Source organism: Ruegeria sp. CI1 (assembly GCF_056536925.1).
This window is the reverse complement of record NZ_JBQFQP010000015.1, coordinates 1-104,629: the sequence shown is the minus strand read 5'-3', so window position 1 is coordinate 104,629 and position 104,629 is coordinate 1. Positions and strand designations below refer to the sequence as shown.

115 protein-coding genes, 4 tRNA genes, 1 other RNA gene and 1 pseudogene are annotated in these 104,629 nt (G+C 59.1%); 61 read left to right on the top strand and 60 right to left on the bottom strand.

Annotation, left to right across the window (positions count from 1 at the left end):
- Positions 1 to 31 precede the first annotated feature (31 nt).
- Positions 32 to 108 (top strand) — tRNA-Met (locus ACR0LZ_RS17435).
- Positions 109 to 498: 390 nt separating this feature from the next.
- Here the strand turns inward: ACR0LZ_RS17435 and ACR0LZ_RS17430 are convergent.
- The 16 genes from ACR0LZ_RS17430 to ACR0LZ_RS17355 form a co-directional block, all read right to left on the bottom strand.
- The gene (locus tag ACR0LZ_RS17430; protein WP_480751168.1) at positions 499 to 1,203 is read right to left on the bottom strand and encodes a hypothetical protein; all 705 of its coding nucleotides are present in this window, start codon (positions 1,201 to 1,203) and stop codon (positions 499 to 501) included.
- The gene (locus ACR0LZ_RS17425) at positions 1,191 to 1,949 is read right to left on the bottom strand and encodes a terminase large subunit domain-containing protein (RefSeq protein WP_480751166.1); all 759 of its coding nucleotides are present in this window, start codon (positions 1,947 to 1,949) and stop codon (positions 1,191 to 1,193) included. The genes ACR0LZ_RS17430 and ACR0LZ_RS17425 overlap by 13 nt, the downstream gene beginning before the upstream one ends.
- Entirely contained in the window at positions 1,942 to 2,496 is a 555-nt protein-coding gene (locus ACR0LZ_RS17420; RefSeq protein WP_480751164.1) for a hypothetical protein, read from the bottom strand. The genes ACR0LZ_RS17425 and ACR0LZ_RS17420 overlap by 8 nt, the downstream gene beginning before the upstream one ends.
- Positions 2,497 to 2,719: 223 nt before the next feature.
- A complete protein-coding gene (locus ACR0LZ_RS17415; protein WP_480751163.1) occupies positions 2,720 to 3,718 on the bottom strand; it encodes a TOTE conflict system archaeo-eukaryotic primase domain-containing protein in 999 nt (332 codons plus the stop codon).
- A gap of 143 nt (positions 3,719 to 3,861) precedes the next feature.
- Positions 3,862 to 4,128: a helix-turn-helix transcriptional regulator gene (locus tag ACR0LZ_RS17410; protein WP_480751161.1), complete on the bottom strand. Its 267-nt coding sequence runs from the start codon at positions 4,126 to 4,128 to the stop codon at positions 3,862 to 3,864.
- 189 nt (positions 4,129 to 4,317) lie between these two features.
- Complete coding sequence (locus ACR0LZ_RS17405) at positions 4,318 to 4,566, bottom strand: tyrosine-type recombinase/integrase (protein WP_480751160.1); 249 nt, start codon at positions 4,564 to 4,566, stop codon at positions 4,318 to 4,320.
- 173 nt (positions 4,567 to 4,739) lie between these two features.
- The gene (locus tag ACR0LZ_RS17400) at positions 4,740 to 5,576 is read right to left on the bottom strand and encodes an alkaline phosphatase family protein (RefSeq protein WP_480751158.1); all 837 of its coding nucleotides are present in this window, start codon (positions 5,574 to 5,576) and stop codon (positions 4,740 to 4,742) included.
- A 140-nt stretch (positions 5,577 to 5,716) separates the two neighbouring features.
- Positions 5,717 to 7,354: an ABC transporter ATP-binding protein gene (locus ACR0LZ_RS17395; protein WP_480751156.1), complete on the bottom strand. Its 1,638-nt coding sequence runs from the start codon at positions 7,352 to 7,354 to the stop codon at positions 5,717 to 5,719.
- Positions 7,351 to 8,166: an ABC transporter permease gene (locus ACR0LZ_RS17390; protein WP_480751180.1), complete on the bottom strand. Its 816-nt coding sequence runs from the start codon at positions 8,164 to 8,166 to the stop codon at positions 7,351 to 7,353. Before ACR0LZ_RS17390 ends, ACR0LZ_RS17395 begins: the two co-directional genes overlap by 4 nt.
- Positions 8,166 to 9,122 carry an ABC transporter permease gene (locus ACR0LZ_RS17385; RefSeq protein WP_480751154.1) on the bottom strand — a complete coding sequence of 319 codons (957 nt, stop codon included), beginning with the start codon at positions 9,120 to 9,122 and terminating at the stop codon, positions 8,166 to 8,168. The genes ACR0LZ_RS17390 and ACR0LZ_RS17385 overlap by 1 nt, the downstream gene beginning before the upstream one ends.
- Before the next feature lie 15 nt (positions 9,123 to 9,137).
- Positions 9,138 to 10,721 (bottom strand): ABC transporter substrate-binding protein, encoded by a 1,584-nt coding sequence (locus ACR0LZ_RS17380; protein ID WP_480751152.1) that lies wholly within the window; start codon positions 10,719 to 10,721, stop codon positions 9,138 to 9,140.
- Between the two features lie 184 nt (positions 10,722 to 10,905).
- Positions 10,906 to 11,244 carry a hypothetical protein gene (locus ACR0LZ_RS17375; protein WP_480751150.1) on the bottom strand — a complete coding sequence of 113 codons (339 nt, stop codon included), beginning with the start codon at positions 11,242 to 11,244 and terminating at the stop codon, positions 10,906 to 10,908.
- A gap of 51 nt (positions 11,245 to 11,295) precedes the next feature.
- Complete coding sequence (locus ACR0LZ_RS17370; RefSeq protein ID WP_480751148.1) at positions 11,296 to 12,402, bottom strand: glycerate kinase type-2 family protein; 1,107 nt, start codon at positions 12,400 to 12,402, stop codon at positions 11,296 to 11,298.
- Entirely contained in the window at positions 12,399 to 12,836 is a 438-nt protein-coding gene (gene dtd, locus ACR0LZ_RS17365) for a D-aminoacyl-tRNA deacylase (RefSeq protein ID WP_480751146.1), read from the bottom strand. Before dtd ends, ACR0LZ_RS17370 begins: the two co-directional genes overlap by 4 nt.
- Positions 12,824 to 13,726, bottom strand: coding sequence for a carbohydrate kinase family protein (locus tag ACR0LZ_RS17360; protein WP_480751145.1), 903 nt, complete (start codon positions 13,724 to 13,726; stop codon positions 12,824 to 12,826). Before ACR0LZ_RS17360 ends, dtd begins: the two co-directional genes overlap by 13 nt.
- Positions 13,723 to 14,391: a nitroreductase gene (locus ACR0LZ_RS17355; RefSeq protein WP_480751178.1), complete on the bottom strand. Its 669-nt coding sequence runs from the start codon at positions 14,389 to 14,391 to the stop codon at positions 13,723 to 13,725. The genes ACR0LZ_RS17360 and ACR0LZ_RS17355 overlap by 4 nt, the downstream gene beginning before the upstream one ends.
- A gap of 147 nt (positions 14,392 to 14,538) precedes the next feature.
- On the opposite strand from ACR0LZ_RS17355, the gene ACR0LZ_RS17350 reads away from it, so the two are divergent.
- Positions 14,539 to 14,958 (top strand): Hsp20/alpha crystallin family protein, encoded by a 420-nt coding sequence (locus ACR0LZ_RS17350; protein ID WP_480751144.1) that lies wholly within the window; start codon positions 14,539 to 14,541, stop codon positions 14,956 to 14,958.
- 81 nt (positions 14,959 to 15,039) lie between these two features.
- Here the strand turns inward: ACR0LZ_RS17350 and ACR0LZ_RS17345 are convergent, their stop codons facing one another.
- The 7 genes from ACR0LZ_RS17345 to ACR0LZ_RS17315 all read right to left on the bottom strand — a co-directional run bounded on the left by ACR0LZ_RS17345 (position 15,040) and on the right by ACR0LZ_RS17315 (position 21,645).
- Entirely contained in the window at positions 15,040 to 16,173 is a 1,134-nt protein-coding gene (locus ACR0LZ_RS17345) for a TFIIB-type zinc ribbon-containing protein (RefSeq protein WP_480751142.1), read from the bottom strand.
- Between the two features lie 3 nt (positions 16,174 to 16,176).
- Positions 16,177 to 16,341 (bottom strand): hypothetical protein, encoded by a 165-nt coding sequence (locus tag ACR0LZ_RS17340; protein ID WP_480751141.1) that lies wholly within the window; start codon positions 16,339 to 16,341, stop codon positions 16,177 to 16,179.
- Between the two features lie 65 nt (positions 16,342 to 16,406).
- A complete protein-coding gene (locus tag ACR0LZ_RS17335; RefSeq protein WP_480751139.1) occupies positions 16,407 to 17,531 on the bottom strand; it encodes an SPFH domain-containing protein in 1,125 nt (374 codons plus the stop codon).
- Positions 17,532 to 17,553: 22 nt separating this feature from the next.
- A complete protein-coding gene (locus ACR0LZ_RS17330; protein ID WP_480751137.1) occupies positions 17,554 to 18,516 on the bottom strand; it encodes a DUF2927 domain-containing protein in 963 nt (320 codons plus the stop codon).
- A gap of 5 nt (positions 18,517 to 18,521) precedes the next feature.
- A complete protein-coding gene (locus ACR0LZ_RS17325; protein ID WP_480751136.1) occupies positions 18,522 to 19,712 on the bottom strand; it encodes a toxic anion resistance protein in 1,191 nt (396 codons plus the stop codon).
- 28 nt (positions 19,713 to 19,740) lie between these two features.
- Positions 19,741 to 20,652 carry a 5-bromo-4-chloroindolyl phosphate hydrolysis family protein gene (locus ACR0LZ_RS17320; RefSeq protein ID WP_480751135.1) on the bottom strand — a complete coding sequence of 304 codons (912 nt, stop codon included), beginning with the start codon at positions 20,650 to 20,652 and terminating at the stop codon, positions 19,741 to 19,743.
- 177 nt (positions 20,653 to 20,829) lie between these two features.
- A complete protein-coding gene (locus tag ACR0LZ_RS17315) occupies positions 20,830 to 21,645 on the bottom strand; it encodes a pseudouridine synthase (protein ID WP_480751133.1) in 816 nt (271 codons plus the stop codon).
- 62 nt (positions 21,646 to 21,707) lie between these two features.
- On the opposite strand from ACR0LZ_RS17315, the gene ACR0LZ_RS17310 reads away from it, so the two are divergent.
- Positions 21,708 to 22,163: a nucleoside deaminase gene (locus ACR0LZ_RS17310; RefSeq protein ID WP_480751131.1), complete on the top strand. Its 456-nt coding sequence runs from the start codon at positions 21,708 to 21,710 to the stop codon at positions 22,161 to 22,163.
- A 41-nt stretch (positions 22,164 to 22,204) separates the two neighbouring features.
- Here ACR0LZ_RS17310 and ACR0LZ_RS17305 read toward each other — a convergent pair whose 3' ends face one another.
- Both ACR0LZ_RS17305 and ACR0LZ_RS17300 read right to left on the bottom strand, forming a co-directional pair.
- Entirely contained in the window at positions 22,205 to 23,176 is a 972-nt protein-coding gene (locus ACR0LZ_RS17305; protein ID WP_480751130.1) for a nuclear transport factor 2 family protein, read from the bottom strand.
- A gap of 12 nt (positions 23,177 to 23,188) precedes the next feature.
- Positions 23,189 to 23,881, bottom strand: coding sequence for a metal-dependent hydrolase (locus ACR0LZ_RS17300; RefSeq protein ID WP_480751128.1), 693 nt, complete (start codon positions 23,879 to 23,881; stop codon positions 23,189 to 23,191).
- A gap of 389 nt (positions 23,882 to 24,270) precedes the next feature.
- Here ACR0LZ_RS17300 and ACR0LZ_RS17295 point away from each other — a divergent pair, with 389 nt between their 5' ends.
- The 6 genes from ACR0LZ_RS17295 (at position 24,271) to rnpB (ending at position 28,945) form a co-directional block, all read left to right on the top strand.
- Positions 24,271 to 25,074, top strand: coding sequence for a nickel-binding protein (locus ACR0LZ_RS17295; RefSeq protein WP_480751127.1), 804 nt, complete (start codon positions 24,271 to 24,273; stop codon positions 25,072 to 25,074).
- 154 nt (positions 25,075 to 25,228) lie between these two features.
- Complete coding sequence (gene gatC, locus ACR0LZ_RS17290) at positions 25,229 to 25,516, top strand: Asp-tRNA(Asn)/Glu-tRNA(Gln) amidotransferase subunit GatC (protein WP_480751125.1); 288 nt, start codon at positions 25,229 to 25,231, stop codon at positions 25,514 to 25,516.
- 3 nt (positions 25,517 to 25,519) lie between these two features.
- Complete coding sequence (gene gatA / locus ACR0LZ_RS17285) at positions 25,520 to 27,007, top strand: Asp-tRNA(Asn)/Glu-tRNA(Gln) amidotransferase subunit GatA (protein ID WP_480751123.1); 1,488 nt, start codon at positions 25,520 to 25,522, stop codon at positions 27,005 to 27,007.
- Positions 27,008 to 27,049: 42 nt separating this feature from the next.
- Positions 27,050 to 27,853: a hypothetical protein gene (locus tag ACR0LZ_RS17280; RefSeq protein ID WP_480751122.1), complete on the top strand. Its 804-nt coding sequence runs from the start codon at positions 27,050 to 27,052 to the stop codon at positions 27,851 to 27,853.
- Positions 27,850 to 28,524: an N-acetylmuramoyl-L-alanine amidase gene (locus ACR0LZ_RS17275; RefSeq protein WP_480751177.1), complete on the top strand. Its 675-nt coding sequence runs from the start codon at positions 27,850 to 27,852 to the stop codon at positions 28,522 to 28,524. The genes ACR0LZ_RS17280 and ACR0LZ_RS17275 overlap by 4 nt, the downstream gene beginning before the upstream one ends.
- Before the next feature lie 29 nt (positions 28,525 to 28,553).
- Positions 28,554 to 28,945, top strand: an RNA gene (gene rnpB, locus ACR0LZ_RS17270) — RNase P RNA component class A.
- Between the two features lie 6 nt (positions 28,946 to 28,951).
- Here the strand turns inward: rnpB and ACR0LZ_RS17265 are convergent.
- From ACR0LZ_RS17265 to ACR0LZ_RS17255, 3 genes are all read right to left on the bottom strand, one after another.
- Positions 28,952 to 29,284: a GYD domain-containing protein gene (locus ACR0LZ_RS17265; protein ID WP_480751120.1), complete on the bottom strand. Its 333-nt coding sequence runs from the start codon at positions 29,282 to 29,284 to the stop codon at positions 28,952 to 28,954.
- Positions 29,285 to 29,352: 68 nt separating this feature from the next.
- Positions 29,353 to 30,195 (bottom strand): DUF2182 domain-containing protein, encoded by an 843-nt coding sequence (locus ACR0LZ_RS17260; protein ID WP_480751119.1) that lies wholly within the window; start codon positions 30,193 to 30,195, stop codon positions 29,353 to 29,355.
- 14 nt (positions 30,196 to 30,209) lie between these two features.
- A complete protein-coding gene (locus tag ACR0LZ_RS17255) occupies positions 30,210 to 30,845 on the bottom strand; it encodes a DUF1326 domain-containing protein (protein WP_480751118.1) in 636 nt (211 codons plus the stop codon).
- Positions 30,846 to 31,159: 314 nt separating this feature from the next.
- Between ACR0LZ_RS17255 and rpmG the strand changes: the two genes are divergently transcribed.
- On the top strand, positions 31,160 to 31,327 hold the full coding sequence (gene rpmG / locus ACR0LZ_RS17250) for a 50S ribosomal protein L33 (RefSeq protein WP_005630270.1): 168 nt from the start codon (positions 31,160 to 31,162) through the stop codon (positions 31,325 to 31,327).
- 205 nt (positions 31,328 to 31,532) lie between these two features.
- Entirely contained in the window at positions 31,533 to 32,045 is a 513-nt protein-coding gene (locus ACR0LZ_RS17245; RefSeq protein WP_480751116.1) for a hypothetical protein, read from the top strand.
- A 134-nt stretch (positions 32,046 to 32,179) separates the two neighbouring features.
- Here the strand turns inward: ACR0LZ_RS17245 and ACR0LZ_RS17240 are convergent, their stop codons facing one another.
- Both ACR0LZ_RS17240 and ACR0LZ_RS17235 read right to left on the bottom strand, forming a co-directional pair.
- Positions 32,180 to 32,956 (bottom strand): Bax inhibitor-1/YccA family protein, encoded by a 777-nt coding sequence (locus ACR0LZ_RS17240; RefSeq protein ID WP_480751114.1) that lies wholly within the window; start codon positions 32,954 to 32,956, stop codon positions 32,180 to 32,182.
- A 160-nt stretch (positions 32,957 to 33,116) separates the two neighbouring features.
- A complete protein-coding gene (locus ACR0LZ_RS17235) occupies positions 33,117 to 33,326 on the bottom strand; it encodes a DUF1127 domain-containing protein (protein ID WP_480751112.1) in 210 nt (69 codons plus the stop codon).
- A 124-nt stretch (positions 33,327 to 33,450) separates the two neighbouring features.
- Here ACR0LZ_RS17235 and ACR0LZ_RS17230 point away from each other — a divergent pair, with 124 nt between their 5' ends.
- Positions 33,451 to 34,332 carry a LysR family transcriptional regulator gene (locus ACR0LZ_RS17230; RefSeq protein WP_480751111.1) on the top strand — a complete coding sequence of 294 codons (882 nt, stop codon included), beginning with the start codon at positions 33,451 to 33,453 and terminating at the stop codon, positions 34,330 to 34,332.
- Here ACR0LZ_RS17230 and ACR0LZ_RS17225 read toward each other — a convergent pair whose 3' ends face one another.
- Complete coding sequence (locus ACR0LZ_RS17225) at positions 34,333 to 35,289, bottom strand: NADPH:quinone oxidoreductase family protein (protein ID WP_480751109.1); 957 nt, start codon at positions 35,287 to 35,289, stop codon at positions 34,333 to 34,335.
- Between the two features lie 346 nt (positions 35,290 to 35,635).
- On the opposite strand from ACR0LZ_RS17225, the gene ACR0LZ_RS17220 reads away from it, so the two are divergent.
- The 3 genes from ACR0LZ_RS17220 to ACR0LZ_RS17210 all read left to right on the top strand — a co-directional run bounded on the left by ACR0LZ_RS17220 (position 35,636) and on the right by ACR0LZ_RS17210 (position 38,295).
- Complete coding sequence (locus ACR0LZ_RS17220) at positions 35,636 to 36,007, top strand: helix-turn-helix domain-containing protein (RefSeq protein ID WP_480751108.1); 372 nt, start codon at positions 35,636 to 35,638, stop codon at positions 36,005 to 36,007.
- A gap of 45 nt (positions 36,008 to 36,052) precedes the next feature.
- Positions 36,053 to 36,844: a histidinol-phosphatase gene (gene hisN / locus ACR0LZ_RS17215; RefSeq protein WP_480751106.1), complete on the top strand. Its 792-nt coding sequence runs from the start codon at positions 36,053 to 36,055 to the stop codon at positions 36,842 to 36,844.
- Between the two features lie 116 nt (positions 36,845 to 36,960).
- Positions 36,961 to 38,295 (top strand): 8-oxoguanine deaminase, encoded by a 1,335-nt coding sequence (locus ACR0LZ_RS17210; RefSeq protein ID WP_480751105.1) that lies wholly within the window; start codon positions 36,961 to 36,963, stop codon positions 38,293 to 38,295.
- 55 nt (positions 38,296 to 38,350) lie between these two features.
- On the opposite strand, the gene guaD is transcribed toward ACR0LZ_RS17210, so the two are convergent.
- A complete protein-coding gene (gene guaD, locus ACR0LZ_RS17205) occupies positions 38,351 to 39,640 on the bottom strand; it encodes a guanine deaminase (protein WP_480751103.1) in 1,290 nt (429 codons plus the stop codon).
- Between the two features lie 140 nt (positions 39,641 to 39,780).
- Between guaD and mgtE the strand changes: the two genes are divergently transcribed.
- Both mgtE and ACR0LZ_RS17195 read left to right on the top strand, forming a co-directional pair.
- Positions 39,781 to 41,172: a magnesium transporter gene (gene mgtE / locus ACR0LZ_RS17200; protein WP_480751102.1), complete on the top strand. Its 1,392-nt coding sequence runs from the start codon at positions 39,781 to 39,783 to the stop codon at positions 41,170 to 41,172.
- A gap of 10 nt (positions 41,173 to 41,182) precedes the next feature.
- Complete coding sequence (locus ACR0LZ_RS17195) at positions 41,183 to 41,740, top strand: 5-formyltetrahydrofolate cyclo-ligase (protein WP_480751101.1); 558 nt, start codon at positions 41,183 to 41,185, stop codon at positions 41,738 to 41,740.
- 3 nt (positions 41,741 to 41,743) lie between these two features.
- Here ACR0LZ_RS17195 and ACR0LZ_RS17190 read toward each other — a convergent pair whose 3' ends face one another.
- Entirely contained in the window at positions 41,744 to 41,968 is a 225-nt protein-coding gene (locus ACR0LZ_RS17190) for a putative hemolysin (protein ID WP_480751100.1), read from the bottom strand.
- A gap of 155 nt (positions 41,969 to 42,123) precedes the next feature.
- Between ACR0LZ_RS17190 and ACR0LZ_RS17185 the strand changes: the two genes are divergently transcribed.
- From ACR0LZ_RS17185 to ACR0LZ_RS17175, 3 genes are all read left to right on the top strand, one after another.
- A complete protein-coding gene (locus ACR0LZ_RS17185; protein WP_480751099.1) occupies positions 42,124 to 42,936 on the top strand; it encodes a TIGR00282 family metallophosphoesterase in 813 nt (270 codons plus the stop codon).
- Between the two features lie 100 nt (positions 42,937 to 43,036).
- Positions 43,037 to 44,815: an SLC13 family permease gene (locus ACR0LZ_RS17180; protein WP_480751097.1), complete on the top strand. Its 1,779-nt coding sequence runs from the start codon at positions 43,037 to 43,039 to the stop codon at positions 44,813 to 44,815.
- 105 nt (positions 44,816 to 44,920) lie between these two features.
- Entirely contained in the window at positions 44,921 to 45,667 is a 747-nt protein-coding gene (locus tag ACR0LZ_RS17175; RefSeq protein ID WP_480751096.1) for a YbaY family lipoprotein, read from the top strand.
- Positions 45,668 to 45,812: 145 nt separating this feature from the next.
- Here the strand turns inward: ACR0LZ_RS17175 and ACR0LZ_RS17170 are convergent, their stop codons facing one another.
- The 3 genes from ACR0LZ_RS17170 to ACR0LZ_RS17160 form a co-directional block, all read right to left on the bottom strand.
- On the bottom strand, positions 45,813 to 47,474 hold the full coding sequence (locus ACR0LZ_RS17170; RefSeq protein ID WP_480751095.1) for an FAD-binding dehydrogenase: 1,662 nt from the start codon (positions 47,472 to 47,474) through the stop codon (positions 45,813 to 45,815).
- Positions 47,475 to 47,544: 70 nt separating this feature from the next.
- Complete coding sequence (locus tag ACR0LZ_RS17165; protein WP_480751094.1) at positions 47,545 to 48,279, bottom strand: glutamine amidotransferase; 735 nt, start codon at positions 48,277 to 48,279, stop codon at positions 47,545 to 47,547.
- 48 nt (positions 48,280 to 48,327) lie between these two features.
- Entirely contained in the window at positions 48,328 to 50,100 is a 1,773-nt protein-coding gene (locus tag ACR0LZ_RS17160) for an SLC13 family permease (RefSeq protein WP_480751093.1), read from the bottom strand.
- A gap of 107 nt (positions 50,101 to 50,207) precedes the next feature.
- On the opposite strand from ACR0LZ_RS17160, the gene ACR0LZ_RS17155 reads away from it, so the two are divergent.
- The gene (locus ACR0LZ_RS17155; protein WP_480751092.1) at positions 50,208 to 50,948 is read left to right on the top strand and encodes a YebC/PmpR family DNA-binding transcriptional regulator; all 741 of its coding nucleotides are present in this window, start codon (positions 50,208 to 50,210) and stop codon (positions 50,946 to 50,948) included.
- Positions 50,949 to 51,035: 87 nt separating this feature from the next.
- Here ACR0LZ_RS17155 and ACR0LZ_RS17150 read toward each other — a convergent pair whose 3' ends face one another.
- Positions 51,036 to 51,725: a nitroreductase family protein gene (locus ACR0LZ_RS17150; RefSeq protein ID WP_480751090.1), complete on the bottom strand. Its 690-nt coding sequence runs from the start codon at positions 51,723 to 51,725 to the stop codon at positions 51,036 to 51,038.
- Positions 51,726 to 51,766: 41 nt separating this feature from the next.
- Positions 51,767 to 52,651 (bottom strand): ArgP/LysG family DNA-binding transcriptional regulator, encoded by an 885-nt coding sequence (locus ACR0LZ_RS17145; RefSeq protein WP_480751089.1) that lies wholly within the window; start codon positions 52,649 to 52,651, stop codon positions 51,767 to 51,769.
- An 87-nt stretch (positions 52,652 to 52,738) separates the two neighbouring features.
- Here ACR0LZ_RS17145 and ACR0LZ_RS17140 point away from each other — a divergent pair, with 87 nt between their 5' ends.
- From ACR0LZ_RS17140 to ACR0LZ_RS17115, 6 genes are all read left to right on the top strand, one after another.
- Positions 52,739 to 53,338: a LysE/ArgO family amino acid transporter gene (locus ACR0LZ_RS17140; RefSeq protein ID WP_480751088.1), complete on the top strand. Its 600-nt coding sequence runs from the start codon at positions 52,739 to 52,741 to the stop codon at positions 53,336 to 53,338.
- A 39-nt stretch (positions 53,339 to 53,377) separates the two neighbouring features.
- Positions 53,378 to 54,286 (top strand): DMT family transporter, encoded by a 909-nt coding sequence (locus tag ACR0LZ_RS17135; RefSeq protein ID WP_480751086.1) that lies wholly within the window; start codon positions 53,378 to 53,380, stop codon positions 54,284 to 54,286.
- Positions 54,287 to 54,388: 102 nt separating this feature from the next.
- Positions 54,389 to 54,961: a choline-binding transcriptional repressor BetI gene (betI, locus tag ACR0LZ_RS17130; RefSeq protein ID WP_480751085.1), complete on the top strand. Its 573-nt coding sequence runs from the start codon at positions 54,389 to 54,391 to the stop codon at positions 54,959 to 54,961.
- On the top strand, positions 54,958 to 56,466 hold the full coding sequence (betC, locus tag ACR0LZ_RS17125; protein ID WP_480751083.1) for a choline-sulfatase: 1,509 nt from the start codon (positions 54,958 to 54,960) through the stop codon (positions 56,464 to 56,466). The genes betI and betC overlap by 4 nt, the downstream gene beginning before the upstream one ends.
- A gap of 81 nt (positions 56,467 to 56,547) precedes the next feature.
- Positions 56,548 to 58,206 (top strand): choline dehydrogenase, encoded by a 1,659-nt coding sequence (betA, locus tag ACR0LZ_RS17120; protein ID WP_480751082.1) that lies wholly within the window; start codon positions 56,548 to 56,550, stop codon positions 58,204 to 58,206.
- A gap of 100 nt (positions 58,207 to 58,306) precedes the next feature.
- Positions 58,307 to 58,546 carry an HP1242/YdcH family protein gene (locus ACR0LZ_RS17115; protein WP_480751080.1) on the top strand — a complete coding sequence of 80 codons (240 nt, stop codon included), beginning with the start codon at positions 58,307 to 58,309 and terminating at the stop codon, positions 58,544 to 58,546.
- A gap of 67 nt (positions 58,547 to 58,613) precedes the next feature.
- On the opposite strand, the gene ACR0LZ_RS17110 is transcribed toward ACR0LZ_RS17115, so the two are convergent.
- A complete protein-coding gene (locus ACR0LZ_RS17110; RefSeq protein ID WP_480751078.1) occupies positions 58,614 to 60,014 on the bottom strand; it encodes a helix-turn-helix domain-containing protein in 1,401 nt (466 codons plus the stop codon).
- A gap of 63 nt (positions 60,015 to 60,077) precedes the next feature.
- Positions 60,078 to 61,283, bottom strand: coding sequence for a multidrug effflux MFS transporter (locus ACR0LZ_RS17105; RefSeq protein ID WP_480751077.1), 1,206 nt, complete (start codon positions 61,281 to 61,283; stop codon positions 60,078 to 60,080).
- A gap of 182 nt (positions 61,284 to 61,465) precedes the next feature.
- On the opposite strand from ACR0LZ_RS17105, the gene ACR0LZ_RS17100 reads away from it, so the two are divergent.
- The 4 genes from ACR0LZ_RS17100 (at position 61,466) to ACR0LZ_RS17085 (ending at position 64,255) form a co-directional block, all read left to right on the top strand.
- Complete coding sequence (locus ACR0LZ_RS17100; protein ID WP_480751075.1) at positions 61,466 to 62,998, top strand: acyl-CoA carboxylase subunit beta; 1,533 nt, start codon at positions 61,466 to 61,468, stop codon at positions 62,996 to 62,998.
- Between the two features lie 251 nt (positions 62,999 to 63,249).
- On the top strand, positions 63,250 to 63,735 hold the full coding sequence (locus ACR0LZ_RS17095) for a DUF6497 family protein (protein ID WP_480751073.1): 486 nt from the start codon (positions 63,250 to 63,252) through the stop codon (positions 63,733 to 63,735).
- Positions 63,735 to 63,908, top strand: coding sequence for a hypothetical protein (locus ACR0LZ_RS17090; protein WP_480751071.1), 174 nt, complete (start codon positions 63,735 to 63,737; stop codon positions 63,906 to 63,908). Before ACR0LZ_RS17095 ends, ACR0LZ_RS17090 begins: the two co-directional genes overlap by 1 nt.
- Positions 63,902 to 64,255: a hypothetical protein gene (locus ACR0LZ_RS17085; protein WP_480751069.1), complete on the top strand. Its 354-nt coding sequence runs from the start codon at positions 63,902 to 63,904 to the stop codon at positions 64,253 to 64,255. The genes ACR0LZ_RS17090 and ACR0LZ_RS17085 overlap by 7 nt, the downstream gene beginning before the upstream one ends.
- A gap of 86 nt (positions 64,256 to 64,341) precedes the next feature.
- Here the strand turns inward: ACR0LZ_RS17085 and ACR0LZ_RS17080 are convergent, their stop codons facing one another.
- Entirely contained in the window at positions 64,342 to 65,481 is a 1,140-nt protein-coding gene (locus ACR0LZ_RS17080; protein WP_480751068.1) for a DcaP family trimeric outer membrane transporter, read from the bottom strand.
- Positions 65,482 to 66,137: 656 nt separating this feature from the next.
- On the opposite strand from ACR0LZ_RS17080, the gene ACR0LZ_RS17075 reads away from it, so the two are divergent.
- Positions 66,138 to 66,338: a hypothetical protein gene (locus ACR0LZ_RS17075; protein WP_480751066.1), complete on the top strand. Its 201-nt coding sequence runs from the start codon at positions 66,138 to 66,140 to the stop codon at positions 66,336 to 66,338.
- Between the two features lie 123 nt (positions 66,339 to 66,461).
- Positions 66,462 to 68,507 carry an ATP-binding protein gene (locus ACR0LZ_RS17070; RefSeq protein ID WP_480751064.1) on the top strand — a complete coding sequence of 682 codons (2,046 nt, stop codon included), beginning with the start codon at positions 66,462 to 66,464 and terminating at the stop codon, positions 68,505 to 68,507.
- A 98-nt stretch (positions 68,508 to 68,605) separates the two neighbouring features.
- On the opposite strand, the gene ACR0LZ_RS17065 is transcribed toward ACR0LZ_RS17070, so the two are convergent.
- Positions 68,606 to 69,052, bottom strand: coding sequence for a DUF4174 domain-containing protein (locus tag ACR0LZ_RS17065; protein ID WP_480751063.1), 447 nt, complete (start codon positions 69,050 to 69,052; stop codon positions 68,606 to 68,608).
- Between the two features lie 41 nt (positions 69,053 to 69,093).
- Here ACR0LZ_RS17065 and ACR0LZ_RS17060 point away from each other — a divergent pair, with 41 nt between their 5' ends.
- From ACR0LZ_RS17060 to ACR0LZ_RS17025, 8 genes are all read left to right on the top strand, one after another.
- Positions 69,094 to 70,101, top strand: coding sequence for a hypothetical protein (locus ACR0LZ_RS17060; RefSeq protein ID WP_480751062.1), 1,008 nt, complete (start codon positions 69,094 to 69,096; stop codon positions 70,099 to 70,101).
- Complete coding sequence (gene scpA / locus ACR0LZ_RS17055) at positions 70,098 to 72,224, top strand: methylmalonyl-CoA mutase (RefSeq protein ID WP_480751060.1); 2,127 nt, start codon at positions 70,098 to 70,100, stop codon at positions 72,222 to 72,224. The genes ACR0LZ_RS17060 and scpA overlap by 4 nt, the downstream gene beginning before the upstream one ends.
- 22 nt (positions 72,225 to 72,246) lie before the next feature.
- The gene (locus tag ACR0LZ_RS17050; RefSeq protein ID WP_480751059.1) at positions 72,247 to 72,702 is read left to right on the top strand and encodes an MAPEG family protein; all 456 of its coding nucleotides are present in this window, start codon (positions 72,247 to 72,249) and stop codon (positions 72,700 to 72,702) included.
- A 65-nt stretch (positions 72,703 to 72,767) separates the two neighbouring features.
- Positions 72,768 to 73,370 (top strand): VOC family protein, encoded by a 603-nt coding sequence (locus ACR0LZ_RS17045; protein ID WP_480751057.1) that lies wholly within the window; start codon positions 72,768 to 72,770, stop codon positions 73,368 to 73,370.
- The gene (locus tag ACR0LZ_RS17040) at positions 73,367 to 73,855 is read left to right on the top strand and encodes an N-acetyltransferase family protein (protein WP_480751056.1); all 489 of its coding nucleotides are present in this window, start codon (positions 73,367 to 73,369) and stop codon (positions 73,853 to 73,855) included. The genes ACR0LZ_RS17045 and ACR0LZ_RS17040 overlap by 4 nt, the downstream gene beginning before the upstream one ends.
- 45 nt (positions 73,856 to 73,900) lie before the next feature.
- Positions 73,901 to 74,581, top strand: a complete 681-nt coding sequence (locus ACR0LZ_RS17035) for a TerB family tellurite resistance protein (protein ID WP_480751055.1) — start codon at positions 73,901 to 73,903, stop codon at positions 74,579 to 74,581.
- A gap of 4 nt (positions 74,582 to 74,585) precedes the next feature.
- Positions 74,586 to 75,599, top strand: coding sequence for an endonuclease/exonuclease/phosphatase family protein (locus tag ACR0LZ_RS17030; RefSeq protein ID WP_480751054.1), 1,014 nt, complete (start codon positions 74,586 to 74,588; stop codon positions 75,597 to 75,599).
- On the top strand, positions 75,596 to 76,018 hold the full coding sequence (locus ACR0LZ_RS17025) for a hypothetical protein (RefSeq protein ID WP_480751052.1): 423 nt from the start codon (positions 75,596 to 75,598) through the stop codon (positions 76,016 to 76,018). Before ACR0LZ_RS17030 ends, ACR0LZ_RS17025 begins: the two co-directional genes overlap by 4 nt.
- Before the next feature lie 7 nt (positions 76,019 to 76,025).
- Here ACR0LZ_RS17025 and ACR0LZ_RS17020 read toward each other — a convergent pair whose 3' ends face one another.
- The 3 genes from ACR0LZ_RS17020 to ACR0LZ_RS17010 all read right to left on the bottom strand — a co-directional run bounded on the left by ACR0LZ_RS17020 (position 76,026) and on the right by ACR0LZ_RS17010 (position 79,383).
- On the bottom strand, positions 76,026 to 77,570 hold the full coding sequence (locus tag ACR0LZ_RS17020) for a Ppx/GppA family phosphatase (protein WP_480751175.1): 1,545 nt from the start codon (positions 77,568 to 77,570) through the stop codon (positions 76,026 to 76,028).
- Between the two features lie 61 nt (positions 77,571 to 77,631).
- Positions 77,632 to 78,309, bottom strand: a complete 678-nt coding sequence (locus ACR0LZ_RS17015) for an HdaA/DnaA family protein (protein ID WP_480751051.1) — start codon at positions 78,307 to 78,309, stop codon at positions 77,632 to 77,634.
- Positions 78,310 to 79,383, bottom strand: coding sequence for an AI-2E family transporter (locus tag ACR0LZ_RS17010; protein ID WP_480751050.1), 1,074 nt, complete (start codon positions 79,381 to 79,383; stop codon positions 78,310 to 78,312). It lies immediately after the preceding gene.
- A gap of 272 nt (positions 79,384 to 79,655) precedes the next feature.
- On the opposite strand from ACR0LZ_RS17010, the gene proS reads away from it, so the two are divergent.
- Positions 79,656 to 80,996 (top strand): proline--tRNA ligase, encoded by a 1,341-nt coding sequence (gene proS, locus ACR0LZ_RS17005; RefSeq protein ID WP_480751048.1) that lies wholly within the window; start codon positions 79,656 to 79,658, stop codon positions 80,994 to 80,996.
- Entirely contained in the window at positions 80,980 to 81,873 is an 894-nt protein-coding gene (locus ACR0LZ_RS17000) for a glycosyltransferase family 2 protein (RefSeq protein ID WP_480751047.1), read from the top strand. Before proS ends, ACR0LZ_RS17000 begins: the two co-directional genes overlap by 17 nt.
- Positions 81,874 to 82,031: 158 nt before the next feature.
- On the opposite strand, the gene ACR0LZ_RS16995 is transcribed toward ACR0LZ_RS17000, so the two are convergent.
- Positions 82,032 to 82,391 (bottom strand): hypothetical protein, encoded by a 360-nt coding sequence (locus tag ACR0LZ_RS16995; protein WP_480751046.1) that lies wholly within the window; start codon positions 82,389 to 82,391, stop codon positions 82,032 to 82,034.
- 226 nt (positions 82,392 to 82,617) lie between these two features.
- Between ACR0LZ_RS16995 and ACR0LZ_RS16990 the strand changes: the two genes are divergently transcribed.
- The 3 genes from ACR0LZ_RS16990 to ACR0LZ_RS16980 all read left to right on the top strand — a co-directional run bounded on the left by ACR0LZ_RS16990 (position 82,618) and on the right by ACR0LZ_RS16980 (position 85,627).
- Complete coding sequence (locus ACR0LZ_RS16990) at positions 82,618 to 83,577, top strand: DUF6492 family protein (protein ID WP_480751045.1); 960 nt, start codon at positions 82,618 to 82,620, stop codon at positions 83,575 to 83,577.
- Between the two features lie 84 nt (positions 83,578 to 83,661).
- Positions 83,662 to 84,948: an ABC transporter permease gene (locus ACR0LZ_RS16985; RefSeq protein ID WP_480751044.1), complete on the top strand. Its 1,287-nt coding sequence runs from the start codon at positions 83,662 to 83,664 to the stop codon at positions 84,946 to 84,948.
- Positions 84,941 to 85,627: an ABC transporter ATP-binding protein gene (locus tag ACR0LZ_RS16980; protein WP_480751042.1), complete on the top strand. Its 687-nt coding sequence runs from the start codon at positions 84,941 to 84,943 to the stop codon at positions 85,625 to 85,627. The genes ACR0LZ_RS16985 and ACR0LZ_RS16980 overlap by 8 nt, the downstream gene beginning before the upstream one ends.
- Here the strand turns inward: ACR0LZ_RS16980 and ACR0LZ_RS16975 are convergent.
- Positions 85,611 to 86,048: a DMT family transporter gene (locus tag ACR0LZ_RS16975; RefSeq protein WP_480751040.1), complete on the bottom strand. Its 438-nt coding sequence runs from the start codon at positions 86,046 to 86,048 to the stop codon at positions 85,611 to 85,613. The genes ACR0LZ_RS16980 and ACR0LZ_RS16975 overlap by 17 nt on opposite strands.
- Positions 86,049 to 86,150: 102 nt before the next feature.
- Between ACR0LZ_RS16975 and ACR0LZ_RS16970 the strand changes: the two genes are divergently transcribed.
- Positions 86,151 to 86,552, top strand: a complete 402-nt coding sequence (locus ACR0LZ_RS16970; protein ID WP_480751039.1) for a c-type cytochrome — start codon at positions 86,151 to 86,153, stop codon at positions 86,550 to 86,552.
- 70 nt (positions 86,553 to 86,622) lie between these two features.
- On the top strand, positions 86,623 to 86,958 hold the full coding sequence (locus ACR0LZ_RS16965; RefSeq protein WP_480751037.1) for a c-type cytochrome: 336 nt from the start codon (positions 86,623 to 86,625) through the stop codon (positions 86,956 to 86,958).
- A gap of 4 nt (positions 86,959 to 86,962) precedes the next feature.
- On the opposite strand, the gene ACR0LZ_RS16960 is transcribed toward ACR0LZ_RS16965, so the two are convergent.
- From ACR0LZ_RS16960 to ACR0LZ_RS16950, 3 genes are read right to left on the bottom strand one after another with little or no spacing between them, the layout of a single operon-like run.
- Entirely contained in the window at positions 86,963 to 87,643 is a 681-nt protein-coding gene (locus ACR0LZ_RS16960; RefSeq protein WP_480751174.1) for a hypothetical protein, read from the bottom strand.
- A 42-nt stretch (positions 87,644 to 87,685) separates the two neighbouring features.
- Entirely contained in the window at positions 87,686 to 88,348 is a 663-nt protein-coding gene (locus ACR0LZ_RS16955; RefSeq protein WP_480751035.1) for a DNA-3-methyladenine glycosylase I, read from the bottom strand.
- A 56-nt stretch (positions 88,349 to 88,404) separates the two neighbouring features.
- Positions 88,405 to 88,809: a PaaI family thioesterase gene (locus ACR0LZ_RS16950; protein ID WP_480751034.1), complete on the bottom strand. Its 405-nt coding sequence runs from the start codon at positions 88,807 to 88,809 to the stop codon at positions 88,405 to 88,407.
- A gap of 340 nt (positions 88,810 to 89,149) precedes the next feature.
- Here ACR0LZ_RS16950 and ACR0LZ_RS16945 point away from each other — a divergent pair, with 340 nt between their 5' ends.
- From ACR0LZ_RS16945 to ACR0LZ_RS16925, 5 genes are all read left to right on the top strand, one after another.
- Positions 89,150 to 90,100 (top strand): ABC transporter substrate-binding protein, encoded by a 951-nt coding sequence (locus tag ACR0LZ_RS16945; RefSeq protein WP_480751033.1) that lies wholly within the window; start codon positions 89,150 to 89,152, stop codon positions 90,098 to 90,100.
- Between the two features lie 9 nt (positions 90,101 to 90,109).
- Entirely contained in the window at positions 90,110 to 91,162 is a 1,053-nt protein-coding gene (locus ACR0LZ_RS16940) for a quaternary amine ABC transporter ATP-binding protein (protein ID WP_480751031.1), read from the top strand.
- Positions 91,159 to 93,225, top strand: a complete 2,067-nt coding sequence (locus tag ACR0LZ_RS16935) for an ABC transporter permease (protein WP_480751030.1) — start codon at positions 91,159 to 91,161, stop codon at positions 93,223 to 93,225. Before ACR0LZ_RS16940 ends, ACR0LZ_RS16935 begins: the two co-directional genes overlap by 4 nt.
- Before the next feature lie 108 nt (positions 93,226 to 93,333).
- Positions 93,334 to 93,996: an NnrU family protein gene (locus ACR0LZ_RS16930; protein ID WP_480751029.1), complete on the top strand. Its 663-nt coding sequence runs from the start codon at positions 93,334 to 93,336 to the stop codon at positions 93,994 to 93,996.
- A gap of 73 nt (positions 93,997 to 94,069) precedes the next feature.
- The gene (locus ACR0LZ_RS16925; RefSeq protein ID WP_480751172.1) at positions 94,070 to 94,588 is read left to right on the top strand and encodes a DUF2478 domain-containing protein; all 519 of its coding nucleotides are present in this window, start codon (positions 94,070 to 94,072) and stop codon (positions 94,586 to 94,588) included.
- Between the two features lie 290 nt (positions 94,589 to 94,878).
- Here ACR0LZ_RS16925 and ACR0LZ_RS16920 read toward each other — a convergent pair.
- Positions 94,879 to 94,962, bottom strand: a tRNA-Tyr gene (locus ACR0LZ_RS16920).
- A 116-nt stretch (positions 94,963 to 95,078) separates the two neighbouring features.
- On the opposite strand from ACR0LZ_RS16920, the gene rlmB reads away from it, so the two are divergent.
- The 4 genes from rlmB to ACR0LZ_RS16900 all read left to right on the top strand — a co-directional run bounded on the left by rlmB (position 95,079) and on the right by ACR0LZ_RS16900 (position 97,368).
- Positions 95,079 to 95,852 (top strand): 23S rRNA (guanosine(2251)-2'-O)-methyltransferase RlmB, encoded by a 774-nt coding sequence (gene rlmB, locus ACR0LZ_RS16915; protein WP_480751027.1) that lies wholly within the window; start codon positions 95,079 to 95,081, stop codon positions 95,850 to 95,852.
- A gap of 12 nt (positions 95,853 to 95,864) precedes the next feature.
- Positions 95,865 to 96,149 (top strand): hypothetical protein, encoded by a 285-nt coding sequence (locus ACR0LZ_RS16910; RefSeq protein WP_480751170.1) that lies wholly within the window; start codon positions 95,865 to 95,867, stop codon positions 96,147 to 96,149.
- A gap of 102 nt (positions 96,150 to 96,251) precedes the next feature.
- Positions 96,252 to 96,698 (top strand): YHS domain-containing (seleno)protein, encoded by a 447-nt coding sequence (locus ACR0LZ_RS16905; RefSeq protein ID WP_480751025.1) that lies wholly within the window; start codon positions 96,252 to 96,254, stop codon positions 96,696 to 96,698.
- A 199-nt stretch (positions 96,699 to 96,897) separates the two neighbouring features.
- Positions 96,898 to 97,368, top strand: a complete 471-nt coding sequence (locus ACR0LZ_RS16900) for a CoA-binding protein (RefSeq protein WP_480751024.1) — start codon at positions 96,898 to 96,900, stop codon at positions 97,366 to 97,368.
- A gap of 9 nt (positions 97,369 to 97,377) precedes the next feature.
- Here ACR0LZ_RS16900 and ACR0LZ_RS16895 read toward each other — a convergent pair whose 3' ends face one another.
- The 3 genes from ACR0LZ_RS16895 to hisF all read right to left on the bottom strand — a co-directional run bounded on the left by ACR0LZ_RS16895 (position 97,378) and on the right by hisF (position 99,095).
- Positions 97,378 to 97,953, bottom strand: a complete 576-nt coding sequence (locus ACR0LZ_RS16895) for a hypothetical protein (protein WP_480751022.1) — start codon at positions 97,951 to 97,953, stop codon at positions 97,378 to 97,380.
- 66 nt (positions 97,954 to 98,019) lie between these two features.
- Positions 98,020 to 98,337 carry a phosphoribosyl-ATP diphosphatase gene (locus ACR0LZ_RS16890; RefSeq protein WP_480751020.1) on the bottom strand — a complete coding sequence of 106 codons (318 nt, stop codon included), beginning with the start codon at positions 98,335 to 98,337 and terminating at the stop codon, positions 98,020 to 98,022.
- On the bottom strand, positions 98,334 to 99,095 hold the full coding sequence (hisF, locus tag ACR0LZ_RS16885) for an imidazole glycerol phosphate synthase subunit HisF (RefSeq protein ID WP_480751019.1): 762 nt from the start codon (positions 99,093 to 99,095) through the stop codon (positions 98,334 to 98,336). The genes ACR0LZ_RS16890 and hisF overlap by 4 nt, the downstream gene beginning before the upstream one ends.
- Positions 99,096 to 99,216: 121 nt before the next feature.
- Here hisF and ACR0LZ_RS16880 point away from each other — a divergent pair, with 121 nt between their 5' ends.
- Complete coding sequence (locus tag ACR0LZ_RS16880) at positions 99,217 to 99,660, top strand: DUF302 domain-containing protein (protein WP_480751017.1); 444 nt, start codon at positions 99,217 to 99,219, stop codon at positions 99,658 to 99,660.
- Between the two features lies 1 nt (position 99,661).
- Here ACR0LZ_RS16880 and hisA read toward each other — a convergent pair whose 3' ends face one another.
- A complete protein-coding gene (hisA, locus tag ACR0LZ_RS16875; protein WP_480751016.1) occupies positions 99,662 to 100,381 on the bottom strand; it encodes a 1-(5-phosphoribosyl)-5-[(5-phosphoribosylamino)methylideneamino]imidazole-4-carboxamide isomerase in 720 nt (239 codons plus the stop codon).
- Positions 100,382 to 100,513: 132 nt separating this feature from the next.
- Between hisA and ACR0LZ_RS16870 the strand changes: the two genes are divergently transcribed.
- Positions 100,514 to 100,915 (top strand): DUF2147 domain-containing protein, encoded by a 402-nt coding sequence (locus tag ACR0LZ_RS16870; RefSeq protein WP_480751015.1) that lies wholly within the window; start codon positions 100,514 to 100,516, stop codon positions 100,913 to 100,915.
- 24 nt (positions 100,916 to 100,939) lie between these two features.
- Here the strand turns inward: ACR0LZ_RS16870 and hisH are convergent, their stop codons facing one another.
- Together hisH and hisB are read right to left on the bottom strand one after the other, a co-directional pair.
- On the bottom strand, positions 100,940 to 101,578 hold the full coding sequence (gene hisH / locus ACR0LZ_RS16865) for an imidazole glycerol phosphate synthase subunit HisH (protein WP_480751014.1): 639 nt from the start codon (positions 101,576 to 101,578) through the stop codon (positions 100,940 to 100,942).
- Positions 101,579 to 102,166 (bottom strand): imidazoleglycerol-phosphate dehydratase HisB, encoded by a 588-nt coding sequence (gene hisB / locus ACR0LZ_RS16860; protein WP_480751012.1) that lies wholly within the window; start codon positions 102,164 to 102,166, stop codon positions 101,579 to 101,581.
- A gap of 160 nt (positions 102,167 to 102,326) precedes the next feature.
- Here hisB and ACR0LZ_RS16855 point away from each other — a divergent pair, with 160 nt between their 5' ends.
- Positions 102,327 to 102,566 (top strand): Lrp/AsnC ligand binding domain-containing protein, encoded by a 240-nt coding sequence (locus ACR0LZ_RS16855; RefSeq protein WP_480751011.1) that lies wholly within the window; start codon positions 102,327 to 102,329, stop codon positions 102,564 to 102,566.
- A 105-nt stretch (positions 102,567 to 102,671) separates the two neighbouring features.
- On the opposite strand, the gene ACR0LZ_RS16850 is transcribed toward ACR0LZ_RS16855, so the two are convergent.
- The 3 genes from ACR0LZ_RS16850 to ACR0LZ_RS16840 form a co-directional block, all read right to left on the bottom strand.
- The gene (locus ACR0LZ_RS16850; RefSeq protein ID WP_480751010.1) at positions 102,672 to 104,024 is read right to left on the bottom strand and encodes an aminotransferase; all 1,353 of its coding nucleotides are present in this window, start codon (positions 104,022 to 104,024) and stop codon (positions 102,672 to 102,674) included.
- A gap of 159 nt (positions 104,025 to 104,183) precedes the next feature.
- A tRNA-Gly gene (locus ACR0LZ_RS16845) sits at positions 104,184 to 104,258 on the bottom strand.
- A gap of 24 nt (positions 104,259 to 104,282) precedes the next feature.
- Positions 104,283 to 104,357 (bottom strand) — tRNA-Gly (locus tag ACR0LZ_RS16840).
- 161 nt (positions 104,358 to 104,518) lie between these two features.
- Between ACR0LZ_RS16840 and ACR0LZ_RS16835 the strand changes: the two are divergent.
- A pseudogene (locus ACR0LZ_RS16835) lies at positions 104,519 to 104,629 on the top strand (IS3 family transposase); the annotation flags it as partial.

Below are 104,629 nucleotides of genomic sequence, written 5' to 3'. Positions count from 1 at the left end.
GCCGAATAGGCGGTAGACCAAACTAAAGTGTCGCGGGATGGAGCAGCCAGGTAGCTCGTCAGGCTCATAACCTGAAGGTCGCAGGTTCAAATCCTGCTCCCGCAACCAAATTAAAAGCCCTAACCGCAAGCGGTTAGGGCTTTTTGCATTATAGCGCTAGAAACCGGTTTGCACCGGATTTGAACCGGGGAACCATATCCTAGCCTTCGAATTAGAGGCGATTGCATGTAGGCCTGCCTCATTTCCGTAGATTTTGTGTTTAAAGTTGAAACCGCCACTATCCCTGTGCGACAAACGGTCTACGCTCCGGTCTCTCGAATTGAGCCCTATGGCGAGGGCGGAAAGTACCGGGTCATCTTTTCCGAGAAGGCAAAGGAAATTGGGCCGATCCAGTATGGCGACGCTCCGATGGGCGCGATGCAGGGGCCTCGATACACCAGTTTTTCCAAGTTGCAGACAGCCACGAAGCTGACTGACCTTCTTGGGAAGTCCTAGCGGTTAATACCATCCGGTCAGCCTGCTCTGCCCGACGACGTAACCTGAGAGGTGCTCCGTACCAAAGAACGCAAGCGCCAGCGCAACGGCCATGTCGGCATGATGTCCTTTGCCGCCTCCGGCCAGCACGAGATTGCCTGCAGCTGTGGTTTCGAGTTCAAACGAGGCCACCTCGTGAATCAGTTGATCACGTAGTGGGAGGTCTTTTGCGATCTCTATAGCGCCCGTTTCAAAACCGGCGGCGAGCTTTTCCAAGAGTACGTTTTTTGCAACCGAGACTTTGTTCCCCCGCCGCTTCCATGTCTGCCCGGCAGTCATGGTTGCCGCGAAGTGTTCGATGCCTCCTTCGTCGAGAACATCGCAGAATGGTTGCCCCAGACCAGTCGCATCCACGATCAGATCAGTTCGACCTAAGAGACTAGGCTTTGCCAGCAGAGAGGCGACGTAACGCGCGAGATCGGTATAGGCAGTGTCTGATACCCGGTCGGCCCATACCACGGTTCTCCGCCGCGCTCCGAGGCGCTGACGCAGGGGGCTATCCCATTCAGGCAATCGCTCGTCATGAAGCAAAACCAGCGCAGACGGATCACTCCGACCAAGGTCCATGCCAAGCACATATCGGCTGTAGCCTGTTACGCGCTCGATGGCAGGGTCATTGTCGGTGGAGAGGGCAATCCGTCCACTGTCGAGGTGGATCAAGTCAGACATAGAGCTGCTCTCTCCGAGACGGCGGCATCCAAGACATCGTAGGAAATCAATGGCACACCCGCGCCTTGGAACTCGCAAAGATGCTCGATCCGGAAACGAAGTTCGGACATGAAGCGGCGGTCATAGGCGACCTTTGGCGCGAGCCGTGGGATATCGATTGAACGGGCGAATACTCGTCTTGTCCGCGCTGCCGTCCACGTCTCATAGAAGAACCCTTCGCGGCCTTTGGGCGTCGACATCATCAGAACGCGTCCATCGGCTTTCCGCATCGGAAGGAGAGCCGCTATGGCATCATCCGCCAGCCATGCGGCCTCATCGAGCACAATGGTATCAGCAGTAAAGCCGCGCGCTTGATCAGTGGCGGGAATTGACACAACGCGCCCACCAGCCGCGGACTCAATTTCGCTCATCGTAGAGCGCACGATCTTTGGGGGGGCGGGATCGGCAATTCGGAATTCGTTTATCCGTCGCATCAGTTCCATGCTCTGCCGCTGCGCGGGGGCGGCCAACAGCACTGTCTTGCCACGGGTGAAGTCGTCGTATGCGATGGCTCCAACCGTGGTGCTCTTGCCCGTCTGCCGGCTGGCCAGCACGGTGACGAATTGATCCTCTCGACTGTTGGTGGGATCGGTCCGGAGGATTTCGATTTGATAGTCGTCGGGTTCTCCGATGGCCGCGCGGAACCGCTCGACGGGGTCCAAGCCGATCACCATTCCTTCGAGAAATTGGCGCAGATGGCTATCCATGCGCGATCTGGAGCCTCCGCATTTCTTCAAGGAAGTCGGTCTTTGCTTTGGAGTGCCGCTCCAGAACCCGAAGGATCATCTCGCGAAGCGTCAGAAATTGCGGCGATTCATTGAGATTCACTGTGACCGTAAGCTCCTGGCTCAGCTGACCATGCAACTTTGCGAGGGTCACAAGGGTTGTCCGCATCTCCCGCAACGATGCGAGGGCGAGCAGATGGTCCTCGCTCTCCTTGGCGCGTTGAAGGATGCCATCGATTTCAGAAACGATCCGGCGTAGGCCCGTGTCGATGTCGACACGATCGGCATTTAGCGCAGAAGCCGACATGTTCTGACGCGCGACCCTCTCGGCAAGCAAGATGCTCCGCTTGGCTTCCTCAGAAATGTGAGCGTTGAAGTGGCGACGAAGTGCGTCTTGGCTCACATCGTACTTTGTCACCATCGCGGCGCGCGTCATTGAGCGGCGCACGATATGGCGGTCTATGTCGGCAACAAGAGGGTGACTGCATATCGTGCAGGGCCTGCCGGTCTTCTTTCGCGGGCGGGCCAATTCGGGAACTCTGCCGCGGTCGTTCCTTTGCGGTGACTCTCTCACGGCTTGCCACGCGCCTCGCGATAGGCGGCCATACCGTTTTCGTCGAGGTCATCAAGCGAAGTGAATAGGACGAGCTTCAGCCCGTCCCGTTCCGCGGCGGTGCGATGTCGAATTGGTGCGCCTTGGATTTGATCGCGTCGAAGGTAGCGGACTTTGTGGACTGGATCGTCGAAGCTCCTCAGTTCAGATTGCTTTCCCGGCCGTGCGGCGACAGCCGGGCCGTTGTTGTCCACGATACGAAGTGGAACGCCACGTGCCTCGGCGGCTGTTTTGGCCGCTCGATATTTTTGCACATCGCGGGCGGCCTCACGATCAAGGAAGACTTCGTTTTCTCCATTCCGTGGAGTGGGGGTGGGCAAGGCCTGCCCACCATCTTCTTGACCTGACGAGGAACTTTCAGGCGCCGTAGCTCTGCTTCAAGGTCCTGGTCCGGCCATCCGCGAGCTTGCATTGAGCAGGCGACACGCCAGAGCAGTTCCTGCCGTCCCGGCGGATCATCGGGAATGCGGTATCCGGCGTTGACCGTGTCGACGACAACCTGCCGTGCCTTGAGAGCCTTCGTCACGAAGTCGAGGGAAACCCGGCAGTCTGTGGCGAGAAGATCGAAGAGTTCGGTCGGCTTCTCATTGTCACCCACAGCAATCGTCCGACCATCAGGCGTGAAACCGCCAATGCATTCACGCTGTTTTCCGAACATCGGCAGGTTGATTGCGCTCGGCTTCTTCACATCGGTTGGACTGGTCTGCTTGGGAAAGATTTCCTTTGCGGCAACCTGCACCTCCTTGGGCAGCCGGTTACGCAGCATCGTGAGGTAATCGACCATCAGCTGCGCGGGAATAGGTTCTTCCGCGAAGACATAGATGTGAATGCCGCGCGATTTCGACCAGAAGAACGCGCAAGTCGCACGAATGCGGCGCGCGCAGGCATGGATGAGATCGATATCCATATCTGCGATATCGACATCGATGGCACCAAACATCACGGTTCCATCCTCGCGTAAAGGCGAGACGCCGAGGCTCACTTCGCCGTCGAAGTGGCGCTGCACCATTTCGGCCGTAATGGGGCCGGGAACAGTGCGGTATTCGCCGCGCACCTTGCCGGTTTCAGTTTTTTCGCCGGGCGAAAGTTGAAGATGGTCTTTCGACCATCCATCGAAAAGTACTAGAAAAGAGTTCATTGTGACTACTCCGTCGAAAGAGACGGAACGCACCCGAAGTCATGGTTGTGGCAATAAATTCAGCGACTTATGATGCCAGTAGACACCTTGCCATTGTCGCAGTACTACCACCCGCCCCGGAGCGCGCTCGCGTTCCGGGGTTTTCAGTTCGTTGCGATGGACCGCTGGCTCAGCCAGAGATCAAGATCGGTGCTGCGATAGCGGACGCACCGGGGGCCGACACGCACGAAGGGCGGTCCCTTGCGGACCGTCCGCCAATGTTCGAGCGTCGTCGGGCGAAGCCGAAGGACTTCAGCAGCTTCCTCGGTGGTAAGGTATTCACAGGACATAGCACACCCTTCTATGGGCTGTGCCTGTCCGCGCGGTGCTCCGGCTTCGGTGGTGCGCAGCGCCGGTCGCCGCTGCCTCATTGCAGCCGACCGGTCTACCTTACACCTACTCCCGTCTGCTGACGGGCAACCCGGTTGATACACCCTCTCGGGCGACCGCGAACTCTCAGTCGGACTCCCGTTCTCGCTAATGCGTCCGACGTCGGCGATGTTTCCGCAATGATTTATATGGGTAGAACCGGGCAAAATGCAAGTAAGTATCTGATATTATTAAGGTAACGCGTTTAAACGCTGAGGCTCGCTTGCGGATTCCTGTAGATTCAAGCGTTTATCCAACTCGTTGACGACCACCGACATCGCGGCTCGCATGAAGTCGAGGTTCGGGCGAACATAGCGCGCCCCAGTGATCGATTTGGCAGCGTGATTCAGGAGCCGCCCAACCACTTCCTCCGGGATGCCTGCTTCAACTGCTGTTGTCGCAAAAGTGTGCCGCAACGAATGCAGCGTCCACGACCCCAAGTCATCATCACAGCAGTCGCTAGAAAGCTCGTTACAATCGCGAACGCACTCCTAAAATCTCGGCAAAACTGGTCGGCTCAGACCGCCTGAGAAATACAGTTGCTAGGTCGGGTTCATCGGACGCTTACGGGAAAGGCGTTGCAATCGCCTTTCCAGCGCCAGTTGAAAGCGGGTCACGATAAGAACGGCTTTGCCTTCATGGTATCGACAATGGGCGCCCCCAGCCGGTCCAGAACAGTCGGTGCCAGTTGCAACTGGTCGATCACCGCAACCGGTTCCGGCCCGTCGGCATCCCCGAAGTAATAGAGCGCCGTTTCCTGTTGCAACTCGCTGCGCCCGCCATGATGGCCACGCTCGTCCTGGCCGTGATCTGCGGTGACGATCACGTCATACCCCAACTGGCGCCACCGCGGGATGAACGGGGCCAGCATCTCGTCCATGACAAAACAGGCATGATCCATTTCCTCGCATTCGTGGAAAAAGCGGTGCCCCATACTGTCGAGCGTGCAGGTGTGCAAAATACCGTAATCCAGACCGAAGCGCAGACACAGATTGGTCAGTGTCGCGAACAGGTCGACATCCGACGGCGTCATCTGGTTGGCATGGCCATACCCGGTCATCGAATGGAACCGGCCATGATTGATGGTCGTGCTCTCGGGTTCGTCATATTCGATGTCGCGGACATAATCGAACGGATGACGGTTGAAGAATTGCGACCAAAAGCTGTGCGTGACCGCGCCGGTGACACCGCCTGCCTGGCGCACCTGGCTAAAGATGTCCTTGTGGTTCAGACGAAACACGTTGCCGTTGCCGGTACAGCCGTGTTCCTGCGGGGTGACGCCGGTATGGATCGAGGCATAGCAGCTTGCCGAAGTCGAGGGCAGCACCGCGCGCAGCTTCCACACCCGCGCCTCGCCGCTGTCCACCCAGCCTTCGAGATTGCCGAACAGACGGCGGAAATTCCGGTACGGTACGCCGTCCAGAATGATCAACAGCAATTTGCGGTCCATCGCGTGCTCCGTTGCGAGGGTCAGTTTTGGCCGAGACTAGCGAAGAGCGGCGCACAGGCCTGCCAGTTCACGCCCCGAATGGTAAAATCCCGACCTCTGCCGTCAGGCAAAAGCCGGGATTAACGTTTTTCGAAACGGGATCAGTTCCCCGCGCTCTCCATCTTGCGATGCGCAACCACTTCTTCCAACCAACCCAGATGCATCTCGGGCACCGAGCTGAGCAGCAGATCGGTATAGTCGTCAAAGGGCGGGTTCAGCACCTGCGATTTCGAGCCATAGCGGACAACGCGCCCCTGATACATCACCGCGATACTGTCACTGATGGCGCGCACCGTCGCCAGATCGTGGGTGATGAACAGATAGGCCACATCCTCGATCTTCTGCAGATCCAGCAGCAGTTTCAGAATGCCGTCCGCCACCAGCGGATCAAGCGCCGAGGTGACCTCGTCACAGATGATCATCTTGGGCTTGGCCGCCAGCGAGCGGGCGATGCAGACCCGCTGTTTCTGGCCGCCCGACAGCTCCGCCGGATAGCGGTCGATGAATTTTTCGCCCAGTTCGATCTCGTCCAGCAATTCGATGACCCGCTTGCGCTTTTCCGATCCGCGCATACCGAAATAGAACTCCAGCGGCCGTCCGATGATCGTACCCACAGTCTGGCGGGGGTTCATCGCGACATCGGCCATCTGATAGATCATCTGCAACTCACGCAGATCCTCGCGGGATCGCCCGGCCAGATCACGCGACAGCTTGCGTCCGGCAAAAGTGATCGAGCCATCGCGCGGCGGCAACAGCCCGGTGATCACCCGCGCCAGCGTGGATTTGCCCGAGCCGGATTCGCCCACGATCGCCAGCGTCTGCCCGGGATGAAGCTCGACATTGACGTTGTGCAGCACGTCGAAATTCAGCCCCTTGTACCGCGCGGTGATCCCGTCGACGGTCAGCACCGCTTCGGGCGTGGGCTGTTTTTCCTCGTGCTCGATGGAGCGGACCGAGACCAGCGCCTGGGTATACTCCTCCTGCGGGTTGTTGATGATCTGGTCGGTCGAGCCATATTCGACCGTATTGCCCATCCTCAGCACCATGATCTCGTCGCTCACCTGCGCCACGACGGCAAGGTCGTGGGTGATGTAAAGCGCCGCCACGCCGGTATCTGCGATGGCTTCCTTGATCGCCATCAGAACGTCGATCTGGGTGGTCACATCCAGCGCCGTGGTGGGTTCGTCGAAGACCACCAGATCGGGTTCCGGACACAGCGCCAGCGCGGTCATGCAGCGCTGCAACTGGCCGCCCGAGACCTGGTGCGGGTAACGATCACCGATATTGTCGGGATCGGGCAGGCCCAGCTTGGCAAACAGTTCCCGCGCGCGTGCTTCAGCCTGCTTGCGCGAGAATTTCTTGTGCTCGACCGCCGCTTCGACAACCTGATCCATGATCTTCTTGGCCGGGTTGAACGATGCCGCCGCGGATTGCGAGACATATGTCACCTCGCCGCCGCGCAGGTTGCGGATGTCACCCAGGGACGACTTCATGATATCGCGCCCGTTCACCCAGACTTCGCCGCCGGTGATTTTGACCCCGCCCCGGCCATAGGCCATCGAGGCAAGGCCGATGGTGGACTTGCCGGCCCCGGATTCCCCGATCAGCCCCAGCACCTTGCCGCGTTCCAGGTCGAAATCGACCCCGTGCACGATTTCGATGTCATGGGGCTTTTCGCCCGGCGGATAGACAGTCGCGCCGATTTTCAGGCCACGGACCTTGAGAAGTGGTTCGCTCATCCCCGGCCTCCTTTCAGCGATGTGGTGCGGTTCAGCACCCAGTCGGCCACAAGGTTGACCGAAATGGCCAGCGTCGCGATGGCGACTGCGGGCCACAGGGCCGCTCCGATGCCATAGACGATGCCGTCCTTGTTTTCCTTCACGATGCCGCCCCAGTCGGCCAGCGGCGGCTGCACGCCCAGTCCCAGGAAGGACAGGGTCGAAATGAACAGCACCATGAAGATGAACCGCAGGCCGAATTCAGCCACCAGGGGCGACAGGGCATTCGGCAGGATTTCCCGGAAGATGATCCAGACCCGGCCCTCACCACGCAGCTTTGCGGCTTCGACATAGTCCATCACGTTGATGTCCACGGCAACGGATCGCGACAGGCGATAGGGGCGCGTCGCATCCAGAAGGCCCATTACCAAAATCAGGATCGGGACGGTCACGGGTACGATTGCCAGCACCACCAGCGCCAGAATCAGTGTCGGGATCGACATCACCAGATCGACTGCCCGGCTAAGAACCTGATCGGCCCATCCCCCCAGAACCGCTGCCAGCAACCCCAGAGAGGTTCCGGTCGCGAAACTCAGGATCGTCGCCGCCGCGGCGATGAAAATCGTCGTGCGCCCGCCATAGATCATGCGGGTCAGCAGGTCGCGGCCGATATTGTCGGTGCCCAGCAGGTGCTCGGCGCTGGCGGGTTCCCACACGTCGCCCACAACCTCGGCCATTCCATAAGGGGCGATCAGCGGCGCGGTGAACGCCACAAAGAAATAGAGGCCGGTGAAGAACAGGCCGATCAGCGCCGAAAGAGGAATATTCTTGATCATTTCGGGTGCCTCAATCTTGGGTTGGCAAGGATCGACACGATGTCTGCCACCATGTTCAGGCCGATATAGACGGCAGCGAACACCACGCCGCAGGCCAGAACAACCGGCACGTCGCGCTTGGTCACCGCATCCACAAGGTATTGCCCCATGCCGGGATAGACGAACACCACCTCGACGACGACAACACCGACCACCAGATAGGCCAGGTTCAGCATGACGACGTTCACGATGGGCGAAATGGCGTTCGGAAACGCATGCCGGGCGATGACCTGAAAAGTGGACAACCCTTTCAGCTCGGCCGTTTCGATATAGGCCGACTGCATCAGGTTCAGGATCGCCGCCCGCGTCATCCGCATCATCTGCGCCAATACCACCAGCGTCAGAACCAAGGCGGGCAGCGCAATGGCGTAAAGCCTTTCACCGAAAGACATGGAGTCGTTGACCATCGCCAGCGACGAGAACCATCCCAGTTTCACCGAGATGAAATAGACCAGCACATAGCCGATGAGGAATTCGGGGATCGAAACCGTCGTCAGGGTGACGGCAGAAATCAGTTTGTCAGGCCAGCGGTTGCGATACCGGACGGCCAGCAGGCCCAGAAAGATCGCCAGCGGAACCGATACGATCGCCGCTACGCAGGCCAGAAACAGTGTATTCCCAAGCCGCTTGCCGATGCTTTCGGCGATGTCCAGCTTGTTGGTCAGCGACTGGCCAAGGTCGCCTTGCACGATGCCGCCCAACCAATCGAAGTACCGGGTCAGGGCAGGACGGTCGAGGCCCATTTCCTCGCGCAGGTTGGCGAGGGATTCCGGGGTTGCGGACTGGCCCAGGACGGCTTGCGCGGCGTCTCCGGGCAGGGCTTCGGTCAGGCCAAAGATCAGGGCCGAAGCGCCAATGAGCAAAAGGAGTCCCAGCGCAAGGCGCTGGGAAACCAGTTTGATGATCGGGTGCATTCTGAGGAACCCGAGTCAGGCGAACCACATCTTGCGAGTCGCCTGACCGCCCATCAGTTCATCATATGGGTCAGCTTCCCAACCGGCCAGCTTGTCGCTGACACCGTCAATGAACTGGTTGAACATCGGACAGATCAGGCCACCCTCTTCGTTCAACAGACGACCCATTTGGGAATAGAGCTCCTTGCGTTTGGCGGTGTCGAGCTCGCCCTTCGCCTGGTTCAGCATGTCGTCGAATTCCGGCCGCTTCCAGCGCGTGTCGTTCCAATCGGCTGTCGAAAGGTACGCGGTGGAATACATCTGGTCCTGTACCGGGCGCCCGGTCCAGTAAGAAGCGCAGAAGGGCTGCACGTTCCAGACCTCGGACCAGTAGCCATCGCCCGGTTCGCGCTTAATTTCCAGTGGGATACCGGCCTGCGCAGCGGATTGCTGGAACAGTGCTGCGGCATCCACTGCGCCCGGGAAGGCGACTTCGGAGGTGCGCAGAATGATCGGTGATCCATCATGGCCGGATGCCTTGTAGTGTTCGGCTGCCTTGTCGAGGTCGAACGCACGCTGCGGGATCGTATCGTCAAATAGCGGATAAGCCGCGTTGATCGGGATATCATTGCCGACGCTGCCATAGCCCTGAAGGATCTTCTCGACCAGCTCTTCGCGGTTGATGGCGTATTTCAGAGCCAAACGAAGTTCGTTGTTGTCGAATGGTGCCGTGTCACCGTGCATGATAAAGACATAGTGCCCGCGCCCTGTCGTAGGTTGCACCGTCAGGCCCGGTGCGCGGCTCAGAAGTCCTGCAACCTTGGGTTCAACCCGGTTGATCAGGTGGACCTGTCCGGATTGCAGCGCTGCCGTGCGTGCGGTGGAGTCATTGATGGCGATAATCTCGACGCTGTCAAAATGGCCGTTATCAGCCCAGTAGTTCTCGAACTTTGTGAAGGCGTGACGCACACCCGGCTCGTCTACTTCAAGCTTGTACGGGCCGGTTCCGATGCCTGCGCCCGGATTGTCCATGCCGCCATCCGGTTGAATGATCAGGTGATAGTCGGCCATGAGATACGGCAAGTCGGCGTTCGGGTTGTTCAGGGTGACAGAGAACGTGTCTCCATCGGCCTTCATCGACTCGATTTCCTTCATGATGCCCAAGGCGCCCGACTTCGAATTTTCGTCCGAATGGCGCTGCATGGTCTTCAGCACGTCTTCGCTGGTCAGGGTCTTGCCGTTGTGAAATTCGACTCCCTGACGGATCTTGAAATTCCAGACCTTGGCATCTGCGCTGGCCTCAACACTTTCGGCCAGACGCGATTCAATCGAACCGTCCGGTGAAACCACCACAAGGGTGTCGCCGAACTGGCGGCCGTTAAGAGCGGGCACCTGGCTCGCATAGGATGCAGGGTCGAGGGAGTTCGTCGATTCGCCACCAATGGAGCCGATTTTCAGATCGCCGCCCTTGTTCGGTCCCGCTGCCTTGGCCGCATTCGCAAACATTGTGCTGGCCATGGCCGCCGAGACGCCAAGCGCCGCCGCTTTCCCCATGAATTCGCGGCGGGTCAGCTTGCCCGCGGTCACCTGACCGGTCATGTGAGTGAGTTGTTCGTTCATAAGTATCTCCCAATTGAGCATTCTGTGCCATTCGCTGGCGTTTTTTATTGACGGACGAGTCAATGTAGGCGGAATATCGATCCTCCGGCAAGCACTAATCTTTCGTCCTGCCTGCTGTTAGATGTCATTTATTGTGGCGTTATCTCCGTGTTGTCTTCCTCTTTCATGGAACCTCTGTGCGGCTTCATAGGCTTTCTTCGTGATGCCAAGATGAAAACTGCCTGAATTCCAGCGTTTTTTCCTTGGTCCGGCATAGAAGGGGTGAATGCGCAATCCCACGTTTCGGAAAATGTGCCATCAATTTCCGGTGAGGCGAAACAGGGAAGGGATGATTTGCCCGTAGGTTCCTCGTGATGCCGCTGACGCAGCCACTATATTCATGAATGCAGTTCCCGGCCAGTTCGGAGTGTCCATGATTCACCTGTCGGAATCGTCTTGCAGACAGCCGTCGCCACTCAGGTCGCGCGATGCCCGATGCAGGAGTTTTCTCGATTTCACGCTGAAACGCGTTGCCGGTGGTCATCCCCGAACTCTGAGAGGCTCGTCGCCTGCCTGAAAGGGGATTCGCGCCAATCTATGCCTTGATTGCGACCAGCAGGTCCATGACGTTGGTGCCGGTCGGCCCGGTCTTCAGCAGCGCCCCGCATTGTTCCAGATAGGTTCCGCTGTCGGCCCGCTCCAATGCCTCTGCCGCGCCATCACCCCAGATGTTGCCGTCGACGATGGCTCCGGCGGCGTCGGTCGGGCCGTCCGTGCCGTCCGTGCCGCCAACAACCACGGTGATCCCGTCACACCCCGCGATCTCGCGGGCCAGCGCCAGGGCCAGCGCCTGATTCCGCCCGCCACGACCCGGCTGCTCGGGCAGCATCACTGTCGGTTCGCCGCCAAAAACCATCACGCCACAGGCCATGTCTCGGATGCGCGGACCAAGGCCGGATGCCAGACGCCCAAGTTCATCATGCAGGGCCTCTTCATTCGCCGCCACCGCAAGACCCATCCGTTCGGCGGCGTCCGCAGCCGCCTGCCGCGCATGCGCGTTCGATGCGATGACGCGGGTGCTGGCCTCGTATCCGCAGGATTCGGGCAGGGCGCCGATGCCCGAACCGATCACCATCAGATCATCCCCCGGAACATCCGAAATCGCCAGAACGTCGACCCGCGCGCCCTTGAACCCAGACAAAAGCCCGCCGCCCTTGACGCGGGACATCGTGCGGCGCTCGGCATTCATCGCCCCGATATCCAACCCGGTCGCCAGCAGACGCCTGTTCAATGCCGAGAGGTCATCCAGCGTCTTCCCGGGCACCAGATCCTCGGCCAGGGACGAGGCGCCGCCCGAGACCAGCAGCAGCAGCCGCTCTGTCGGCGCCATCTGCTCCGCCGCCTCGCGCAATGCCCGGCCACCTGCCAGGCTGCGGACATCGGGCACCGGATGCGAGGCCTCGATCAGGTGCACATGCCTTGGCAACCCGTCGCCATGGCCATCCTTGGTAACGACCAGACAGGGCAGGTCTCCGAACCGGTCCAAAGCGGCCCGCGCCATCGCGCCCGCCGCCTTGCCGACCGCCAGAATCCGGTCGGGCCGTGCCATGTCCGCAAGGGCGGTTTCGGTCGCCTTGTAGCCTCCGACCGCATCCACACCGGCCTGCCAGATCGATCGCGCCGTTTCCCGTGCCTTGTTCATATGTCCATCCAGATCGTCACCGGGCCGTCATTGACCAGTTCCACCGCCATATCCGCCCCAAACTGCCCGGTCTCGACAGGAACGCCGTGCGAGGCGATTTTTGCGGCAAAATACTCATACAACCGCTCTCCCTCGTCGGGCGCGGCCGCCGCAGAGAATCCGGGCCGGTTCCCGCGCGATGTATCGGCCGCCAGCGTGAACTGGCTGACCACAAGGGCCGAGCCGCCGATATCCAGAACCGAGCGGTTCATCTTGCCCGCCTCGTCCTTGAATACGCGCAGCTTGGAAATCTTCGCGGCCAGCTGATCCGCCTGCGCCTCGCCGTCGCCCTGCATGGCGCAAACCAGTATCATCAGGCCCGGTCCGGTCTTGCCGATCACCGCGCCATCGACCGACACCGCCGCCCGCGTCACACGTTGGATCAAAGCACGCATTCCATCTCCTCCAATTCGGGTGCTTCCGCGCCCGGATGCGCGACGCTCAGGCTGGCGGCCCGGATACCGGCGCGCAGCGCCCCGCGCAACGCGTCACCGCTCAGACCGAGCGGCGTGCGCAATTGCCGCCGCCGGTACACATACGCCAGAAACCCCGCCGTGAATATGTCGCCGGCACCCACCGTGTCGCTCACCTTGACCTCGGGCGCGGCCTCGCTGAGCTCGTGCGGACCCAGCCGCACGGTCGCCCCCCGCGCGCCATGGGTCCGTATCATCAGTTGATCCGCGCGCAGCGGGGGCAGGGGGCCGAGCCAGTCCAGATCCTCGTCCGACACCTTGACCACATGCGCGGCCCCGATCAGCCGCGCCAACCGCGCGCGATAGGCCTTGTCGTCGGTCACAAGGCCGGGCCGGATGTTCAGGTCCAGCCAGATCAGCGGCCCCCGGGCCATCTGCGCCAGCCCGGCGAAAACCTCGGCAGACGGCGCGTGGATCAGGCTCACGCCCCCAAAGACCATGGCCCCGACATCATCGGGCAGATCGGGCACCTGCCTCAGCCCGCGCCCGGCGCTGCCGTCATCGAACAGATCGAACCGCGTTCCATCCGGCAAAGGGTGCGCCAAGGCAACGGTGGATGGCGCATCAAGCCTGACCGCAAACCCTGCATCGACCCCCTCGCGCCGCAGATGCGCCCCAAGCCGCTCGCCCATCGGGTCGGTCGAAAGTGCTCCGAAAAACCCGGATGAAACCCCAAGTCGCGCCAGTGCCACCGCCGTATTGACCGCCGCCCCGCCGGGAACCGGGCGAAACCCGTCGTCCCCGCCTTCAAGCCGCGCCGGAACAAGGTCCAGCACCGCCTCGCCGCAGCACAGGATCAAGGGGCCGCTCATCCGCGCCAATCGACAAAGTCCTCCACCCCCGCACGAGGCGTTCTGAACGCGTTGGCGGGGTGATCGGGGTCCGGATAGCCAAAGGAAATCGCGCACAGAACCAGCCGGTCGTCGCCGATGCCGAAATACCGGTGCAGGAACGGCCCGTACGAGGCGACCGCCGCCTGCGGAATGGTCGCAACCCCCAGGGCCCGGGCGGCCAGGGCAAAGGCCGTCACGAACCCGCCGCAATCCATCGCGCCATAGCCCCCAAGCTCCGCCGGGCTTGACACGATCGCACAATGCGGCGCCCCGAACAGGGCGAAATTCTCCATCATCTGCCGGGCTGATCCCGCGCGGTCTCCCTTTTCCACCCCGACCGCTTCATACAACGCCCAGCCGCAGGCGCGGCGACGGTCCAGATAGACACCGGAATAAGAACTGGGAAACGGCAGGTCGGGGGTGACGGGCGCGGTTTGTGCTTCCTGCTGCAGGGCGGTGCGAAAGGCTTCGGTCTCGTCGCCCGAGGTTATGATGACCTGCCAGGGCTGTGCATTGCACCAGCTGGGAACCTTGCGCGCGCTGTTCAGTATCTGCTCGATATCCGTTCGCGGCACCGGGTCCGGGCGAAAGGCGCGGCAGGAATGCCGCTGGGCCAACAACTCATCCAGAACCGCCAATGTCATGCGCCGCACCCCCTTCATGTCGCGGCGCAGAATGGCCGCAGATTCGCTTCGGCGCAAGCGGACAGTCCTGCCGGATCTTGAGGCGCATCAAGGCGCAACCCGGCGCTTTGTGCGATAATCCGATAAACGCAAAATGGAGGACTGAACATGGTTGAAAAATCCGATCACGCGGGCCTCTGGCCCTCGCTTTATGACCCGTTCCGGCACTTCGGTGCAAAACTGGCCGACTGGCTCAGCCCGGCGACCGAGGCATCGGGCAACGACAATGCCTATGACATATCGATGGAGCTTCCGGGCGTGTCGGACGAGGATATCGAACTGACCGTCGAAGAAGGCGTCGTCACCGTCCGGGGCGAGAAAAAAACCCACGAGGAGAAAAAGGGTGACACCTGGTACTTCTCGGAACGTCAATACGGCGCTTTCCGCCGGTCCTTCCGGCTGCCTGATGACGCCGACGCCGCCAAGGCAAGCGCTAGGATGAGAGACGGCGTGCTGCATGTGACAGTGCCGAAAAAGCCAGCCGAAAAAGCCGAAACGGCGAAAAAGATCGAGATTTCGCGCAACTGACGGCTGGCGGCAAGGCCAAAGGTGAAACCCGGGCATTGGCGGTATTCCCTGCCAATGCCCTTTACATGGGAACACGCCGTTTCACTGTTGGCCGGTTGCCGTCAGATAGCCGATCCCGGCGGCGACAAGCAGGCCCAGAAGAACCGCGATGGTGATCTTGATCGCCGACCAGGGGCGTTCTCCCTGAACCTGCCCTGTTCTGCCGTTGATGACAAAGCGATAGGTCTGGCCGCGATATTTATAGGCCGCCATCCACACCGGCAGCAGAATATGTTTGAAGGTGACGTCGCGCACATCGGTTTCGATGCCGTGGATCCGCTGTCGGTCGCCGCCTATGTCGAATCTGACGTCGCGTTCGATCACGCGCGCCATATGGGCCCGCGCCTCGGCGTACCCGTCGGCCAGCCCGACGGTATAGGCTTCGGCCCGATAACCGGCCAGGTATTCGGGCTGATAGGGTTCCAGCGCAGGCAGGTCCCACGGCTGCAGCGCGTCGGTATAGCTTTTGGGCAGGGATGTGGACGCCAGCACCAGCACGTCGTCAAAGAACCGCGCAACGCGCCCGGATCTGGATGACCAGCGTACTTTCTGAACCTGCTGCTGCACCCGCTTTCCATCCCTCATGACGGTACGGGTTTCGTAATAGACGTCTCCGCGTTCACCCCGATAAGCCGATTTCGTGTCGGCATCGAACGTCCAGTAGGGAACGTATATCCCCTCCATCCGGCGGCCTTTTCGCGCGTATTCCTTCAGGCCGCTGGGGGCGAACCACAACCGGCCCAGCCAATCCGACATGGCCTTGTGCGCCGTGCGCTCATCCAACGCAAACGGCAGCACGCCGCGCGGCTTGATATGCCGGTGAATACCGGTTCCCGTCACGACCGGCGTCGCGCAGAACGGGCATTCGGCGGCGTGGGTATCCGGATCGAACTCGACCTGGGCGGCACAGTTGGGACAGGCCAGCACCCGCGTTTCTTCCATCTCTGCATCGGGCAGGCGTTCGGCCAGGGCCGCATCGAAATCCAGTTCGCGCAAGCTGGCCCCGCCCCAGGGACCGGCGCCGATGGCTTCGGAATGGCCGCAATGGTCGCACACCAACGCCCCTTGTTTCGGATTGAACCGATAATCCGCCCCGCATTGCGCGCAGGGAAAGCGATGCTCCTGCACGGCAGGACCAGAGGTGTCGGTTGGCGGGGGCGGTGGAGCAGCGGTCATGGGTCAGGCCTTTGCCTTTGTCATCCGGGTCATGGTGCAATCCTTTCTGGCGGCCTGGTGCCAGATGGCGACGACGGCGTGAAGCAGCGCCACCAGCATCACGGAAATGCGGGCCACCTCAAGCGAACTGCCCGCCAAGGGTCCCGATATGCGTTGTACAATTCGCACAACTACCCCCTTAGAATCAGTACAAAATGAACACTTCGCAGCTACACATCTGGATGTTGCTTCCGTCACGCACCCGGCGGCGGGGGCGGCAGGACGGTGAAAAGCTGCGCCAGTTCCTGCACATCTTCCGCCCGTTTCCAGCCGTCCTGACCTGCAGTCCAGACATAAGTGTCGCGCGTGATCTCTCCGCCCGCCGCCATCCGTCCCAGCCTGGCCTTCGAGAACGGCCCCGAGGTTTCTCCATTCACCGCGACATGCCAGACATGTTCGACTGGAGGTGGCGGCGGCGGAGCCGCTTGCGCAGCTGCCGCAGGCGCTCCCCATGGGCCGCGCGGCTGGCTGGTCGCCATCTGCTGCGCCATCGCCATACCCATTCCCATGCCAAGACCGGCGCCCATGCCGCCGCCCTGACCGGGATTGCTGGCCGCTGCGGTCATCGCTTCGGCTGCCGAATACTGGGTGAACTTGCCCAGATCACCCGCCAGCCCCATCGACGTGCGCTTGTCCAAAGCGGCCTCGACAGCAGGTGGCAGCGAGATGTTTTCGATATAGAATTCAGGCATTTCCAGGCCATAGGCATCCAGAACCGGCGACACTTCGGCAGCGATCAGTTTGCCCAGATCGGCGGTGTTGGCCGCCATGTCCAGAACCGGAATGCCCGAGCTTGCGATCACTCGGGAAAACTCCTGAACGATGATGTTGCGGATCTGAAAACTGATCTCGTCCATGGTGAATTCGCCATCGGTACCGACAATTTCCACCAGGAACCGCGCCGGGTCCTTGACCCGAATTGTATAGGTGCCAAAGGCGCGAATGCGGGTGGGACCAAACTCCGGATCACGCAGCATGATCGGGTTCTTGGTGCCCCATTTCAGATCATTGAAACGCGTCGTGTTGACGAAATAGATCTCGGATTTGAAAGGGCTTTTGAAGCCGTGATCCCAGTGCTGCAAGGTGGTCAGGATCGGCATGTTGTTGGTTTCCAACATGTACAGGCCGGGCGTGAACACATCCGCCAGTTGCCCTTCATGTACAAACACCGCCGATTGCCCCTCGCGCACGGTCAACTTGGCACCGTACTTGATCTCATGCCCCTCACGCTCGAACCGCCAGACCATTGTGTCGCGAGTGTCGTCCACCCAATGAATGACATCGATGAACTCACCGGTCAGAAAATCGAAAATTCCCATGGGTTTTCTCCTGTCAAAGCTGTCAGAGCGGCTGCCCCATCAATTCTCTTGCAATATCCTCGGTCACTGGGCGTGCCTCAGCGGCGGTCATGCCCGGCTTCAGCCGAGGATCGTAAAGCATCATCAGTAACTTTTCGTCGTGACTGGTCAGCAGGGCGAACTCGTCATCATCATTGAAAATTGAGGGCCGCGCGGCAGGGCTGTCATTGGGCAGTCCGAGGCCCTGCGCAATCTCTTCGTGAATACAACTGAGCCGCACGAGGTCGGGATGCTCCGCCCGTATCAAAGCGACAGCACGCGTGTAAGTGTGGCTTGACCCGCCGCCGGCGGACGCGAAGACAAAGCAATAGAACGCGCGGGGCAGATCGTTGAACAAATCAAGCTGAGCCTGTCCAATATTCGGGATCAGTTGCCGCAGCCGGTCTTGAACATAGGCCGTGTCATCGTCACCTGCGATGAAGACATGGAAATTGGAGTTCTGGTCAGTGGTGGAGATCGGATGACCCGTGACGCGTGAAAGCCGCGCAGCATAGGATTTCACCCGCGCACTGTCCTTCTGTCTGCGCTCGGGCGGAACGCTTGGGCCATAGTCGACACTGATCCGGACCGAATCGACCCATCGGCTGAGACGCCCGCTGGTGCGGCGAGGAGTGCTCGAGACGCTCTGACCGGAATACTCGCTGTAGAACGCAATGGTTTCGAAATTCCGGACAAGATCTTGCGCATCATAAGGCGTATCCGGGCCGCCGCCATCCGTGCGCAGCAACCCCCGCGTCAGCAGATCGCCTTGCACCTTTTCATAGTACCGGGCCAGGTCCTGGCTTTGTGCCGAGGGTGGGACATAGGCGTTGGCAGGAGGGGCCGACGTCGCCGGGCGTTCCTGCGGTACTGGTAAAGGCGGCCCATCGACATCGCAGCCAACCAATGCCAACAGGGCGCAGATTGCTGCGCTCGAATTGCCAAATCTGAGCCTTTGCGCAATCAAGTGGTTCAGCCCGGAACTGCGGTTCCGGCGGCGTCACCCATGCCGTCCTGCCGGGCCTTGGCGGCGGCCAGTGTATCTCGCAACTCCGCCTCCATCTTTTTCAGTTCTTCCTCGGCTGCGGCGCGCTTTGCCTTGCCTTCATCGGCAATCTGCAGGCTTTCCTGAATCGTGCCGACCAGATCGGCGTTGGCCTGTTTGACTGCCTCGATATCAAAAACACCGCGTTCCATTTCCTGCCGGATCATCTTGTTGCTTTCGCGCAGGTTGGCGGCGTTGGCAGTCAAAAGTTCGTTGGTCAGATCATTGGCCTCGCTCACTGCCGCCGCCGCCTCGGCGCTTCGCTGTATGGTGACGGCTTGCGCCAGTTGCGTTTCCCAAAGCGGGACAGTGTTGACCAGCGTCGAGTTGATCTTGGTCACCAGCGACTTGTCGTTTTCCTGGACCAGCCTGATCGAGGGAAGCGACTGCATCGTCACCTGCCGCGTCAGCTTGAGGTCGTGCACACGGCGTTCAAGATCGTCACGTGCGGCTCGCAGGTCGCGCAATTCCTGCGCCTTCATCACCTGTTCACTTTCGCCTGCAGTCTCGACCCCGGCTGCAGTTGCGGGAATGTCTTGGCTGTCAAGTTCGGTCAGCTTTTCTTCTCCTGCTGCAATATAGAGCGCCAACTCGTCATAGAACCCAAGCGTCTTTTCATAGAGCAGGTCCAACGATTTAATGTCCTTGAGCAATGTATGTTCGTGTCCAAGAAGATCGTCGGTTATTCGGTCGATCTGGCTCTGGACCTCTTCGTACCGGGCGGTGAACTTGGCGAGAGGCGCGGCGCGGCCCAAAAGCTTTTCCCACCATGACCGTTCGCGACGCACGTCCAGTTCGCTAACCGAAAAGCCGCGAATTGTGGTCACGATATCACGCAGGCTGTCGCCTGCCGGACCTACGTCCTTGTTGCGGACATCTGCCAGCATCGATTGGCTGATTTCCTGCAACTCTGCCTGGGCGCGCGATCCGAACGAGACGATCGAATTGGTATCAGCCATGTCGATTTCGCCCATCCGCTTGCGAATCTCGGCACCAACCGGCGCGTCGGCAGTTTCCAGTGAAACGGCTTCGGTCTGGGGTTCAGGTAGGGCGACAGCCGTGACTTCCTGCACCAGTGCTTCGGCTTCTACAGCTTTGTTTCTTGTGGCATCGGACATGAATCGCCTCCTCAATCAATCAAACCGGTCACTCCGGCCGGACACCTTCGCGCTTCAAACGGTCGCGCAGAACTTCAATTTCGACTGTCAAATCGCTGTGGTCATCCAGCAGCATCTTGCGGGTGCGCGCGGCAAAATTCTGTTCCAGATCGTCCAGCAACGCCGCAAAATCGGCCAGGGCGCTGGCGTCCCGTGTTCTCGCGTAGACATCAGCAAACTTGGCGGTCGCATCGCGCGCGCCGCGCAAATAGACAGTCAGGTACTTGCGTGCGCCCGTGAGGTCGCGGGGGTCATCCTCGACCGTCCGGAACAATTCTCGAGCGGTGTCCTGAAAACGTTCGACACGCGCTTCGATCTTTCGGTCGCCTGCGCGTTTGATGGCGTCGGACATATCCTGCAGCAGTTTTTCCGCATCGCCAACAACTCGCGCAACCCGGTCCTGTTGAAAGGTATCGACGCCCTCCATGCCCTTGTCCGTCAAGGGATCGACGCCGAAGGACACAGAATGAAGCACTGTTCCGACAAGCCCGTAGAGCAACGGGGCCAGCACGCTGATTTGAGAGGCAGTACCGACATCAAGATAATCGTTGCGAAAAGCGGCGAGACCCACGCCAAGCCCGGTCAGAACACTGGCAAATATTTTTCGTGGAATGGCCGGGCGGCGGGCTGCACGGCGGTCGTGATACGCGGCTTCGGCCCGCAACCCTTCGCGCAAAAGGTACGCGGCAGCCGTCAGAATTCCAGCCGCAATTAGACCCATGGTCAGCCCGATTGCCCCGTCGTTCAGCGACAGAAAAACCAGCGGGATAGCCGGAACGAACATCACATTGGCCCGCGCCCCGGCAGGATCCACACGCGCGCCGTCGAACTGTCCGCGTTGCGGGGGATCGTCGCTGCCAGATGCATCCGGGCTGTATTTTCCGCCAAAGCGCTGGGCCATCGCCTTATAGCCCTCCAAGCCAGCCGGTGCACACGCCAAACAACAGCACAATCAGCGCTGCATAGGCTATTTTCTGCAATCCGGTCTGAGACATGGCGTTCCCCAAATTACCGCCGACAAATGGGAATCTAGTGGATGCTCAGCCGGGACGCTAGGGGGAAGGTTGCGTCAGTCAACTCACCGGCGGGGTTTGCCGCCGGGGGCAGACCGATTTCTTTGAGGGCGAGCGGGCCGTTGCACCGGGTCGGCGGTCTTGTCGGTTTGATCTAGCCCCAACTGATCGCGCATGACCCTGCGTCGAATTTCCTCCACCTCGCCGGGCTTGAGGCTTCCGAGTTGAAATGGCCCGTAGGACACGCGGATCAGCCGGTTCACGGAAAGCCCGATATCCTCCATTGCGCGGCGGATTTCGCGGTTCTTGCCTTCGCGCAAACCAACCGTCAGCCAGGCATTTGCGCCCTGCTGGCGATCCAGTGTGACCGTCATGGGTTGGAATCTTTCGCCTTCGATCACAAGCCCTTGGCGCAGCGGTGCGAAATCTTCATCCTTCGGGCGTCCGTTGATCCGCACCCGGTACTTGCGCAACCAGCCGGTGGAGGGCAATTCCAGCTTGCGCTTGATGCCGCCATCGTTGGTCAACAGTAACAACCCTTCAGAGTTCAGGTCGAGCCGCCCTACGCTCATGACACGTGGCATGTTTTCGGGCAGTTTGTCGAAAATAGTCGCACGCCCCTTTTCGTCGCGGGTCGTGGTCACAAGTCCGGTGGGCTTGTGATATAGCCACAGACGCGCCGGTTCAGCCTCGGCGACAGGATTACCGTCAACCGTGATCCTGTCCTTGCCGGACACGTTCAGTGCTGGACTGTTGATGGTCTTGCCATTGACCGTCACGCGGCCCGCTTCGATCATGCGTTCGGCCTCGCGGCGCGAGGCAACACCGGCGCGGGCAAGGACTTTGGCGATCCGGTCGCCGGGAGGAGGGGTTTTGCTCATGCCACCGGCCATAGCGCATCCCGACGACTTGCGAAAGCCGGGTTTGTGAGGCAGTCAGAGGCATGGAATTCAGATCGTATATGAGTCAGGCACTTTCGGAAGCGCGCGCCGCTGCCGAGCGCGGCGAAGTGCCTGTGGGCGCAGTGATCGTATCGCCTGAAGGCCGGGTTGTCGCCAAGTCCGGTAACCGGACGCGGGAGTTGAGCGATCCAACGGCACATGCGGAGATTCTTGCCTTGCGGGCGGCCTGTGTAGACGCGGGCTCTGAACGGCTGCCCGGTCACGATCTGTATGTGACACTGGAACCCTGTGCAATGTGCGCGGCGGCATTGTCGGCAACGCGGATCAGGCGCGTCTACTATGGCGCTGCCGATCCCAAATCGGGAGGCGTGGCACACGGCGCAAGGGTGTTCTCTCATCCGCAGGCGCATCATAAGCCTCAAGTTTATGACGGAATATCCGCGGCAGAATGCGAAGCTTTGCTGAAATCATTTTTCGAGCAGCGAAGGGTGGATTGACGCGCGCTTCTTCGCGCCATTTGAGCCGTGCATTCGTTTTTTCATCTCCAATTCAGGCGATAAACCGTCTGCTGTCCTCCGAACCCTTTGAGATGCACCGATTTTGGAACACCAAATTGCAATTCCGCGTCAGTCCCCGCCAGCAGGCGCGTCACATCTGAGACATAAATTTCATTCGGGCCGCTCAAGTCGGTCACGCGTGCGGCCTTGTTCACAACCGTCCCGAAAAAATCCTCGTCTCTTTGTATGACGTCTCCTGAATGGATGCCGACCCGCAGGCCAAGCGCTGTGTCTGACGGAAAAGCCGTGTTTTGCCTTTGCAAGGCCACCGCCGCCCGCGCAGCATCGTGAACGGATCGAAAGATCGACATCGTTCCGTCGCCCAGGGATTTCACCAGCCGCCCGTCGTGCTTATCGATCACGTCCCGGGCCAACTGCAAATGGCGATGGATCATGTCTGCCCAGTTGTCATCTCCTATCTGCTGCGCGATCCGGGACGAGTCGGCAATGTCGGTAAACATCACCGACGCCGCGCCTTCGCTTTGATCCAGCGTGAAGCCTTTCCTCGCCGCCGCAACGAGTGCGTTGAGCGCCTCATGTTCGATGCCGATCTTTTCCAGATTGGATTTCGAGTTCGACACATGAAGCTGGATCATCTTCCAAACGCCATTCTCGAGGTGCAGCACGAAAGTAAAACGGTGCAGAGATGAATTGCCGTTACTGGCGAATGTCAACGTGGCATGGCAATGGGCCCAGCCGATATTCCCGCACTCGAAGGCTTCAAGGCTGTGTTCCTCCCAGTCATAGCGCGGAATCTCGTCGACATGTTCGGCGAATCCTTTGCGGAATAGTTGCCCCGACCAGGCTTCGTCGTCTGCCGTTCCCTGGTACCTCAAATGCTCGGAAGCAGACAGCATGTTCGCCAGCGTGGCGCCGTCACGGTTCTGAACGGCCTGGTGCCAGCGGCGCACTACCGCCATCAGTTCCGGAGAAGGGGAGAGCGAGCCAGACATGTCGTGACGGTGTCAGGTTTCTATCGCTCGCATGACCTCGGGTTCGATCACGGTCACGCTAGGCAATCCGTCAACCAAATCCTGCGCGGATTGCTCAAGGATCGGGAATGTTTTGTAGTGGCACGGAATCACGGTCTTGAAGCTGAAATACCGTTTGGCCGCATAGGCGGCCTGTTTCATGTCCATGGTGAAATGCCCGCCAGCGGACAAGATGCCGATATCGGGTTTGTAGTAGTCGCCCATCCATTCCATGTCCGCCATGAGCGCCGTATCGCCTGAATGATACAGCGTCTGACCTTCGGCCATGATCATGAAACCCACCTCGCTGCCGCCGGTGCGCAGGCCCTCGGGAGTAGAAAATGTCGATGAATGAGAGGCGGGCACCATCGCCACTTTGACCGAGCCAAGCTGCACGGTCCCTCCCTTGTTGAAACCGATGGTATCGATGCCTTCGGTCTCGCCCCAGAATCCCATCAGATCGTATTGCCCGACAACAGGTATGCCCAGCTTCCTTGCCAGAGGCAGGACATCCACGACGTGATCGAAATGCGCATGAGTCAGCAGGATATGCGTGGCCCCGGCGACGGCTGCTTCGTGATGTTCTTCGGGGAGCGAGGGGTTTCCGGTCAGCCACGGATCGATCAGAAGAACCTGCTCTCCCGTTTCGATGCGGAAACTGCCGTGGCCCAGCCAAATGATGTTCATGAAATCCTCCCTCGTTGAACTTGGCTCAAGCCTAGCATCGGAAATGCAAAAATCCATGGACTGGATGCGCGAATTTGGAGCCATTTATAAAAGGGTTTGTGATCGCTTCGAGCCTTCCGATTGCATCAATCATATTGCGAGGCTAGGCGTGCCGTCTGTAAAAGTCGATCCTTGGCTACCCACGTCTGTCGACTGTCGTGAATGCGAAAGTGGTAGGCTGGAAGAACGTGGTTACCAGATCAATCGGGACGAGGGGCAGAGGATTCTGGTTTCGATTCGAGGCGCTTCTCGCCGATAACACCCGGCACGGGATACCGCACCGTACATGAAACGCAAAGTGTGCGGGCAACCCGTGTTATACTTCGGACGAAAAGGAGGAGGGGAAGCACATGCCAATCTTCTTGGATCGTCACGACATGGTCGAAGAAACAGAGGAGGGGGTGGCGATGCACCACCTTCGGGATTTGGAGATACAGGACCAATTCGGTGTCAAGTTTCTCACCTATTGGTTCGATGCCGAACGGCGCACGACATTCTGCCTGGTGGATGCGCCGGACAAGGCAACCGCCGACCGGGTGCACGCCGAGGCACACGGGCACGTTGCCAATGAAATGATCGAGGTCGACCTGTCTGCCTTTGAAGCGTTTCTGGGCCGCATTCAGGATCCGCCTACCGCGCAGACGAAGGCCATTGATGACTCGGCGTTTCGCGCGATCATGTTCACCGACATGATTGGTTCCACTGAAATGACCGACAAGCTCGGTGACGACATGGCTGTGGAATTGTTGCGGGCTCATGACGCGATCATCCGCCGGTCTCTGGAGCGCTATGAAGGGCGAGAGATCAAACACCTTGGCGACGGAATCATGGCATCGTTCCATGATGTTCCGAATTCCGTGAACTGCGCCTTGTCCATTCATAGGGAGTTCACTTCCTACAACAAAAAGAACGAGATACCAATTCAGGTTCGGATTGGTGTCCATGCCGGTGAGCCCGTGGAGGACAGCAACGACTTATTCGGTTCAGCCGTGCAGATGGCGGCGCGAATTTGTCAGGTAGCTCAGGCGAGCCAGCCCCTTGTTTCGTTACAAGCAAAAAACGCATGCGTGGATGCAGGTCTGGAATTCCAGCCAGTGGGCGCAAAACAGTTGAAGGGTATTTCCGCGCCGGTCTCGCTTTTTGCGCCTGTCTGAAATGATCGTTTTGAGGAAATGGCGCCAGTTGAGCGCGCGCATCGTCGGAAAACGGCTTTCTCGGGGTTGCGGCTTGCAGCCAACAAGACTCTTGCGCACTTGCGACCCGCCCGTCTGAGGGGTAAATGCCCCCTGACGCATATGAGGGTTAGCCATGTCGATTGACCAAAGCACCGCCGCCAAGGTGGCCAAACTGGCCCGGATCAAGGTCGAGGATGACGCGCTGCCGGCGCTGGCCTCGGAGTTCAATACGATCCTTGGGTTCATCGAGCAACTGAACGAGGTGGATGTCGAGGGTGTCGAGCCGATGGTCTCGGTCGAGCCAATGCGCCTGAAGCGTCGCCAGGATGTGGTCACCGATGGCAACCAGCAGGACAGGGTTCTGTCCAACGCCCCCGATGCGCGCGAGGGCTTTTTTGCGGTCCCGAAGGTGGTGGAGTAAGACATGAGCGATCTCAACAAACTGGGCTTGGCAGAGGCCCGCGACGCGCTTCGCAAGGGCGAAACCACTTCCGTCGAGCTGACCCAGGCCTGTCTGGCCGCCATTGACGCGGCGGACGCGCTGAACGCATTTGTCCACAAGACGCCTGAAATCGCCATGGACCGTGCAAAGGCTGCGGACGCACGGATCAAAGCTGGTAACGCGCCGTCGATGTGCGGCCTTCCCATTGGCATCAAGGACTTGTTCTGCACCAAGGGCGTGCCGTCGCAGGCGGCCAGCCGCATTCTCGAAGGGTTCAAGCCCGAGTACGAATCGACTGTGTCGCAGCAACTTGCCGATGCGGGCGCGGTGATGCTGGGCAAGCTGAACATGGACGAGTTCGCGATGGGATCGTCGAACGAAACTTCGGTCTATGGCAATGCCGTCAGCCCGTGGAGACGCGGGAATGATGATGCACAGCTGACCCCCGGTGGGTCGTCTGGCGGCTCGGCTGCTGCCGTGTCAGCTGACCTGTGTTTGGCTGCAACCGGCACCGATACCGGCGGTTCGATCCGACAGCCTGCGGCATTCACCGGGATCACCGGTATCAAACCCACCTATGGCCGTTGCTCGCGCTGGGGTATCGTCGCGTTTGCCTCTTCGCTGGATCAGGCCGGTCCGATGACCAAGAATGTGCGTGACGCAGCGATCATGCTGGAAACAATGTGCGGCCACGACCCCAAGGATTCCACCAGCGCCGAACTGGCCGTCCCGAATTTCGAGGCCATGTTGACCGGCGACATCAAGGGCAAAAAGATCGGTATTCCGAAAGAATACCGCATGGACGGAATGCCGGCCGAAATCGAAAAACTCTGGGCCGATGGCGCCGCTATGTTGAAAGATGCAGGCGCTGAGATTGTCGATATCTCGCTGCCGCACACCAAATACGCACTGCCCGCCTATTATGTGATTGCTCCGGCCGAGGCATCCTCGAACCTCGCCCGCTATGACGGTGTTCGCTATGGCCGCCGCGCCCGGTTGGCGCAGGGCGATGGCATCACCGAGATGTACGAAAAAACCCGCGCCGAAGGCTTTGGCCATGAGGTTCAGCGCCGCGTGATGGTCGGAACATATGTTTTGTCAGCGGGCTTCTATGACGCTTACTACAATCGTGCGCGCCGTGTCCGTACTCTGATCAAGAAGGATTTCGAAGATGTGTTCGCCGCAGGCGTGGACGCGATTCTGACCCCAGCCACCCCATCTGCCGCCTTCGGGCTGGGCGAGATGACCGAGACCGATCCGGTGCAGATGTACCTCAACGATGTGTTCACCGTGACCGTGAACCTCGCGGGGCTTCCTGGTATTTCTGTCCCAGCGGGACTGGACAAGCAGGGTTTGCCGCTGGGTCTGCAGCTGATCGGACGCCCGTGGGAAGAGGGCGATCTGCTCAATACTGCCTATGCGCTCGAAAATGCGGCCGGTTTTGTGGCCAAACCGGGCAAATGGTGGTAACTCTAAAGTAGAGCAGGAAAGAGCAACAAAAGGCAGCTTGAAATGCGTGCAGTTCTTCTGATCCCGGCGATCGGCCTTTTGGCCGCATGTGACACCACCAGCACGGTTCCTGGAACCGAATTCAACACACCTTCGTATCAGGCGCAACGCGAGGCGGTTCTGAGCGGGCAAACCGTAAACGGGGACCCTTTGATCCCGCCTTCGGTTATCTCGTCTGAGGCGCTGTCGCCATCATCTGTCGAGGCGTCTGCACTGGTGGCCCAAGGCGATCCGTTGACAGCTGTGCAAACAGGCGGGGATTCGGCCGAAGATATCGCCAATCAGACCGCGGCGGCACTGGCGGGTACGTCACCGTCTGCCACTGCCCAGCCCGATGTACCGGTTGCGGCGGTCGCAGCTCCATTGACAGCTACAGCTCCATTGAGCGCTACTGCGCCGGTGGTCGCCAATAACGTCAGCATCTCCGACGAGCAGAATTTTGACGCGGTGTCCAACCGACGCTCGATTGAAAGTGACGCGGCGCGGATCGAAAAGAACAAGGCGACTTACGAAGTGGTCACGCCAACTACGCTGCCGCAACGCAGCAGCGATGGTCAGCCCAATATCGTGCAGTACGCGCTTTCCTCTTCGAACCCGGTTGGGGCACAAGTCTACAGCCGGGCGGGGTTCAACTTGCAGGCCAAGGCTCAGCGAAACTGCGCCAAATTCCCCTCGCCAGATCAGGCCCAGATCGAGTTTCTGGCCAGTGGCGGACCGCAAAGGGATCGCAAGGGTCTGGACCCCGATGGTGATGGCTATGCCTGTGGCTGGGACCCGAGCCCGTTCCGACGGGCGATCAATAACTGACACCTGTGGAGCCGATCTGGCAACCATCACCGAATTTCGACCCGCGCCGCGATGGGCTGACGCCGTCGCTGATCGTTCTTCACTACACCGCGATGGAGGGCGCCGGGGCGGCGCTTGAACGGTTATGTGATTCTGATGCCGAAGTATCAGCGCATTACCTGATCGGACGTGATGGCATGCTTTGGCAGATGGTAAACGAAGAGGACCGGGCCTGGCATGCCGGCGCCGGAAGTTGGTGCGGGCACACCGATATCAACTCGCGGTCTATCGGGATCGAGTTGGATAACGGCGGGGATCATCCTTATTCGGAGCCGCAGATGGCGGCATTGGAGCGACTGCTGACGAGGATCATGGCGCGCTGGAGCATTCCTCCCAAAGGCGTCATCGGTCATTCAGATATGGCTCCGGGTCGAAAGTTCGATCCCGGATCCCGCTTTGACTGGCCGCGGCTTGAGCATCAGGGATTAGCGGGAAAACGCGGATTCTGCGAAGGTCCAAAAGACGCTCCGGCGACATTGTTCCGGGCGTTAGCGCGGGACAAGGGCTATACGGCCGATGTGGATGACGAGACGCTGCTTGCCGCAGTTCGTCTGCGTTATCGCCCGCGGGCCTGCGGCGCGTTGGAGCCTGCGGATTTCACACCGCTTGGCCATACTGCGCTCTGGACCTGAGGGAACAAAACTCCTATGTCCCCAACTGCGCGGAGGGCCGGATGGCCGCTGGGGCAGACGCCCGAGAGGAAAGTCCGGACTCCACAAGGCAACGGTGCCGGGTAACGCCCGGGCGGGGAAACCCGACGGAAAGCGCCACAGAAAACAGACCGCCGCGCATGCGCGGTAAGGGTGAAACGGTGGGGTAAGAGCCCACCGCGCCGCTGGCAACAGGGGCGGCACGGCAAGCCCCACCGGGAGCAATGCCGAATAGGGTCCCCGCGCGGGCCGGTCGGCGTCAGCCGATACCGCCGCTAGGCTCGCCTTGGCCGAGAGGGACCGGGTTGGCAGCTTGAGCCGCGCAGCAATGCGCGGCCTAGAGGAATGGTCATCGAAGGGGGCAACCCCGGAACAGGATCCGGCTTACAGGCCCCCCGCGCGTTTTTCTTTACGAGCCCGGCGCTTTGTATGCGCCGGTCAACCCGGCCGCTTTTTCGGCAATCGCCGCAAATTCGGCACCGGTCCATGCCCTGACGGTTTCAATGCTGGACGTAACACCGGAAGCGCCCACCGCCATTCCGACCGAGACGGCATCCGCGCCATCCGGTGCTTCGCTGACAAGCACGATGTCGTTGGTTCCGGTGGTCATGTATAGTGCGACGACCTTGCCGCCGACCTTGTCCAAAAGCGCCTGAATGGCAGCGGTCCTGTCCTCCGGTTTTTTCATCAGTCCCTGAATCCCGGATTGTGAATAAGATGCGTAGGTAATGAATAGGGGCATGTTGCCCTCCATGATTGAGGTGTGCGGGACGAACAAATTGGCCAGTCCCCAGGCCTGGTACTCCAAAGTCAGACCAACGCGGAGAACGCCGGATAGACCAGATAAATGCCGAAAAGGCACAGTGCGGCGCCTGTCACAGCGACTAGCCATCTGGAGTGAGGCAGCAGTTTTTCTGCCGCCACATACAGGGCGATACCTGCAATCCAATACAGGTTCATGATGCCACCCACGAACAAAAGCGCCATCAGAACCCAGCAGCATCCCAGGCAATAGAGTCCGTGATCCATACCAGTCAGAAGTGCCCCCACCCGGCCAGGTCGATTGTGCGCGGCCAGGAAATGGGCAGGCGATCTGCAGTGACGCAGGCAGGCCGATTTCAGTGGGGAGAACTGATAAAGGCCTGCTGCGATCATCACAAAACCGGCAAAGGTCTTGGAGCGGATGGTCATCATGGGACCGTCTGAAAGCCCCCAGACTTCCAGAGCATATTGCAGCACTGTGGCCAAAAGGCTGAACCCCGCCCAAGCAATCAGATAGCCTGCCAGAAACAGGGTGCCGAGGAGGGTTACTGAGGCTTTGTCGGCCCCATGTCTTTTTAGGGCGGTATATAGCAAGAGCATGGGAGCTGCGCTGGGTGTCATCATGGCGATCATCATGATCCACCACATCAGAAAGATCAGAACGGCGTATTGCAACGTCCATTGAACGGCCATGCCCATCATCATGGGTTCCCCGATAGGGCGGGCCATTCGAGTCATCTCCAAGGCCGACATGTTCATGCCAACACCGGCAATCGTATACCAGACCGCGCCCATCACAACCAATGACACGCTGGCCAGGACGATCCGAGTGTCGTGACGGGCCAGCTTTTCCGCCGGCCCATACGCGTTTAGATCAGTTTTGCCGCTCATGAGGCATACCCTGTTCAGGTCCCGACGACGCCGTGTCCGGAAATGTTCAGATGAGCCAGATGAGCATGCGTGGCATCAAATGTCAGGCTGATGGCGCCGCCGGTTGTCGTTGCGGAGCCAGAGGCAGCTTCGGCATGGCGATATTCAAATCCGTTAGGTAAATTGATTCCGGCGCGGTGCGGGAGGCCGGATACGATATGGGGAATCGGCCCTACCTCGACGTTGAAAATCCCCTTGACCTCGGCCTTGCCGGTGCGTTCCTCGCGGCTCCAGTCAAGTTCGACAGGAAGATAAAGCGTTTCGTGTTTCGTTGGACTCATTGCTGCATAAACGTACCACATCGTAGCCATTTCATCGGTATCTTCGCCCAACATGATCGACTCCAACGCCTTGCGCTGATCGGCGTCCGCGCGCTCATCCACGATCAATTGCATCTGGCCATTGCCTTCGTGAATTGGACCAGGCCAGTAGTAGACGCCTGCTGCCCTAAGGCCACCCAGCTTGGTGTCGCCGTAGTGCCCAGACTTGATGTCATAAACGACGATAGCCTCGCAGTTCCCATGTGTCGGCAGAACGCTAAATTGGCAGGGACAGCCGAAGTTGCAATTGCAATTGGCAAGCTCTTCCGCATCAATGTGCCACTCTGTCATGGTTTACCCCCTCGGTAGACTTGTTTGAACCAGCATGCTCGAACGTGGGTCTTGCCGTGGAAGGCCTCGTAATGCGATTTCCGGTTATTGTTCCCCGGACTTACATTATCCGACGACATTATCACGGAACCGTGATGTATTCAAAAATTTGCCAAACGGATGAATCTTTCCCGTGTCTGCAACTTGAGAGAGCGTTTGAAAAACCTGCCGTTCTGCATCGAATCCGGTTGACTTGGCCGTAAAGCAGGGTAAAAGCGCACGCTCATAGGAATTCAACCGAAAGGCTCCTGCCTTTTCGGACGCAGGAGATAACCATGGCGAAGCCGACGACCATCAAGATCCGTCTGAACTCGACCGCGGGCACGGGCCACTTCTATGTGACCAAGAAAAACGCTCGCACCATGACCGAGAAAATGACCGTTCGTAAATACGATCCGGTCGCTCGCAAACATGTCGAGTACAAAGAAGGCAAGATCAAGTAAGCCTTCTGATACAGGATGTTCGAGGAAGGGCCGCATCAGTATGCGGCTCTTTTTTTGATTTTGTGGCGTTCGACACACTGGGTGCGATGCGTGGGCCGTTGCAGACGAGCATCAGGCTTACAGACAATCGAAAGTCACCCTGCTTGATATGAAGCCCTTACTGCCTTTACGGTTTCAGCAACCCGTCACAAATCTCTGAGCAGCCATGAAAAAAATCTTGTTTCCCGCATTCGCCTGTCTCTCGCTTGCAGCTTGCGACGATTTCTGGAACCGTGAAGGGGTTGGATTTACCGGCCTTGATGGTGAACCAAAAACCTTTTCGGAAGAAAAAGGGGTTGTGGACTATATCACGCGCCGTGAAAGTGTTCCGGCGGAACTGGCGCGTCTGGCACCGGTCAAGGTGACGACGGATGAGACTGATATGAACAAAATTGCCGGTGTCGCTATTGACCACGGTGGACGAACCCCCGCGAATGCAGTCGAAGTCGGCGGGCAGGACAAAACGCTGATGCTGAGCAATGTCGAAGTTAACGGTATCCTGTTTGCCGTTCTGCGTACGCAGGAAGGAACAACAGCGAAGATGGATGCCTCAGCCGGGAGCGCGTTCTCCAGCGCCATACCCCGCCTGACCGGGTGCCTTGCAAGCGGAAGTGCCTATCAGAAAGGTTCAGCTGGCAAGCGGACCACTGGTTTCGCCGTGCCGCTGGATTGCAGCTGATCTGACGTCGATCTTCTTTTTAGGAAATGGCCGCCGTACGGTGGCCGTTTTTTTGTCTATGAGAAGCCGTTCAGAAAAAAAGGGCGGGTTCCAAAGAACCCGCCCCATCTTGTTTGATTTGGTTTGCCCTCGGTTTATTCGCGGCTTCCAAACAACTGCAGCAGGAACATGAACATATTGATGAAGTCCAGATACAGGCTCAGAGCGCCCATAATCGCTGCTTTGCCCAGCCATTCCTGATCGCCGGAGTGGGCCATCTGAATATACGTGGTCTTGATCTTCTGTGTGTCATAAGCGGTGAGGCCTGCGAAAATCAGCACGCCGATCACCGAAATTGCGAACGCCATCGCCGAAGAGGCAATAAAGATGTTGACGATAGAAGCCACGATCAGGCCAATCAGGCCCATGATCAGGAACGTTCCCATCCCCGACAGGTCTTTCTTGGTGGCGTAACCATAGAGCGACAGGCCGGCAAAGGCGATCGCGGTGATCAGAAACACCTGAATGATGGACTGGCCGGTGAAGACCAGAAAGATCGAGCTGATGGAAAGACCCATCACGGCGGCAAAGGCATAGAACACAAGCTGTGCACCAGCCGCGCTCAATCTGTTAATGGCTGCGCCAAAGCCAAAGACAAAGGCCAGAGGCGCGAACATGACCACCCACTTCAGAGGCGATGCATAGATCGAATAGCCGAATTGGGTCAGGTACTTGTCTGCGCTTAGTTGTGCGGCGGCGGCCGACGGATCGGTGGTCACCGCCAGCCCGGAAATCGCCCATGCAGCCAGGAATGTGATCAGCATGCCTACGGACATCGTGCCGTAGACCTTGTTCATATGGGCGCGCAGGCCCTCGTCAATCTGGGCAACGCGCGCGCCAGCCGCCGTCCGGATTGTGTCGAATTCAGCCATTGAGGTCTCCCTAAAGTTGTCCGTTTGTGTGCAGGTGCAAACCTGCGGTACTCGGAGCAAATATCGGAAAGGAAGCCTCGCAATTCAAGCCTTTTCATGACAAATTCTTGAGTTTGCGCAGATGGTAGTCATCCGGAGTTAACTGCGTTTGGCGCCGCGATCAGCAGCGCCAGTTGTCCGGAGCGTCCCAGATCGGTTTGGAGGCCTCCTCGCGGGCTTCAGTTTTGGTCAACCCGACATCTTCAAGGGCACGACTGTCCAGACGTTCCAGAGCGTGACGTTGACGCCAGACAGAAAGCAAGGTCCGGATGCGGTATGTGCGCGATGTGCGGGCGGTGCGGCAAGTAGTGGATGCAGAGGTGAGTGTCATATCGGAACCTTTCTTGATTGCTGATGTGTTTTCTTTCTTTCATCAATTTTCTTGAATTATATGGTGCAGTATGATTGATTTTGAAAACGAATGTTTTTGATCTTTCACATCAAGGATTGTGATAATGAGAAACTTGGACATCACCACATTGCGTTCCTTTGTGGCGGTTGCGGATCATGGCGGTGTGACTCGCGCAGCGGGATTCCTGCATCTCACGCAATCTGCTGTCTCCATGCAGTTGAAACGACTGGAAGAGTTATTGGGTCAGGAATTGCTCGACCGCAGCGGACGCACCATCGCGTTGACGGCATCCGGTGAACAGCTGCTGGCCTATGCCCGCCGGATGGTGGCGCTCAATGACGAATTGATTGGGAAACTGACCGATCAGGCATTTGAGGGCGAAGTGGTTCTGGGGGTTCCGCATGACATAGTTTACCCGGCGATCCCAAGGGTATTGCAGCGGTTCAATGCCGATTTTCCGCGTGTGAAGGTGCAACTGGTGTCGTCTTATTCGCTGCAACTCAAGGACATGTTCGGCAAGGGCGAATGCGATTTGATCCTGACCACCGAAGCATCGAATGGGGAAGGGGCCGAGACGGTCGCTGAACTGCCGCTTCGCTGGATCGGCGCGCCTGGAGGATCCGCATGGCGCAAGCGGCCGCTTAGGTTGGCATTGGGGCGGCGGTGCATGTTCCGCCCGCAGGTAATCTCTGCCTTGGATGAGGCCGGGATTCCGTGGGAACTTGCTGTCGAAACTGAAAACGACCGCACAATTGAAGCAACCGTAAGCGCGGATCTCGCAGTGCATGCGATGCTGGATGGAACCGAAGCCGCGCATCTGGAGCAGATCGACTCGGGGAGGGCTTTGCCCGAACTGCCAGCCCACCGGATAAATCTCTACGGTGGCGAAAGTGGTCGGGGTGCGATTGTCGAAGCGCTGGCGGAGTTGGTGCGCCAGAATTTCCGGATGATCGGTGGGCCACAACTCAAGGCCGTCGCCGGTTGATTATGGCGTAATCACCACCTTGCCGGTCGATTTGCGTTCTTTCAAAAGCGTCATTCCCTCGGCAACCCGTTCCAGCGGCAGTACGTGACTGATATGTGGTTTGATTTTTTCTTCGCCATGCCACCGGAACAGGGTTTCAAAGCTGTTTCGTACAACTTCGGGGCGGAATTTCAGATACCCGCCAATGTAAACGCCGATGACCGTAAGGTTTTTGACCAGCAAGTGATTGGCTGAAATCTGTGGCACGTTGCCACCGGCAAAACCGATGGGCAGCAAGCGCCCTTCGGGATTTGTGGCCCTGAAGGCGGCTTTGAATACATCTCCGCCGATGGCGTCATAAACGACATCGGCCCCACCCAGAGTCTTGACCCGCTCTCGCAGGTCTTCTGACGCGTCGATCAGGTGGTCCGCACCGGCGGCTTGGGCAACTGCCAGCTTGTCTGGACCTCGCGCCTGAGCGATTACCCTGGCCCCCATCAACTTGCCGATTTCGACCGCTGTTAGCCCTACGCCTCCGGCGGCACCGGTAACCAGCAAAGTTTCGCCGGGTTGCAACATGGCACGATGACTTAGCGCAATGTGGCTGGTGCCATACGCAATTTGTATTGCAGCAGCGTCCTCAAAGCTCATCGAGTCCGGGAGCCTAATCGCCCGTTCAGCATCGAAAGTTCCAAACTCTGCCAATCCCCCTTGACCCGAGTAGACAGCGATTCGGTCTCCTGGCTTCAAGTCGGTCACATTTGTTCCGACTTTGTCGACAATCCCGGATATTTCCATTCCAAGTGTAAAAGGCACGGCAGGCGTATCTTGATAGCTTCCCTGCTGCATCAGTAGGTCTGCAAAGTTTAGACCGCAGGCTCGAATGGCGACTCTGACCTGACCCTGCTCCGGCTCTGGCTTTGGGGTGTTCACAAGCTCGGCAGAGGCTCCCATAGTGGTCACGTTGTATGCGAGCATCAAGATGTGTCCTTTCTCGGAGCCTGTGGCAATGGCTCGGTTTTCGGTTCTTGAACGCATAGCGAAACGTGGAATGGGCAACAACTCCCCGGTGTTTTCTTTAGGGTAATCTCTACTCAGAAGTTGACATTTGTTTGCATCATACTCACAACCACAAACCTGTGTTGCGGGGTCTTGATTCAACCTTCTTGAAATGAGGCGCGAAATTCGCGATATATAGTGATAGTGCAGTTCGGGGTGCATATTCGGAATTAGGGAGTTCTTAAAAGGCCACCCGCTAGTTTGGGGGTCAAGGCCTAAGGCGCGAGTACCCGGACAGTTGTCAGTGTAACAGAGGAGAGAACCCATGACCCATCCCGTCGATGTCCATGTCGGCAAGCGTGTGCGGCACCGCCGTTGGCTGATCGGAATGACACAGCAGCAGTTGGCGGAGCAGGTTGGAATCAAGTTTCAACAAATCCAGAAATACGAGACCGGCGCAAACCGGATCAGTGCGTCACGCCTTTGGGACATCGCGGAGGCGCTGGAAGTGCCTGTGAGTTTCTTCTTCGAAGGCCTTGACGAGTCGCACAAGGACACGCCGCAAAAGCAAAAGGTTCCTGCGGACCTTATGGGTGACAAAGAAGCATTGGATCTGGTCCGCTCATATTACGCAATTCCAGAAAACCAGCGTCGCCGCCTGTTTGAACTAGCGCGTGTGCTGAGCGATGTAGCCTAATCCAAAGGTCTTGACTCTTCTGATTGCTAGCCGCACGGGTGTGTTATGGAACGTACCCAGTTCAGCGATCTAGAAGTTGCCGAAATGCTGGCGGATGCTGCCCGGGCGGCCATTCTGCCATATTTCCGGCAGCCTATATTGGAAACTCAAAACAAGCTGCATGCCGGTTACGATCCGGTTACCGTTGCGGATCATGCTGCGGAACAAGCCATGCGCGATGTGTTGGCCAGGCACCGTCCCGAAGATGGGGTTTGGGGGGAAGAATTCGGCAAGACGGCAAGTGCCAATGGTCGGATGTGGGTTTTGGACCCGATAGACGGAACTCGGGGGTTTATCAGCGGAACACCAACTTGGGGCGTGCTGATTGCCCTGTCCAACAACGATGGCCCTTTTCTTGGCGTCATTGACCAGCCCTATATCGGCGAGCGATTCGTCGGAACGCATGATGCGGCGTATGTTCGTGGTCCGCACGGCGAAACCCGGCTGCAAACACGAACACCCGTCGCATTGAAGGATGCGGTGTTGTTCACCACGTTTCCAGAAGTTGGGACACCGGAAGAGGGTGCTGCATTTCGGGCCGTTGCCGAGCAGGTAAAACTGACGCGGTTCGGAATGGATTGTTATGCCTATGCGCTACTCGCTGCAGGTCAGGTGGATTTGGTGATCGAGGCTGGTCTGAATGCTTACGACATCCAGGCTCCCATTGCCGTTATCCGATCGGCTGGTGGTGTAGTGACTGATTGGCAGGGCGGCCCGGCTCATCAGGGTGGACGAGCCTTGGCGGCGGCAAATCCTGAGATTCATGCGGAAGCGCTGGATATCCTTCGCCGGTTCTGAACAAACTTGAAAAGCGGCGGTTGACAGTATAGTCAGACGCTGACCGGTTCTTGAGTCCGTTTTCCGCCGGTCCCAACACTCCTTGCACGAAACGGGCGGTTGCAGGAGTGTGAAACATGAACGAAATCCTGTTGAAGAATGCCGACACCATCCTGACAATGGATGACGAACGGCGCGAATTATCAAATTCCGACGTCATAATTCGGGACGGCCAGATCGCTGAAATTGGGCATGATCTGAAGTCTGATGGCGAAATTCACGATCTGGCAGGTTGTGTGGTGACGCCGGGACTAGTGAATACGCATCACCATCTTTATCAAACATTGACCCGCGCCGTGCCAAAAGGGCAGGACGCGCTGCTGTTTGGCTGGCTACAGACGCTCTATCCAATCTGGTCCCGGTTCGGCCCGGACGAGATGTTCGTGTCGGCTCAGATTGGTCTCGCTGAATTGGCGTTGTCGGGTTGTACACTCAGTTCCGACCACCTCTATCTCTACCCCAATGGCGCGCGCTTGGATGACACGATCGCAGCTGCGGCTGAAATCGGACTACGGTTTCACCCGACACGTGGAGCGATGAGCATTGGTGAAAGCGATGGCGGATTACCGCCGGATCAGTTGGTGGAAAACGAAGCAGACATTCTTGACGACATGATACGTGTGGTCGATGCATTTCACGATCCCTCCGAGGGTTCCATGTGTCATGTCGGGCTGGCCCCGTGTTCTCCGTTTTCGGTCAGTCGTGATCTGATGCGTCATACCGCTGATTTGGCGCGGGACAAGGGCGTCATGCTGCATACCCATCTGGCAGAAAACGACGAAGATATTGCGTATTCTCTGTCACAGTTCGGGTGTCGCCCCGGACAATATGCCGAAGACCTAGGCTGGACAGGTTCGGATGTATGGCATGCCCATTGCGTCAAGCTGGACGGACAGGAAATTGATCTCTTCGCTGGCAGTCGAACCGGTGTCGCTCATTGTCCTTGCTCAAACTGTCGTCTTGGCTCGGGGATCGCCCCGGTGCGCGAGATGCGGGACAGAGGGGTCACTATCGGGTTGGGCGTTGACGGGGCGGCATCCAATGACTGCGGCAATCTGATGGCCGAAGCGCGCCAGGCGATGCTGTTGCAGCGGGTGGCGCGCGGGGCCGATGCGATGTCGGCGCGCGAAGCGCTGGAAATCGCGACGCGGGGCGGAGCGGATGTGTTGAATCGCCCGGATTGCGGGCGTATCGCACCTGGCAAACGTGCCGACATCGCAGTCTGGGACGTGCGCTGTGTCGAAAGTGCGGGTAGCTGGGACCCGGCGGCACTGCTTCTGGCCGGGCCGACCACAGTAAAACACCTGTTTGTCGAAGGGCGTCAGATTGTGAGTGATGGGCAGGTCACTACGGTCGATTTGCCGGTGGTGATCGAGCGTCAGAACCAGCTGGCACTTGCGCTGCAAGACTGAACCCTGATGCTGCCTTCATGAATAACAGTTGCACGCCCAATGGCGCGCGCCAACATCATTTGGCCACGCGCTGACCGCTGATCCAGACTTCGGCGATGGCGCGGTCGTCGCCCATCATGATGGTTGGGAAGATTGCCTCCCACAAGTCGTCCGCGACGGCGACGCGTTGCGCAATGGCCGGGGTCGATGCCAGGTCGAGAACCACCAAATCTGCGTCCATCCCATGTGCGATATTGCCGATACTATCGTCCATGCGCAGGGTTCTGGCGGATCCGACTGTCCCCAACCACAACAGTTGTGCCGGGTGCAGAGGCGTGCCGCGCAGTTGCCCGATTTCATAGGTCGCGGCCATCGTGCGCAGCATCGAAAAGCTAGACCCTCCACCGGTATCCGTAGCAAGGCCAATTCTGTGCCCGTCCTGCATCAAACCGGCCATATCGAACAGGCCGGACCCGATGAAGGTGTTTGAGGTCGGACAGTGAATCAGGGCCGCGTCCACCTCGCGCAGCCGGTCGCGTTCCCGCGGTTCCAGATGGATCACGTGACCATAAAGCCCCCTTTTGCCCAGAAGGCCGAAGCGCTCATAAGTGTCCAGATAGTCGCGCGCGTCCGGAAACAGCGACATGACCCATTCGATCTCGTCTGTTTGCTCGCTCAGGTGCGTTTGCATCAGGCATTCGGGGTTCTCCGCCCAAAGCGCACCCATCGCTTCCAGCTGTTCCGGTGTCGAGGTCGGAGAGAACCGCGGTGTGATGGCATAAGAAATGCGATCGACCCCATGCCACTTCTGCAACAGCGACTTGGATTGGTCATAGGCGGTTTGGGCGGTGTCCCGCAGACCTTCGGGGGCGTTGCGATCCATACAGGTCTTTCCCGCAACTACTTTTTGCTTGCGCTTCTGCGCCTCGGCGAAAAATGCATCGACGCTTTCAGGGTGGATTGTGCAGAAACTGCACATGGTCGTGGTTCCGTGCGCCGCAGTAAGATCCAGATACCGCGCCGCGATTTCGGCGGCGTATTCGGTAGAGGCGAATTTCATTTCTTCGGGAAAGGTGTAGGTGTTCAGCCAGTCGATCAGCCGCTTTCCCCAGCTGGCGATCATCGCGGTCTGGGGATAGTGAACATGAGGATCGATAAAACCCGCCATAATGATCCGGTCCCCATGGTCTATGCACTTGGCATCGGGGTTGGCCTCTTGCAAGGATCGCGCGGACCCAACGGTTTCGATTATGCCGTTTGATATCAGTACGGCTTCGCTGACGCGCACGGCGTCAGTTGGCTCACCCTCGAAAGGTGAGGCAGTAAAGCTTAACACGCGACCTTGCAGCAGTGTTTTCTGCGTCATGTCCAGTCGATCTCCACTTTGTTGGAACCGACGCACAGCATAGAAGCGGCAAAGATGTGGGTAAATTGCGCTATTGTCATTGTTTTCCGGTAGCAGCTTCTTCTAATTAGGGGTCAATCGCGAAAGTGAAGGGGCAGTTCATGACCACTGGCAACGATCAGGTCGATACCGACCAGCCCCGGGACGACGACGCCTATGCATTGGACCGCAAGGTTGTCGCGGATATTCTTGATGCAGTAGAGGCTGGCGACCGCGATGCTCTCGTCGCGTTGATGGAGCCGCTTTATGCGGCGGATATCGCTGACCTTTTGGAGCAGATCGATTCCGACGATCGCGCACAGTTAATCCGCCTCTACGACCGTGAATTCGATGGCGAGATTCTCTCGGAACTCGAAGAGGGCGTTCGCGAAGAAGTCATAGGCATCCTGCATCCTGACGTTCTGGCCGAAGCCGTGCGCGATCTGGACAGTGACGATGTTGTCGACCTGCTCGAAGATCTTGAGGAACCGCAACAGGAAGTCATCCTTGGTGTTCTTGAGGATGCCGAAAGGGTCGCCGCGCAACAGGCGCTGTCATATCCGGAGAACTCCGCCGGTCGCCTCATGCAACGCGAAGTGGTCATGGCGCCTGAACATTGGACAGTGGGTCAGGCCATCGATCACATGCGTGCTGCCGAGGAATTGCCCGAGGACTTTTATCACGTCATTTTGGTCGATCCCCGCCTCAAGCCGGTGGCCTATGTGACCTTGGGCAAGCTGATGGGAACCCGGCGCGAAGTTCACCTCAGTGACATCGCCGAAGAGGATTTTCACGTCTTCCCCATCGATCTGGACGAAGAAGATGTGGCCTATGCCTTCAATCAGTATCATCTGATCTCGGCGCCGGTGGTCGATCAGGACGGGCGGCTCGTTGGTGTGATCACAATAGACGATGCGATGGTTGTTCTGGACGAGGAGTACGAAGAAGACATGATGCGCCTTGCTGGTGTGGGTGAAGGCAGTCTATCCGACACGGTTGTCGAAACGACAAAGCAGCGTCTGCCTTGGCTGGGGGTCAATCTGATTACTGCGATTGTCGCCTCTATCGTGATTTCGATCTTTGATGACACCATCGCAAAGTTTGTGGCTTTGGCGGTGTTGATGCCTATCGTGGCCTCGATGGGCGGCAACGCCGGGACGCAAAGTCTGACAGTGGCGGTTCGGGCCCTTGCCACACGCGACCTGACCGGATCAAACCTTTGGCGAGTGGTCAGGCGCGAGGCGCTGGTTGGTTTGACCAACGGGATCGTGTTTGCAGGGGTCATGGGAATCGTTTGTTACGCGTGGTTTGGCTCGCCCATGCTCGGCTTTGTGATTTGCGCCGCAATGGTGGTCAATCTGGTCGTGGCCGGGCTAGCGGGAACCGGGATTCCCGTGCTTCTCGAAAAAGCCGGGGTCGACCCGGCGCTGGCTTCGGGGACATTCGTGACAACGGTGACGGATGTTGTGGGTTTCTTCGCTTTCCTGGGGCTGGCAGCATGGCTTTTGACCTGAGGACTATTCCTTGACCGACCTGGCCGAAGTGAAAGCAGTTGCACGCAAGGCGGCCTTTGCCCGTCGCAAGCAGGCCTTTGAAGCCGCACCACCCGGCGCTGCCGGTCATCTATCAGAGGTTTTGGCCGGATATCGCGGCGTTCCCTTGTCGGGTTACATGCCGATCCGGACCGAGATCGACCCGCTTCCCGCTATGGCGGAAGCTGCGGCTTACGGCCCAGTGGGCGTTCCGGTGATTCAAGCCGCTGGTCAACCTTTGCGCTTTTCGCGGTGGGTGCCTGAAGGTGTGCTCCGTGACGGTCCATTCGGTGCCAAGGTGCCTGAAATTGATGATTATTTCGACCCAGAGATTCTGATCGTCCCGCTTGTGGCGTTCGATGCTCACGGTGGGCGTCTGGGGTATGGCGGCGGGTTCTATGACCGCACGTTGGAAGGGCTGCGGGCCAAGAGACCGACACTGGCCATCGGGTTTGCATTTGATGGACAGGAGGCTGAAAACCTGCCGCTTGAACCCACGGATCAACCGTTGGACATGATCGTCACGGAAAGCCGCATCCTGGCATTTTGAACATCAGTTCTCGAAATGGCTGCGCAGATAATCCCAGGCATCGACTTCTTGTCCGTTGGGTAGGATGCAAACGCCATGTTCGCTGCCATCAGCGTTCTTGCGTATTTCGAATGTGCCTTCGTTTTCAACGCAGAACGTAGCTGCTGGGTTTGTCATCGTAGTCTTGGTTTGCGCTATAGCGTAGCTGGCGGCCAGGGTCATCGCGATTGCCAAAGTAAACAGTTTCACGAAACGCCCAATCTGTCGGTCGAGACCCGCGCGTGGCAGAGCACGTGTTGTTTGTTGAAATAAACTATGTTCGATCGGGCGGATGAACAACATTTCCCAAAGGTTGGCCGCTTGCGTCTTGTTCTCACCAACGGCTGGCCGTAGGAGAGTGACCCATGAGAATTCTGTTCCTTGGTGATGTCATGGGCCGTTCCGGGCGGACGGCCGTGCAAGAGCATCTGCCACGCTTGCGAGACGAGTGGCGGCTGGATTTCGTCGTGGTCAATGGCGAGAATGCCTCGAGCGGCATGGGGTTGAGCGGGGATCACGCCAAGCTGTTGCTGGCGGCGGGTGCCGATTGTGTAACGCTGGGCGATCATGCATTCGATCAAAAGGACATGTTGCAGTTCATTGAAAGTGAGCCGCGCATCATCCGGCCCATTAACTACGCCAAGGGCGCGCCGGGGCGGGGGTATCGGCTCTTCAATGCTCCGGGGGGGCGCAAGGTTCTGGTGGCGCAGGTGCTGGGACAGGTGTTCATGAAACGGGCCTTTGATGATCCATTTTCGGCCATTGAACCGGTGCTCAAATCACACCCGCGCGGCGGGCTTGCACAGGCCGTAATCGTAGACATGCATTGCGAGGCGACTTCGGAGAAGATGGCGATGGGGCACTTTTGCGACGGGCGCGCGAGTTTTGTTGTTGGCACGCATACCCACGTACCCACAGCTGACGCCCAGATCCTTCAGGGCGGCACGGGATACCTAAGCGATGCGGGTATGTGCGGCGACTATGACTCGGTCATTGGAATGGACAAGGCCGAACCCATGCGCCGATTCATCACAGGTATGTCAAAGACCCGGTTTTCACCTGCTGGTGGAGAGGCGAGCCTGTCCGGCTTTTTCGTGGAAACAGACGACCGCACTGGTTCGGCGATTTCGGTCAGCATGGTGCGGGTTGGCGGGCGATTGCAGCAAGCCGGTCCATAGTGCACCAAAACGAACGCACGTGAGAAGAACGACAGGCTTGCCAAGCACGGGAATTGCGTGAAACTGTTGGTTAGGCAAGGGATCGGGCAATAAACCGGGAATGGATCTCCTACAGCTTTCAGATACAGCCAGCGCAGTTCTGGCACTGACCATCGTCGCGGGCATGTTTGCGTTGTTTTTGCGTGAAACTTTGCCAGCTGAGGTTGTTGCGATCATTGGTGTCGCGTTGATGCTGTTTACCGGCATCTTGCCGTATGAAAAGGCCTTGCCGGTACTGGCAAACCCGGCACCGTGGACGATTGCAGCCATGTTTCTGATCATGGGGGCTTTGGTGCGGACCGGGGCTCTCGATTCTTTTACCTCGCTAGCGCAAAAACAGGCGCAGGTGAATCCAAGAATTGCAATTGGTCTGCTGATAGCTTTTGTGGTTGTCGCATCCGCCTTTGTGTCGAACACGCCGGTTGTTGTGGTGATGATCCCGGTTTTTGTTCAGATTGCCCGAACTTTGAACATTTCTGCCTCGAAACTCCTGATCCCGCTCAGCTATGCCGCCATTCTCGGCGGAACGTTGACCCTGATTGGCACGTCGACAAACCTGTTGGTCGATGGTGTGGCAAGGGCGCAGGGATTACCCCCATTTACGATTTTCGAAGTCACACCGCTGGGTGTGGTGCTGGTTGCGTACGGGATGGTATATCTTCGCTTCATCGGCCCAAGATTGCTGCCCGAGCGTACGAGCATGGCGATGATGCTGAGCGACCGCTCCAAGATGAAGTTCTTCACCGAGGCGGTGATCCCCCCCGAGAGCAATCTGATCGGTCGCGAAGTGATCGGAGTTCAGTTGTTCAAACGCCCCGGTGTGCGGCTTATCGACGTGATCCGGGGGGATGAATCGCTGCGCCGCGACCTAAAGGGTGTTACTTTGCAACTTGGTGACCGGGTTGTTTTGCGCACGCAGATGACCGAGTTGCTGAGCTTGCAAAGCAACAAGGAACTCAAGCGTGTCGATCAGGTATCCGCGGTCGAGACCAAGACGGTCGAAGTGCTGATCACGCCAGGATGCAGAATGGTCGGGCGCGCCCTGGGTGCGATGCGCCTGCGCCGTCGTTATGGCGTTTACGTATTGGCTGTGCATCGCCGAAACCAGAACATCAGTGGCCAACTGGACGATCTGATCGTCAGGGTTGGCGACACGCTACTGTTGGAAGGCGCTCCAGCGGATATCCAGCGACTGGCCGCCGACATGGACATGGTCGACGTCTCGCAGCCTTCTGCGCGTGCCTATCGCCGCAGTCACGCGCCCATTGCAGTTTCGGCGTTGCTAGGAATCGTGTTGCTCGCCGCGCTCGGTGTAGCCCCCATTCTCCTGTTGTCGGTCCTCGCTGTCGCGGTGGTGCTGGCCACCCGTTGCATCGATGCTGATGAGGCGTTCTCTTTCGTGGAGGGGCGCCTGCTCGCGCTCATCTTCGCCATGCTGGCGATTGGCGCTGCTTTGGAAAGTTCAGGTGCGGTCGAGATGATCGTGAATGCCGTCGCCCCGGTGTTGAGCATGTTGCCACCATTCATGATCGTCTGGGCGGTTTACCTGCTGACCTCTATCCTGACCGAACTGGTTTCCAACAACGCCGTTGCAGTGGTCGTTACACCCATCGCCATTGGGTTGGCGCAGGCTGTGGGCGTGGATCCGCGCCCTTTGGTGGTGGCGGTCATGGTTGCTGCATCGGCGTCTTTTGCAACACCTATCGGATATCAGACGAACATGATGGTCTATGGGCCGGGTGGGTATAAGTTCATGGACTTCATGAAGGTTGGTGTGCCGCTCAATCTCACGGTCGGGTTGCTGGCGTCGCTGCTCATTCCGCTGCTGTGGCCGCTTTGACGTGAATTAATAAGGCGCATTGCCGCCGATCGAAGCGGGACGAACTTGAATTTGACCGGCCCATCCCAATCTTGAAAGAGATTTGTACGAAAGGGGTTAAGGACAATGCACAGTCGAATCATTCGCTTGGTGGCATTTTCGGGGATTGCAGCTTTGTGGCTTGGGCACTCTATTGCGTTGGCCGGGACAGTAACGGGAACAGCAACCTACAAAGAACGTATCGCGGTCCCGCAAGACGCTGTTCTGGACGTTGTGCTGCTGGATGTTTCGTTGGCGGATGTTCCTGCGGCAGTTCTTGCATCCCAACGTTACGCGCTGAACTCCGTGCCGGCGTCGTTTGAGCTGACCTACGACGATGCCTTGATTGATGAGGCAATGCGATATGTCGTGCGGGCTTCTGTGTATCAGGGGCGAAGGCTGGTGTTCACCACTGATACGGCCAACCCGGTTTTGACCCATGGAGCTGGCGATGCGGTTGATCTGATTATGATACAGGTTGCGGGGCAGGCGGGAGCGATGCTCGAAAACACCACCTGGCGGGCGGTCGAGATCAATGGGCAATCCATAGATAGCGACAAACGGCCCGAGATCGCATTTGGCGAAAGCGGACAGTTCGGTGGTAACGGAGGATGCAACAGGTTTTCCGGTCAGATGGATATTACGGCCAGCACTATGAGCTTTCCAGACAATATGGCTGCCACTTTGATGGCCTGTCCGCCGCCGCTGGATGAAATGGAAAGGGAGTTCCTTGCGACCCTTCCGCGAGTGGAAGGGTATTCAGTGGAGCCTGACAAACTAATACTGGTAGACGGGCAAGGCGCTCCGGTTTTACGGTTTGAACGAATAAAATAGTTTGCTCCGAGAGCTGCACTTCAACTCGTCAGGGCAGTCAGAAAGACACGGAAACTCGTTCGCAAAAAATCACGTTGTGTGGTCACCGCATCCTTGAAAGTCACAGGGACTGATCCAGTGCTCTGGCGAATGTTCCGGGCCAGTGTCATGCGATTGACGTCGAACGGCCCGCGTTGCGGCCGGAAAAGATGCAGCCACCCAAGAATGTGCCTTCCAATGCGTTGTATCCGTGATAACCGCCGCCGCCGAACCCGGCGACCTCGCCCGCAGCGAATAGACCCGGGACCGGAGCGCCATCCGCACTGATCATCCGGCTGTCGAGATCGGTTTGCAGCCCGCCCAGCGTTTTGCGCGTGAGAATATGCAATTTGACCGCAATTAGCGGACCATTGGCTGGATCGAGAAATTTGTGCGGTTTGGCCGTTCTGACCAGGCGGTCGCCTCGATAGTTGCGGGCCGCGTGAATGGCCATGATTTGAACATCCTTGGTGAAGGGGTTGTCCATTTGGCTATCGCGCGCCTCGATCTGGGCACGCAGATGTGCCTCGTCGATCAAGTTGCCACCCAACTTGTTCATGCCTACCACCAGGTCGGAAAGCGAGTTGGCCACTATGAAGTCCTCGCCATGATCCTTGAACGCCTCTACTGGACCGGTCGCTTTTGCTCCCGACAGAATGCGTTGGCGGATCACTTCTTTCCAGCTAGCGGATGTGAAATCGGGGTTCTGCTCGGACCCGGACAAGGCGAATTCTTTCTTGATTACCTTCTGGGTCAGGACAAACCAGCTGTACTCAAATCCGGTTTTTAGGATTGTGCGCAAAGTGGTCAACGTATCAAACCCTGGCAGGCAGGGTGGTTGCAGGCGGTTGCCCCGCGCGTCGAACCACATCGAACTTGGACCGGGGAGAATGCGGATGCCATGTGCGGGCCAGATCGGATTCCAGTTGCGGACGCCTTCGGTGTAGTGCCACATCCGATCACCATTGATCACATGCCCACCAGCCTGTTCGCTGATCCCGATCATGCGGCCATCAACATGGAAAGGAACTCCGGCAATCATGTTCTGCGGAGGTTCGCCCAGCCTGTCTCGCGGCCAGGCCTTGCGCACCATCTCGAAATTACCGCCAATGCCGCCAGAGGTCACGACAACTGAAGGGGCGTGAACCTCGAACGCCGTTACTTCGTCGCGATTGGTTTTTTTGCCGCGCTCGGCGGTATCATCTGCCAGCACTTCACCGGCGACGCCTTTGGCGGCGCCATTTTCCATGATGACCTGGCTGACCTGATGGCGGAAGCGGAACGTTATGCGCCCGGCAGCGGCGTGTTCGTTCACACGGCGAATGAATGGGGCCAATGTCCCGGGTCCGGTCCCCCACGTGATGTGAAAGCGGGGCACAGAATTGCCGTGACCATTGGCATATGATCCGCCACGCTCGGCCCAGCCAACCACGGGAAACCAGCGCAGCCCCATTTCGTGCAACCAGGGGCGCATTTCACCAGAGGCAAATTCGACATAAGCTTCGGCCCATATCCGCGGCCAGTGATCTTCGGGTCGGTCGAATTGCGCGCTACCCAGCCAGTCGCGCATCGCCAACTCGCCGCTGTCACGGATACCCATGCGGCGTTGTTCTGGCGTGTCCACCATGAATAGGCCTCCGAGGCTCCAGAAGGCCTGCCCACCCAGAAAATGCTCCGGCTCCTGATCCAGCAGGATCACCCGCTTGCCTCGATCTCCCAGCTCTGCGGCTGCGGCCAATCCCGCCAATCCAGCTCCGACGATGATTGCGTCCGCCGAGTCCGTTGCCATGGCGTATCCTCCCTCTCGGGTATAGCCTAGCTTTGCGTCGCTGGCTCAGGCAATGGGAGTTGCCGCGAGGTCAGCCGAAACGTTCAGCAAACCGTCGCAGGATCACGCCGGGCTGGGTCACATTGGCAGCGTGACACATCCCGATCAAGCGCTCTGCATCCTCGGGCGGGAAATAGCCGTAATCCTTGTAAATGTTGATTCGCTGCTCAAAGTCTTTTGCATCCGCTTCGGGATGGAACTGGGTGGCATAAACATTCTGCCCCCAGCGGATCATCTGAAAAGGACAGGGGTCCGAGGCAACCAGATGCACGCAACCCGGAGGTAGCGATTGCACCGCCTCCTTGTGGCCGACAAACGCTTCAAAGACAGCGGGGAGACCCGCAGTAAGGGGATCAGTGCTTGCATCATGGGTAAGGGTGCATGTCGAAGGACCGACCGGTTCGCTGTATTGCGCTTTGCTGACCTCACCGCCCAGATGGGCTGCAAGAATTCCCAGCCCATAGCAGCATCCCATGAACGGGTGATCGGATTCGATGATCTGCGGCATCAACCCCATGACCGTTGCCTCGATCCGGGCGTCCATCGCCGATTTCCTGGCTGGATCGTCGCTAACACAACCAGGCCCGCCACCAACGATCACACCGGCATAGTCATGTACGTTCAACCCGTCCGGCAGATCCTCACAATCTAGCCGAATGCGATGTGCGCGGTCAGGCGGCAGCCCGCATTTGTCGAGAATGGACGCGAACTCGGCATCCGCTGCATCGGTTTCGGGGCGAAGTTGCAGGATCAGAAAGCGTTTCATGCTGTGCCCTTAGCCGGGACAGGCGCTGTTTGGCAATACGCTGCCCCCTCACAACGGCCAGAACAGAAGGATTGCGGGGATAGAGACAACCACGATCAACAACTCCAGCGGCAGCCCCATGCGCCAGTAATCGGCAAAGTGATAGCCGCCAGGACCAAGGATCAGAGTGTTGTTCTTGTGGCCGATCGGGGTCAGAAAAGCAGCCGATGCGGCGACGGCAACAGCCATCAGAAACGGATCGGCCGATACTCCAAGTGTTTGCGCCATCTGGATGCCCACGGGGGCGGCGACGATTGTTGTCGCCGTGTTGTTCAGCACATCTGACAGCGTCATGGTGACAACCATCAATACCGTCAGGATCACCCAGGCGGGCATGCCGCTTGTGACCGACACCAGCGCATTGGCTATTAGCTCCGTGCCGCCTGATGTTTCCAGCGCTGCGCCAAGCGGGATCATTGAGCCCAGCAGAACGACGACTGGCCATTCGATGTGGTCATATATTTGTGCAATCGGCAGGATCTTGGTCAGGACATAGGCGATGACCACAAGTCCCAGAGCAATAGGCAAATAGATCAGACCGACGCTAGCGGCCAGAACCGCAGCCGCGAACAGCGCAATGGCGAGGCCTGCTTTTTCATTGGCCGTTACGTTCAGTCCACGTTCCGCCAAGGGCAGGCAACCCAACCATTCGGTCACATCCGCGCCATGGTCGCGGGGGCAGAGCAACAGCAGGATATCACCTGGCTCGATTTCGGTTTTGCGCACCTGCTTGGTGATCTTCCGGCCTTGCCGGGAGATCCCCATCAACACCGTGCTTTGACGCCATGTCAGGCCAAGCCCTTGCGCCGTCCGTCCTGCGACACGAGAAGTTTCCGGCACAACGACCTCCAGAACCTCCAGCCCTTCGCCCGCGGCGGTCAGCGCCTTTTGTCTTTGCGCATCGGAAAAATCTAGGCTGACAGCGGAGCGAAACTCGTCCAAAGCCTCAGGCGTGGCCTCCAGAACCAAGGTATCGCAAGCCTCGAGCAGGGTATTCGCCGCCCGACCATAACGCCTTTTTTCGTCGCGGATCAAACCCAGAATGGCCACGTCTGTTTTCTCGGCAACCTCGTCCAGTTCAGCCAGACGCTTGCCGATATGTGATGAACCTTCGGGAATGGTAAGTTCGGCGATATATTCGGCCAGCGTTTCTGATGTGTCCCCCTTCATGCCGCGATCCGGGATCAGCCGCCAACCGATCAGCGCAACGAAGATCAACCCGGCGATTGCCGCCAACCCGCCGACAGGTGCAAAGTCGAACATGTGATATGGATCGCCCAAGGCCTCTCCGCGGATCGATGCGATAATGATATTTGGGGGCGTGCCGATCAGTGTGGCCATGCCACCAAGAATGGTGGCAAAGCTCAGCGGCATCAGCGTCATCCCCGCTGAACGACCGGCCTTGCGCGAGGTCTGGATATCCACTGGCATCAGCAACGCCAGCGCCGCAACATTGTTCATGAAGGCCGACAGGATCGCCCCAAGCCCGCCCATCAAGGCAATATGCACTCCCAGACTGCGCGATGCATCCACCAGAGTTCGGGTGATCAGGAAAACTGCCCCCGATCGGACTAGCCCTGCCGAAACAACAAGCACCAATGCCACAACAATCGTGGCGGGGTGGCCAAACCCGGAAAAAGCATTGTCTAACGGAACGACCCCCAGAACAACGCCAACCATAAGCGCGGCAAAGGCTACAAGATCATATCTGAATCGCCCCCATAACAACAGGCCAAAGACTGAAATGAACAGTGAGAAAAGAATGATTTGATCAGCCGTCATGCGATCACATTAGCTTGCACGGACGTACCTGCAAGCGGCTCTCTTGATCCCTGGCCTCGCAAACGTCTATATGAGCGCCGAATACGCAATCATGACGAGGACGCAACATGGCCGGCCATTCCAAATGGGCCAACATTCAGCACCGCAAGGGGCGCCAGGACGCCGCTCGGTCCAAGCTGTTTTCCAAATTGTCGAAAGAGATCACTGTCGCTGCCAAAATGGGTGATCCCGATCCCGAGAAAAACCCACGCCTGCGTCTGGCGGTGAAAGAGGCCAAGGGCCAGTCGATGCCCAAGGACAACATTGAACGGGCCATCAAGAAAGCCTCTGGCGGCGATGCCGAGAGCTATGAAGAAATCCGCTACGAAGGCTATGGCCCAAACGGCGTCGCGGTGATCGTCGAGACGATGACCGACAACAAGAACCGCACAGCGTCCAATGTGCGCTCGACGTTTTCAAAGAATGGCGGCAATCTGGGTGAAACCGGGTCGGTGGGCTTCATGTTCGAACGCAAGGGCGAAGTGGTCTATCCTGCGGATGCCGGGGATGCAGATACCATCTTTGAAGCAGCCATCGAAGCCGGCGCCGAGGATGTCGAAAGCTCGGAAGAGGGCCATATCATCTGGTGCGCCGACTCTGATCTGAACGAGGTGTCGAGCGCGCTTGAAGAGACACTTGGTGAATCGGAATCAACCAAGCTGGTCTGGAAGCCCACCACAACCACGGAGTTGGGTTTGGATGACATGCAGCGTCTGATGAAGTTGGTGGATGCGCTGGAGGATGATGACGACGTGCAGCGCGTCACCACCAATTTCGAAGCCACGGATGAGGTGATGGCGCAACTGTGATCTTGCGTCATGGCCCATCACACAGCCCGGCGTGTTCCGCCGGGTTTTTTTGTTGTCGCTCCTTAGGGTAACTGAGACGTGTCGCGGTCAAAAAAAGCTGCTGATGTCCTCTAGTGGCTTTTTCAGCTTGGCCACTGCGGGGACTGTCGCATTCCCAGCCGGGTGCCCCACGGCGATGATCATCGTCGGTTTCTCCGAGGCAGGACGTTCAAGTGCGTCGTTCAGGAACCGCATAGGATTAGGCGTGTGTGTCAGCGTGGACAGACCGGCGTGATGCAGCGCGGCCAGCAGGAAACCTGTGGCGATATTGACGCTTTCCGGCACGTAGTAGTTTTTGTATCGGGTTCCATCTTCGAACTGTCCCCAGCGCTGGGCAAAAACCACGATCAGCCACGGGGCAACGGTCAGGTGCTCCTTGATCGCGTTGGTCCCGATCGGTTCCAACGCCTTGATCCATTCATCTCCGGCAGTGCCTGCGTAGAATCGGCGCTCTTCTTCTTCGGCCTCCTCTCGGATGCGCTGTTTTAGGGCAGGATTGGACACAGCCGCGAAGTGCCAGGGTTGGTGGTTGGCGCCCGACGGGGCGGTCCCTGCGGTGCGAATGCAGGTTTCAATCACATTGCGGGGGACCGGGCGATCGCAGTAGTCTCGAACAGTATGGCGCTTGCGCATGACTTCGTGGAACGCCTGTGCAGCCGTGATCATTTCGACATCGGCCAAGTCGGCTCGGTCGGGCAGCGGGATAGGGTCATAGCTTAGCGCATTTCGCGAAAACATGGCATGCACTCCAACATTGTTGGTCCTGTTATCCAGCGAGTTCAGTCGGGTTGCAACCCACTCGCAGCGGCGGTTTTGATCGCGCCGGTCAGGTGCGTGATCGCAGGGGCCACGATGCGGCTGACCTGCCAGGTCAAAGGCACGTCGAGCGGCGTGTCGGGCAAAAGTGGGAGCAGGCGGCCCGCACGAAGGTGGTCCCGAACAAGGGGTTCAGGATTCATACCCCAAGCAATTCCTGCGCACGCGGCTTCGACAAATGCATGCGTTGACGGAAGGAAGTGCGATGGTGGGTTGATCCGGGCGCCAGCATTGGCGGCCAGCCAAGCCTTTTGCAGACCATCCTTGCGATTGAAAGTCATGCAGGGAGCCTTGGCTAGTGCTGCTGGCGTGACGCCACCAGAAAACCAGTGCTGAACGAAACCCGGGCTGGCTGTCGCTATGTACCGCAAGGTTCCCAGCGGGTACGCATCGCAACCGGTCACAGGTTTGCCGCCGACCGTAATCGCTGCACCAACTTCTCCTCGTCGCAACCAGTCGGCGGAGTGATCCTGATCGTCGATCAGCAGATCAAAAAGCATGTCATCTACACCAGCCATTGCAGCGATGAACCAAGTCGCCAGACTGTCGGCGGGGACAGCGATCTTCAATAATGTCGGACCAAAACTTTGATCCAAAGACAGATCCCGGTTCAGTTTGGCTTCTAGCAGTCGGACGTCTTCGGCATGCTTGGCAAGCCTCAAGCCCGCGACGGTTCCCGTGCACGGGGGGCCTCGATGGACCAAGGGTATCCCGATCCTGTCTTCCAGCGCCTTGATCCGCTGGGAAATCGCCGAAGACGTTACCGCCAGTTCATCGGCCGCCGCTTCGAAGCTTCCCAATCGTAATATCGCTGCGAGAGCATTTAATTGACCGGCATCGAGAGTCATTAGCAATTCTTAATCTGCATTATCATCTTTAATTTGATAGATCGTTCAAGCGCGGCTAGTCAATTCCGGTCGTCCACAGGAGTGCCCATGCCCGCCTCTTTCATTTCCGGCTTTGCGCTTGGCTTCAGCCTCATCCTCGCGATTGGCGCACAAAACGCATTTATCCTTCGTCAGGGTTTGCGACGCGAGCACGTCTTTGCCTTGTGTCTGACATGTGCGTTGTCTGATGCCGTGCTTATTGTTGCGGGTGTTGCCGGGTTTGGGGCCTTGGCTGCAACTGTGCCAAGTTTCGAGACCGTCATGCGGTATGGCGGAGCAGCTTTTCTGTTCTGGTATGGCACACGCAGTCTGTGGTCGGCCTGGACAAGCGGCGCAACGCTGCAGGCGGATAGACATCAGCGAACCAGCCTGCGCGGGGCAATGTTCACGGTTCTTGCATTCACATGGCTCAATCCGCATGTCTATCTGGACACCGTGGTCCTGATCGGCTCGATATCGGCACAATACGATGATCGGTTCGGATTTGCCTTGGGCGCGGTGACATCCAGCTTTGCCTTCTTTTTCTCGCTTGGATACGGGGCGCGTTTGATAGCTCCGTTCTTTGCGCGCCCGGATTCCTGGCGATATCTGGACGCCATGATTGGGCTGACCATGCTTGGGATTGCATGGAAGTTGGTTGCGATGTGAAGTCTTGCACAAGTGCCCATTCCATGTTGAACCGTTAGCATGACAACGATCGCCGCCCAATCCCGCCCCCTTGCCGGTATCTTCTGGATGCTGTCGGCGGGGTTTTCCTTTGTGATAATGACGGCGATGGTCAAATCCATGGGAACCGCCATGCATCCCATTCAGGCAGCATTTTTACGCTATCTGTTGGGGCTAGTGTTCCTGCTTCCGGCAATGCGTGCGATCCTTTCGGCGCGATTGACCAAAAAACACTGGGTGTTGTTCGGTATCCGTGGCGGGATTCATGCGATTGCCGTCATGCTATGGTTCTTCGCGATGACCCAGATCCCTTTGGCAGAGGTGACGGCAATGAACTATCTCACGCCGATCTACGTTACCTTGGGCGCGGTCTTGTTTTTGCGGGAACGCCTTGCCGCCCGTCGTGTTGTTGCGATAGGAGCCGCATTGATCGGAGTTCTGATCATTCTGCGCCCGGGGTTTCGCGAAATATCACAGGGACATCTGGCCATGTTAGGTACGGCACTCGCTTTGGGCGGGTCCTATCTGATCGCGAAGGTTCTGGTTCAGGATCTTCGCCCGTCTGTTGTCGTTGCGCACTTGTCGATCTGGGTCACCGTGGCTTTGATTCCCTTTGCCGTTTCTGTCTGGACACCGCCAAGCTGGCAGGATCTGGGGGTGTTGTTTCTGATTGCCTGCTTTGCGACAGGTGGGCACTATTGCATGACGCTTGCGATGCAGGCGGCACCCATCACGGTGACGCAACCCGTGACCTTCGTGCAGTTGATCTGGGCGACTCTGCTTGGCGCACTGGCCTTTGGTGAACGTGTCGATCTATGGGTGGTCGCAGGTGGTACGCTGATATTGGGCGCAGTCAGCTTTATGACTTGGCGCGAAGCCGTTTTGTTGCGCCGCGCGGTTACTCCGCCAAATTTGGCAACGAAATTCTGATTGCCTGAAGCAGGGCATCCGGTGAAAAATCGGTTATTGATTGACGAGTCAATAAAATCCTTTTAGCGTTTCGGATATTACACTGGCTCGAAGGAGACCGACATGCCGAAACTCGGAATGGAACCGATCCGACGCGACGCGATCGTGAAGGCGACCATCGCCGAGCTTGGCGTGAAAAAGTCGCTCGACGTGACGGTTAGCCAGATTGCCAAACGTGCAGGAATGTCCAGCGCGTTGGCGCACCACTATTTCGGCGGCAAGGACCAGATATTTCTGGCCGCCATGCGTCGTATCCTGTCGGATTTTGGCGAAGAAGCGCGATCTGAATTGAAGAGCGCACCAAAGACCGAACGTGCCCAGGCAATTATCCGAGCCTGTTTCGCTCCTTCTTGTTTCACCCCGGATGTAATCGCCGCTTGGATGACCTTCTATGTTCTGGCGCAGACCAATAATGATGCCCTTCGCCTTTGGCAAATATACCAGGCGCGTATTAGGTCCAATCTGGTTGACGCACTGCGCCCCCTATTGGAGGACCCCGCAGAAGGCGCTGAGAACATGATTGCCATGATCGATGGATTGTATATCCGTGCGGCGCTGAGCGCACCAGAGCAACCCGAACTTGCCGTCAACCACGCTTTGCGCGTTCTCAACACCCTTATCGAGGCTGGTAAATGACAAAGCCCAATATTCTGATCCTGATGGTGGATCAGTTGAACGGAACCCTCTTCCCCGACGGTCCCGCCGACTGGCTGCATGCGCCAAACCTGAAGAAACTGGCCGAGCGTTCAACGCGCTTCGTCAATGCCTATACTGCGTCGCCGCTCTGCGCTCCGGGACGGGCGAGTTTCATGTCGGGGCAATTGCCTTCGCGCACCGGTGTCTATGACAACGCAGCCGAATTCAGCAGTGCTATCCCGACCTACGCCCATCATCTGCGCCGTGCGGGCTACTACACCTGCCTCAGCGGCAAGATGCATTTCGTTGGTCCCGATCAGTTGCATGGTTTCGAGGAGCGGTTGACCACCGACATCTATCCGGCCGATTTCGGCTGGACGCCGGATTATCGCAAGCCGGGTGAGAGGATCGACTGGTGGTATCACAACATGGGGTCTGTCACTGGGGCAGGGGTGGCCGAAATCACCAACCAGATGGAATATGATGACGAGGTCGCCTACTATGCAAAGACCAAGCTTTATGATCTGGCGCGGGGCCGCGACGACCGTCCATGGTGTGTGACCGTAAGTTTCACACATCCGCACGACCCCTATGTCGCGCGTCGCAAGTATTGGGACCTCTACGAGGAATGCGAGCATCTGCTGCCCGAGGTAAGCGATCTGGGCTATGACAATCAGGACCCGCACGCCAAGCGCATTTTCGATGCAAACGACTGGCGCAGCTTTGAAATCTCCGAAGAGGATATTCGTAAATCGCGTCGGGCCTATTTTGCCAATATCTCGTATTTGGACGACAAAATCGGTGAAATCCTCGAAGTGTTGGATACCACCCGGCAAGAGGCAATCATCCTTTTCGTGTCCGACCACGGCGACATGCTGGGTGAGCGCGGGTTGTGGTTCAAGATGAACTTCTATGAAGGGTCGGCGCGCGTTCCGCTGATGATTTCTGCTCCCGGAATGCCTGTCGAGTTGATTGATACACCTGTGTCGACCATCGACGTAACACCGACACTTGGTGTTCTGGCTGGCGTCAATATGGATGAACTGGCACCCTGGACCGACGGTCACAACCTCGTGCCGCTTGCCAATGGCACAGATCGAACCGAGCCGGTTTTGATGGAGTATGCGGCTGAGGCGTCTTATGCGCCTTTGGTGTCGATGCGTTACGGCAAATGGAAATACAATCGCTGTGCACTGGACCCCGACCAACTGTTCGATCTGGAAAACGATCCGCATGAGTTGAACAATCTGGCCGATGAACCGGCCCATGCCGGAACTTTGCAGACCCTCAAGGCCAAATCCGAAGCACGATGGGATCTTGAACGCTTCGACACCGAAGTCAGGGCAAGCCAGGCGCGCCGCTGGGTGGTGTATGAGGCGCTCAGGCAAGGCGGCTATTTCCCGTGGGACTATCAGCCGCTTCAGAAGGCATCCGAACGGTACATGCGGAATCACATGAATTTGGACAACCTTGAGGAAAGCCAGCGTTTCCCGCGCGGCGAATAACCTCTTCATCTTTTTGATAATACTCCCGACGGAGCCGATAGCGATCAATTGCCATTCCGGCGGGACGAAGGAGACGTGAACATGGAAGCAGATTTTGTCATCGTCGGTGCAGGATCGGCCGGTTGCGCGATGGCGTATCGACTGAGCGAGGCCGGGGCTTCGGTTTTGGTGATTGAATATGGCGGCACCGATGCGGGGCCGTTCATCCAGATGCCGGCGGCGCTCAGCTATCCTATGAACATGTCGCGCTATGATTGGGGGTATCAATCGGAACCCGAGCCGAAACTGAACAATCGGCGTCTAGCCTGTCCGCGCGGCAAGGTGATCGGTGGGTCGTCCTCTATCAATGGCATGGTCTATGTACGCGGTCATGCGATGGATTTCGACACCTGGTCCGAGATGGGCGCCGACGGCTGGGCCTATTCGGATGTACTGCCCTATTTCAAACGGATGGAGACGTGGCACGATGGCGGCCATGGCGGCGACCCGACCTGGCGCGGAACGGATGGCCCTTTGCACGTGACGCGCGGACCGAGGTCGAACCCGCTGTTCAAGGCGTTTGTCGAGGCTGGACAGCAGGCTGGCTATGAAGTGACCGGCGACTACAACGGTGAAAAGCAGGAAGGTTTTGGCCCGATGGAACAGACCGTCTGGAAAGGACGGCGTTGGTCGGCAGCCAATGCCTATCTCAAACCCGCGCTGAAGCGCCCGAACTGCGATATCGTACGGGGGCTGGCGGCGCGGATCGTCATCGAAGACGGTCGGGCGACAGGCGTCGAGATTTTGCGAGGCGGTAGAAAGGAAGTGATCCGCGCGCGGCGCGAGGTTGTTTTGGCTGCCTCCTCGATCAACTCGCCCAAGCTCCTGATGCTGTCAGGTATCGGCGCGGGTGCGCATCTTGTCGAACACGGTATTGACGTCATTGCGGACCGCCCGGGTGTGGGCGCCAACCTGCAGGACCATCTGGAGCTATACATTCAACAGCAGGCCATCCAGCCGGTCACCTTGTACAAATACTGGAACCTGATCGGCAAAGGCGCGATCGGCGCGCAGTGGCTGTTCACCAAGACCGGTCTGGGCGCGTCCAACCAATTCGAAAGCGCAGCCTTCATCCGCTCGAAACCCGGCGTCAAATACCCGGACATCCAGTACCATTTCCTGCCGATTGCCGTGCGCTATGATGGGCAGGCCGCCGCCGAAGGCCACGGCTTCCAGGCTCATGTTGGCCCGATGCGGTCGCCATCCCGTGGCAACGTCACCCTCCGCTCGGCGCGGGTCGAAGACGCACCGATCATTCGCTTCAACTATATGAGCCATGAAGAGGATTGGGAGGATTTTCGCACCTGTATCCGCTTGACCCGAGAAATCTTTTCACAAGAAGCGTTCCAGCCGTTTGCGGGCAAGGAAATCCAGCCGGGTGCAGCCGTCCAGTCAGACGAGGAACTTGATGGTTTTATCGCGGAACACGCGGAAAGCGCCTATCATCCTTGCGGAACCTGCCGAATGGGTCGGGCGGATGATCCCAATGCCGTTGTCGACCCACAGGGCCGGGTGATCGGGGTCGATGGTCTCTGGGTAGCGGACAGTTCGATTTTCCCACAGATCACCAATGGCAATCTCAACGCTCCTTCGATCATGGTTGGAGAAAAAGTATCCGACCATCTTTTGGGGCGCAGCCCGCTGCCGCGGGCCAATGACGAACCTTGGCTTCATCCGCAGTGGAACGTGGCGCAACGTTAAGAAAAAATGTGTATTGCCGGGTGATTTGATCGGCGTCAAAGAGAGCCTTCGCAGCGCGGTCTAGCTGTTGATGGAAACATCAAGACAAGGAGCGAACAGGATGTCTCATACGCCTCACGAACTGGCCGAAGAGTTTCCGGACAAGGTCGATCTGATGAGTCAGCTCAAGCAGTCGGATGCGCATTTCGCGAAGCTGACAGAAGAATATCACGAGATCAATCGTGCGGTTCATCGCGCTGAAACCAATATCGAACCGATGGAAGAACTGGCAGAGGTGGACCTGCGCAAGAAGCGCGCGGCTTTGAAGGACCAGATCTGGGGGATTCTGTCCAAAGCCTGAATTCCGCAAAGGCGTGACGGGGGCTGTGGCCCCCTCCGTCTGCACCTGAAATTGGCGGGGTAAAAGGTCAATTTACCTCATATGGCAATGTGCCCCGCATATCCGTATTGATGGTAAGACGGCGCTCCAGCGGTGGAACCGAGCGTTGGTGGCAGGATTTTCTCTCGCAGATGCGGCAGGATATCCCAATAGGCTCGTAAGCGCTGGCATTGTTGATATCGAGGTTGTCCGCATAAACCAAAGCGTCAGCGTGCCTGACTTCACAGCCCAGTGCGATGGCATAGCGTCGAACCGGCGCGCCAAACGAACCACCGGGTTTTGAGATGTCTCGTGCCAACGAAATGTAGCGCACCCCATCCGGCGTCTCCGCCAATTGGCGCAGGAAATGTCCGGGCGTTTCAAAAGCGCGATGCACGTTCCACAGCGGGCAGGCTCCGCCGAACCGCGCAAACTGCAGACGGGTGGCCGAGTGTCGCTTTGTTATTGTGCCTGCCTGATCCACACGAACAAAGAAAAATGGAATCCCCTTTGCTCCAGGGCGTTGCAAGGTCGACAGTCGATGGGCAACTTGTTCGATGGATGCGCCGAAGCGGTTGCTGAGCAGTTCCAGATCGTGGCGGTCTTCCTGCGCGGCTGCCAGGAAAGTTCCATAGGGCATCAGGGCGGCGCCGGCGAAATAATTTGCCAGCCCGATCTTGGCGATGGAGCGTGCCTCGTCGCTTTGGAAGCGTGCAAAGTCCAGCGTTGCTTCCAACAGTTTGTCTTGACTCAACAAGGCGACTTGGAGAAGGAGCTGAAAAACCTGCGTTTGCGGGGCCGACCGAGAGGAAAGACGCAGGGTTTTCGATTGGGTGTCATAACTTCGCAGAGCCTCGATATCGGAAAGCTCTACATGAATGCCGCGATCGCCGAGGCTTTGCAGCGCAGCGGCTCGAATGCCGCCCGTGCCGCCGCCGCGTTCGGCAAAGTGCTCGGCCGCGTGATCGACCGCGTCGATATAGTTGTCGCAATAGTGGAAAAAGTCGCGCACCTCTTCCCAGGGGCTGGCTTGTATGCGGGCATCTTCACGCCCCAGCGCCTCGTCAAGCGAGGCTAGCCGCTCATGGGTCTGACGGTAGTTTCGGTGCAATTCGATAAAGGCTCGTGCAAGCGCCGGAGCATTTGAAGCTGTCAGGCGCAGGTCTGCAAGCGGCGGCATTGCGTCAGCAAAGATCGGGTCCGCAAGTGCTTCGCGCATGTCGGATACCAGCCGTTCGCTGTCGCCAGTGCTCAATTCGGTTACATCCAGCCCGAATTCCTGCGCCAAAGCCAGAACAACCGTCGTCGAAATCGGACGGTTGTTGTTTTCCATCTGGTTCAAGTAGGGCAGCGAGACACCCAGCTTTGAGGCAAAATCCTTTTGCGTCAGCGACAGTCGGGTGCGGATTTCGCGCAACTTTGCGCCGGCATAGAGTTTTTGTGTCGCCATCGAGGTGCCTTTGCGGATTTACTTGGCGAAAGGCTAACTTTGCAAATCATCCTGTGCAAGTATTCAAAGGCCAAGCTGCTTTTCGCGAATGATGACCACAGTGATTGCCAGAATGGCAAGTACCGAGGTTGCGAACATAAGCCACAATAAGGGTAGCGCGCCCGTCTCGGGAGTCAGTAACCATCCTGCAAAAGCGCTCAGCGCAGCGCCGCCACCGAGCATGATCGCGCCGCTCAGGCCCGAAGCCGTTGCAGCAAGGCGCGGGCGGACCGAAAGGGAGCCGGCTGTTGCATTGGGGATCGACATCCCGTTTCCGAGCCCAACGAAAGTCATCAGGCCAAAAAAAGAAACCGCACTGTCCGCGCCTAGAAGTGTAACTAAGATTGAAAAGGCAATTCCCAGCGTGTTCAGCCAACACCCCCAAAGAACCATGCGGTTCACTCCGACGCGTGTCGAGAATTTCCCACTTATGAAATTACCAAAGAAATACCCAAGGGCGGGTGCGCCAAAATAGACGCCAACCTCGGCGGCCGTGAGTTGGAAAACTTCGGAACCTACAAAAGGCGCGCCGCCGAGATAGGCAAAAAAGGCCCCAGACGAGAAACCACAGGCCAGCGAATATCCCCAGAAGCGTGGCGAGGTCAGCAATTCCGGATACTCGCGGAATTGCTGGACCAACGTCTTGCCACTCTTGAGGGCAGTTTCTCCGAAATCCGAATACGTCAGGAAAAGGGCCATGCAACCGAGAATGAGGAGCAGCCAGAAATTGGCCTGCCAACCAAGTGTTTCGTCCAAAAGCCCCCCAATGGCCGGGCCGATCATCGGTACCACGGCCATGCCCATTGTGACGTAGCCCAGCATTGAGGCCGCTTTGTCCTGCTCGTACATATCCCGCACGGCAGCGCGGCTAAGCACAACTCCAACCGCGATCACCGCCTGGCACATGCGGAAAAACAGAAAAATCTCGGCGGTCGGAGCGTAGATGCAGCCCAGCGTCGCCAGAAGAAATAAGGCGATCCCCCACAGGATCACCGGGCGGCGACCGGCTTTGTCTGCAAGCGGTCCGATTATGATTTGCATGCCTGCATTTACGCCAAGATACACTGCCACCGAAAGCTGCATGACCCTGTAATCAGTCTGAAAATATGCCGTCATGTTCGGCAGACTTGGCAGAAACACATTCATTCCCAGCGCCGAGAGGCCGGACAACAGAATAAGCGTCGCCAGCGTCGGCGGACTGCGGTGAGTCTGGGTGGAACTGAACTGCATAGTTTGCATCTATTGCATTGATTGCGCCAAATCCATGGCAGCTGGAGTGTAGATATGTTGATTAGCCAATTTTCATTTAGCAAATATAAGATTGCCAATACTTTGCAAATTTGCCGAATTGTTCTTTGGATGATGCAAGACACACTATATGGTCCGGTCAAATCTTAAAGGGGACAATCGCGATGAAAGACATCCTTTCCGAACTCGAAGGCCGCCGCGAAGCAGCGCGCCTGGGGGGTGGGCAAAAGCGGATCGATGCGCAGCATGGGCGCGGTAAACTGACAGCGCGCGAGCGGATCGAGTTGCTGCTCGACGAAGACAGTTTTGAAGAATTCGACATGTTCGTTTCACACCGCTGCACCGATTTCGGGATGGAAAAACAAAGGCCTGCGGGCGACGGGGTCGTCACCGGCTGGGGGACGATCAACGGGCGCATGGTATATGTGTTCAGCCAGGATTTTACCGTTTTTGGTGGATCGTTATCGGAAACGCATGCACAGAAGATCTGTAAGATCATGGATATGGCTGTGCAAAACGGCGCGCCGGTGATCGGTCTGAACGACTCGGGTGGCGCGCGAATCCAGGAAGGTGTCGCCTCGCTGGCCGGATACGCCGAAGTGTTCCAGCGCAACATCATGGCCTCGGGCGTGGTGCCGCAGATCAGCGTGATCATGGGCCCCTGTGCTGGTGGTGCGGTCTATTCTCCGGCAATGACTGACTTTATCTTCATGGTCAAGGATACCTCATACATGTTCGTGACCGGTCCCGATGTGGTCAAAACCGTCACCAACGAGGTGGTCACTGCCGAGGAGCTGGGTGGGGCCTCGACCCACACCAGAAAATCTTCGGTCGCCGATGGTGCATTCGAAAATGATGTTGAGGCGCTGGCCGAGGTGCGGCGTCTGGTGGACTTCCTGCCGCTCAACAACCGCGAAAAGCCGCCCGTGCGCCCATTCTTTGATGAACCGGGCCGGATCGAGGCGTCGTTGGATACGCTGGTTCCAGAGAACCCGAACACGCCCTACGACATGAAGGAACTGATCACCAAAGTAGCGGATGAGGGTGACTTCTATGAGATTCAGGAAGACTACGCCAAGAACATTATCACCGGCTTCATCCGACTTGAAGGGCAGACTGTGGGCGTTGTTGCCAATCAGCCGATGGTGCTGGCAGGTTGTCTCGACATCGACTCCAGCCGCAAGGCTGCTCGTTTCGTGCGTTTCTGCGACTGCTTCGAAATCCCGATTCTGACTTTCGTCGATGTTCCGGGCTTTTTGCCGGGCACCAGCCAGGAATATGGCGGTGTGATCAAGCATGGCGCCAAACTGCTCTTCGCCTATGGCGAGGCGACAGTTCCAAAGGTCACGGTGATCACCCGAAAGGCCTATGGTGGAGCCTATGATGTGATGGCGTCCAAGCATTTACGCGGTGACTTCAACTATGCCTGGCCGTCCGCAGAGATCGCGGTAATGGGGGCCAAGGGCGCAACCGAGATCATTCACCGTGCTGATTTGGGAGATGCCGAAAAGATCGCGGCGCACGCCAAGAATTATGAAGACCGTTTCGCCAACCCCTTTGTGGCGGCCGAACGTGGCTTCATCGACGAAGTGATCATGCCGCATTCAACTCGCCGTCGGGTTTCGCGTGCCTTTGCCTCGTTGCGAGGCAAGTCGCTGAAGAACCCTTGGAAGAAACACGACAATATCCCGTTGTAAGGCTTTCGGGTGGGAGAGGCCCCACCCGATGAAGGACAACAGATGATCCAAAAACCGCAAGATCGGAGACTCCCTATATTGTTCGTCGACGTGCCTATTGGCGTCGGACGGGATGCACTTGGGTCGCGCGCGGGTCATTGCGTCCATCACCCCGGCAGCAAAGGGCAACGCAGAGTTTGGAGTTCGACTGAAACGAGAGTGATCGGACCGAAAGCGCGATCTCAATTTGACGCCAGAGGCGAATCGCCCACATGATCCGTGCGATCGTACATAGAGCCGCGCGCGCCCACCGCGCAGCGCCTGCAGCCCTGGCAGGAGGAGCCCGCCATTGGCGGGGCCGGGGCTGCGGCATTTTTATTACCGCAGTATCTCTGGTCATGCACACGAACGCCTTTGCGCAAGGCAGCCTGCCGGTGCCGTCCGGTCAGGAAGTCTGGCTGGATGAGGTTCTGCTGGATACCAATCCGGGCGAACTTTGGGTCCGCTTCCGGTTCGTAGCACCCGGAATCGGGTCAGAGATAGGGCAGATCGGGCATGACGTGGCGACCCACGATATGGACCATCTCTGCGATACCCTGGCCGTGCCGTACGTCGCCAGGCACCAGTTGGAACCGGCTCGCGTGATCATCTCGATGGCAGATCGTGAGGTGGAATTTGGGCAAACTCAGAAGGCTGCGACCCAGTACTTTGAAGCTTATAGGCTGGAAAATGCCGCCTGCGTATGGGAGGGGCTCTGATGTTGAATGCAACCTCTACACTGTTTCTGGCCCCTCAACCGTGCCAGATGGTTCTGAAAGCGAAAAAGATGACCCAAGTCGCATCCGGATGCCTGTTCCGGCACTATCCCGACGCCACGATGATACCTGCGTTTGCCTTCGCCCCTCTGCACGAGGAGGCGCTGCCATGCTGAAGCATCGTGGTTTTCCCGGCCGCCTTCCCGGCACCGATTTCCAGTTCACGATACGCCGGGCCAATCCCAAAGGTGTGACGCCATTGACGCGTCGCGAAAGGTTCCGCGACCGCAAGGCTGTTGACCGCAAAGCGGATGCAGTCTTTTTCGAAGCACTGTGGGAACATTTTGGCGATCAACCCTTTGAGCGCGGCAATCTCGATGCTGGACGGTTGAGCTGGCTGTTCGGACGCGAGGTGATCCCGGCAGAGGACCCATTCGATCCTGAAAGCTATAGCGCGCTACTAGTGATCGATGTGGATGCCGCGCGGCAGACGTTTCCGGGCGTTTTCGGGGGGGCTAGCTGAACATGCTCCCGGCCGTCGCATACACCTTCTCGCGCAATGTTGCGGACAAGGCCCTGCCCGGAATGGGGCAGGGCCGGAATGTGGTGTCAGAATGTCCACTGAGCCGCAAGTTGCACGCGACTGCCGTCAAAGGTGTTTCCCGAAATGACGTCATTGCGTTCGCCATAGATGTATTCGGCCATCAGTGTCAGATTGTCGGTGGCCTGGTAAAAGGCGTTCACGTGGATGGTTTCCAATTCCGTGAAAGACAGGGTCCCGGTCGACGTGGGAAGGTCATAGTCCTCTCTGCCGTAAGCTACGCCGACATTCCATCTGTTGCCCAGGTCTTGCCGCAACTCGATGGTATAGCCGTCCACGTCATTGGCTTGGCCGCCGACAATCGCATTGCCCACGCCGATCAACCAGGGACCAAGGGCTTCACCGTTCACGTACGTGACCTGAAAAAGACCACCTTCCCAAGGGCGGACCGAACCCGCAAGGGTAATCCCAGTTTGATCGACTTCTGCGCCGCCCGACGTGGCTGTCCCGTAAAGGCCAGCCGCGCGAAGCGAGAACCGGTCAGTGCTGTACGCAACGGCTGCGGTGAGAACCGGATCGTCGGAAGCAGAGCCCGAAACGTTTTCCTCGACCGATGCGCTGAACACCGTATTAGCGGCAATATCCGCCGTGTATCTGACCTGAGGCACACGTGCGAAAGCAATACCAACCGGACCGTTGAATTCGACCGTGGTTGGATATTCTGCCAGGGGCATGAAGTTGGTCCAGTACTGGCCGATCAGCCAGGTGTCACCAATGCGGACGTTCGCATGGCGAACCCGCAACTCGGGCGAGCTGCTGGAGCCACCGAACAGGTCGAGTTCCAATTGACCGGTAATGTCGCCGATATCGCTCGGAGTGGTGCTTCGCAGGCCGATACGCGATTGCCGAACCGTCGCGCCGAAATGACCGTCCGTCGCGGCAGACGGCTCGCCGATTACGTTGACGAACGCTGTGTCCCCCTGGTCAAACTCGAAGTCATAGAAGAAGTCGGCTTTGACATAGCCGTAGATGTCGATTGCGGTGTTGCCAATGTTCAAATCACCGGACGGTGCGGCACCTTCGGAAGCCTCCAGCGCCTCGACCCGAGCACGCAGTTCGGCGATTTCCTCGGAGTCTTCCGCCAGGGCAGGAAAAGCAGCAAACGCGCACGCCGCTGCAGTCAACCCGAGGGTTGTTTTTGTGTTCATTTTCATATGCTTGGTCCTTGTCTTGCGAGTGAGAACAGCCAGCGTTTCACGCTGTTTACCAAGTGTAAAATCACGTTCTCGAGACTGGTCTGCGTTGATTTCTCACGGCAAAATGATTGTCCATCACGGAATGCCCACGCCTGCGTGAAGAATGAGTGCAAACTGTTGTCAAAGCGTGATTCTTTCAAAGCGGCGGCGAACAGCAGGAATGAAGGGAACTCCGCGGAGTCGAACGATCAATATGAGGGCTCTTACGTAGATGTGACACCAGCCACCTCAGGTGTTGGCCGGTCTGTTCACATTTGCGTCGGCACAATTTTGCGTGTGGGTGTAGAGAATGGGCAGAAACTAGCCGGAAACTCTGCCTTCCCAACAGACGTGTTGGCGGAAAAGCACGGCGCGGGCAGAGTGACCGGGCCGTGCGGCACGTCTTTGCCTGCGCCGCACATGCACCTACTATTCCGTACCCCTTCCTTCAGCGGGCTGGTTGATGTACCCCACATTGACCCGCCCGCTTTTTTCCGTCGGCTGGTTTTCGCAGGGTCACGGCAAAGATTTGCGCATGGTCAAGCTGTCCACCGAATTTACTTGAGAAATTTGGGATTTCCCATTCATCACACGCGTGAGCAGTCAAACTTGGATAGGGGATGCGACTCATGCGGAACATTCGGTTCATTTCGGTCATCGTGCTTTGTGCGGGCTTGGCCGCGTGTGGCGACACGAAAGGCGAACAGGCACTCTTTGGTGGCAGCGCGGGCCTGCTGGGCGCGCTCGTTCTTGACGCAAACCCGGTTGTCGGGGCAGCGGCTGGTGCGGCAGGAAACCTGCTGTATTGCGAAGTGCAGAAAAGCTGCTGATCAGCAGATTGTAGTTAAGGTCGGACATCCCGGCCAACCGAAATCACTGTGGAACGCCGTTTCGGACCATATTGTCCGAAGCGGCGTTTTGCATTTGAAACATCCCAAGACAAAGGACATTCCATGTTCAACAAGATCCTGATCGCCAACCGGGGCGAGATTGCCTGCCGGGTTATGAAAACTGCCAGAAAGATGGGTATCGCAACAGTCGCCATCTATTCGGACGCCGACAAGCAGGCCTTGCATGTTCAAATGGCCGACGAGGCTGTACACATCGGGCCGCCACCGGCAAACCAATCCTATATCGTGATCGACAATGTAATGAACGCCATTCGCGAAACTGGGGCGCAGGCGGTACATCCGGGCTATGGCTTCCTGTCAGAGAACTCCAAGTTTGCCGAGGCTCTCGAGGCCGAAGGTGTGGCCTTTGTCGGCCCTCCCAAAGGTGCGATCGAGGCCATGGGGGACAAGATCACCTCCAAGAAGATCGCTCAGGATGCAAATGTCTCGACCGTTCCCGGTTACATGGGCCTCATCGAAGATGCGGAGGAGGCCGTCAAGATTTCAAATGAGATCGGCTATCCGGTCATGATCAAGGCCAGCGCCGGTGGCGGCGGCAAGGGGATGCGGATCGCCTGGAACGACACCGAGGCACGCGAAGGCTTTCAGTCGTCAAGGAACGAGGCGGCAAACTCTTTCGGAGATGATCGGATTTTCATCGAGAAATTCGTGACCCAGCCGCGCCATATCGAAATCCAGGTGCTTTGCGACAGCCATGGCAACGGCATCTATCTGGGTGAACGCGAATGCTCGATCCAACGCCGTAACCAGAAAGTTGTCGAAGAGGCGCCGTCGCCGTTCCTTGATCCCGAAACGCGCAAGGCGATGGGCGAACAAGCAGTCGCGCTGGCCAAGGCCGTCGGATATTCCAGTGCGGGCACGGTTGAATTCATCGTGGACGGGAAAAAGAACTTCTATTTCCTCGAGATGAACACCCGCCTGCAGGTAGAACACCCTGTGACCGAGCTGATCACCGGTGTCGATCTTGTGGAACAGATGATCCGTGTGGCGGCGGGCGAGCCGTTGTCGATCACACAGGATGACGTGAAACTGAACGGCTGGGCCATCGAAAACCGGCTGTATGCCGAAGACCCGTATCGGAACTTCCTGCCGTCCATCGGTCGGTTGACCCGCTATCGCCCACCTGCCGAGACAGCCGCAGGTCCGTTGCTGGCCCACGGCAAATGGCAGGGGGACGCACCCGAAGGTGTAACGGCGGTGCGCAATGACACCGGGGTCTACGAGGGCGGCGAGATTTCGATGTACTACGACCCGATGATCGCCAAACTGTGCACTTGGGCACCAACGCGTGAACAGGCCATCGAAGCGATGCGTGTGGCGCTCGACGGGTTCGAAGTCGAGGGGATCGGCCACAACCTGCCCTTCCTGAGTGCGGTGATGGATCATCCCAAATTCGTCGAAGGTGACATGACCACCGCTTTCATCGCCGAAGAATATCCCGACGGATTCGAAGGCGTAACACTGCACGAAGATGATCTGCGCCGTATCGCGGCAGCCAGCGCGGCAATGCACCGTGTTGCCGAAATTCGCAGAACTCGGGTTTCTGGGCGAATGGACAACCACGAACGCAAAGTGGGCACTGACTGGACGGTCAGCCTTCAGGGGCTTGATTACAACGTCGTAATCGACGCGGATCCGGCTGGTTCGACAGTAACATTCGAAGGCGGTGGGTCCTATCGCGTGGCTTCGGACTGGACGCCTGGGGATCAACTGGCAACGTTGGATGTCAATGGGACACCGCTTGTTCTGAAAGTCGGAAAAATCTCGGGCGGTTTCCGCATCCGCAACCGGGGTGCGGATCTCAAGGTGCATGTGCGAACGCCGCGTCAGGCGGAATTGGCGCGCCTGATGCCCGAGAAACTTCCACCGGACACATCCAAAATGCTGCTTTGCCCGATGCCTGGTCTTGTCGTGAAGGTCGACGTCGAGGTGGGCCAGGAAGTGCAGGAAGGTCAGGCGCTGTGCACCATCGAGGCGATGAAGATGGAAAATATTCTTCGCGCCGAAAAGAAAGGGACCGTCGCCAAGATCAACGCCGATCCCGGAGACAGCCTGGCTGTCGACGAAGTGATCATGGAATTCGAGTGACCGGGCAACCCAGGTCTCTCACTGTGAAGAAAGGGTAACACCGTGAAACGCGGCAAAACCGTCTTGCCTGAATGGGATTTGACGACCCGGTGCGAGAGTCAGTTGCTTTCGCGCCGGTCGCGGATTTCCCGTTCGCGCATGGGGGTCTTGTCGATCGACCGGCTAATCTCGCGTACGCTCCATGGCGTGGGCTTACGCAGCTTTACCTCGCCGTCCTTGTCTACCAGAACCATCTGGAATCCACGCGGACGCAGCTTGTTGCGTACAGGTGTGCGCTCTTGGGGATTGGTGTCGGTCAAGACTACGACATCGCGGTCACGCAGCATCGCTTCGCCTTGTTGCAACATGTCGATCTGTTGCTGGAACCGGGGATCGGCAGGTGTGTCGGCAAAGATCACAATGGGACGCTTGACCCACAAGAACTCGGTCAGGTCGCTATTGCTGGCGGGACGGATCAGCTCGTCCTCCGCTGGTAAAGTGCCATCCGCCGCAAATGCAGCGAAGGGGATAAGTGCAGAAAAAACAACAGCTAGCGTGCGTCTCATTCGGCCTCCTGTTCGATTGAATATAGAGGCTATGTTGGCGATTGCGACTGAAGAAATGGACGCGCCTGCGAAAAAAAACGGGAATGGTCTTATCGAAAGGGGTGGACATGACTGTGAATAGTCCCCTTTCAGAGCATCGGCAGTCACATGATGGGATAGGCGACCAAAGGCTGCGCGTCATTCTTCACCTCGGCGCTCATCGCTGTGCCACGACGAGTTTCCAACACTACCTGCGCGATAACTCGGAGTTTCTTGAGCAAAACGGAATCGGCTTCTGGGGGCCTCCGAGGATTCGGAACAAGTTGTGCCCAGGATTTGGAAACACGGAAATCGCTACTCAAGTCCGCGAAGCGGCTGCGGAGCGTATCAGGGTGCAATCCAAACGCGCGGCAAAACGTGGGATCCAATGTCTCATTGTGAGTGACGAGAATATCCTTGGGACAATGGGGCAGAGCCTCAGAGAAGCAACCCTGTATCCAGCAGCTGGCGCGCGGCTTTCTGTTTTTGCCGGATTCTTCGACGGCGGCGTGACGGATATCGTACTGAATATCCGTCAACTGGAGGACTATTGGGCGTCGGTCCTTGCGTTTCAATTGCAAAAAGGTCGAACGATGCCGGGACCAGTTATTCTAGACTGGTTGGCCAAGAACAAGCGCAGTTGGCGAGAAGTCATCACTGATGTCGCATTGGCTGCTCCCGGTGTCCGCCTGTCGATTCTGCCATATGAAAGCTATGCCGGTCATCCGGATTTGCAATTTGCACATATGATTGGGCGACCCACACCAGTGGCCCATAGGGCCAAGCATTTGAACGCGGCCGAGCGCCCCTGGCGCCCCACGACCTGCATTCCGGAAGATCCCGAGAATTTGCTCGCCGCATCCCCTTTCACTCTGGAACAGTCCGCCGTGCTGAACGTGGCCCACACCGCTGACCTGGACTGGCTTGCCGGTGGCGCCAATGGGCTCGCCGTTCTGATCGAGGGCCAGGAAACAAAACCTGACGGGGCATCTCCTGTCGCGACCGATATCCACAAGAGGAAGACATCATGACCAAAACCGACGACTGGCGCGCGCTGGCCGAAAAGGAACTGCGCGGCCGACCCGTTGAAGACCTTGACAAGACGACTCTGGAAGGGATCAAGGTCAAACCGCTCTATACCGAAGCGGATACGGCAGAGCTGGCGCATATGGGCACGTTGCCGGGATTTGGCCCTTTCACTCGTGGCGTCAAGGCAACCATGTATGCAGGCCGCCCATGGACGATCCGGCAATATGCCGGTTTTTCGACGGCCGAGGAATCGAACGCCTTTTACCGCCGTAATCTGGCAGCTGGTCAGCAAGGTGTTTCAGTGGCCTTCGATCTGGCTACTCACCGCGGTTACGACAGTGACCACCCTCGAGTGGTGGGCGATGTGGGCAAGGCCGGTGTGGCTATCGACAGCGTCGAAGACATGAAAATTCTGTTCGACGGCATCCCGCTCGACAAGGTGTCGGTGTCGATGACAATGAACGGCGCTGTCGTTCCGGTTCTCGCCAGCTTCATCGTTGCGGGCGAAGAACAGGGTCATGACAAATCGGTGCTCTCCGGGACCATTCAGAACGACATTCTGAAAGAGTTCATGGTGCGCAACACTTATATCTATCCGCCCAAGCCTTCGATGCGGATCATCTCGGACATTATCGAGTTCACATCAAACGAGATGCCAAAGTTCAACTCGATTTCGATCTCGGGCTATCACATGCAAGAGGCCGGGGCGAACCTGGTGCAGGAACTGGCCTATACGCTGGCCGACGGGCGCGAGTACGTGCGCGCGGCGATCAATGCGGGCATGGATGTGGACAAATTTGCCGGGAGGCTCAGTTTCTTTTTTGCCATTGGCATGAATTTCTTCATGGAAATCGCCAAACTCCGTGCCGCGCGCACGTTGTGGCACCGGGTGATGACCGAGTTCGGGGCGAAAAGCGAACGTTCAAAGATGCTACGCACCCATTGCCAGACCTCGGGGGTGTCGCTGCAGGAACAGGATCCCTACAACAACGTGATTCGCACTGCCTATGAGGCGATGAGCGCAGTGTTGGGCGGCACCCAGTCGCTGCACACCAACGCGCTGGATGAGGCGATTGCGTTGCCGACCGATTTTTCGGCCCGTATCGCGCGCAACACGCAGCTCGTTTTGCAGGAGGAAACCGGCGTGACCGATGTGGTCGATCCTTTGGCAGGGTCTTACTATGTCGAAAGCCTCACTAACGAACTGATCGAAAAAGCCTGGGCCTTGATGCAGGAAGTCGAAGAGATGGGCGGCATGACCAAGGCTGTCGAAAGCGGCATGCCCAAGCTCAGAATCGAGGAATCGGCAGCCCGCCGTCAGGCAATGATCGACCGCGGCGAAGAGGTGATCGTTGGTGTCAACAAGTACCGCAAAGAAAAGGAAGACCCGATCGATATCCTTGATGTGGATAACGTAGCGGTGCGCGAGGCGCAGATTGCGCGGCTTGATAAAATGCGGGCCGACCGTGATGAGGAAGCCTGTATCGCAGCCCTGAACGAACTTACCCGCCGCGCCAAGGGAGGCGGCAACCTGCTCGAGGCGGCGGTCGAGGCCGCGCGCGCGCGCGCATCCGTAGGAGAAATCAGCATGGCGATGGAAAAGGAATTCGGACGTCACCGCGCCGAAGTGAAAACGCTCGCCGGTGTGTATGGCGCAGCTTACGAGGGCGATGAGGGTTTTGCGGCAATCCAGAAAAGCATCGAGGACTTTGCCGAGGCCGAAGGGCGCCGCCCGCGCCTGTTGGTCGTCAAGATGGGGCAGGACGGTCACGACCGCGGCGCCAAGGTCATCGCCACGGCCTTTGCAGATATCGGATTTGATGTGGATGTCGGGCCATTGTTCCAGACTCCGGCCGAGGCGGCGCAGGATGCCATCGACAACGACGTGCATGTGGTCGGCATCTCGTCCCAAGCTGCGGGGCACAAGACGCTGGCGCCGCAACTGGTTGAAGAACTCAAAAAAGCCGGTGCTGAGGATATCATCGTGATCTGCGGTGGCGTGATCCCGCAGCAGGATTATGACTTCCTTCACAAGGCGGGCGTCAAGGCGATCTTTGGCCCGGGTACCAACATTCCCGAAGCGGCACAGGACATCTTGCGTCTGATCCGCGAAGCGCGTGGCTAAGCGCGGAGTCATTTTAATAGGTATGGCGGCGGGTGCCCTGTGGGCACTCGCTGTCGTCATCTTGCTGCCACGGTTGGATTTGCCATTTTTGCCTTTGCCAATGGCCCTGCCGGTTGCGTTTGTTTTGCCGGGGCTGGTTCTCGCCGTCATGATTGGGCGGGCGGCCCAGCGGCGCTTCTTTGATGACGCAATTATTGATGGCGCAACATTTGTTCCGGATTCCGCCGCCGACATCGACCAGCGGGTGCTGACCAATACGGTGGAACAACTTGTGCTCGCATTGGCGCTCTGGCCGTTTGTCGCCCTTGTTCTTGGCGGGGCCGTTGCCGTCGTGCTCGGTATGTCATTCGCCTTGATGCGCGTAGTGTTCTGGCTGGGCTACCACAGGTCGCCACCCTTACGCGGATTCGGCTTTGCAGGAACTTTCTATCCGACTGTCGTTGCCGCTTTGTGGTCTATATTGGTTTGGTTTGTTTGATGCAGGTATCAGACTGTTGCACGCCGCCCACGAAACGCTAGGGTTCGCCTAAGCGGAGGTAAGTCATGCAACTGGACCACATTGCCGTCGCCGGGGCGACACTTGAAGATGCGACCGAGCATGTCGAGGCAGCTTTGGGAGTTAAATTGCAGCCGGGCGGGCACCATGACAAGTTCGGAACGTACAACACGCTGCTAGGGCTTGCGAATGGCCTGTACCTGGAGGCTATAGCAATCGATCCCGAATCGCCCGATCCCGGCAGGCCGCGCTGGTTCGATCTGGACAGGTTTTCCGGTGCACCTCGCCTGACAAACTGGATTTGTCACGTGACCGACATGAATGCGATTCTGGCTCGTATGCCGGACACGGTTGGTATGCCCATGTGGCTGTCGCGCGGTGAACTGCGATGGAAAATGGCCGTTCCTGAATCTGGTGCGCTGCCCTTCGACAACCTGTTTCCGGCGCTCATCGAATGGCAAGGAAACCTGCATCCGTCGGGCATGCTTACGCAAAGTGGCTGTACCCTAAGGCGACTGACCGTGTCTCACCCGCTTGCGGACGATCTTTCCGGCCTTCTCGGGCCACTGAAATGGGTCAACATCGAGCCCGGCGACCCCGGATTGAAGGCCAAGTTCGACACGCCCCACGGAATGCGGATTCTGGAATGACTATCCGCCGTGCAAGTTCCGAAGATGCGTCGGCCATTGCCGACATAACCAATGCCATCATACGGGAGACGTTGATCACGTTTACCTCGGCAGAACGCGGCCCGGAAAGCATTGCGGCAGATATTGGAGCGCGCGGCGAGGGGTATCTGGTGGCGGAGCTGAACAGAAAATGCGTTGGGTTTGCCACCTATGCGCCCTTCCGAAGCGGTCCCGGCTATGCTCATACGCGCGAGCATTCGGTACTGCTTGCCTCAGACGCGCGAGGGCAGGGATTGGGACGCGCTTTGATGGAGCAGCTCGAAATTCAAGCACGGAAGGATGGCGTGCATGTTCTGGTTGCAGGCATCTCCGCCGCAAATCCTTCCGCTATCGCCTTTCACAAGGCGATTGGGTTTTGCGAGGTTGGCCGGATGCCTCAGGTGGGCCGAAAGTGGGGAAAGTGGCTTGATCTGGTGTTGATGCAAAAAATCCTGTCTGGGGTATGATTCGTCGCACCTGACACCGGCTCTCTCGCGGGATAGGGTGGCCTCATGTCGATCTGGACCCGCATAACAGATGCCCTGAGCGCATTGGCGCAGGGGGAAAGTCTTGCCACCGTATTCGAACGGCTGCGCACGCCTCCTGAAAAGTCGGTGGCCTTCACCATTGCTGTCATTGCCCTTGGCGCCAAAATGGCAAAAGCCGACGGGCAGGTGACGCGCGACGAGGTGACGGCGTTTCGGGAAGTCTTCAGAATCGCCCCCGAGGACGAGGCAGGCGCAGCACGTGTGTTCAACATGGCGCGCACAGATGTAGCGGGCTTTCAGGACTATGCGCGAAACATACAAAAGATGTTCTCCGAGGACAGCACCACGCTCTGCGACTTGATGGAAGGGTTGTTCCACATCGCCTTGGCCGACGGGTTCTATCACCCTGGCGAGAACGAGTTTCTCGAAGAGGTCAGCCGGATATTCGGGCAAACAGACGCCCAATTCAAAGCCCTGCGCGCCCGTTTCGTTCCAGATGCGCCGACCGACCCCTACACAGTCCTTGGTGTTCCCTCCGACATGCCGCTGGCGGAAATCCGAAAGGTATGGCGACAGCTTGTGCGCGACACGCACCCGGATGCTATGATGGCCCGAGGCGTTCCGGAAGAGGCGGTGCGATTGGCCGAGAAGAAGATGGTTGATATCAATCGCGCCTGGGACGAGATCAACGGCGCAAGGGTTTAAGACGATGCGGTTGGCGACCTATAACGTGGAATGGTTCGCCAATCTCTTTGACAGGGATGACCATCTGATCGTTGATGACAGCTGGTCGGGACGGCACGACGTGACCAAGGCCCAGCAGGTCGAGGCCGTGGCCAAGGTGATGACAGCGCTGGATGCTGATGCCATCCTTGTCGTCGAAGCTCCTAACACCGGTCGAACGCAGAATACCGTGCGTGCCCTGCAGGAGTTTGCCGCAACTTTCGATCTTCGGACCCAACGCGCGGTCATGGGATTTGCCAACGAAACGCATCAGGAATTGGCTTTGCTTTATGATCCCGATGCATTGCAAGCGCGACATGACCCGAAAGGAGAGGAGACCGGCAAGAAAGGCAGCACGGAGGCCCCCCGCTTTGACAGTGTTTTCCGGATCGACCTCGACATTGACGCCACCCAAGATCTGATCCGGTTTTCCAAACCTCCCATCGAACTTGCAATCCGAACCAAGGCGGGCAATGACCTGCGGCTGATCGGCGCACACCTGAAATCCAAAGCACCCCATGGCGCACAAAGGCGCGACGAGGCAATACAGATTTCTATCGCAAACCGGCGCAAGCAACTGGCCCAGGCGATCTGGCTTAAGCAGCGTATTGAACAGCATCTGGATGCTTGCGAAGAGGTCATCTTGCTGGGCGACATGAACGACGGTCCGGGGTTGGATGAATTCGAACACCTTTTTGGTCGTTCTTCGGTCGAGATTCTTCTGGACGCCGGGTTGTTCGACCCCCATGCGGCCAAGGCGAGCCAACTAAGGCCGGGGGCGGTTCCTGCGACGGCGCGGTTCCAGATGCCGGGCGACGGGCGCTTTCTTCAGGCTCTGCTCGACTACATCATGATCAGCCCCGGCCTGCGAGACAAAGACCCGGTTTGGCGTATCTGGCATCCATTTGACGATCCAGATTGCTGGAACGTTCCGGAGCTCCGCGATGCCTTGCTAACCGCATCCGATCATTTCCCCGTGACATTGGATATTCAGATATGACCTTTGAACGCATGGATGGCGCGCCCTATATTCACTGGATGCGATCTGTCCTTGTCATCACCGCAATTGTCCTGGCGCCGGTTCCTGTGCTTGCCGAAGAAGAGACCGGAAAATCACTGATGGAGCAGGGGGCTGAACTGTTCTTTGAAGGGTTGAGGAAAGAGATGGAGCCGACACTGGACAATCTGCGTGACCTGACACAGCAGCTTGGCCCCTCTATGCGATCCTTCATGGAAGAGATGGGCCCGGCACTTGCCGATCTGGCGCGCAACATTCAGGATTGGAGTGTTTACGAAGTGCCTGAAATGCTGCCGAACGGAGACATCATCATACGCAGAAAACCACAGTCCGAGACCCCTGAGGAAGAACAGGAACCGCCGCAGGACAAAACGGCCCCCGGTCCGGAAATCGACATCTGAGAAAGGTTCAGTCTTTAACGATGATGCGGACCTTGGCACTCAGCGCCTCGGCCAGTGAATCGAGTCTCGCAGCGGCAATTTCGCTGAAAAGCGGCACGGTTTCCTTGGGCAGCACAAGCTCAAGCTCCAGCTTTTTCGGATAAAACCTGAGTTGCCCCATTCTCACCTCGTGCTGCATCCAAAGCATGGCCCCGAACCGCATCGCCTTGCCCAAAATCTCGGCCTGTTTTTGACCCTTTTCATCCAGAAGAGCGTATAGCGGGTCGAATTGAGCCTTGTCGCGTTTGTTGCGGTAGCGGTGCTGCAACGCGAGGCCGATGAATATCCGTTCAGAGTGCTTCAGACCGCCAAGGTTTGCGCGTGTGACGTTGTCGAAGCAAATCTCGGCCCGATAGTCGGGATGCGCCCGCCAGGACACGTCATGCAGAAGACATGCCGCCTTGATCAGCCTCACTCTGGCAGGCGGCACCGATTTGAACAGGGGCATCACGAATTCGAACAGGTACTTGCCAAAACCCGGCAGGCGGGCGTCTTTGGATTCCGCGAAATAGCTCGCCTCAATCAGTGGATCGCGGTCGCGCAGGCGTTGCGGCATCTGTTCATAAAGCAGACCCTCGCGGATTCCATAGCTGGAAATGGCGATATCCTTGGGCTTGAAGGTGCGGATCAGGCGGGCAAGAACGTCCATTGCATAGGGGACCAGCGCCATGCGCGAGCCGGAAACGCCCGCCTTTGCACGCAGCTTTTCCGGGTCTGAGTTTTCGATGAACTTGATGGTGGCGCGCACCTGTTTGGTGCTCATTCGGTATTCATGCAGAACCTTCAACGGGTAACCGCGCCGCGCCATGTCGATCCGGGCAAAAGCGCGCCAACTGCCACCAACCAGAAACAGGCGGTCCCGTTGTGGGCCTAACTGATCTCGCAGCTGTTCCATCACCTGCTTGATGTGGTCCTTGCGGCCGCGACGTCCGCCCTTGATATCACGCAGCTTCAGAGGCCCAAGCGGAGAGGTAAGGCGGCGACCGACTTTTCCGCCGCCGATCTCTGCCAACTCCATGGACGAGCCGCCCATGTCGCAGATCAGTCCATAGGCGCCGGGCCAACCCAGCAAAACGCCCTGCGCAGACAGCCGGGCCTCTTCCTCGCCGTTGATGACCTCGATGTTCAGGCCGGTTTCCCGCTGGACCTCGGCGCAAAACTCTGGCCCGTCCTCGGCTTCGCGGACCGCAGCGGTGGCAACGACGTGCAAGGGCGGCATGTCCAGATCGCGCGACAGGTGTTTGAACCGACGCAAGGCCGCAAGGGCGCGGGTTCGGCCTTCAGGGTTCAGGCGTCCGGATTCCGACAGGCCTGCACCCAACGCGCACATGACCTTTTCGTTGTAGAAATACGCGGGCGACCTGGCCGCGCCATCGAACACGACCATCCGGACCGAGTTCGACCCGACGTCAACGACCCCAACGCGCGACAAGGCGCGTGCGCTTGGGTCGTCGAACAGGGGCCTTCCGAAGGGTCCCCAATCTGGCGCGGTGGTTGCGATTGGTTTTTCCATCTCTCCCCCGGTCATGGCGTCGGCAGGATGCGAAATCGCCGGGATAGGGTCAATTGCAGGATCATCCCTGGCCTGCGTCATAGTTGAGCACCCTGACAGCCAGGGCGCGCGTGATTTCGCGTTTTTCTGCCAGTGCGAGGCGGTCAAGCTGGTCTACCACTTCAGAAGCGGATGCGAACCGGCGGTCCATGTGTTTGACGAGATACGATATGACATCGGGGCCGGGATTGAGCTGGCGGTCGACAAAGAGCTTGGCCAGAACCGCGCCCAAGAGTGCGTCGTCGGGCGGGTCAAGCGCCACGTGATGCGCACCTTGGATGCGACTTTGCAGATCGGCCAGCGGCAGTGCCCACAAGACAGGGGGCAAACGGCCAGTCATCAAGAGCGACCTGCCTTCGGCCAGAGCCAGATTGTGCAGGTGGAACAGCGTTTTCTGACACTCGATGTCACTAGCAATATCAGGCACGTCCTCGACGGCAACAGGGTGCTGCGCCAGTTCCGGCACCTCTTCGTGCCGCAGGTCAGATGCGTGAACGATGCGCGCGCCTCTCTCGCCGGCCCAGACATGCGCCAGATGGGTTTTGCCCGCCCCTTCAGGCCCGGTCAGTACCAGTTTGTTTCCCGGCCAGGTCGAGGCGGAGATCATCGCAACCGCCAGTGCATTTGCTGGCGAGACAAAGAAATCCTCGCGCCCCAGTGCCGTCTTGGCCGGGAGGTCAAAGCTGAGTTGCTCGGCCATTCAGTCGTCGTCCTGATCCTGTGCGGTCAGCCCCAGATAAAGGCGACTTGTCAGATATTGTCCCGCGCCGAAACGTGCCAGTACCCCAAGTGCAGCGGCAACCGGAACCGCGATCAGCATCCCGACAAAGCCGAAGAGTGCGCCGAATACCGAAAGCGCCAGCAGAAGCCACACAGGATGCAGGCCGACTGAACTGCCCACGAGTTTCGGGGTCAGAAAATTGCCCTCGGCAATCTGGCCGGCAGCAAAGATGCCCGCAACCAACCCGATTGAGGCCCAGTCGCCCCAGAACTGAAACAGGGCCAGCCCGATGGCTAAAGACCCGCCGATCAGCGCTCCCAGATATGGGATGAAGGTCACAAGCCCTGCGATGAATCCTACGATCAGCCCGAATTGCAGCCCGACAATCATGAGGGCAACAGCATAATATGTGCCAAGAATCAGACAGACCGTCCCCATCCCGCGCACGAACGAGGCCAGAACCTGATCGATTTCTCTCGCGAGCCGCCTGATCACGGGGGCGTGGTCCATCGGCAAAAGCTGGTCTATGCGCTCGATCATTCGATCCCAGTCAAGCAGCAAATAGACCGCCACCACTGGCACGATGACCAGCAGGATAACTACATTGATCGCCGAGCCGAGCGACGCCACCACGGTTTGCAGCACATCGCCGGTCTTGGATTTCAGGGTCTCACCGACTGAGACGAGAAACTGGTGGGTATTGGAATGTTGGTCGAGCAGCGAGGGAAACTGTTTTTCAATGAAACTGCGCAGATCTTTGAATAGCGACGGCAAAATCTCGACCAGATCGATCAGCTGCGTGATCAACGCTGGAACCACCATCAGAAACATCAAAACAAAAACCAGCACCGACAAAATCGTTATGGCCGCCGTTGCAGCCGACCGTGACAACCCCATACGTTCCAGCCGGTCGGCAACCGGATCAAGGAAGTAGGCGATGGCTCCCCCGATCACGAATGGCAACAGCACGTCGCCCAGCAACCACAAAGCTGCGACAAAAACCACCGCTGCAATGCCCCAGTATCTGAGTTGGTCCCTGACGGGCAAAGCCATGGTTTTGTTCCCGTTACCGCTTTCCTTCTTCAGTTCTTGGCCGATGCGTGGGTTTGATGCAACCCGTTCCTTGGCTACGGGTAATTACCCTAAGGCAATGTCGCACATTGCTCTGCCTGCCAAATTGAACGGTGTTGAAGCATGAAGCAGAATGCAAAATCTGTGAATTCCTACACCTTGACGATCCGCAAGCCGCAATGACGTGCTGCCTTGCCTCGGGTTTGTGGATCGCGTAGAGCGTTCGGGCTTTCGCTTGCCAAAGAGGATTGCCTATGCGTCTGTCCCGCTATTTCCTGCCTGTTCTCAAGGAAAACCCGTCCGAGGCCCAAATCGTCAGCCATCGCCTGATGCTGCGGGCAGGGATGATTAAGCAGGCCGCCGCCGGTATCTATTCCTGGCTGCCGCTTGGCTTCAAGGTTCTGCGCAAACTGGAAAACATCGTGCATGAAGAGCAGGCGCGGGCAGGGCATATCGCCATCCAGATGCCGATCCTGCAATCGGCGGATCTGTGGCGCGAGTCCGGGCGATATGATGACTACGGCCAGGAAATGCTGCGGATGCAGGATCGGCACGGACGCGACATGCTATATACGCCGACGGCCGAGGAACTGGTGACCGATATCTTCCGTGGCCACGTAAGCAGCTACAAGGACCTGCCGCTGACGCTTTATCAGATTCAGTGGAAATTCCGCGACGAAATCCGCCCGCGCTTCGGTGTGATGCGGGGGCGCGAATTCCTGATGAAGGATGGCTACAACTTTGACCTGACCAAAGAGGATGCGCTGCACGCCTATAACCGCCATCTCGTCAGCTATCTGCGCACCTACGAGCGCATGGGCCTGCAGGCCATCCCGATGCGTGCTGACTCGGGGCCGATCGGTGGGGACGATACTCATGAATTCCTGGTGCTGGCCGAAACCGGTGAATCCGAGGTGTTCTATGACAGCCAGGTCACCGATATTCGGCTGGGGCAGCGCGAGATCGACTATGACGACAAGGCCCAGTGTCAGGCGGTGCTGGAGGAGTTTACTTCGCTCTATGCCCGGACCGATGAAACCCATGACGAGGCGCTGTTCAACCAGATCCCCGAAGGGCGCAGGCGGTCGGCGCGGGGGATCGAGGTGGGGCAGATCTTCTATTTCGGTACCAAGTATTCCGAGCCGATGGGGGCAACTGTACAAGGCCCCGACGGAAAATCGGTGCCGGTACATATGGGCAGCCACGGCATCGGTGTCAGCCGCCTGATCGGCGCGATCATCGAGGCCAGCCACGACGACAAGGGCATCATCTGGCCCGAAGGCGTGACGCCGTTCCATTGCGGTATCGTCAACCTGAAACAGGGCGATGACGCGGCCGACGCGGCCTGTGAAAAACTCTATGGGGCGTTGACGCATCTGGGTCTTGACCCGCTTTACGATGACCGAAACGAGCGGGCGGGCGGCAAGTTCGCCACCATGGACCTGATCGGCTTGCCGTGGCGGATCACGGTCGGGCCTCGCGGGCTCAAGAACGGGGTGGTCGAACTCACCTGTCGCCGCACCGGGGAAAGCGAGGAGCTGAGCCCGGAACAGGCGGTCACCAAGCTTGCGGGCATTTATGAAGGCATTGCCTGAGCAGAGTGACGGGCCGCTGATCTCGGTGATCACGGCCACGTACAACCTGCTGTCCCAGGGGCGCGGCGACAGTTTTCGCGAGGTTGTCGCATGCCTGAGGCGGCAGGATTGTGCCCGGTTCGAGCATGTGATCCAGGACGGGGCCTCGACCGATGGTACAATCGACTTCATTCGGGAGTACACCCGAATTGACCGGTTTGTACGCATTCAAAGCACCCAAGATGCCGGATTGTACGACGCCATGAACCGCGCCGTTGCGGCGGCGCGGGGGGATTATGTGCTGTTTCTGAACTCGGATGACGCGCTGGCCTCGGACGATGTACTGAATGCGGCGGCTGACGCGTTGGAGGCTTCGCGGCCGGATTTCCTGTTTGGCGCGACGGCACAGCAGATGGGCGCGGGCGGGATTCACATCCAGAACCGGATGTCGCTGAAGGCTGTGTTGCAGCGGATGCCGTTCTGCCACAACTCGGTGTTCATCCGCCGCGAGGTGTTTCTGGCACTGGGCGGGCATGACCTGAGTTTTCCGGTGGCGGCAGATTACGACATGATGCTGCGGATGATCGCAGCGGGATATCGCGGCGAGCGGCTGGAACATCCGGTATCGTTGTTCTGGACCCGGGGAGTGTCGGGAGACGATGAGCGGACCGCGCAGGATTATGCAAGGATCTGGATGAAGTTCTTTGACGGGTATTCCTCGGCCAAGGGACTGACTGTTGAGGATTTTGTAAGGTTCTACAAGCGGGGGCACATGCCGGCGGCCCTGGTGCTGGACGTCTTGCGGCGGCGGGGGCAATCGGAGGCGCTGCGCGCGGCGGCGCGGCACAGTCTGTTCAAGACCATCCGGCGCAATTTGCAGCCCTGGCGGAAATTCTGAGCCTTGCGGTTTTCGGATTGAGCGCCTTCGGCGCGCTCTTTTCGATCTTGGATTGAGGGACGCTGTCCCTCAAACTCTCTGGGGTACTTGCAACCAGAAAGAAGCAGCGAACCCCGAGCGGTAACCGCAGCGGGGTTGCCTTGGCGTGTCGCCGACGCTCAGGACGGATGCGCCGGTCGCGCGGCGATCAGATCGCCATCTGCGTTGCTGCCGGGCAGGGCCACGACGATGGGGCGACCGAACCGCCGCACCAGATCGCGTAATTCGATGCCGAGAAAACGCAGCCCACAGATCCTGCCGCCGGTTGTCCGGTCGGTGATGCAGAGCCGACCCTGCCGGAAAACCAGCCGGTAACCCTTGGCGCGCAACGTGTCCCTGAGTGTTGTCCAACTGGCGGCGTTTTCGAAATCCGGTCGGATCGCCGCGCGAAGAAGGGCGGCGGTTTCGCAATCCAGTTGAGTTGAGGCGTGGTTCGGCCCCGATGGGCCTACGGGTTGAATTCGTTCTTCATAACTCATGAGCGTCTCCCGCTCTAAACTCATTAATCCCCCGGAGCAGGGTGTCAAAATTTCCCTATCCGGTCAAACAGTGAAATAAAATTACTCGAGGAGCGTTGCATTTGGAAGTCAGTTAGCGCAACCGGAAACGAATTGTTTGTGTTCTGGGGACAATCCTTGGCGCCTGATTGGCCGGGCATTTGCGGTGACACTTGAATTGTCGCGCCTGACGCTGCAGGTGTGAAAGGTGAACAGAGCGGCGTCGCGCGCCGGTTGCAATGGATACGGGCAGAACGGCATGGCGATGAGTTTCGTGACGGTGGTCTATTCGCGAGACTACCCATTGCTGGAGCTTCAGGCCCTGTCGATGGCCCGGTTTCTGGACACGGGTCAGGTCGGGTCGATCCAGGTCGTGATGAACGACTGCAACGAGGCCGTGCTTGAACGGGCGCTGGAGCCGTTGCTGGCCGCCTATGGTCCCTTGGCGGCCAAACTGCGTATTCTGCGCGGGGATGACCTGTTGCGTGAGGGCTGGCGGGGCAACGACGGCTATCGTATGCAGCAGGCGCTTAATCTGGCGGCGGCGGCGCGGGCACCATGCGAGCGAGTGGTTATTCTGGACACCCAGAACCTGTTCCTGCGTCCGGTGACGGCAGAGGATTTCTTTACCAGCGACGTCAGGGGCAAACTGACATTCCTTCGGCCCGAAAACGAGTGTCACCGGGCGTGGTGGCGCGAGAGCCTGAATGCGCTGGGCATGCAGGCGGCAAATCCGGACACTGTCCGGACAACGACATTTTCGATGCCGTTTCCGGTCAGGCGTCAATTGGCGCAGGATCTGTGCGGAGATATCGAGGCGCGGTACCATTCGGTGCAGGGCCTGTTCGCGTCGCGGCGCAACCTGTCGGAGTTCATGTTGCTGAACGCCTTTTGCCTGGGGGAATATGGCGATATCCGCGCCGGGTTCGAGGAAACCATGCGCCGGAATGCGGAGCTTTGGCCGACCAATTCGCCCGAGCAGGTGGCGGCTGAGATCGATCGGCTGGAACGGGTGGAAACCTTGTCCTTTGGGCTGGACACCCGGGCCTTTGCGGCCTTGTCCGAGGATATGCGAGCGCGTGTCTTTGCCGCGCTCGAGGCGCGGGGAATTTGTGACCGGGACACCGCGCGGGCGGTCCTGGCGCGGGTATCGGCAGTATCCGGCTGACAACATTGCGCCCTGCGCAAACTCTTCCCTTGACCATCGGCTGTGATCGAACGAGGGTCCGGCACGCAAACCCGCGGAGATTTCATGACCGGCACCCCACCTCCTTTTGCGCCATTCGAATGGAAGATCGCCTGGCGGTATCTGCGCGCCCGGCGGGCCGAGGGCGGGGTCAGCGTGATGACCTGGATCTCGTTGATCGGCATCACGCTGGCGGTGTTCGCGCTGATTGCGACGCTGGCGGTTCGGTCGGGGTTCCGGTCGGAGTTCGTCGGTACCATTCTGGGGGCGAACGCGCATGTCACCCTGTACAGCGCAGGCGAGATCGATGCGCAGGGGCGGGTGGACCGGACGATCAAGGAGTTTGACGCGATTGCGCAGCGGGTGGCGCAGGTTCCGGGCGTCGTCAGCGCGGCGCCGCTGGTCAAGGGTGAAGTGCTGATTACCAATCGCGAGGCAAGTTCGGGTGTGCAGATATTCGGCATTCGCAAGGATGACCTGCTGAAGCTGCCGGGGATTGCACAAAGTGAGGATGCGTATGGCGATCTTGCCCGGTTCGATGAAGGCATCGCCATCGGCTCGGGCGTGGCACGCGCCATCGGTGCAACGGTTGGCGACCGGGTCAAGCTGACCTCGCCCAACGGGGTCAGGACGGCGTTCGGGGTGTCGCCTCGTGTGAACGCCTATGAGGTTGTCTATGTGTTTTCGGCGGGGCGGTATGACATAGACCGGACGCGGGCCTATCTGCCATTTGGTGAGGCACAAAAATTCTTTAACCGCGAAGAGTTGGCGGATGAAATTGAAGTAATGGTCGAAGCCCCGGAAGAGTTGGATCCGATGATCCTGCCGCTCTATGATGCTGCCGGAGAGCGGATGCAGATCTGGACGTGGAAGGATTCCTCGGGCGGGTTTCTGCGGGCTTTGGAGGTTGAGGACAACGTTATGTTCATCATCCTGTCGATCCTGGTGCTGATCGCGGCGATGAATATCGTGTCGGGCCTGATCATGCTGGTCAAGAACAAGGGGCGCGATATCGGCATCCTGCGCACCATCGGGTTGAGCGAGGGTTCGGTGCTGCGGGTGTTTTTCATCTGCGGGGCGTTCACGGGGATGATCGGCACCGCGATGGGAGTGATCCTGGGGTGCCTGTTCGCGCTGTATATCGATCCGATCTTTTCCTTTGTGAACTTCGCGATGGGCGGCGGGGTCTGGGACCCGGCGATCCGGGGGATATACGCGCTGCCGGCCGAGTTGCATCTGGGGGATGTACTCAAGGCGGTGGGGCTGTCGCTGGGGCTGTCGTTTTTCGTCACCTATTTCCCGGCCCGCCGTGCGGCGCGGCTGAATCCGGTCGAGGCGTTGCGCTATGAATGACGTGACTTTGCGGCTGGACGGCCTGACCAAGACTTATCTGCAGGGCACGCCGGGTGAGGTGCAGGTTCTGCGCGGTGCCGATCTGGAGTTGCGCGCGGGCGAGGCGGTGGCGCTGGTGGCGCCGTCGGGGGCGGGCAAGTCGACGCTTTTGCATATTGCCGGGCTGCTCGATACGCCGGACACCGGGACGGTCGAGGTCGCGGGCCAGGCGGCCAGCGGCAAGGGCGACCGGACGCGCACGGCGATCCGGCGGCGGGATGTCGGGTTCGTCTATCAGTTCCACCATCTGCTGCCCGAGTTCACGGCCCTGGAAAACATCACCTTGCCGCAGCTGGCAAACGGCGTGTCCGAAAAGGAGGCTGAGGCGCGGGCGATGGATCTGCTGGGGCGCGTCGGCGTGGCGGGGCGTGCGGGGCATCGCCCGGCAGCTTTGTCCGGGGGCGAGCAGCAGCGGGTGGCCTTTTGCCGCGCGCTGGCGAATGCGCCGCGGGTGTTGCTGGCGGACGAGCCGACGGGCAACCTGGACCCCGAGACCTCGGATCAGGTGTTCGACGCGCTGATGGATCTGGTGCGCGGCAATGGGTTGTCCGCGCTGATCGCGACGCACAACATGGACCTGGCCGCACGGATGGATCGCGTCGTGCGGCTGGAGGCGGGCGTTCTCAGGCCAGCTGAGTGATCGCAACGCCAATGGCCATGACCGCGATACCGCCAGCGCGCATCAGGGTCAGTGGGGTGACCTGTGCGCCGAACAGGCCATAGTGATCGATGGCGGCGGTGCTGAGCAATTGCCCGAGCAGCACGAAGAACACCGCATTGCCGACGCCGAAATGCGGCGCGACATGGGTGATGGACAGCACGTAGAAGGCCACCAGCAGGCCGCCAAGCAGCAGGTGTTTGGGGCTGGAGGCGACCTTGGCCAGCGCCTGCGGGCCGGGGAACAGCAGCATGACCAGCGCCGAGGCGCCAAGGGCCACGGCAAAAAGAACGACCGCGGCAGCGGTTGGCGAGCCGATCAGCTTGCCCAAAGCGGCGTTCAGTGCGGCGAGGATCGGGATACCGATCCCTGCGGCCAACATGATTGCTGCGTATTGTGTCATGCCCGAATCCCTTCTGCCCGTAAATCGTTGATCTGGATCATTGTGATACTCCCGGTTGTGGGCAAGCCTGCAATTGCGCAGATCAGATGTGGAGACGGATCGATGAGGACAGTTCTTGGATATGCAATGGCCGCAGGTATTGCCCTGGCGGCGCCTGTCGCGGCGCAGGATGCCGAACGCGGGGCCGAAATCTATCGCCACCATTGCGCCACCTGTCACGGCATCGAGGCGACGGGGCACGGGCCAATGGCCGGGGTGCTGATCATCCAGCCGGTAGACCTGACCGCCTTGCAGGGCGCGGACGGCGAGTTTCCGACCGAGCGCGTGGTGCGCCGCATCGACGGGCGCGACCCGCTGGTCAGCCACGGCAGCCCGATGCCGGTTTACGGCCCCTATTTCGAGGGTAATGACGTGGCGATCAAGACGCCTGCCGGGCAGCCGATCCTGACCAGCGAGCCGATTGCCGATCTGGTCGAGTATCTGAAAACACTGCAGGGTAGCTAAGAGCATGCGTATCACGGGCATTGGATTGGCAGGGGTTTTGATTCTGGCCGCCTGCACACCGGAGCCAAGGATGCCGACGCCGTCCGAGGGCGAGGCGATTTTTGCCGCCAACTGCACGGCCTGCCACGATTACGACGGGCGGGGCGGGACACTGGCCGAAGGCCAGGTCGCGCCCGATCTGACGCGGATTGCGGAGCGCAATGGCGGGACGTTCCCGCGCGCCGAGGTGATGTCGCAGATCGATGGTTACGGGCGTGGCAGGGTGTCGCCCGACATCATGCCGGAATTCGGCGGGCTGCTGGAGGGAGAGCTGGTGCCGGTCGAAGTGAATGGGGTGCTGACGCCCACGCCGCGCCCGTTGGCCGCCTTGCTGGCCTATCTGGAAAGCATTCAGGTCAGCGGCTGAACGATCAGTCGCAGATGCCCTGAATTTCCGCGCCGCTCCACGGAATGACCACGTCGGTTTCGCGCGATTGCGGCAGATCGGCCACCTGCATCGACTGGCTGAGCATGGCGTGCAGGCGTTTGGTGCGCTGTGCCCCGGGTGCGAGGGCGCGGCAGCAGACATATTCCTCGATGATCGCGCCTTGCTGTTCGAACCCGTAGCTGAGGAAATCGGCAGGCCCGTCGAGGTCGAACAGGTAAGGATCGTCATCCCCACCATGTTCCGCGGCCGCACGCAGCGGGTGATATCCGGTTTCGCGGCGGTTCTGCCATTGCCAGACATGGGTCAGTTCATGGGCCAGCAGCATGGCGGCCACCAGGTTGAGGCTGTCGGGATATTCGCTCATGTAATCGTCAAGGTACCAGTCACGGGTAAAATAGACCTTGTTGAACAGGGCCACGGCGGCGGGTTTGCTGGTTACGATCTCTTCCTTGAGGGGCGGCAGGATGCGTTCGCGGCAGGTCACGCGCGGGCGCTGGTTGCGCCGGAAGGTCACCGCCGCCACTGGCGCGCCTTCGACCAGGCGCACACGGTCGAGGTTGAGGCTTTCGCCATGAACACGGGCGGCAAAGTCGCGTTCGGTGTCGGTCAGGGGGCGACCGCAGGCGGCAAACAGAAGAAGGACAAGAAACGCGCGTAAAACCATGATTTCGAGAGTAGCCCGCATTCGGTCTGCCGCAAGACGTTTTCACAGGCTCATGGCCAGAACCCGGCTGATTTCGGTCAGTGACCGGCCGGATTGATCCATCCATTTGTTGAACGCGTCCTGCGTCGCGGCCAGCGCCTTTTTCGAGGTGGGCGTCTTGTCGACCACGCCTTCGGCCACCAGTCGGGCGGTAACATCACGGGACAGGATGAAACTGTCGCGCCCGGCAAAACGCATGGCATATTGCGCGGTGGCGCCGCCCAGACGCGAGCCGCGTTTGCCCAGCATGGCGAGCAGCCCGACATAGTCGGTCGAGGGCCAGCCGCCCAGAACCGTGCCCGCGCCGCCCTGTTCACGAAGCTCCATCAGAAAGGCGGCGTTGTCGCGAACCGTGGCGATCTTGGTGCCGTTGCGCACGATGCGGGTATCCTGCAGCAGCGCGTCGAATTTTTCATCGTCCATGAAGGCGCAGCGGCCCACGTCGAAGCCGTCGAACGCGGTTTCGAACCCGTCCCATTTGGCTTCGATGACCTTCCAGTTGAACCCGGCCTGAAACACGCATTTGGTGATGGTCGACAGCCACCTGTCCTCGGGCAAGGCGGCCAGCTCGGCAGCCGATTTGGGTTTGACCAGTTTTTCGTTCAGCGCATCCGGGCCGCCGTGCCGGTCGGCGGCGAGTTGAAATATCTCGTCGAAATGGCGCATGTCGGCATCCTCCTGCGTCAGAGTGGTTCCTTTCGCTTTGCCTTGGCAAGCGGAAATCAGGGCGCAAAGAAGGTCGCGGTGGCGGTGGCGACCGCCTTGCCGCTGTCTTCTTCGGTCATGTCGGCGCGGGCGAAGACCAGGGCGCGTCCGGCGCGCACGACCTGCGCGCGGCAGAGGATGGCGGAGCCGACGCCGGGCCGCAGGAACTGGGTGTGCAGGTCGGTGGTGGCGTAGGGTTTGACCTGGCCCGAATGGGCGATGGCGGCGAATACCATCGTGGTATCCGCCAGCGCGGCCAGCGCCTGACCCGAGACAATGCCGCCGACGCGGGCAAGGTCCGATGTCAGTGGCATGCGGGTGATGACGCGGTCGGGTTCGGTTTCGAGAAAGGTCAGATTCAGCGCCTTGACCCAGGATGCGAAATTTTCCGTGAGGAAATCATGCGCTTGTTCTGGTGTCATATGTACCTCCGCCGTTGCGGGGAGCTTATCGGGGCGCAGGAGCGCTGCCAAGAACTGCTGTCCGAGCGGATCTTGGGGTGCCGGGATCACGGGAAGGTGAGATTCGTGATTGACTGGTCAATCAATAACCGGCAAGACTAGGATCATGGAGAGACCAGACCGGGGTGCAGGTCCGGAATGGAGTGGAGGAAACGGTGCCGGGGCGTGGTCGTCTTTGGCGCGATGGGGTTTGAACTTTTCCGGGTTTCCATATTGCAGTGCGCCGAGAGTTGTCGGCAATATGAGACCTTGGAATATGAACGGTCGCGAGAGGGCCGATTTGCCAACTGGGAGAGAAATGATGAAGAAACTGAGCCTCGGCCTTGTTGCCGCAACTGTTGCAGGGTCGGCCTATGCCGCCGACATGGGCGCGGTGGACGAGCCGATCAAGCTGGCGATCAACGAGTGGACCGGTCAGCACGTCACCACGCATGTCGCCGGCGAGATGCTGAAAGCCGCCGGGTACAATGTGGAATATGTCACCGCGGGCATGATGAACCAGTTCCAGGCGTTGGCGGATGGCGACATTCACGCAACGCTGGAAATCTGGTCGTCCAACGTGTCGGACGAATATGCCAAGAAGATCGACGAGGGATCCGTTGTCGAGATCGGCGATCTGGGCCTGGCCGCAAAGGAAGGCATCGCTTATCCGGCGCATGTGGGCGAGTTGTGCCCCGGTCTGCCGGCGTGGGAAGCGCTGGCCGACTGCGCGCAGATGTTCGCCACTGCCGAAACGCTGCCATCGGGCCGTCTGGTCGATTATCCGGCTGACTGGGGCACGCCGGGCGCGGACCGCATGACCGGTCTTGCCCTGCCGTTCAAGGCGGTTCCGGCGGGTTCCGAAGGGGCGCTGATCGCCGAATTGCGCGCCTCGACCGAGCGCAAGTCGCCGCTGCTGATCACCTTCTGGCAGCCGCATTGGGCAATGTCGGCCTATGACGTGAAATTCGTCGACCTGCCGCCGGGTGAAGAGGCGTGTTTCAACGATCCGGCATGGGGTCCGAACCCCGACGCGGTCAACGATTGCGATTTTTCACCCTCGCGCATCTTCAAGGCCGGCTGGAACGGCATGGCCGACAAATGGCCCGCCGCCTATGAGATCCTGACCAACTATCAACTGGCGGTCGAGGACCAGCAGCCGATGATGGGCGCGATCGATGTCGATGGCGGCGCGGTCGAAGACGTCGTGGCCGCATGGATGGCCGAGAACGAGGGCAAGTGGCGTCCGGTTGTCGACGCCGCAACCAAGTGAGTCCCATAGGTGACTGACGCCAAAACGCCAGCCATTGCCTGCCGGAACCTCTGGCAGGTCTTTGGCCCCGGTGCGGAAAAAGCCCTGACCGACGCGCTGTCTCGGTCAGGGGGAGATGCCGACAAGGCCGCCGGTGATCTGCGCGCAAAGGGATACATCCCCGCCGTGCAGGACGCCAATTTCGACGTCAAGGAGGGCGAGCTTTTTGTCATCATGGGGCTGTCGGGGTCGGGCAAGTCGACACTGATCCGCTGTATCTCGCAACTGCTGCCCGGAACCGGCGGAGAAATCCGGATCGAAGGCGACAATGTCGTCGGTGCGACGAAAAAGCGCCTGACCGAATTGCGCCGCAAGACGCTGGGCATGGTGTTCCAGCATTTCGGCCTGTTCCCGCACATGACCGTGGCAGAAAACGTGGCCTATCCGCTGCGGGTGCAGGGTGTTGGCAAGAAGGAGCGCCGTGCGCGGGCGCAGGAGGTCATTTCGCTGGTGGGCCTTGACGGGCGCGAGGACAGTTTCCCGCGCCAATTGTCGGGTGGGCAGCGGCAGCGCGTGGGTATCGCCCGGTCGCTGGCGGTGAACCCCGATATCTGGTTTCTGGACGAGCCGTTCTCGGCGCTTGATCCGCTGATCCGGCGGCAGTTGCAGGACGAGTTTCTGCGCATCCAGGCGACGTTGAAGAAATCCATCGTCTTCATCACCCACGACATTGCCGAGGCGCTGAAGCTGGCGGACCGGATCGCAATCATGCGCGATGGCAAGATCGTGCAGATCGGCACGCCGTCCGATATCGTGCTGCGCCCGGTGGACGACTATGTGCGCGAGTTTTCCAAGGATGTGGCCAAGGGGCAGCATGCCAAGGTGGCCTCGGTTCTGCATGCGGGCGAGGGCGAATACGGGCCGGACGATCCCGGACTGACCACGGCGATGACGCTGGACACGGCGCTGGCGCGCTGCATGCAGCTGTATCAGCCGGTGCCGGTGCGCGACGCATCGGGCACGGTCGTCGGCACGGTTCACCCATCCGATCTGGCCGCTGCCTTGCAGGTGGACGAGGCATGAGCGCGGTTGCCGATATCGCATCCGCCCGCGCCATGCGCCTGACGGCAGGCGCGCAGGCGGCGCTGATCACGGTGATCGTGGGCGCGCTGTGTCTGGCGCTGGAGCCGGTGGCCCCCTGGCTGGTGAAATGGCCGGCGGCATGGGTCATCCCGGCGACCGATTGGGTCGGATCGTTCCTGGCGTGGTTCCTGAACGGGATCAAACCGGCGGCGCGGCTGTTTTCGGACGTGATGGCCTATCCGATGAACTGGGCCAACTTCGTGCTTAGCGGCACACCCTGGCCTATCGTGATCGGCATCGTCACCGCGCTGGGCTGGTATCTGGGCGGGTTGCCGATGGCGGCGCTGGGCTTTCTGGGGCTGAGTTTCGTTCTGGCCTCGGGGTACTGGGCCGAGAGCATGAACACGCTGGCGCTGGTCGCCGTGTCGGTGCCGGTGGCGCTGATCATGGGCGGTGCGATTGGCATTCTTGCCAATGAGGTGCCGCGCGTGAAGGCATTCGTTCAGGCGGTACTGGATATCATGCAGACGGTGCCGACCTTTGCCTATCTGACGCCGCTTTTGCTGCTTTTTGGCTTTGGCCCGGTGGTTGGCCTGATCGCTTCGGCGATCTATGCCGCGCCGCCGATGGCGCGCAACGTGCTGTTGGGGCTGGAACGGGTCGAGCATGAGGTGAAGGAAGCCGCCATCATGTCGGGCGGAAGCCGGTTTCAACAGCTTTTCCAGGTCGAGATTCCGTCGGCCGCCACCCAGATCATGGTCGGAGTGAACCAGTGCCTGATGGCGGCGCTGTCGATGGTGATCATCGCCGCCGTTATCGGTGGCTTCAACGATATCGGTTGGGAAGTTCTGCTGACCATGCGCAAGGCGCAGTTCGGCGAGTCGCTGCTGGCCGGTCTGGTGATCGTGGTCTTTGCGGTGGTGATCGACCGGATGAGCGGCGTTCTGGCGACCGAACGCAAGCGGTATGACACGCGCGTGGTCTGGGCGGTGCTGGGGTTTGCGGTGGTCTTTACGCTGGCATTTTGGGCGCGGTTGCCGAACCCGTCCGACCTGACGCTGCTGGACCCGGCGGCGGAAGCGGTGGACAGGGGGCTGACGCAGTTCACGCAGGCGAATGCCGGGTGGCTGGACGGGCTCAAGAACAACTCGATGTTCTATGTTCTGTTGCCTCTGCGCATCGGTCTGGATCAAGCGGTGTTGCCTTTTACCTGGGGCTTCATGTGGACGCCCGCGATGAGCTATGGCCTGTTTGCCGCCGGGGCCGCGATTGCCGTCGTGATGGCGTGGCAGGGCCGGATTACCGGCGGGCTGACCGTTCTGATCGCGATAGGGATGCTGGAGACCGGCATTGCCAACCTGCCATGGCCTTTCGTGCTGACCGGTGCGGCGGCGCTTGGATACGTGGCGGGCGGCTGGCGGTTGGCGGCGCTGTCGGTCGGTCTGTTGTGCACGATCCTTGTTTCGGGCCTGTGGGAGCGGGCGCTGCTGTCGCTGTATCTCAGCGGTGCGGCGGTGTTTTCCTGCGCGGTTGTCGGCGGGTTGATCGGGCTGGCCAGCGCGGTGTGGGAGCCGGTGTGGAAAATCGTGCGGCCGATCTGCGACATGCTGCAGACCATCCCGCTGTTCGTGTTCCTGATCCCGGTGCTGATGGTGTTCCAGATCGGCGAGTTCTCGGCCTTTCTGGCGATCTGCGCCTATGCGATCGTACCGATGATCCGGTACACGCGGCACGGGCTGGTCAATACGCCGGACGAGATGATGGAGGCGGCGATTTCCAGCGGTGCGACCGAGTGGCAGATCATGCGCGACGTGCGCGCGCCTTATGCGGCGCCGACCATCCTGCTGGGGCTGAACCAGACCATCCTTTACGCCTTTGCCATGCTGGTGATCGCAGCGCTGATCGGGACCACCGGTCTGGGCCAGTCGATCTATCTGGCGCTGGGGCAGGCGGATGTCGGGCTTGGCATTTCCGCGGGTGCCGCGATGGCCATTCTGGCGCTGATCGCCGACCGCATGGTGCAGGGCTTTGCCGAGGAAAAGCGCAAGGCGCTGGGTCTTTGACAATTGCGGCGGGGCGGCACCTGTGCCATCCCGCCGCCGACTTGACTTCGGACAAAGACCAAACCACTCGGCCCCTTTACATCCCAGTTCACAAGACCGGAGCAAGGCATGAGCGGCTGGGGCGAGTTTCTGTTGGCGTTGGGGGTGTTTCTGGCAAGCCATGTGGTGCCGGTGCGCCCGCCGGTGCGCCCGTGGCTGATCGACCGGCTGGGCCGGGCCGGTTATTTTACCGCCTATTCCCTGTTCTCGCTGGCAGTGCTGGCCTGGCTGATCGTGGCAGCCGGGCGCGCGCCGTATGTCGAAGTGATCCCGCCCTGGCCGGTCTTGCGCTGGGTGCCGGTGTTGACCATGCCCGTCGTCTGCTGGCTGGCGATTGCGGGGATGTCGATCCGGAACCCGTTTTCTTTCGGAGGGCTGGGGCGCACGCCCTTTGATCCCGAACGACCCGGTATTCTGGCGGTCACCCGCCATCCGGTCCTGCTGGCGCTGCTGCTTTGGGCGCTGGCGCATCTGATCGCCAATGGCAGTCTGGCTCATGTGATCCTGTTCGGCCTGTTCGCGGGTTTCGCATGGCTGGGCATGGCGCTGATCGACCGGCGCAGGGCGCGCGAGGTGCCGGAGTGGCGCGAGCTTGCCCGCAATACCGCCCGTCTGTCGCTGCGCCGCCCAATTCCCTGGCCGCGCCCTTGGGTGTGGCTGGCTGCCGCCGTGGCCTATGCCGCGATCCTTCACCTGCACGCGCCCGTGATCGGGCTGTCGCCGCTGCCATAATCAACAGGAGTGGTCGAAACCCGATGCGCGTGCTATCTGCTTATCCAACAACCGAAGTTCAGGAGCCATGACCATGCATCTGGCCTATATCACCACCACCGACCGGGGCGCGACCGACCGCCTGCTGAGCGCGGCCGCCGACCGTCTGAAGGCAAGCGGCTATGCCCTGGCCGGTGTCGTGCAGACCAACACCGAATGCTACGACAGCAGCAAATGCGACATGGACCTTCAGGTGCTGCCCGACGGCGCGACCATCCGAATCTCGCAATCGCTGGGGTCTATGGCGCGGGGCTGTCGGCTGGACCCGGCGGCGCTGGAACAGGCTGTGGGCGACGTGACCGCGTCGCTGGACAACAGCCCGCAGCTGATGATCGTGAACAAGTTCGGCAAGCACGAATCCGACGGCCGCGGGTTCCGTCCGGTGATCGGCGAGGCGCTGGCGCGCGACATCCCGGTTCTGGTCGGGGTCAACGGGCTGAACGAGGACAAGTTCCTTGAATTTGCCGGCGACGCGGCCCGCAAGCTGGCCGCCGATCTGGACGAGATCGAGGATTGGATCGCGGCAGTGATCGCGGAACGCTCGGCCGCCTGAGCGGTTCGGTGTTCGTAAAGCATTGAAAACCTGTCTGGTATCGCTGCGCCCTTGTTCCGCTTTCTTGTCTTAGGAAAAGGGGAGCGGGTGAGTGCGGGAAACCGGGCGGGCTTTCCCTCAGGCACTTTGACATTCGGCCCGTGATCAATCAGCCATTCCAGACTTTTGATCGCCCCCTGAACAGCTCAGCCAGATCCGGAGGCATCGCTCTGCTGCGTCGGCCGGCATGCGGACAGATGGCGATGTTCCACTTTAAGATCGTGTTGCAAGGATTTGAATTCAAGGAGAAGTGGTGGGCGACCCTGGAATCGAACCAGGCGTGCGTCTCCGCGAGGGAGTTACAGTCCCCTGCCACACCTTGCGGCCTGTCGCCCACTGTCAGGCGTTGCACCTGACGTGGAGGCGTGATTACTAGCGCGGCAAAGGAGCGTCAACAGGAAAATTCCGCTTTGGCGCAGGAAACCGAACTCATGGCCCGGAGGCCGGTAAGATGAAGAAACCCAAGTGGGTGATTGAAAAGGAACAGGCCCGCAAAGCGGCGGCATCAGAGACCGTCTGGCTGTTCGGACTGCACGCTGTTCGCGATGCGTTGATGAACCCGAAACGGCAGAAACTGCGCCTTATCGTGACCCGGAATGCACAGGACAAGCTGGCCGAGGCCATTGAATTCGCAGGAATTTCTCCCGAGCAAGTGGACCCGCGCAAATTCAGCGCGCCAATCGATCCCGGATCGGTGCATCAGGGCGCCGCGCTGGAGGTCAAGCCGCTGGAATGGGGCGGGCTGGACGAGAACTGTATAGGCGCCGAACACCCGCGTGTGATCCTGCTGGACCGGGTGACGGACCCGCACAATGTCGGGGCGATTCTGCGATCGGCCGAAGTTCTGGGGGCCAGCGCGGTGATCGGCACACGCCACCATTCCGCGCCCGAAACCGGTGCATTGGCAAAAACCGCCAGCGGTGCGCTGGAGCGCCAGCCCTATCTGCGCGTGCGCAACCTGGCCGACACAATCGTCGAACTGCAGGGGATGGGATTTTATGTGCTGGGGCTGGATGGCGAGGCGGATGTGACCATCGAAGAGGCGCTGGCGGGACGGCGCGACCATCCGGTGGCGCTGGTGCTTGGGGCTGAGGGGCCGGGACTGAGGCAAAAGACCAAGGAAACAGTGGACCGGCTGGTCAAGATTGACGCGGCGGGCGGATTTGGCTCTCTCAACGTCTCGAATGCGGCGGCGATCGCCTTATATGCCTCCAGACATGTCTGACAGGAGGCACCAATTCCGGGACCGGCCAAAATCGCAACTTGTTGCTACTGCGGCACCCGTGCGGCGCTGGTGTTGCGCGGGCGCGAACGCCACGAGTTGAGCTGTGCGAGCTGTGGTGCGCCCCTGCATGCACTAAAGATGCTGCGCAAGGAACACGTGAAGCCAAGCGGCCAGAAGGAACGGGGTTTCATGCCGAATCACATGCGCAAAAAACGAAAAAAGATCGGATCACGACGGCGGAAGATCGCCAAGGTGATGGATGAAGTCTGGGATGTGATCGAAGATATCTTCGATTGACGGGTTTTTTGGAACACAGGCCGATCACATCACCGTCAGATGGGGTTTCGAAACGCATGTGTTTGATGCATTTTATAGTTTGAATATTAAGGCAGAGAATTGATGATTTCGCGACGAGAATTCGTGGTGGGCATGGCAGGAGTTTTTGCAGCCAGAACCGCGTGGGCAAATTCCCCCTTGTACTATGCAGACCAAGGAATGGCGGTCAGTGGGTTTGACGCCGTTTCGTATTTCCGGTCGCAAGCTCCGATGAGGGGACAGGCCGATATTTCGGTGATGTGGAAAGGGGCCGAGTGGCGCTTTGCCTCGATGGAGCATCGAGAAATGTTCGAGGCCAACCCGCGCGCTTTTGCGCCGCAATTCGGCGGCTATTGCGCCTATGCGGTGTCGCGTGGGCATCTTTTGGAATCCGATCCCAGAGCCTGGCGTATCGTGGATGACAAGCTGTACCTGATTCATTCGCCGAAAGTGGAAAAGATCTGGGAACAGGATATTGCCGGGAATATCGCGCTGGCAGAACAGAACTGGCCTGCTCTGCTGCAGGGATGAATGGTGATTCTTCGCTGAGTCGGGCTTGTCATCACATTTTTGGGCGCGCCCCTTTTTTTCTCTGAGATAGGACCTAAATGTCACAGTGACCGCGGACTGGAACTGCCGCGGGTCATTTCACTGTCCCTCGTTCCATAACTGGCGCCCAAGGTTAACTTGGGCGCTTTTTTCTTTCTGCGGTGCTGGATAATGTGCCCACATGCCAGAGTATTCCGACGCCTATCTCAAAACGATTCTGCAACGCACCAAGGTCATCGCCGTGGTGGGGGTGTCGATGAATCCGGTGCGGCCCAGTTATTACGTCGCGCGCTATCTTGGGCTGAAAGGATTTCGGGTGATCCCGGTCAATCCGGGCCATGCGGGCGAAAAGCTGTTCGGGCAAACGGTGCGGGGTTCGCTGTCGGATATTACCGAGCCGGTGGACACGGTAGATATCTTTCGCCGCTCCGAAGCTGTGCCGCCCATCGTCGATGAGGCGCTGGATTTCTTTCCGGGGCTAAGAACCATCTGGATGCAGATCGGGGTCGAGAATGCCGAGGCTGCGGAAAAGGCGCAGGCGCGTGGCATCGACGTGGTGATGAACCGGTGTCCCAAGATCGAGTATCAGCGCCTGTTCGGTGAACTGCGCATGGGCGGCTTTGCCACCGGCATCATCTCATCAAAACTGTAAACGCCGCGTCTATTCGTTGAATTCCTGATCAAGCTTGGCCTGCTTGCGCTGGGTCTTGTCGATCAGCACTTCCATGCGGGGGCGCCAGTCATATCGCGTATCTTCAAGCGTCGGCGCCCAGAACAGAGTGCCGCCGTACCGCCACGGATCCAGTACGACGCCGTCATACATGTCGTCCCCGCGTTTCGAGATGATGGCGGTGCTGTGGTCGATCAGGAACGGGTTTTCCGGGTCGGAAATCGCCCGGTGCAGCGTCAGGGTGCGGAAGTTTTCCTGATTGAGGCGTTTTTCCATGTCTTCGGCCCAATGCCAGCACAGACCGCGCGGGCGCAAGCCGTGGTTGACCTTGGCATTGTGCACCAGCGGCGGGTCGGTGATCTGGTATTCCTCGGCCAGTTGTTTGGGATAGAAATAGGCGATGCGCGCCGCCCGTTCGGCCTCGGCCGGATCGACCTCGGGGCCAAGGCTTTTGAGTTGTCGCGCCAGTTCGTCAACGTCCTGCTGGGTGGCAGAGGGCGCCGGGGCGCAGCCTGCAAGAACAGCCAGAGACAGAGCCGCGAAGATGGACAAAACGCATTTCAGCATTCCCTGTTTCCTCGGGATTTTGTGAGTGTGCAATCGGATCAAGGGTAAACCGGGGTTGGCAAGGTTTCAATTGCCGGGTCGCGCGGCCTTTTCGGCGATGCCGCTGATCCCCTGCCGCCGCGCCAGTTCGTCAAGCACGGCATCCAGCGGCACGTCGCACGCGGCCAGCATGACCAGCAGGTGATAAAGAACATCCGCCGCCTCGGCGGTCAGTTTTTCGGCGTCGCCCTTCACGGCCTCGATGATTGCTTCGACGGCTTCTTCGCCGAATTTCTCGGCGCATTTCTCGGGGCCTTTGGCGAGCAGTTTTGCGGTCCAGCTCGACTCGGGGTCGGCTTTCTTGCGGGCGTCGATGGTGGCGGCGAGGTCGTGCAGGATGCTCATGTCAGCCTCATCGGGATACCGGCGGCGGCCATGTGTTGTTTGGCCTCTTGAATGGTGTATTCGCCGAAGTGAAAGATCGAGGCCGCCAACACCGCGCTGGCGCCGCCCCTGGTCACGCCTTCGACCAGATGATCCAGATTGCCGACACCGCCCGAGGCAATCACCGGCACGTCGACCGCGTCGGAAATGGCGCGGGTCAGCGGGAGGTTGAAACCCGCCTTGGTGCCGTCGCGATCCATCGAGGTCAGCAGGATCTCGCCCGCGCCCTTGGCGACCACGGTTCGGGCGAACTCTATCGCGTCGATGCCGGTGGGCCTGCGTCCGCCATGGGTAAAGATCTCCCATTTGCCGGGGCTGGCGGTCTTGGCGTCGATGGCGACCACGATGCACTGGCTGCCGAACTGGTCGGCGGCCTCGGCCACCACGTCGGGGTTGGCCACGGCGGCGGAGTTGAAGCTGACCTTGTCGGCGCCGGCCAGCAGCAGGGCGCGCACGTCGTCCCTGGTGCGCACGCCTCCGCCCACGGTCAGTGGAACAAAGCATTGCTCGGCGGTGCGCTGGACCACGTCGAACATGGTGCCGCGGTTTTCGTGAGTGGCGTGGATGTCGAGGAAACAGATCTCGTCGGCCCCGGCGGCGTCATAAGCCTTGGCCGATTCCACCGGATCGCCCGCGTCGCGCAGGCCCACGAAATTCACGCCCTTGACCACGCGGCCATCGGCGACATCGAGACAGGGGATGATACGGGTCTTGAGCATGGGCGATCCTGTTGTTGCCGTTGTCCTAGCGGCAAAGCCCTGCCGATGCCAGAGTTGTGACTGGATGAAACGCCGCAGTCGGGGAGATTTGGGTAGAATGGTCAAAAAAGGGAGATTTGATATGCGCGTTCTTTTCTATGCGACCTTGATGGTGTTTGCGGGTGCGGCTGCGATTGCCGGCGATCTGGTCAAGGTCAAAACCGACAAATCGGTGAGCGAGGCGATGGATGCTCTGGAAGCGGCGGTCGGCAATGCCGGGGCAACAGTTTTCGCCCGTGTCGATCACGCGGCAGGGGCCAGGAAGGTCGATATGGAACTGGGCGAGGCACAGCTTTTGATCTTTGGCAATCCCAAGCTGGGAACCCCGGCGATGCAGGCCGACCCGCGCGCGGGATTGTTCCTGCCGCTCAAGGTGCTGGCCTATTCGGACGCTGACGGGCAGGTCTGGCTGGTTTATGAAGACCCAGCCGAGATGCTGGAGGATCTGGATATTCCCGCCGATGCCCCGGTCGTGGGCAAGATGCAGGGTGCCTTGGGAAAACTGACCGGAGCGGCGGCGAATTAGGTTACTTGAGCACCCGGATCGCTTCGGCAAGATCGAGGGCCCCGTCATAGAGCGCGCGGCCAGAGATCGCGCCGTTCAGCCCGGCGCCGCAATCGCGCAGGGCGATGAGGTCAGCGATAGAACTGACGCCGCCGCTGGCAATCACCGGGATCGACACGGCGCGGGCGAGGGCGGCGGTGGCTTCGATATTGGGACCTTGCATCGCCCCGTCGCGGTTGATGTCGGTATAGATGATGGCGGCGACGCCTGCGTCTTCGAAGCTGCGCGCGAGATCGGTGACCTGTACGTCGGTCTCTTCGGCCCAGCCCTTGGTGGCGACCATGCCATTGCGCGCGTCTATGCCGACGGCGACGTGACCGGGGAAGGCCCTGGCGGCGTCGCGCACCAGGTCGGGGTTTTCAACCGCTACAGTGCCCAGAATGACCCGCGCCAGCCCCTTGTCGAGCCAGGTTTCGATGGTGGCCATGTCACGGATGCCGCCACCCAGCTGCGCGGGTACGTCACAGGCCTTGAGAATCGCCTCGACCGGGGTGGCGTTCACCGGCTCGCCTGCAAATGCGCCGTTCAGATCGACCAGATGCAGCCATTCGCACCCCGCATCGACAAAGGCGCGGGCCTGTGCGGCGGGATCGTCGTTGAACACGGTGGCTTTGTCCATTTCGCCGCGCAGCAGGCGCACGGCCTGACCGTCTTTGAGGTCGATGGCAGGATAGAGGATCATGATCGGGCGGCCTTTTGCTGAAATCTGCGCGGCATATGGCACAGGCCGGGCAGGGGATGCAACGCGACGCAAAGTCAATCTTGCCGGATTGGGGCGGGCAGGCGAGACTGAGGGCAAAACACGGAGGTTTGAATGATGAAATTTGCAATCGCGGCGGCGGGCCTTGCCGTTTTGGCAACCGGCGCATGGGCGGACGACCCGGTAGACGGTCTGTGGAAGACCCAGCCGGGGGATTCCGGCGGGTATCTGCATGTCACGATCGGCCCCTGCGGCAGCGCTGTTTGCGGGACCATCGACAATGCGTTCGATGCCGACGGCAATGAGGAACTGGACTATGAGAATCTGGGCAAACAGATCATCTGGGACATGGTTGCGGATGGCGACGGCAGTTATGGCGGCGGCAAGATCTGGGCGCCGGACCGGGACAAGACGTATAACTCGAAAATGACTCTTGAAGGCAATGACCTGACGGTCAAGGGCTGCGTCGCAGGCGGGCTGATCTGCCGGGGGCAGACCTGGACCAGGATCGAATGATCCTGCTGGCCTGACCTGTGTTCCCTAAGGGGCCCAGGTCAGGAAATTCCCGATCATGCGCAGGCCCACATCCTGACTTTTCTCGGGGTGAAACTGCATACCCACCATGGTATCGCGGCCGATCACGGCCGTGACCGGGCCGCCATAGTCGACATGGGCCAGCCGCTGCGCCGGGTCGTCGACGTGGAACTGATAGGAATGCACGAAATAGGTATGATCGCCCGAGGTCACGCCGGCAAAGACCGGGTGGTCGTGCTCGATCACCAGATCGTTCCAGCCCATGTGCGGAACCTTGAGCGACTTGTCGGCGGGCTCGATCCTGACGACATCCCCGGCGACCCATCCCAACCCCGGCGTTTCCTCATATTCGTGGCCCTTGGTCGCCATCAGTTGCATGCCGACGCAAATGCCCAGAAATGGGCGGCCTTTCTTCTCGACCGCTTCGACCATGGCGTCATAGATGCCCTTGTGACCGCGCAACTCGGCGGCGCAGGCGGGAAAGGCGCCGTCGCCGGGCAGCACCAGCCGGTCGGCGCGGGCGACGACCTCGGCTTCGGAGGTCACTACGACCTGACCGGCACCCATATCGCGCGCCATGCGCTGAAATGCCTTTTCGGCGGAATGCAGGTTGCCCGACTCGTAGTCGATGATGGCGGTCAGCATCTACAGCGCGCCCTTGGTGGAGGGGATCGCGTCGGCCTTGCGCGGGTCGGTCTCGACGCCCATGCGCAGGGCGCGGGCGACGGCCTTGAAGGCGGCCTCGGCGATGTGGTGGCTGTTCAGCCCGTGCAACTGATCGACGTGCAGCGTGATGCCGCCATGGGTGCTGAGGGCCTGAAAGAATTCGCGCACCAGTTCGGTGTCGAAGCTGCCGATCTTTTGCGTCGGCAGATCGACATTCCAGACCAGAAAGGGCCGCCCCGACAGGTCCAGCGCACAGCGCACCTGCGCGTCGTCCATCGGAAGATGGCATTCGCCATAGCGGCGGATGCCTTTCTTGTCGCCCAAGGCAGCGGTCAGGGCCTGACCCAACGCGATGCCCGTATCTTCGACCGTGTGGTGGTCGTCGATGTGATAGTCACCGCTGGCGCGAATTGTCATGTCGATGAGCGAGTGGCGCGACAGCTGATCCAGCATGTGATCGAAAAAGCCGACGCCGGTCTGGTTGTCATAGGCTCCGGTCCCGTCGAGATTGATCTCGACCGTTATGTCGGTCTCGGCGGTCTTGCGGCTGATCGTGGCGCGACGCATGGGCGTATTCCTTTTGCTACCGCGCGCTTATAGGCGGGTCACCGGTTCGATTTCCAGCCCGCATCGACCGGGCGCGGCGATGTGTTGCGCGAAAAACAGGGGATTGCACCCGGTTCGCCCCCATGCCAGCCTGTTGCAAAATCAAGAAATAGGCCCTGCCATGACCACCTGTGTTTTCATCCAGATCCGCTGCAAGCCCGGAACCACCTATAAAGTGGCCGAAGACATCGCCCTGCGCGAGATTCACTCCGAGCTTTATTCCACCAGTGGCGAATACGATCTTCTGATGAAGCTTTATATCCCGGAAGGTCAGGATGTGGGTCATTACATCAACGAACACCTGCTGGTGATTCCGGGCATCGAACGGTCGTTGACGACGATGACCTTCAAGGCGTTCTGAACCCGGTTCGGCTGGCGGTTCAACGGCTTTTGGTCGCGGAAAACAGCGCCTCGCCACCAAGGCGGCGAGGCGGGTGCCGCAATCCCAATCAGGGGATCGTGGCGCTCAGGCGGCAAGCAACCCTTTGTCCTTCAATTCGGCATAAGCGGCATCAACGGCCGTTTTGAGGCGGCGCAGCATCTCATCCACTTCGGTCCTGGTGATGATCAATGGCGGGCAGAGGGCGGCGGCATTGCCTGCAACGGCGCGGATCAGCAAACCGTTTTCCTGCGCCAGCCGCTGCACGGTGGCCCCGCCTGCGCCCTTGTCTATGGTTGCGCCGGTGGTCTTGTTCGACACCAGTTCCAGCGCCGCGATCAACCCCTTGCCGCGCACTTCGCCCACCAGCGGGTGATCGGTGAAGATCGCGCGCAACTGGTCCTGCAAGTAAGCGCCCACGTCGGCGGCATGGTCGAAGATCTTGTCGCGCTCGTAGATTTCGAGTGTCTTGAGCGCCGCCGCGCAGGCCACCGGATGCCCGGAATAGGTATAGCCATGGCCGAACACGCCGACCGCCGCCGAAGGTGCCACCATCTTTTCGTACATCCAGCCCGGAATGACCGACGCGGAGATCGGGAAATAGGCCGAGCTGAGCTGCTTGGCAAAGGTCATCAGGTCGGGTTTGATCCCCATGGTGGTGCAGCCGAAATCGGCGCCCGTGCGGCCAAAGCCGCAAATGACCTCGTCGGCCCAGATCAGAATGCCGTGCTTGCGCAGCAGCGCCTGAAGCTTTTCGTAATAGCCTTCGGGCGGCACGATCACACCCGAGGCGCCGGTGATCGGTTCGACAATCATTGCCGCGATGGTGTCGGCGCCTTCGGCCAGGATCTGTTGTTCCAGGTTGTCGATGATACGGTCGACGAACTGCGCCTCGGTCTCGTTGCCCTGACGCCCGGTGTAATAATGCGGCGCGTCCGAGCGCAGGATGTGCAGCGCCTCGACGGGAGCGTCGAAATGCGCAAGGTTGGCGGGCAGCGACGTCATCGAACCGGCGGCGACGGTAACCCCGTGATAGCCGCGCTCACGTGTGATGATCTTGCGCTTTTCCGGCTTGCCGATGGCGTTGAAGTAATAGCGCAGCATCTTGTAGTGGGTGTCGTTGGCGTCCGAGCCGGAATTGCCGAAAAAGAAATAGGCATCCTCGACCGGCACCATCGCCTTGAGCTTTTCGGCAAGCTGCATGACCGGTTCATGGGTCTTGCCGCCAAAGGTGTGGGAAAAGGGCAGCCGGTTCAGCTGATCGGTGATTGCCTGGATCACCTCGGCATTGTCATAGCCCAGCGAGGTGCACCACAGACCGGCCAGGCCCTCGATATACTCCTTGCCGGCGGTGTCGTAGACATAGATGCCCTTGCCGCGATCCAGCACCAGCTGTTCGGTGGCGGCAAGGTTGGTGGTGGGATAAATGACAGGGGCCATGGCGAGATACCTTTGGTTTGCCGCGTGGCGGCGATTCAGCTGCGCCAAGCTTTGCCTTGTCTGGCGGCCCGCGTCAAAATTTTTGATCAAATTTCCGCCGCGACAGAATTGCCCGCCAAAACGCAAAAAGCCGCCCCGTGGGCGGCCTCTTTGCGTATCTGGAGCGGGCGAGGCGATTCGAACGCCCGACCCTAACCTTGGCAAGGTTATGCTCTACCCCTGAGCTACGCCCGCAATCAGATACTCTCGGTTCCTCGTTGGAGCGGGCGAGGCGATTCGAACGCCCGACCCTAACCTTGGCAAGGTTATGCTCTACCCCTGAGCTACGCCCGCCCCGTTGAGTGAGGCGTGAAGTATAAATTCTGACCGGAAGCTGCAAGAGGAAAAACGCATATGACAGAAAAAAAGTGTCGAACAGGAGGGAGGCGTTCGGGTTAGCCGGAGGGGCGGCCGGGCCGCATCGAATGGCAGGTTCCGACGATGGATGAAGGGCTTACGGCTATCGCCGGGTTGCGGTGTTGCTGAGAGAGGCTGGATGGTCTGTCAGCGATGGCCGTATCGAACGTCTATGGAAGCGAGAGGGGCTGAAGGTCCCGCACAAGCAG

Coding starts and splice junctions, on each gene's coding strand:
- mgtE (WP_480751102.1), top strand. CDS start 39,781: ATGACCACTGGCAACGATCAGGTCGATACCGACCAGCCCCGGGACGAC.
- ACR0LZ_RS17430 (WP_480751168.1), bottom strand. CDS start 1,203: ATGTCTGACTTGATCCACCTCGACAGTGGACGGATTGCCCTCTCCACC.
- ACR0LZ_RS17220 (WP_480751108.1), top strand. CDS start 35,636: ATGACCCATCCCGTCGATGTCCATGTCGGCAAGCGTGTGCGGCACCGC.
- betI (WP_480751085.1), top strand. CDS start 54,389: ATGCCGAAACTCGGAATGGAACCGATCCGACGCGACGCGATCGTGAAG.
- ACR0LZ_RS17030 (WP_480751054.1), top strand. CDS start 74,586: ATGCGGTTGGCGACCTATAACGTGGAATGGTTCGCCAATCTCTTTGAC.
- ACR0LZ_RS17170 (WP_480751095.1), bottom strand. CDS start 47,474: ATGGCAACGGACTCGGCGGACGCAATCATCGTCGGAGCTGGATTGGCG.
- ACR0LZ_RS17175 (WP_480751096.1), top strand. CDS start 44,921: ATGCACAGTCGAATCATTCGCTTGGTGGCATTTTCGGGGATTGCAGCT.
- ACR0LZ_RS17230 (WP_480751111.1), top strand. CDS start 33,451: ATGAGAAACTTGGACATCACCACATTGCGTTCCTTTGTGGCGGTTGCG.
- ACR0LZ_RS17320 (WP_480751135.1), bottom strand. CDS start 20,652: ATGGCCCAGCGCTTTGGCGGAAAATACAGCCCGGATGCATCTGGCAGC.
- ACR0LZ_RS17035 (WP_480751055.1), top strand. CDS start 73,901: ATGTCGATCTGGACCCGCATAACAGATGCCCTGAGCGCATTGGCGCAG.
- ACR0LZ_RS17040 (WP_480751056.1), top strand. CDS start 73,367: ATGACTATCCGCCGTGCAAGTTCCGAAGATGCGTCGGCCATTGCCGAC.
- ACR0LZ_RS17075 (WP_480751066.1), top strand. CDS start 66,138: ATGCGGAACATTCGGTTCATTTCGGTCATCGTGCTTTGTGCGGGCTTG.
- hisF (WP_480751019.1), bottom strand. CDS start 99,095: ATGCTCAAGACCCGTATCATCCCCTGTCTCGATGTCGCCGATGGCCGC.
- ACR0LZ_RS17180 (WP_480751097.1), top strand. CDS start 43,037: ATGGATCTCCTACAGCTTTCAGATACAGCCAGCGCAGTTCTGGCACTG.
- ACR0LZ_RS17260 (WP_480751119.1), bottom strand. CDS start 30,195: ATGAGCGGCAAAACTGATCTAAACGCGTATGGGCCGGCGGAAAAGCTG.
- ACR0LZ_RS17300 (WP_480751128.1), bottom strand. CDS start 23,881: ATGAACATCATTTGGCTGGGCCACGGCAGTTTCCGCATCGAAACGGGA.
- ACR0LZ_RS17425 (WP_480751166.1), bottom strand. CDS start 1,949: ATGGATAGCCATCTGCGCCAATTTCTCGAAGGAATGGTGATCGGCTTG.
- ACR0LZ_RS16905 (WP_480751025.1), top strand. CDS start 96,252: ATGATTTCGCGACGAGAATTCGTGGTGGGCATGGCAGGAGTTTTTGCA.
- ACR0LZ_RS17085 (WP_480751069.1), top strand. CDS start 63,902: ATGCTGAAGCATCGTGGTTTTCCCGGCCGCCTTCCCGGCACCGATTTC.
- ACR0LZ_RS17090 (WP_480751071.1), top strand. CDS start 63,735: ATGTTGAATGCAACCTCTACACTGTTTCTGGCCCCTCAACCGTGCCAG.
- ACR0LZ_RS17375 (WP_480751150.1), bottom strand. CDS start 11,244: ATGACCACCGGCAACGCGTTTCAGCGTGAAATCGAGAAAACTCCTGCA.
- ACR0LZ_RS17360 (WP_480751145.1), bottom strand. CDS start 13,726: ATGAGCGGCCCCTTGATCCTGTGCTGCGGCGAGGCGGTGCTGGACCTT.
- hisN (WP_480751106.1), top strand. CDS start 36,053: ATGGAACGTACCCAGTTCAGCGATCTAGAAGTTGCCGAAATGCTGGCG.
- ACR0LZ_RS17410 (WP_480751161.1), bottom strand. CDS start 4,128: ATGAGGCAGCGGCGACCGGCGCTGCGCACCACCGAAGCCGGAGCACCG.
- scpA (WP_480751060.1), top strand. CDS start 70,098: ATGACCAAAACCGACGACTGGCGCGCGCTGGCCGAAAAGGAACTGCGC.
- ACR0LZ_RS17350 (WP_480751144.1), top strand. CDS start 14,539: ATGGTTGAAAAATCCGATCACGCGGGCCTCTGGCCCTCGCTTTATGAC.
- proS (WP_480751048.1), top strand. CDS start 79,656: ATGCGTCTGTCCCGCTATTTCCTGCCTGTTCTCAAGGAAAACCCGTCC.
- ACR0LZ_RS17010 (WP_480751050.1), bottom strand. CDS start 79,383: ATGGCTTTGCCCGTCAGGGACCAACTCAGATACTGGGGCATTGCAGCG.
- ACR0LZ_RS16925 (WP_480751172.1), top strand. CDS start 94,070: ATGCATCTGGCCTATATCACCACCACCGACCGGGGCGCGACCGACCGC.
- ACR0LZ_RS17400 (WP_480751158.1), bottom strand. CDS start 5,576: ATGGACCGCAAATTGCTGTTGATCATTCTGGACGGCGTACCGTACCGG.
- ACR0LZ_RS17050 (WP_480751059.1), top strand. CDS start 72,247: ATGGCGGCGGGTGCCCTGTGGGCACTCGCTGTCGTCATCTTGCTGCCA.
- ACR0LZ_RS17395 (WP_480751156.1), bottom strand. CDS start 7,354: ATGAGCGAACCACTTCTCAAGGTCCGTGGCCTGAAAATCGGCGCGACT.
- ACR0LZ_RS16880 (WP_480751017.1), top strand. CDS start 99,217: ATGCGCGTTCTTTTCTATGCGACCTTGATGGTGTTTGCGGGTGCGGCT.
- rpmG (WP_005630270.1), top strand. CDS start 31,160: ATGGCGAAGCCGACGACCATCAAGATCCGTCTGAACTCGACCGCGGGC.
- ACR0LZ_RS17355 (WP_480751178.1), bottom strand. CDS start 14,391: ATGACATTGGCGGTTCTGGATGAGTTGTTGGCCCAGCGGCATTCCTGC.
- ACR0LZ_RS16985 (WP_480751044.1), top strand. CDS start 83,662: ATGACCGGCACCCCACCTCCTTTTGCGCCATTCGAATGGAAGATCGCC.
- ACR0LZ_RS17020 (WP_480751175.1), bottom strand. CDS start 77,570: ATGGAAAAACCAATCGCAACCACCGCGCCAGATTGGGGACCCTTCGGA.
- hisA (WP_480751016.1), bottom strand. CDS start 100,381: ATGATCCTCTATCCTGCCATCGACCTCAAAGACGGTCAGGCCGTGCGC.
- ACR0LZ_RS17380 (WP_480751152.1), bottom strand. CDS start 10,721: ATGAACGAACAACTCACTCACATGACCGGTCAGGTGACCGCGGGCAAG.
- gatA (WP_480751123.1), top strand. CDS start 25,520: ATGAGCGATCTCAACAAACTGGGCTTGGCAGAGGCCCGCGACGCGCTT.
- ACR0LZ_RS17150 (WP_480751090.1), bottom strand. CDS start 51,725: ATGTTTTCGCGAAATGCGCTAAGCTATGACCCTATCCCGCTGCCCGAC.
- ACR0LZ_RS16960 (WP_480751174.1), bottom strand. CDS start 87,643: ATGGTTTTACGCGCGTTTCTTGTCCTTCTTCTGTTTGCCGCCTGCGGT.
- ACR0LZ_RS17255 (WP_480751118.1), bottom strand. CDS start 30,845: ATGACAGAGTGGCACATTGATGCGGAAGAGCTTGCCAATTGCAATTGC.
- ACR0LZ_RS17335 (WP_480751139.1), bottom strand. CDS start 17,531: ATGGGAATTTTCGATTTTCTGACCGGTGAGTTCATCGATGTCATTCAT.
- ACR0LZ_RS17325 (WP_480751136.1), bottom strand. CDS start 19,712: ATGTCCGATGCCACAAGAAACAAAGCTGTAGAAGCCGAAGCACTGGTG.
- ACR0LZ_RS17160 (WP_480751093.1), bottom strand. CDS start 50,100: ATGACGGCTGATCAAATCATTCTTTTCTCACTGTTCATTTCAGTCTTT.
- ACR0LZ_RS17080 (WP_480751068.1), bottom strand. CDS start 65,481: ATGAACACAAAAACAACCCTCGGGTTGACTGCAGCGGCGTGCGCGTTT.
- ACR0LZ_RS17115 (WP_480751080.1), top strand. CDS start 58,307: ATGTCTCATACGCCTCACGAACTGGCCGAAGAGTTTCCGGACAAGGTC.
- hisB (WP_480751012.1), bottom strand. CDS start 102,166: ATGCGTCGCGCCACGATCAGCCGCAAGACCGCCGAGACCGACATAACG.
- ACR0LZ_RS17310 (WP_480751131.1), top strand. CDS start 21,708: ATGGAATTCAGATCGTATATGAGTCAGGCACTTTCGGAAGCGCGCGCC.
- ACR0LZ_RS17145 (WP_480751089.1), bottom strand. CDS start 52,651: ATGACTCTCGATGCCGGTCAATTAAATGCTCTCGCAGCGATATTACGA.
- ACR0LZ_RS16930 (WP_480751029.1), top strand. CDS start 93,334: ATGAGCGGCTGGGGCGAGTTTCTGTTGGCGTTGGGGGTGTTTCTGGCA.
- ACR0LZ_RS16895 (WP_480751022.1), bottom strand. CDS start 97,953: ATGCTGAAATGCGTTTTGTCCATCTTCGCGGCTCTGTCTCTGGCTGTT.
- ACR0LZ_RS16890 (WP_480751020.1), bottom strand. CDS start 98,337: ATGAGCATCCTGCACGACCTCGCCGCCACCATCGACGCCCGCAAGAAA.
- ACR0LZ_RS17135 (WP_480751086.1), top strand. CDS start 53,378: ATGACAACGATCGCCGCCCAATCCCGCCCCCTTGCCGGTATCTTCTGG.
- ACR0LZ_RS17070 (WP_480751064.1), top strand. CDS start 66,462: ATGTTCAACAAGATCCTGATCGCCAACCGGGGCGAGATTGCCTGCCGG.
- ACR0LZ_RS17065 (WP_480751063.1), bottom strand. CDS start 69,052: ATGAGACGCACGCTAGCTGTTGTTTTTTCTGCACTTATCCCCTTCGCT.
- ACR0LZ_RS17295 (WP_480751127.1), top strand. CDS start 24,271: ATGCCAATCTTCTTGGATCGTCACGACATGGTCGAAGAAACAGAGGAG.
- ACR0LZ_RS17385 (WP_480751154.1), bottom strand. CDS start 9,122: ATGCACCCGATCATCAAACTGGTTTCCCAGCGCCTTGCGCTGGGACTC.
- ACR0LZ_RS17015 (WP_480751051.1), bottom strand. CDS start 78,309: ATGGCCGAGCAACTCAGCTTTGACCTCCCGGCCAAGACGGCACTGGGG.
- ACR0LZ_RS16995 (WP_480751046.1), bottom strand. CDS start 82,391: ATGAGTTATGAAGAACGAATTCAACCCGTAGGCCCATCGGGGCCGAAC.
- ACR0LZ_RS17235 (WP_480751112.1), bottom strand. CDS start 33,326: ATGACACTCACCTCTGCATCCACTACTTGCCGCACCGCCCGCACATCG.
- ACR0LZ_RS17105 (WP_480751077.1), bottom strand. CDS start 61,283: ATGCAGTTCAGTTCCACCCAGACTCACCGCAGTCCGCCGACGCTGGCG.
- ACR0LZ_RS16870 (WP_480751015.1), top strand. CDS start 100,514: ATGATGAAATTTGCAATCGCGGCGGCGGGCCTTGCCGTTTTGGCAACC.
- ACR0LZ_RS17370 (WP_480751148.1), bottom strand. CDS start 12,402: ATGAACAAGGCACGGGAAACGGCGCGATCGATCTGGCAGGCCGGTGTG.
- ACR0LZ_RS16955 (WP_480751035.1), bottom strand. CDS start 88,348: ATGCGCCATTTCGACGAGATATTTCAACTCGCCGCCGACCGGCACGGC.
- ACR0LZ_RS17240 (WP_480751114.1), bottom strand. CDS start 32,956: ATGGCTGAATTCGACACAATCCGGACGGCGGCTGGCGCGCGCGTTGCC.
- rlmB (WP_480751027.1), top strand. CDS start 95,079: ATGAAGAAACCCAAGTGGGTGATTGAAAAGGAACAGGCCCGCAAAGCG.
- ACR0LZ_RS16980 (WP_480751042.1), top strand. CDS start 84,941: ATGAATGACGTGACTTTGCGGCTGGACGGCCTGACCAAGACTTATCTG.
- ACR0LZ_RS17000 (WP_480751047.1), top strand. CDS start 80,980: ATGAAGGCATTGCCTGAGCAGAGTGACGGGCCGCTGATCTCGGTGATC.
- ACR0LZ_RS16945 (WP_480751033.1), top strand. CDS start 89,150: ATGAAGAAACTGAGCCTCGGCCTTGTTGCCGCAACTGTTGCAGGGTCG.
- ACR0LZ_RS16950 (WP_480751034.1), bottom strand. CDS start 88,809: ATGACACCAGAACAAGCGCATGATTTCCTCACGGAAAATTTCGCATCC.
- ACR0LZ_RS17245 (WP_480751116.1), top strand. CDS start 31,533: ATGAAAAAAATCTTGTTTCCCGCATTCGCCTGTCTCTCGCTTGCAGCT.
- ACR0LZ_RS16900 (WP_480751024.1), top strand. CDS start 96,898: ATGCCAGAGTATTCCGACGCCTATCTCAAAACGATTCTGCAACGCACC.
- ACR0LZ_RS17265 (WP_480751120.1), bottom strand. CDS start 29,284: ATGCCCCTATTCATTACCTACGCATCTTATTCACAATCCGGGATTCAG.
- ACR0LZ_RS17415 (WP_480751163.1), bottom strand. CDS start 3,718: ATGAACTCTTTTCTAGTACTTTTCGATGGATGGTCGAAAGACCATCTT.
- gatC (WP_480751125.1), top strand. CDS start 25,229: ATGTCGATTGACCAAAGCACCGCCGCCAAGGTGGCCAAACTGGCCCGG.
- ACR0LZ_RS17345 (WP_480751142.1), bottom strand. CDS start 16,173: ATGACCGCTGCTCCACCGCCCCCGCCAACCGACACCTCTGGTCCTGCC.
- ACR0LZ_RS17280 (WP_480751122.1), top strand. CDS start 27,050: ATGCGTGCAGTTCTTCTGATCCCGGCGATCGGCCTTTTGGCCGCATGT.
- ACR0LZ_RS17225 (WP_480751109.1), bottom strand. CDS start 35,289: ATGCTCGCATACAACGTGACCACTATGGGAGCCTCTGCCGAGCTTGTG.
- betC (WP_480751083.1), top strand. CDS start 54,958: ATGACAAAGCCCAATATTCTGATCCTGATGGTGGATCAGTTGAACGGA.
- ACR0LZ_RS16965 (WP_480751037.1), top strand. CDS start 86,623: ATGCCGACGCCGTCCGAGGGCGAGGCGATTTTTGCCGCCAACTGCACG.
- ACR0LZ_RS17095 (WP_480751073.1), top strand. CDS start 63,250: ATGATCCGTGCGATCGTACATAGAGCCGCGCGCGCCCACCGCGCAGCG.
- ACR0LZ_RS17210 (WP_480751105.1), top strand. CDS start 36,961: ATGAACGAAATCCTGTTGAAGAATGCCGACACCATCCTGACAATGGAT.
- ACR0LZ_RS16970 (WP_480751039.1), top strand. CDS start 86,151: ATGAGGACAGTTCTTGGATATGCAATGGCCGCAGGTATTGCCCTGGCG.
- dtd (WP_480751146.1), bottom strand. CDS start 12,836: ATGCGTGCTTTGATCCAACGTGTGACGCGGGCGGCGGTGTCGGTCGAT.
- ACR0LZ_RS17025 (WP_480751052.1), top strand. CDS start 75,596: ATGACCTTTGAACGCATGGATGGCGCGCCCTATATTCACTGGATGCGA.
- ACR0LZ_RS17305 (WP_480751130.1), bottom strand. CDS start 23,176: ATGTCTGGCTCGCTCTCCCCTTCTCCGGAACTGATGGCGGTAGTGCGC.
- guaD (WP_480751103.1), bottom strand. CDS start 39,640: ATGACGCAGAAAACACTGCTGCAAGGTCGCGTGTTAAGCTTTACTGCC.
- ACR0LZ_RS16855 (WP_480751011.1), top strand. CDS start 102,327: ATGACCACCTGTGTTTTCATCCAGATCCGCTGCAAGCCCGGAACCACC.
- ACR0LZ_RS17140 (WP_480751088.1), top strand. CDS start 52,739: ATGCCCGCCTCTTTCATTTCCGGCTTTGCGCTTGGCTTCAGCCTCATC.
- ACR0LZ_RS16850 (WP_480751010.1), bottom strand. CDS start 104,024: ATGGCCCCTGTCATTTATCCCACCACCAACCTTGCCGCCACCGAACAG.
- ACR0LZ_RS17045 (WP_480751057.1), top strand. CDS start 72,768: ATGCAACTGGACCACATTGCCGTCGCCGGGGCGACACTTGAAGATGCG.
- betA (WP_480751082.1), top strand. CDS start 56,548: ATGGAAGCAGATTTTGTCATCGTCGGTGCAGGATCGGCCGGTTGCGCG.
- ACR0LZ_RS17100 (WP_480751075.1), top strand. CDS start 61,466: ATGAAAGACATCCTTTCCGAACTCGAAGGCCGCCGCGAAGCAGCGCGC.
- ACR0LZ_RS17185 (WP_480751099.1), top strand. CDS start 42,124: ATGAGAATTCTGTTCCTTGGTGATGTCATGGGCCGTTCCGGGCGGACG.
- ACR0LZ_RS17165 (WP_480751094.1), bottom strand. CDS start 48,279: ATGAAACGCTTTCTGATCCTGCAACTTCGCCCCGAAACCGATGCAGCG.
- ACR0LZ_RS16935 (WP_480751030.1), top strand. CDS start 91,159: ATGAGCGCGGTTGCCGATATCGCATCCGCCCGCGCCATGCGCCTGACG.
- ACR0LZ_RS17110 (WP_480751078.1), bottom strand. CDS start 60,014: ATGGCGACACAAAAACTCTATGCCGGCGCAAAGTTGCGCGAAATCCGC.
- ACR0LZ_RS17155 (WP_480751092.1), top strand. CDS start 50,208: ATGGCCGGCCATTCCAAATGGGCCAACATTCAGCACCGCAAGGGGCGC.
- ACR0LZ_RS16975 (WP_480751040.1), bottom strand. CDS start 86,048: ATGACACAATACGCAGCAATCATGTTGGCCGCAGGGATCGGTATCCCG.
- hisH (WP_480751014.1), bottom strand. CDS start 101,578: ATGCTGACCGCCATCATCGACTACGAGTCGGGCAACCTGCATTCCGCC.
- ACR0LZ_RS17315 (WP_480751133.1), bottom strand. CDS start 21,645: ATGAGCAAAACCCCTCCTCCCGGCGACCGGATCGCCAAAGTCCTTGCC.